Source organism: Vibrio sp. vnigr-6D03 (assembly GCF_002835515.1).
In the GTDB taxonomy this organism is placed as follows: Bacteria; Pseudomonadota; Gammaproteobacteria; order Enterobacterales; family Vibrionaceae; genus Vibrio; species Vibrio penaeicida.
This window is the reverse complement of the sequence record NZ_PIZL01000022.1, coordinates 57,672-170,811: the sequence shown is the minus strand read 5'-3', so window position 1 is coordinate 170,811 and position 113,140 is coordinate 57,672. Positions and strand designations below refer to the sequence as shown.

Annotated in this window: 95 protein-coding genes and 1 pseudogene; 44 read left to right on the top strand and 52 right to left on the bottom strand. The window is 43.1% G+C overall.

Annotation, left to right across the window (positions count from 1 at the left end; all coding sequences use genetic code 11):
• Nucleotides 1-113: 113 nt before the first annotated feature.
• Together CW749_RS19280 and CW749_RS19275 are read right to left on the bottom strand one after the other, a co-directional pair.
• On the bottom strand, nt 114-1,310 hold the full coding sequence (locus CW749_RS19280) for a class I SAM-dependent methyltransferase (RefSeq protein ID WP_101113899.1): 1,197 nt from the start codon (nt 1,308-1,310) through the stop codon (nt 114-116).
• Nucleotides 1,311-1,511: 201 nt separating this feature from the next.
• On the bottom strand, nt 1,512-2,915 hold the full coding sequence (locus tag CW749_RS19275) for a methyl-accepting chemotaxis protein (protein ID WP_101113898.1): 1,404 nt from the start codon (nt 2,913-2,915) through the stop codon (nt 1,512-1,514).
• 86 nt (nt 2,916-3,001) lie between these two features.
• Between CW749_RS19275 and yccX the strand changes: the two genes are divergently transcribed.
• Complete coding sequence (gene yccX, locus CW749_RS19270) at nt 3,002-3,274, top strand: acylphosphatase (RefSeq protein ID WP_101113897.1); 273 nt, start codon at nt 3,002-3,004, stop codon at nt 3,272-3,274.
• 7 nt (nt 3,275-3,281) lie between these two features.
• Here the strand turns inward: yccX and CW749_RS19265 are convergent, their stop codons facing one another.
• The 6 genes from CW749_RS19265 to CW749_RS19240 all read right to left on the bottom strand — a co-directional run bounded on the left by CW749_RS19265 (nt 3,282) and on the right by CW749_RS19240 (nt 8,830).
• Entirely contained in the window at nt 3,282-3,611 is a 330-nt protein-coding gene (locus tag CW749_RS19265; RefSeq protein WP_101113896.1) for a TusE/DsrC/DsvC family sulfur relay protein, read from the bottom strand.
• A 111-nt stretch (nt 3,612-3,722) separates the two neighbouring features.
• Entirely contained in the window at nt 3,723-4,385 is a 663-nt protein-coding gene (locus tag CW749_RS19260; protein WP_101113895.1) for a Bax inhibitor-1/YccA family protein, read from the bottom strand.
• A 251-nt stretch (nt 4,386-4,636) separates the two neighbouring features.
• Nucleotides 4,637-5,386: an amino acid ABC transporter ATP-binding protein gene (locus CW749_RS19255; protein ID WP_101113894.1), complete on the bottom strand. Its 750-nt coding sequence runs from the start codon at nt 5,384-5,386 to the stop codon at nt 4,637-4,639.
• Between the two features lie 22 nt (nt 5,387-5,408).
• Nucleotides 5,409-6,506 (bottom strand): amino acid ABC transporter permease, encoded by a 1,098-nt coding sequence (locus CW749_RS19250; protein WP_101113893.1) that lies wholly within the window; start codon nt 6,504-6,506, stop codon nt 5,409-5,411.
• Nucleotide 6,507: 1 nt separating this feature from the next.
• Nucleotides 6,508-7,710, bottom strand: a complete 1,203-nt coding sequence (locus CW749_RS19245) for an amino acid ABC transporter permease (protein WP_101113892.1) — start codon at nt 7,708-7,710, stop codon at nt 6,508-6,510.
• Nucleotides 7,711-7,801: 91 nt separating this feature from the next.
• Nucleotides 7,802-8,830, bottom strand: coding sequence for an amino acid ABC transporter substrate-binding protein (locus tag CW749_RS19240; RefSeq protein ID WP_101113891.1), 1,029 nt, complete (start codon nt 8,828-8,830; stop codon nt 7,802-7,804).
• 446 nt (nt 8,831-9,276) lie between these two features.
• On the opposite strand from CW749_RS19240, the pseudogene CW749_RS19235 reads away from it, so the two are divergent.
• A pseudogene (locus CW749_RS19235) lies at nt 9,277-10,098 on the top strand (NAD(P)-dependent oxidoreductase); the annotation flags it as partial.
• Nucleotides 10,099-10,377: 279 nt separating this feature from the next.
• Here the strand turns inward: CW749_RS19235 and CW749_RS19230 are convergent.
• The gene (locus CW749_RS19230) at nt 10,378-10,860 is read right to left on the bottom strand and encodes a YajQ family cyclic di-GMP-binding protein (protein WP_101113889.1); all 483 of its coding nucleotides are present in this window, start codon (nt 10,858-10,860) and stop codon (nt 10,378-10,380) included.
• Between the two features lie 5 nt (nt 10,861-10,865).
• Complete coding sequence (locus CW749_RS19225; RefSeq protein WP_101113888.1) at nt 10,866-11,927, bottom strand: 3-deoxy-7-phosphoheptulonate synthase; 1,062 nt, start codon at nt 11,925-11,927, stop codon at nt 10,866-10,868.
• 334 nt (nt 11,928-12,261) lie between these two features.
• Here CW749_RS19225 and CW749_RS19220 point away from each other — a divergent pair, with 334 nt between their 5' ends.
• Complete coding sequence (locus CW749_RS19220) at nt 12,262-12,738, top strand: DUF4442 domain-containing protein (protein WP_101113887.1); 477 nt, start codon at nt 12,262-12,264, stop codon at nt 12,736-12,738.
• Nucleotides 12,739-12,808: 70 nt separating this feature from the next.
• On the opposite strand, the gene CW749_RS19215 is transcribed toward CW749_RS19220, so the two are convergent.
• Entirely contained in the window at nt 12,809-14,158 is a 1,350-nt protein-coding gene (locus CW749_RS19215) for a hypothetical protein (protein ID WP_101113886.1), read from the bottom strand.
• A gap of 194 nt (nt 14,159-14,352) precedes the next feature.
• Between CW749_RS19215 and CW749_RS19210 the strand changes: the two genes are divergently transcribed.
• Nucleotides 14,353-15,186 carry a S1-like domain-containing RNA-binding protein gene (locus CW749_RS19210; protein ID WP_101113885.1) on the top strand — a complete coding sequence of 278 codons (834 nt, stop codon included), beginning with the start codon at nt 14,353-14,355 and terminating at the stop codon, nt 15,184-15,186.
• A gap of 238 nt (nt 15,187-15,424) precedes the next feature.
• Here the strand turns inward: CW749_RS19210 and rsmF are convergent, their stop codons facing one another.
• The 4 genes from rsmF to CW749_RS19190 form a co-directional block, all read right to left on the bottom strand.
• Nucleotides 15,425-16,855 carry a 16S rRNA (cytosine(1407)-C(5))-methyltransferase RsmF gene (gene rsmF / locus CW749_RS19205; RefSeq protein ID WP_101113884.1) on the bottom strand — a complete coding sequence of 477 codons (1,431 nt, stop codon included), beginning with the start codon at nt 16,853-16,855 and terminating at the stop codon, nt 15,425-15,427.
• Nucleotides 16,856-16,951: 96 nt separating this feature from the next.
• Nucleotides 16,952-19,591: an MlaD family protein gene (locus CW749_RS19200; protein WP_101113883.1), complete on the bottom strand. Its 2,640-nt coding sequence runs from the start codon at nt 19,589-19,591 to the stop codon at nt 16,952-16,954.
• Nucleotides 19,584-20,825 carry a paraquat-inducible protein A gene (locus CW749_RS19195; protein WP_101113882.1) on the bottom strand — a complete coding sequence of 414 codons (1,242 nt, stop codon included), beginning with the start codon at nt 20,823-20,825 and terminating at the stop codon, nt 19,584-19,586. Before CW749_RS19195 ends, CW749_RS19200 begins: the two co-directional genes overlap by 8 nt.
• A 46-nt stretch (nt 20,826-20,871) precedes the next feature.
• Nucleotides 20,872-22,662: an ABC transporter ATP-binding protein gene (locus CW749_RS19190; protein ID WP_101113881.1), complete on the bottom strand. Its 1,791-nt coding sequence runs from the start codon at nt 22,660-22,662 to the stop codon at nt 20,872-20,874.
• 74 nt (nt 22,663-22,736) lie between these two features.
• On the opposite strand from CW749_RS19190, the gene CW749_RS19185 reads away from it, so the two are divergent.
• The 14 genes from CW749_RS19185 (at nt 22,737) to rmf (ending at nt 43,706) form a co-directional block, all read left to right on the top strand.
• Nucleotides 22,737-23,210 (top strand): GAF domain-containing protein, encoded by a 474-nt coding sequence (locus CW749_RS19185; RefSeq protein ID WP_101113880.1) that lies wholly within the window; start codon nt 22,737-22,739, stop codon nt 23,208-23,210.
• A gap of 101 nt (nt 23,211-23,311) precedes the next feature.
• Nucleotides 23,312-23,941, top strand: coding sequence for an RNA chaperone ProQ (gene proQ / locus CW749_RS19180; protein WP_101113879.1), 630 nt, complete (start codon nt 23,312-23,314; stop codon nt 23,939-23,941).
• A 17-nt stretch (nt 23,942-23,958) separates the two neighbouring features.
• Entirely contained in the window at nt 23,959-25,962 is a 2,004-nt protein-coding gene (prc, locus tag CW749_RS19175; protein WP_101113878.1) for a carboxy terminal-processing peptidase, read from the top strand.
• Between the two features lie 118 nt (nt 25,963-26,080).
• Complete coding sequence (locus tag CW749_RS19170; RefSeq protein ID WP_101113908.1) at nt 26,081-26,743, top strand: hypothetical protein; 663 nt, start codon at nt 26,081-26,083, stop codon at nt 26,741-26,743.
• A gap of 293 nt (nt 26,744-27,036) precedes the next feature.
• Nucleotides 27,037-29,643, top strand: coding sequence for an aminopeptidase N (gene pepN / locus CW749_RS19165; protein ID WP_101113877.1), 2,607 nt, complete (start codon nt 27,037-27,039; stop codon nt 29,641-29,643).
• 58 nt (nt 29,644-29,701) lie between these two features.
• Nucleotides 29,702-29,920 (top strand): DUF2835 domain-containing protein, encoded by a 219-nt coding sequence (locus CW749_RS19160; RefSeq protein WP_101113876.1) that lies wholly within the window; start codon nt 29,702-29,704, stop codon nt 29,918-29,920.
• Between the two features lie 199 nt (nt 29,921-30,119).
• On the top strand, nt 30,120-34,961 hold the full coding sequence (locus CW749_RS19155) for an NAD-glutamate dehydrogenase (RefSeq protein ID WP_101113875.1): 4,842 nt from the start codon (nt 30,120-30,122) through the stop codon (nt 34,959-34,961).
• 45 nt (nt 34,962-35,006) lie between these two features.
• Nucleotides 35,007-36,017 (top strand): quinone-dependent dihydroorotate dehydrogenase, encoded by a 1,011-nt coding sequence (gene pyrD, locus CW749_RS19150; RefSeq protein ID WP_101113874.1) that lies wholly within the window; start codon nt 35,007-35,009, stop codon nt 36,015-36,017.
• Between the two features lie 158 nt (nt 36,018-36,175).
• Complete coding sequence (locus CW749_RS19145; protein WP_101113873.1) at nt 36,176-36,718, top strand: cell division protein ZapC; 543 nt, start codon at nt 36,176-36,178, stop codon at nt 36,716-36,718.
• Nucleotides 36,719-37,238: 520 nt separating this feature from the next.
• Complete coding sequence (gene rlmKL / locus CW749_RS19140) at nt 37,239-39,371, top strand: bifunctional 23S rRNA (guanine(2069)-N(7))-methyltransferase RlmK/23S rRNA (guanine(2445)-N(2))-methyltransferase RlmL (protein ID WP_101113872.1); 2,133 nt, start codon at nt 37,239-37,241, stop codon at nt 39,369-39,371.
• A 3-nt stretch (nt 39,372-39,374) separates the two neighbouring features.
• Entirely contained in the window at nt 39,375-39,626 is a 252-nt protein-coding gene (locus CW749_RS19135; protein ID WP_101113871.1) for a glutaredoxin family protein, read from the top strand.
• Nucleotides 39,604-41,535 (top strand): ABC transporter ATP-binding protein, encoded by a 1,932-nt coding sequence (locus CW749_RS19130; RefSeq protein ID WP_101113870.1) that lies wholly within the window; start codon nt 39,604-39,606, stop codon nt 41,533-41,535. The genes CW749_RS19135 and CW749_RS19130 overlap by 23 nt, the downstream gene beginning before the upstream one ends.
• 9 nt (nt 41,536-41,544) lie before the next feature.
• Nucleotides 41,545-43,368, top strand: coding sequence for a DUF3466 family protein (locus tag CW749_RS19125; protein ID WP_101113869.1), 1,824 nt, complete (start codon nt 41,545-41,547; stop codon nt 43,366-43,368).
• Nucleotides 43,369-43,532: 164 nt separating this feature from the next.
• Nucleotides 43,533-43,706 (top strand): ribosome modulation factor, encoded by a 174-nt coding sequence (rmf, locus tag CW749_RS19120; protein WP_004409177.1) that lies wholly within the window; start codon nt 43,533-43,535, stop codon nt 43,704-43,706.
• 143 nt (nt 43,707-43,849) lie between these two features.
• On the opposite strand, the gene fabA is transcribed toward rmf, so the two are convergent.
• Both fabA and CW749_RS19110 read right to left on the bottom strand, forming a co-directional pair.
• A complete protein-coding gene (gene fabA / locus CW749_RS19115) occupies nt 43,850-44,368 on the bottom strand; it encodes a bifunctional 3-hydroxydecanoyl-ACP dehydratase/trans-2-decenoyl-ACP isomerase (protein WP_101113868.1) in 519 nt (172 codons plus the stop codon).
• 64 nt (nt 44,369-44,432) lie between these two features.
• Complete coding sequence (locus CW749_RS19110; protein ID WP_101113867.1) at nt 44,433-46,094, bottom strand: Lon protease family protein; 1,662 nt, start codon at nt 46,092-46,094, stop codon at nt 44,433-44,435.
• A gap of 165 nt (nt 46,095-46,259) precedes the next feature.
• Here CW749_RS19110 and matP point away from each other — a divergent pair, with 165 nt between their 5' ends.
• The 5 genes from matP (at nt 46,260) to CW749_RS19085 (ending at nt 50,293) form a co-directional block, all read left to right on the top strand.
• Nucleotides 46,260-46,709 (top strand): macrodomain Ter protein MatP, encoded by a 450-nt coding sequence (gene matP / locus CW749_RS19105; RefSeq protein ID WP_101113866.1) that lies wholly within the window; start codon nt 46,260-46,262, stop codon nt 46,707-46,709.
• Between the two features lie 16 nt (nt 46,710-46,725).
• A complete protein-coding gene (locus CW749_RS19100; protein WP_101113865.1) occupies nt 46,726-47,037 on the top strand; it encodes a DUF3634 family protein in 312 nt (103 codons plus the stop codon).
• Between the two features lie 174 nt (nt 47,038-47,211).
• On the top strand, nt 47,212-47,529 hold the full coding sequence (locus CW749_RS19095; RefSeq protein WP_101113864.1) for a hypothetical protein: 318 nt from the start codon (nt 47,212-47,214) through the stop codon (nt 47,527-47,529).
• A gap of 482 nt (nt 47,530-48,011) precedes the next feature.
• Nucleotides 48,012-49,340: a sphingomyelin phosphodiesterase gene (locus CW749_RS19090; RefSeq protein ID WP_101113863.1), complete on the top strand. Its 1,329-nt coding sequence runs from the start codon at nt 48,012-48,014 to the stop codon at nt 49,338-49,340.
• Entirely contained in the window at nt 49,337-50,293 is a 957-nt protein-coding gene (locus tag CW749_RS19085) for a chromosome partitioning protein ParA (RefSeq protein ID WP_101113862.1), read from the top strand. Before CW749_RS19090 ends, CW749_RS19085 begins: the two co-directional genes overlap by 4 nt.
• A 74-nt stretch (nt 50,294-50,367) precedes the next feature.
• On the opposite strand, the gene CW749_RS19080 is transcribed toward CW749_RS19085, so the two are convergent.
• Together CW749_RS19080 and CW749_RS19075 are read right to left on the bottom strand one after the other, a co-directional pair.
• Nucleotides 50,368-53,316, bottom strand: a complete 2,949-nt coding sequence (locus tag CW749_RS19080) for an AMP-binding protein (protein WP_101113861.1) — start codon at nt 53,314-53,316, stop codon at nt 50,368-50,370.
• A 428-nt stretch (nt 53,317-53,744) separates the two neighbouring features.
• Complete coding sequence (locus CW749_RS19075) at nt 53,745-54,074, bottom strand: hypothetical protein (RefSeq protein WP_101113860.1); 330 nt, start codon at nt 54,072-54,074, stop codon at nt 53,745-53,747.
• 304 nt (nt 54,075-54,378) lie between these two features.
• On the opposite strand from CW749_RS19075, the gene CW749_RS28435 reads away from it, so the two are divergent.
• Nucleotides 54,379-55,047 carry a hypothetical protein gene (locus tag CW749_RS28435; RefSeq protein WP_237322502.1) on the top strand — a complete coding sequence of 223 codons (669 nt, stop codon included), beginning with the start codon at nt 54,379-54,381 and terminating at the stop codon, nt 55,045-55,047.
• A 921-nt stretch (nt 55,048-55,968) separates the two neighbouring features.
• Here CW749_RS28435 and CW749_RS19065 read toward each other — a convergent pair.
• The 4 genes from CW749_RS19065 to CW749_RS19050 all read right to left on the bottom strand — a co-directional run bounded on the left by CW749_RS19065 (nt 55,969) and on the right by CW749_RS19050 (nt 60,413).
• A complete protein-coding gene (locus tag CW749_RS19065) occupies nt 55,969-56,604 on the bottom strand; it encodes a DUF2807 domain-containing protein (protein ID WP_101113858.1) in 636 nt (211 codons plus the stop codon).
• 81 nt (nt 56,605-56,685) lie between these two features.
• A complete protein-coding gene (locus tag CW749_RS19060; protein ID WP_101113857.1) occupies nt 56,686-58,752 on the bottom strand; it encodes a PAS domain-containing hybrid sensor histidine kinase/response regulator in 2,067 nt (688 codons plus the stop codon).
• Nucleotides 58,752-59,951: an FIST N-terminal domain-containing protein gene (locus tag CW749_RS19055; RefSeq protein ID WP_101113856.1), complete on the bottom strand. Its 1,200-nt coding sequence runs from the start codon at nt 59,949-59,951 to the stop codon at nt 58,752-58,754. The genes CW749_RS19060 and CW749_RS19055 overlap by 1 nt, the downstream gene beginning before the upstream one ends.
• A gap of 102 nt (nt 59,952-60,053) precedes the next feature.
• Nucleotides 60,054-60,413, bottom strand: a complete 360-nt coding sequence (locus CW749_RS19050) for a hypothetical protein (protein WP_101113855.1) — start codon at nt 60,411-60,413, stop codon at nt 60,054-60,056.
• Between the two features lie 260 nt (nt 60,414-60,673).
• Between CW749_RS19050 and ccoN the strand changes: the two genes are divergently transcribed.
• The 11 genes from ccoN to ttcA all read left to right on the top strand — a co-directional run bounded on the left by ccoN (nt 60,674) and on the right by ttcA (nt 70,765).
• The gene (gene ccoN, locus CW749_RS19045; RefSeq protein ID WP_167404747.1) at nt 60,674-62,101 is read left to right on the top strand and encodes a cytochrome-c oxidase, cbb3-type subunit I; all 1,428 of its coding nucleotides are present in this window, start codon (nt 60,674-60,676) and stop codon (nt 62,099-62,101) included.
• A gap of 12 nt (nt 62,102-62,113) precedes the next feature.
• On the top strand, nt 62,114-62,734 hold the full coding sequence (gene ccoO, locus CW749_RS19040; protein ID WP_101113853.1) for a cytochrome-c oxidase, cbb3-type subunit II: 621 nt from the start codon (nt 62,114-62,116) through the stop codon (nt 62,732-62,734).
• A gap of 9 nt (nt 62,735-62,743) precedes the next feature.
• Complete coding sequence (locus CW749_RS19035) at nt 62,744-62,917, top strand: cbb3-type cytochrome oxidase subunit 3 (protein WP_101113852.1); 174 nt, start codon at nt 62,744-62,746, stop codon at nt 62,915-62,917.
• The gene (gene ccoP, locus CW749_RS19030) at nt 62,917-63,891 is read left to right on the top strand and encodes a cytochrome-c oxidase, cbb3-type subunit III (protein WP_101113851.1); all 975 of its coding nucleotides are present in this window, start codon (nt 62,917-62,919) and stop codon (nt 63,889-63,891) included. The genes CW749_RS19035 and ccoP overlap by 1 nt, the downstream gene beginning before the upstream one ends.
• A 79-nt stretch (nt 63,892-63,970) precedes the next feature.
• Complete coding sequence (locus tag CW749_RS19025) at nt 63,971-64,450, top strand: FixH family protein (RefSeq protein ID WP_101113850.1); 480 nt, start codon at nt 63,971-63,973, stop codon at nt 64,448-64,450.
• Nucleotides 64,451-64,454: 4 nt separating this feature from the next.
• Complete coding sequence (locus CW749_RS19020) at nt 64,455-66,827, top strand: heavy metal translocating P-type ATPase (RefSeq protein WP_101113849.1); 2,373 nt, start codon at nt 64,455-64,457, stop codon at nt 66,825-66,827.
• Nucleotides 66,820-67,008, top strand: coding sequence for a cbb3-type cytochrome oxidase assembly protein CcoS (ccoS, locus tag CW749_RS19015; protein WP_101113848.1), 189 nt, complete (start codon nt 66,820-66,822; stop codon nt 67,006-67,008). Before CW749_RS19020 ends, ccoS begins: the two co-directional genes overlap by 8 nt.
• A 7-nt stretch (nt 67,009-67,015) precedes the next feature.
• Nucleotides 67,016-67,684, top strand: a complete 669-nt coding sequence (locus tag CW749_RS19010; protein WP_101113847.1) for a sulfite exporter TauE/SafE family protein — start codon at nt 67,016-67,018, stop codon at nt 67,682-67,684.
• A gap of 99 nt (nt 67,685-67,783) precedes the next feature.
• On the top strand, nt 67,784-68,530 hold the full coding sequence (locus tag CW749_RS19005; protein ID WP_101113907.1) for an FNR family transcription factor: 747 nt from the start codon (nt 67,784-67,786) through the stop codon (nt 68,528-68,530).
• 156 nt (nt 68,531-68,686) lie between these two features.
• Complete coding sequence (uspE, locus tag CW749_RS19000) at nt 68,687-69,628, top strand: universal stress protein UspE (protein ID WP_101113846.1); 942 nt, start codon at nt 68,687-68,689, stop codon at nt 69,626-69,628.
• Between the two features lie 207 nt (nt 69,629-69,835).
• The gene (gene ttcA, locus CW749_RS18995) at nt 69,836-70,765 is read left to right on the top strand and encodes a tRNA 2-thiocytidine(32) synthetase TtcA (RefSeq protein WP_101113845.1); all 930 of its coding nucleotides are present in this window, start codon (nt 69,836-69,838) and stop codon (nt 70,763-70,765) included.
• Between the two features lie 48 nt (nt 70,766-70,813).
• Here ttcA and CW749_RS18990 read toward each other — a convergent pair whose 3' ends face one another.
• On the bottom strand, nt 70,814-72,175 hold the full coding sequence (locus CW749_RS18990; protein WP_101113844.1) for an alpha-glucosidase/alpha-galactosidase: 1,362 nt from the start codon (nt 72,173-72,175) through the stop codon (nt 70,814-70,816).
• A 191-nt stretch (nt 72,176-72,366) separates the two neighbouring features.
• Here CW749_RS18990 and CW749_RS18985 point away from each other — a divergent pair, with 191 nt between their 5' ends.
• Entirely contained in the window at nt 72,367-73,275 is a 909-nt protein-coding gene (locus tag CW749_RS18985; protein WP_201797019.1) for a helix-turn-helix domain-containing protein, read from the top strand.
• Nucleotides 73,276-73,302: 27 nt separating this feature from the next.
• Here the strand turns inward: CW749_RS18985 and CW749_RS18980 are convergent, their stop codons facing one another.
• The 3 genes from CW749_RS18980 to CW749_RS18970 are packed head-to-tail and all read right to left on the bottom strand — an operon-like array spanning nt 73,303 to nt 75,564.
• Complete coding sequence (locus CW749_RS18980; protein WP_101113843.1) at nt 73,303-73,953, bottom strand: DUF2987 domain-containing protein; 651 nt, start codon at nt 73,951-73,953, stop codon at nt 73,303-73,305.
• The gene (locus tag CW749_RS18975; RefSeq protein ID WP_101113842.1) at nt 73,953-74,768 is read right to left on the bottom strand and encodes a glucosaminidase domain-containing protein; all 816 of its coding nucleotides are present in this window, start codon (nt 74,766-74,768) and stop codon (nt 73,953-73,955) included. Before CW749_RS18975 ends, CW749_RS18980 begins: the two co-directional genes overlap by 1 nt.
• Nucleotides 74,761-75,564 (bottom strand): hypothetical protein, encoded by an 804-nt coding sequence (locus CW749_RS18970; protein ID WP_101113841.1) that lies wholly within the window; start codon nt 75,562-75,564, stop codon nt 74,761-74,763. The genes CW749_RS18975 and CW749_RS18970 overlap by 8 nt, the downstream gene beginning before the upstream one ends.
• Nucleotides 75,565-76,350: 786 nt before the next feature.
• Between CW749_RS18970 and potA the strand changes: the two genes are divergently transcribed.
• The 5 genes from potA to CW749_RS18945 all read left to right on the top strand — a co-directional run bounded on the left by potA (nt 76,351) and on the right by CW749_RS18945 (nt 81,429).
• Nucleotides 76,351-77,454 carry a spermidine/putrescine ABC transporter ATP-binding protein PotA gene (gene potA, locus CW749_RS18965; RefSeq protein ID WP_180958447.1) on the top strand — a complete coding sequence of 368 codons (1,104 nt, stop codon included), beginning with the start codon at nt 76,351-76,353 and terminating at the stop codon, nt 77,452-77,454.
• Nucleotides 77,438-78,331, top strand: coding sequence for a spermidine/putrescine ABC transporter permease PotB (gene potB, locus CW749_RS18960; protein ID WP_101113839.1), 894 nt, complete (start codon nt 77,438-77,440; stop codon nt 78,329-78,331). Before potA ends, potB begins: the two co-directional genes overlap by 17 nt.
• Entirely contained in the window at nt 78,331-79,101 is a 771-nt protein-coding gene (potC, locus tag CW749_RS18955) for a spermidine/putrescine ABC transporter permease PotC (RefSeq protein ID WP_101113838.1), read from the top strand. Before potB ends, potC begins: the two co-directional genes overlap by 1 nt.
• A gap of 91 nt (nt 79,102-79,192) precedes the next feature.
• Complete coding sequence (locus tag CW749_RS18950) at nt 79,193-80,227, top strand: extracellular solute-binding protein (RefSeq protein ID WP_101113837.1); 1,035 nt, start codon at nt 79,193-79,195, stop codon at nt 80,225-80,227.
• 158 nt (nt 80,228-80,385) lie between these two features.
• Entirely contained in the window at nt 80,386-81,429 is a 1,044-nt protein-coding gene (locus tag CW749_RS18945) for an extracellular solute-binding protein (RefSeq protein ID WP_101113836.1), read from the top strand.
• Nucleotides 81,430-81,537: 108 nt separating this feature from the next.
• Here the strand turns inward: CW749_RS18945 and cobB are convergent, their stop codons facing one another.
• Nucleotides 81,538-82,275: a Sir2 family NAD+-dependent deacetylase gene (cobB, locus tag CW749_RS18940; RefSeq protein WP_101113835.1), complete on the bottom strand. Its 738-nt coding sequence runs from the start codon at nt 82,273-82,275 to the stop codon at nt 81,538-81,540.
• A 160-nt stretch (nt 82,276-82,435) separates the two neighbouring features.
• Nucleotides 82,436-83,656, bottom strand: a complete 1,221-nt coding sequence (locus CW749_RS18935) for an ammonium transporter (protein WP_101113834.1) — start codon at nt 83,654-83,656, stop codon at nt 82,436-82,438.
• Between the two features lie 412 nt (nt 83,657-84,068).
• Between CW749_RS18935 and CW749_RS18930 the strand changes: the two genes are divergently transcribed.
• Entirely contained in the window at nt 84,069-85,781 is a 1,713-nt protein-coding gene (locus tag CW749_RS18930; RefSeq protein ID WP_101113833.1) for a HAMP domain-containing sensor histidine kinase, read from the top strand.
• Between the two features lie 77 nt (nt 85,782-85,858).
• On the opposite strand, the gene CW749_RS18925 is transcribed toward CW749_RS18930, so the two are convergent.
• From CW749_RS18925 to CW749_RS18885, 9 genes are all read right to left on the bottom strand, one after another.
• Entirely contained in the window at nt 85,859-86,506 is a 648-nt protein-coding gene (locus CW749_RS18925) for an RraA family protein (RefSeq protein ID WP_101113832.1), read from the bottom strand.
• Nucleotides 86,507-86,745: 239 nt separating this feature from the next.
• On the bottom strand, nt 86,746-87,711 hold the full coding sequence (locus CW749_RS18920) for a formate dehydrogenase subunit gamma (RefSeq protein WP_101113831.1): 966 nt from the start codon (nt 87,709-87,711) through the stop codon (nt 86,746-86,748).
• 9 nt (nt 87,712-87,720) lie between these two features.
• Nucleotides 87,721-88,329, bottom strand: coding sequence for a formate dehydrogenase FDH3 subunit beta (gene fdh3B, locus CW749_RS18915; protein ID WP_101113830.1), 609 nt, complete (start codon nt 88,327-88,329; stop codon nt 87,721-87,723).
• A gap of 11 nt (nt 88,330-88,340) precedes the next feature.
• Nucleotides 88,341-91,196 (bottom strand): formate dehydrogenase subunit alpha, encoded by a 2,856-nt coding sequence (locus tag CW749_RS18910; protein WP_101113829.1) that lies wholly within the window; start codon nt 91,194-91,196, stop codon nt 88,341-88,343.
• An 11-nt stretch (nt 91,197-91,207) separates the two neighbouring features.
• Nucleotides 91,208-91,402: a transcriptional initiation protein Tat gene (locus CW749_RS18905; RefSeq protein ID WP_101113828.1), complete on the bottom strand. Its 195-nt coding sequence runs from the start codon at nt 91,400-91,402 to the stop codon at nt 91,208-91,210.
• Nucleotides 91,403-91,459: 57 nt separating this feature from the next.
• Entirely contained in the window at nt 91,460-92,089 is a 630-nt protein-coding gene (locus tag CW749_RS18900; RefSeq protein WP_101113827.1) for a molecular chaperone TorD family protein, read from the bottom strand.
• Between the two features lie 9 nt (nt 92,090-92,098).
• Nucleotides 92,099-93,790, bottom strand: a complete 1,692-nt coding sequence (locus CW749_RS18895; RefSeq protein ID WP_101113905.1) for a 4Fe-4S dicluster domain-containing protein — start codon at nt 93,788-93,790, stop codon at nt 92,099-92,101.
• Nucleotides 93,791-93,995: 205 nt separating this feature from the next.
• Entirely contained in the window at nt 93,996-94,631 is a 636-nt protein-coding gene (locus tag CW749_RS18890; RefSeq protein ID WP_101113826.1) for a DUF3306 domain-containing protein, read from the bottom strand.
• Nucleotides 94,621-95,052, bottom strand: coding sequence for a DUF3305 domain-containing protein (locus CW749_RS18885; protein ID WP_101113825.1), 432 nt, complete (start codon nt 95,050-95,052; stop codon nt 94,621-94,623). Before CW749_RS18885 ends, CW749_RS18890 begins: the two co-directional genes overlap by 11 nt.
• Before the next feature lie 132 nt (nt 95,053-95,184).
• Here CW749_RS18885 and CW749_RS18880 point away from each other — a divergent pair, with 132 nt between their 5' ends.
• Both CW749_RS18880 and CW749_RS28245 read left to right on the top strand, forming a co-directional pair.
• Complete coding sequence (locus CW749_RS18880; RefSeq protein WP_180958446.1) at nt 95,185-96,012, top strand: formate dehydrogenase accessory sulfurtransferase FdhD; 828 nt, start codon at nt 95,185-95,187, stop codon at nt 96,010-96,012.
• A 281-nt stretch (nt 96,013-96,293) separates the two neighbouring features.
• Nucleotides 96,294-98,201: a methyl-accepting chemotaxis protein gene (locus CW749_RS28245; RefSeq protein ID WP_180958445.1), complete on the top strand. Its 1,908-nt coding sequence runs from the start codon at nt 96,294-96,296 to the stop codon at nt 98,199-98,201.
• A gap of 94 nt (nt 98,202-98,295) precedes the next feature.
• On the opposite strand, the gene CW749_RS18870 is transcribed toward CW749_RS28245, so the two are convergent.
• The 14 genes from CW749_RS18870 to CW749_RS18805 form a co-directional block, all read right to left on the bottom strand.
• Nucleotides 98,296-98,778 (bottom strand): GNAT family N-acetyltransferase, encoded by a 483-nt coding sequence (locus tag CW749_RS18870; protein ID WP_101113823.1) that lies wholly within the window; start codon nt 98,776-98,778, stop codon nt 98,296-98,298.
• A gap of 13 nt (nt 98,779-98,791) precedes the next feature.
• Complete coding sequence (locus tag CW749_RS18865; protein WP_101113822.1) at nt 98,792-99,097, bottom strand: DUF6506 family protein; 306 nt, start codon at nt 99,095-99,097, stop codon at nt 98,792-98,794.
• A 69-nt stretch (nt 99,098-99,166) separates the two neighbouring features.
• On the bottom strand, nt 99,167-99,655 hold the full coding sequence (locus tag CW749_RS18860; protein WP_101113821.1) for an N-acetyltransferase: 489 nt from the start codon (nt 99,653-99,655) through the stop codon (nt 99,167-99,169).
• 60 nt (nt 99,656-99,715) lie between these two features.
• The gene (locus tag CW749_RS18855) at nt 99,716-100,165 is read right to left on the bottom strand and encodes a GNAT family N-acetyltransferase (protein WP_101113820.1); all 450 of its coding nucleotides are present in this window, start codon (nt 100,163-100,165) and stop codon (nt 99,716-99,718) included.
• A 326-nt stretch (nt 100,166-100,491) separates the two neighbouring features.
• Nucleotides 100,492-102,171, bottom strand: coding sequence for a methyl-accepting chemotaxis protein (locus tag CW749_RS18850; protein ID WP_101113819.1), 1,680 nt, complete (start codon nt 102,169-102,171; stop codon nt 100,492-100,494).
• Between the two features lie 228 nt (nt 102,172-102,399).
• Nucleotides 102,400-103,305, bottom strand: a complete 906-nt coding sequence (locus CW749_RS18845) for an AraC family transcriptional regulator (protein WP_101113818.1) — start codon at nt 103,303-103,305, stop codon at nt 102,400-102,402.
• On the bottom strand, nt 103,292-104,785 hold the full coding sequence (gene xylB, locus CW749_RS18840) for a xylulokinase (protein ID WP_101113817.1): 1,494 nt from the start codon (nt 104,783-104,785) through the stop codon (nt 103,292-103,294). Before xylB ends, CW749_RS18845 begins: the two co-directional genes overlap by 14 nt.
• Before the next feature lie 71 nt (nt 104,786-104,856).
• Nucleotides 104,857-105,666 (bottom strand): L-iditol 2-dehydrogenase, encoded by an 810-nt coding sequence (locus CW749_RS18835; protein ID WP_101113816.1) that lies wholly within the window; start codon nt 105,664-105,666, stop codon nt 104,857-104,859.
• Complete coding sequence (locus CW749_RS18830; RefSeq protein WP_101113815.1) at nt 105,663-107,042, bottom strand: mannitol dehydrogenase family protein; 1,380 nt, start codon at nt 107,040-107,042, stop codon at nt 105,663-105,665. The genes CW749_RS18835 and CW749_RS18830 overlap by 4 nt, the downstream gene beginning before the upstream one ends.
• On the bottom strand, nt 107,032-108,141 hold the full coding sequence (gene ugpC / locus CW749_RS18825; protein ID WP_101113814.1) for a sn-glycerol-3-phosphate ABC transporter ATP-binding protein UgpC: 1,110 nt from the start codon (nt 108,139-108,141) through the stop codon (nt 107,032-107,034). Before ugpC ends, CW749_RS18830 begins: the two co-directional genes overlap by 11 nt.
• Entirely contained in the window at nt 108,138-108,950 is an 813-nt protein-coding gene (locus CW749_RS18820) for a carbohydrate ABC transporter permease (RefSeq protein WP_101113813.1), read from the bottom strand. The genes ugpC and CW749_RS18820 overlap by 4 nt, the downstream gene beginning before the upstream one ends.
• Nucleotides 108,951-108,958: 8 nt before the next feature.
• Nucleotides 108,959-109,819 carry a sugar ABC transporter permease gene (locus CW749_RS18815; RefSeq protein WP_101113812.1) on the bottom strand — a complete coding sequence of 287 codons (861 nt, stop codon included), beginning with the start codon at nt 109,817-109,819 and terminating at the stop codon, nt 108,959-108,961.
• Between the two features lie 80 nt (nt 109,820-109,899).
• A complete protein-coding gene (locus CW749_RS18810) occupies nt 109,900-111,168 on the bottom strand; it encodes a sugar ABC transporter substrate-binding protein (RefSeq protein ID WP_317982736.1) in 1,269 nt (422 codons plus the stop codon).
• Between the two features lie 313 nt (nt 111,169-111,481).
• Nucleotides 111,482-113,074, bottom strand: a complete 1,593-nt coding sequence (locus CW749_RS18805; protein WP_101113810.1) for an ABC-F family ATPase — start codon at nt 113,072-113,074, stop codon at nt 111,482-111,484.
• Nucleotides 113,075-113,140: the final 66 nt, after the last annotated feature.

Genomic DNA, 113,140 nt, shown 5'->3' with positions numbered 1-113,140 from the left:
ATCTAGTCGGAACTAATACACATAAGCCAAGCTTAAACATGTAATGGTCGAGTTACCTGAATAGGTCTAACACTTCATTGGAAATGTTAGACCTAAAAAATACACAAAGTTGGCTACAGCACTTTACAAGCGAAGCCCTTTAGATAAAAACCTTCAGGGTAAGCGGTGTCGACAGGGTGATCGGCGGCTTGCTCGAATCGCTCCACAAACTTTACGCTTCGACCTGCGTCCACAGCGGCATCAGCGATGATTTTTTGGAACAAATCACTTTCCATCAAACCGGAACAAGAGTAGGTAAGTAAGGTACCGCCTGGGTTTAGGATTTGCATTGCAAGCATGTTGATGTCTTTATAGCCTCTGCATGCACCATTAAGTTGAGACTTAGATTCTGCAAACTTTGGTGGGTCCATAATGACGACATCAAATTTTGTGCCTTGATCGCGGTATTCGCGAAGCAGTTTGAATACATCGGCATTAAGGAAGACAGCACGCTTTTTCGAGATATCAAAGCTATTGGCTTCTGCATTGAACTTCGCAGTATCTAACGCCGGTTGAGAAACATCCGCATTGATGACTCGCTTAGCATCGCCTTTTAAGGCGTATAAACCAAACCCGCCCGTATAGGAGAAACAGTTAAGAACTTCTTTGTCCTTTACGTATTTCATCGCTTGTAAACGACTGTCTCGTTGATCAAGGTAAAAACCAGTCTTATGACCATTTACGATATCGACATTGATTTTTACACCATTCTCTTCGATGGTTACGAATTTCGGTGGTAAATCACCGTGCAAAACGCCTACCGTTTCCTCTAACCCTTCTTTCTTTCTTACAGATACATCTGAACGCTCGTAAATATTGTGATTCGAGAAGCAAGCAATAAGTGCGTTAACGATCGTGGCTTTGTTATGTTCCGCTCCCGCGCTTAAAAGCTGACACACGAGAAAGTTATCATACTTGTCTATAGTGATTCCCGGCAGCCCATCTGATTCAGCGGCGATTAAGCGATATCCAGTCAGCCCATCTCTCGCAATGATGTCTTCTCTAAGAAGCTGGGCATCGCGAATGCGTTTCTCAAAAAAAGATTGGTCTATTTTATCGGATTTATCGAAAGACCAAACGCGCGCTCTGATTTGCGATTTCGGAGAAAATGCGGCTTTTGCTAACCATTGACCTGAATACGCAAATACGTCAACTGTTTCGCCCATTTCAGGCTCACCTGTTACCTTTTCAATGCCTCGTGAAAATATCCAAGGGTGTTTGCGACGAAGTGATTTTTCACGACCTTTAGTCAAATGTATAGCAGGAGTCATATACCAGCCTGATGTTCGAAGTTGGGTAGGGGCGGTATTTTCTGTCAGCATGGGGATAATTGCAAATGGATATCACGATGTTATTTCAGTTAATTGACTTTTTACTTTTCAAGAGGGCGAAGGAAATGTGAAATACCGTTAGAGGTGTATAAGAATTGGTTGAAAAGGGCCACAGTAGCGACCCTTTATTTGAAAGTGAGTTTAAGCTTTTAGTCCGGTTAGCAAAGCTTCCATTTGATTACTTTGATTTTTAAGACTCTCGATATTGCCGTTAGCGGACTGAATCAAATGATTCACCTCGACAGATTGGCTACGGATGTCTTCAACACTTAAAGCTATGTTATCCGCAACCACGCCTTGCTCTTCCGCTGCCGTAGCTATTTGAATGCTGCATTCCGAAAGCTGTTCATTTTTAGCAGATAAGTTGCCAATTTCAACGTCTACTTCACTCATGAGACCTTGACCTTGTGAGGCGTTATCGACAGTTACTTCCATTAGCTTAGTGAGTGACGAGCTATTGTTTTGCAGTGACTCAATCATAGATTGGATTTCAATGGTAGCTTGTTGCGCTCGCCCTGCAAGGGTACGAACTTCGTCTGCAACAACGGCAAAACCTCGTCCTTGTTCGCCAGCTCGGGCTGCTTCTATCGCTGCGTTGAGTGCCAATAGGTTAGTTTGTTCAGAAATAGAGCCAATGGTCGCAACCACTTCATCAATTTGAGCTGCATTCGCATCTAACTCTGCGACAGCTTGGGCTGCAGATTGGATTTCAGTGCTCAAACTGGAAATGGACGTTAATGTATCCGCCACTTTACGTTGCCCGCCTTGGGCTACTGCTTTAGCTTCTTCTGTTTGGCTGCTAGAGCCTTGCGCGAGTTCCGCGACTTCTCTAATGGTCGTTGCCATTTCTTCAGAGGCGCTGGCAAGCGAGTCCAAATTTTCCTGTTGCTTAGATGAGATATTGTAGCTTGACGTTGATGACTGATTTAATTCGGAGCTAATTTGCTGCATTAAGGCGACGGATTCCTGCATAGATAGCACCAGTTTTTGCTCTCGCTCCGACACCTTGTCTATATTGATTGCGATTACGCTAAATTCGTCTCTAACAGGGAAATAGTTTAATCGACTAGTTAAATCCCCGTTGGATAGAGTCGTCAGCGCTTTGTTTGCCGAGAACATTGCTCCACCAATAAAGGTCATAATATAGTAGACGCTTAAGCCAACAAGTATAAGACACGCCACAATGGATGAGACTTGAGTAACTGACAATGAGGAGAGCAAGTTAGCTGAAGGTGATGCCGTGAGCGAGTATTGCCCATCTGAAGTCGTGACAGAGTTAAAGCCTGATCCGAACTGTATGTTAGGGGACTGGGAAATAAGGGCGTGAATTTCTTTACTTTCTAGCTCAGATTTTTCAATAAGTGTTGCGACCGTTCTGAGCTCCTGCGCAATCGTTTGCGTTGTGAGTTCATTGGCTGCGTAGTTTAAGATAGAGGAAATAATGATGATGGCTAGAGTAGGAAGAATAAATAAAAGGTAAAACTTTTCCTGTAATTTCAGATGGATAAGATATTTATCAATCCATCTAAATGGTATTTCTTTCATGATTTAAATAGTCCCTATTAACAACAAATAACAGATATTATTGACGGAATACACTATAACATCGAGCAATTTAAAGGAATATACGCATGTCTCAAAAGTCAGTTAAGTTTTGTGTGAAAGGATTAGTTCAAGGTGTGGGATTTCGATATCACACCGCTCATCAAGGGTTAAAGTTAGGTTTGTCAGGTTACGCAAAAAACCTAACTAATGGTGATGTTGAAGTCGTAGCGAGTGGAGAGATGAGCAGAATCAATGAATTAGCGTTGTGGTTGGAAAATGGTCCTAAAACCTCCAGCGTAAAATCAGTGACAGCCAAAGAGATAGACTTTGAGGATCACACGGGCTTTGAAATATTGTAAGAAATAATTATAAGCACTTTGCAGGTTTAGGTAGGCCCGCAAGTTTTGTCGCCTGCTTGGCTGGACCTTGGCGAAAAAGCTTAAAAAGGTACTTACTATTCCCTTTTTCTGGTCCATGTTCTTTTTCTATCGCTTTTACCAACATACGTACAGCAGGAGACGTATTGAATTCTTCATAGAATTTACGGACGAAACGAATGACTTCCCAGTGAGCCTCTGTCAGCTCAATTCCTTCAGCTTCAGCAAGCATAGGTACTAGATCTTCATCCCAGTCTGTGTGATTACATAAATACCCTTGAGCGTCGGTCTCAATTGTTTTGCCTTGGTGTTCGATCATCGTCATCATTCTCTGAAGAAATTACGGTGGCGTAGATTATCTTAGTTAACACAAACTTTAAAGCACAAAAAAACCCGGTAGAAACCGGGTTTTCGATTAGTGCAATATGAATTAATCGTCGTTCATAATGCCTAGGATGCTTAGCAAGCTGATGAAGATATTGTAGATAGACACATACAATGTCACGGTTGCTGAAATGTAGTTTGTCTCACCACCACGAATGATACCTTGAGTTGTCATTAGTATCGCCATTGTGGAAAAAACAATAAACAAGCTGCTAAGTGCGAGGCTTAAGATTGGTGATTGGAAGAAGAAACTTGCAATCATGCCACCAATAAGGACAACGAATAGTGACAGCATCAAGCCGCCTAGCATCGAAAGGTCGCGTTTAGTTGTCATTGCATAAGCAGATGCACCAATAAAGGCCAACGCTGTACCACCAAGGGCAGTAACGATCGCCTCACCCATGCCTGCACCGATGTAGGCATTTAAGATTGGTCCAAGTGTGTAGCCCATAAAGCCTGTAAATAGGAAAGTAAACACCAAGCCCATCGAGCTATTTTTGTTCTTTTCAGTTAAGAACAGAAGACCGTAAAAACCTACTAGGGTAATGATGATTCCTGGATGTGGAAGATTCATTGCCATTGACACGCCAGCAACGCCAGCAGACCAAAGTAGAGTAAGTGAAAGTAGGAAGTAGGTATTTCTCAATACCTTGTTGGTTTGGATCAGACTCTCGGTGTGGCGAGAATTTGATACTATTGGACCGTTCATAATGTTCCTCGTCGTATGACTAGTTATTTATAAGACATTTATGGCGCTTAAAGTTCCAAAAATCAAGGGCTGTAAGCAATCTATGTCTAAAAAATGGTACGAAAAATAAAGAGATATGTATTAAACCGTTTGTAACATATTGTTACTGTGCAGTTAGATACTTGGTATTTCATTGTTTGGAATTCTCTAAAAAGAGAAAGGTGGCAAAGCCACCTTTCAAAAAACACCTCAGATCTCAAGGTTAATCCAAATCAGTGGTGCAGTATTTGACTCAAGAAATTCTGAGTTCTGTCTGATTGTGGGTTTTCAAAGAAATCGACTGGGTTATTTTCTTCAATGATTTCACCCGCATCCATAAAGATAACGCGATCGGCGACTTCTTTAGCAAATCCCATCTCGTGCGTAACACACAACATAGTCATCCCTTCGCCTGCTAGTTCAACCATTACATCTAACACTTCACGAACCATTTCAGGGTCGAGAGCGGATGTTGGTTCATCGAACAACATAACTTGAGGGCTCATGCAAAGTGAGCGTGCAATCGCTACACGTTGCTGCTGGCCACCAGAAAGCTGACCTGGAAACTTGTCGGCTTGATCAGGGATCTTAACGCGCTCTAAGTATTTCATTGCGATGGCTTCTGCTTCCTCTTTAGGCATTTTCTTTACCCAGATAGGAGCAAGTGTACAATTTTCCAAAACTGTTAGGTGAGGGAATAGATTGAAGTGCTGGAAGCACATACCAACTTCACGACGAACCGCTTCGATGTTTTTCAAATCTTCTGTGAGTTCAGTGCCTGAAACAACAATTTGACCTTTTTGGTGCTCTTCTAAACGGTTAATACAACGGATCATCGTTGATTTACCAGAACCTGAAGGGCCACATATAACGATTTTTTCGCCTTTCTTCACGTTCAAATTGATGTTCTTTAGTACGTGAAATTCACCGTACCACTTATTCATGTCCGTTAACTGGATCATGTAATCTTCTTGTTGCGTCATAATACGTCCTTGAACCTGTTAATTATCGTTTGTGACCGGTATGAAGTTTGTTCTCGAGCCATATCGAATACCTCGACATGCCAAAGCAGAACACCCAGAACACTAACGCGACAAATACATAACTTTCAGTTGCAAAGCCCAGCCACTCGGGGTCTGTGTTTGCAGCTTGACCAATACCGAGTACGTCAAACATACCAATAATTAGTACCAAACTGGTATCTTTAAATAGCCCTATGAAAGTATTAACAATCGATGGAATCGTAATTTTTAAGGCTTGCGGTAAAATGATTAAGCCCATTTTTTTCCAGTATGACAAGCCTAAAGCATCTGCTGCTTCATACTGTCCTTTTGGAATAGCTTGTAAACCACCACGAATCACCTCTGCCATGTAAGCCGCACTAAACATGACTACACCGATAAGAGCGCGAAGCAGTTTATCTGTCTCTGAGCCTTCAGAAAGGAACAAAGGCAACATAACCGACGCCATGAACAGGACGGTAATCAATGGCACGCCACGCCAAACTTCGATATAGACAGTACACAGGCTGCGTATGATTGGCATCTCGGAGCGTCGACCCAGCGCGAGCGCAACCCCAATAGGTAGAGAGACAATAATACCGACGAGTGCGATGATTAGAGTTACAAGTAGACCACCCCATTTATGCGTGTCGACAACTTCTAAGCCAAAAACACCACCGTACAAAAGCCCTGCGGCTAAAAATGGGTAAATATTGACAAAGAATAGCCAAATCCACGTTCTTTTCGGTGTGCCTTCATAGGCTAGTAAACCAACAAAAATGGCAAGCGTTGCGAAGAACAGTTGCGGTCGCCATAACTCTTCAGCAGGGTAGAATCCGAACATGAACTGATCCCATCGTACACTGATGAATACCCAGCATGCTCCTTCTCTTGAACAATCTTCTCGTGTTGTACCTACCCAATCTGCAGATAGAAAACCCCAGTCAATAATGTTCCAAGTTGCCATCAATGTAATGTAACCAAGAATCAAAGTAACAACAGAGTTTACAGGACCATTGAATAGATTTTTTCTCATCCAGCCAACAATACCTACAGTATTAGCCGGTGGTGGGAGATCTGGTTGAAATTGATGTTGCGTCATACTATCTCTCCACCAATGCCACTTTGCGGTTATAAATGTTCATCAGAGCAGATGTCACCAAACTTAAAGTGAGGTAAACACCCATTGTCATTGCGATAATTTCGATTGCTTGACCCGTTTGGTTCAATGTCGTTCCGGCAAACACAGATACAAGATCTGGATAACCTATTGCCATCGCAAGTGATGAGTTCTTAGTTAAGTTAAGGTATTGGCTAGTGAGTGGAGGAATGATGATTCGCAAAGCTTGCGGAATCACAACCAATTTCAATGTCTTCGCACGAGGTAAGCCTAAGGCCATTGCTGCTTCTGTTTGCCCGTGGTTCACGGCATTAATACCAGAACGGACAATCTCTGCAATAAAGGATGCAGTGTAAACACTTAATGCAATCAATAGTGCGGCTAACTCAGGAAGAATGGAGATACCTCCACGGAAATTAAATCCTTTAAGCTCAGGGTAGTCTGTGCTTATCGGCATTCCGGCAAGAAGGTACGCGATAAAAGGTAAGCCAACAATCAAACCAATACTAATTAGTGCAACAGGTGTTTGCTGACCAGTAAGTTTTTGTTTGTTGCCTGCCCAGATGCTGATCACAACCGAAGCAATGACGGCGGCAATAAGCGCAACAAATATAATTCCACTACCTTCCTCAAAAACGGGGCTTGGCAAATATAAGCCACGTACATTAAGGAAGATGGATTCGCCTAAGCTGAGGCTTTGTCTTGGTGAAGGCAAAGCTTGTAATACCGCAAAGTACCAAAAGAAAATTTGCAGGAGTAGGGGAACATTACGGAAAACTTCGATATAGACGGCTGCCATACGGCTGACCAGCCAGTTGCTAGATAGCCTAGCAATACCAACAAAGAACCCAAGAAATGTTGCTACGATTATCCCTAAAACGGAAACCAGAGCAGTATTGAGTAACCCGATAACAAAGGTTCTACCATAGGAAAAGGTTTCATCATACTCAATCAGAGTTAGGCCAATCCCAAAGCCTGCTTCTTGAGAAAGAAAATCAAATCCAGTGGCAATGCCACGAGCGTCAAGGTTGCTCAAAGCATTGTTGACAATGGTGTAGAAAAAACTCGCCAATGCTGCAACAGCGATAATCTGAAACACAATTGAACGAAACGTAGGATTATATAGAAGATTTGTGCTCTGTGCCGGTTTACCCGAGCCAGACACTTTTTTATCAGTAGGTTGCATACAGCTATAACCTCAAATCCATGTAGCTAAATCTAGGTAAGCAAAGGGCGGCAAACACCGCCCTTTTTATTTGATTATATTAATCAATAGCTTATCGGATTGGTGGCGCGTACATGAAACCGCCAGCATTCCATAGTGCATTCACGCCACGAGAAATTTGTAGCGGAGAACCTGCACCTACAGTTCTTTCAAAGCTTTCACCGTAGTTACCGACTTGTTTGACAACTTGGTAACCCCAATCGTCAGCTAAACCTAGACCTTTACCTTTAGGACCATCAACGCCAAGAATACGCTTGATGTTTGGATCTTTAGATTTCAGCATTTGGTCTGCATTTTTAGAGGAAATACCGTATTCTTCGGCATTGATCATGGTGTTAAGCGTCCATTTCGCGATGTTAAACCAAACATCGTCCCCTTGACGCACTACAGGACCTAGTGGTTCTTTTGAAATGATTTCAGGAAGTACGACTGCAGACGCCGGATCTTTCAAGTTTAGGCGAAGTGCATACAAACCAGATTGGTCTGTAGTCAATACGTCACAGCGACCTGAATCGAAACCTTTGGATGTTTGAGCTGCTGTATCGAATACAACTGGCTTGTATGACATGCCTTGGTTACGGAAGTAGTCTGCAAGGTTTAACTCGGTAGTCGTACCTGATTGAACACAAACGGAAGCACCGTCCAGCTCTTTAGCGCTACTTAGACCTAAGTCTTTCTTAACCATGAAACCTTGACCATCGTAGTAATTTACGCCGACAAAGTTCAGACCAAGTGCTGTATCACGATGCAGAGTCCAAGTCGTGTTACGAGACAGAACGTCGATTTCACCAGATTGAAGTGCGGTGAAACGCTCTTTTGCAGTTAGAGGAACATATTTGACTTTTGATTTATCGCCTAAAACAGCAGCTGCAAGTGCTTGACAGTATTCTACGTCAATGCCTTCCCATTCACCTTTTGAGTTAGGGTTAGAAAAACCTGGTAGACCAGTACTTACCCCGCACTGAAGGAAGCCTTTCGACTTCACTTTATCCAACGTACCATCTGCTGCGAAAGCAGAAGTTGCCATCATAGCGGTTGAAGCAGCGACTACTGAAGCAAGAATAGTGAGTTTCTTCGCCATTTGAATCCTTCCTGTATCATCCATGCAATACCAATCGAAATTGGTTTACGTTTAGTTGTGTTAGTATTTTGTGCTGTTATGAAAGAAGTACGGCACTCTATTCATACAGCTATTTATAAGCGTAGGAAAGGATCTGGGATTTCTCAAATTGTTAATTTAAAAGAATTTTTGAGTGCAATCACAGAACCGAACGTAATTAGAATGACGAAATGTAATACGAATGTAAATAGTGCAACGACGCTACAAAATAGTGAGGCAGAGTTTTAAGTTCTGATAAAGGTTATATTTTAGCCATTGATATTGCTATCAAAATAATTTCTAGATGATATGTCTCACAATAGAAGAAAATTTGAATGATGATCTCTGGAGAATTCTTAACCAGATGTCCCTAGTGCCCCCTTTTTGTTAGTATTACGGAAACAATAGAATTGCAACAAAGGATTAGGATGCGATATTTCCCGTTATTTTTTGACTTAAATCACAAGCCTGTATTGGTAATCGGAGGGGGAGAGGTTGCATCTAGAAAGGTTGACTCGCTGCTTCGGGCAGGAGCCGACGTTACGATTGTTTCCCCTAAAATTGACCCGTTTCTAAGAAAGCTAGTAGAAGAAGAAAAATGCCATTGGGTTAAAGCGTTTTATAGCCCAGATATGATGCAGGATTATGTCCAAGTATGGGCGACAACGGATAACCCTGAGCTGAACCACAAAGTCCATGCGGATGCCAAGAGTAAAGGCATTATGGTTAACGTTGTCGATGACCAGCCTTATTGTGATTTCATCACGCCTTCTATGGTAAACCGCGGTCGTATTCAAATTGCGATTTCGAGCGGTGGTGCGTCTCCGGTGTTGGTTAGGAATATTCGAGAGAAGCTTGAATCGATTCTTTCGCAAAATATTGGTCTTCTCGCCGAGTTTGCTTCTTCAAAGAGAAACAGTATTAAAGAGACTCTCCCTTCAGTAGATGAAAGAAGAAAGTTTTGGGAAGCGTTCTTTTCTGACCCAAATATCGAATCGGTACAGGACAGGGCTTACCTTGAAAATCTATATGAAGCGCGTTTAAAAGATACTGACTTTGAAAGTGGCTCACTCACATGGCTCGAGTTTGGTGATGACATTGAACTTATGTCAATCAAAGGCTTAAGGTTCATGCAAGAAGCTGAACTCGTACTTGCCCACAAAGATTGTCCGTTTGAATTTGTTGATCTTTGCCGAAGAGACGCTGAGAGAGAGAGCTATAAAAACTATGCGGAGTTATCGGCAAGGTTGTCCGACCCAAATGTATCTCCTCAGAGAGTGGTTGTATTTTTCCCCAAGGGTGAGCAGTATAATCCAGAGCTTAAATTACTTGCTCAAAACCACCGAATTATTGAGGTTGCAGGTATTAACTAAACTGAACTTGGGACAACAAATTGTCCAACTCGGTAAAAGTGAGTAAACAAAAAAGGCTTCGTAATTGAAGCCTTTTATAATATGTATCGTTTAAAGCAATCAAACCCTAGCTAACCTATCGAAATTACGAAATATACCTCGATAGGTTAATGAGCATTAATCGCGGAAGTTCTCATACTGAAAAGGTTGCCCCAATTCTGATTGCTTTAGTAAAGCTATGACAGATTGTAAGTCGTCTCGTTTTTTACCAGTAACTCGTACTTTTTCGCCTTGCACTGCGGCTTGAACTTTGAGCTTGGCATCCTTAATTGTTTTCACAACTTTCTTAGCCATTTCCTTATCAATACCTTGCTTGAACAGGACGACCTGGTTCCAGCTTTTTCCTGAGGCATCAGCTTTTTGAGAGTCCATGGAATTGACATCTACACCACGCTTAGTCAGATTACCACGCAGGATATCCCTCATTTGTTTCAACTGAAACTCGGCTTCAGCATGAAGCTTTACAGTTTCATCTTTAAATTCAAAGTTGGCTTCAACACCTCGAAAATCGAAGCGAGTAGAAAGCTCGCGATTGGCATTATCGACAGCGTTACGAAGTTCAACTGTGTCGACTTCAGAAATAATGTCAAAAGAAGGCATAAGAATTATCCTTTGTCTGATCGTGTTTTTATGGCTTCAGCGAGCATATCTAGCATCTCGACGGTATGCTCCCAGCTTAAGCATGGGTCGGTGATCGACTGACCATAAGTAAGTGAAGTAATGTCATTCATTGGCTGGTTACCCTCAAGAATGAAGCTCTCAGCCATAATTCCAGCAACGGCATCAGAACCAGAACGAATTTGCTGACATATGTCTTCAGCCACCTCCAGTTGTTTACGATGCTGCTTTTGGCAGTTAGCGTGGCTAAAATCGACAACAAGCTTTTGCGGTAAATCGAAACTGCTAAGTTGCGCGCACGCATCAGCGACGGAATCGGAGTCGAAATTCGGTCCTTTATCTCCACCTCTAAGAATAACGTGCCCGTAAGGGTTACCGGAAGTGCGATAAACCGTCATTCGACCATTTTTGTCTGGAGAGTAAAAATAATGAGAAGCTTTGGATGCTCGAATGGCATCTATTGCAATCTTAACGTTACCGTTTGTGCCGTTTTTAAATCCAACCGGGCAAGAAAGTGCAGAAGCCATCTCTCGGTGAATTTGAGATTCTGTGGTGCGCGCGCCAATGGCACCCCATGTAATAAGGTCAGCGATGTATTGACCCGTAATCATGTCGAGAAACTCTGTTGCTGTAGCCAAGCCTAGCTTGTTAATGTCTAGCAGCAATTTTCTTGCTTTATTTAAACCCGTTTCTAATGCGTAAGAGCCATCTAGGTTTGGATCGGTTATCAAACCCTTCCAACCTACAACTGTACGAGGTTTTTCAAAATAGGTGCGCATTACAATGAAAAGTTCATCTTTATACTTATCTTGAATGGCGCTTAGGCGTCTCGCGTAATCTAGCGCTGCCTCGGTATCATGAACTGAGCAAGGGCCAACAATTGCCAGTAGTCGGTTATCCTGACCCGCTAAAATGGCTTCAATTTGTCGACGAGACTGTTCGATTCGCTCGGCAACGTCATCCGTGAGAGGGTGAGCTTGAACCAGCTCTGCAGGAGTGGGCATTGGGCCCAGAGGCTGAGTTCTTAATTCGTCTGTCTTTAAGGGCATGTGCACGCCTGTAGTTATACTGCAAAACGGTTAAGATAGCGGAAAATACATAGGGAATAAACACGCATTTATTCATATGAACAAAAACTTACCTTTCAATCCTAAATACCTCTGAAAATCGCCCTCAACTGTACATCGTTCTTGACATTGTGTTTGATTATTTTGACGTGATGGTATGGCAAGACTAGATCTCATTGTAAGCGTGACAGTGTCACGTCCATAGGTATAAAGCAGTTTTTGCGCGATCGTGTTATTAACATTCATTACAATCCATTGACAATTCAGCTATTGTATTTTTAACTGGTCTGACTAGTTTGTTCTATAGGTCTAGCCAATGTTTTCTGCAATACAAAAAGCAAATTTTTACTTGAACACGTTCGGATTTTTTAAGGTTCCGCTTATTTGGCTATGCAGGCCTAAAATTCTTGTACTGAATGAGAAAACTGTTGAAGTTAGAATCCCGCTCAAGAAAAGAACAAAAAATTACCTCAATAGCATGTATTTTGGAGCGTTGGCGATAGGAGCTGACGTTGCTGGTGGATTTATGGCGATGGGGAAAGCACAAGAGCGAGGAGGAAAAGTATCGCTAGCATTTAAAGGTGTGAAAGGGGAATTTCTAAAGCGACCAGAAGGCGATGTGCATTTCTTATGTCATGATGGACATGTAATTGATGAAATGTTGGATGAAACCTTTCAAACGGGCCAGCGTGTAAATAAGGCGGTGACAATTACAGCCATTTGCCCAACTTTGCATGCGGAGGAGCCTATGGCTGTATTTGAATTAGTGCTATCGGTAAAAGCGGTTAGCTAATGGCGGTATTTTAGGGTTCAGTGTTCGTTTTGATAGCAACTTGCGCCGATAATGATCTGAGCCCATATCACTAAAGAGAAATTTGCTCTATATCCACAATCTTTGAGCGATTTAAAACAATTTTCCAACGATAGTAATTTGATTCGCCATCATGGTTGTTTTCTCGAACGATTAGATTCAATAAGTGGCGTTTCTCAACCGACTCCTTACTCACCTGGCCATCGTTGAGTTGATAGATCTTGCTGGAGCCTTTGTCCATTAGCCTAGCGATTTGGCTTAAGCTGATGTTTAATGTTTCACGTGTTTGTTCATAACCACTCATAAATAATGTTGTCGTCATTTCTGTTTGGCTTCTGTAATGCAGAACTTTTTCTTCTCGCTGAGCAACGCGACGTTTTCGAATTTTTTGTACTCGATCAGGCAGCTTCGAATAGCTTGTGTAATCCATCCATTCAATTTTGTGGCCCACCATTTTGTTGGTACTAGGGTCGTAGTAGCGACCTCGCCATTTAGGTTTGCCTTTGCGTATCCAGCGCCAAAGGATATCCCTGAGATCATCTTTGAAGATTTCACGCAACGCGTAGATAAACGACATAATGATAATAAACGATGCCGTAATTTCACCTAATTGATCGCGCATTAAAATCGCGATGGTTGTTACGAAAATCATTACAATGCCCGTAGCGATGCCTTTTACCGCTCTCATAACATTTTTACCCATCGAGCGGTTTTTCTTTTTAAGTACAATTGGGTATTCAATTAAGCGTCTGAGCAAGCGCATTTTGTTCGACATGCGGGTAATGTCGGTACGGGCTTTTTTCGAGTTGTATCGGTTAAGCTCTCGGTGCGCGACTTCCTTTTCACATAGTGTGATCAGGCGTTCTTTAATGGCTGCATACTCTTTGCCCCTTGGCATGTGTGCAACTAAAGAGAGAAAGTGTTGCTCGGTGTACCACGAAAGGTAGTTGTCGATATTAGCGTAATAGCGTTTTTGAGTTTCGTCGTAGGGTATAGAACGGCGCAAGCGCTTAAGGATATCGAGAGCAAGGCTGATAACTTCATCCACCTCATCTTCAGTTACGCTGTCACGACTCTGGTGATTTAATTCGTCAACAGCTTTATCTAGCGCGATAACATATTGGTAGGCATATAAGCTCAAACTGACACGATATTGGTTGTTCGATAATTGCCCCCGTTTTGCTAACCGGCTGTGGACCAAAGGCAGGTGGGTTTGATCACTGTAATAAGCGCGTTTTTCACTGAGGGCCCCATAGTAAAAATCATTTTCTGACACCACATCCGAGCTCAGCCCCAATTCTCCGGGAGCGAAAAGGTACACATCCAAATCCAGCTTCTTAGAAGTGGGCATTACGTGTGTCACTTTAAGAGTTAGCGCATCTTGTTTCTCAACAGTAATCACTAAAAGATCCTTTCATTTTTATTGTTATAGCGTGAAAGCGTTTTCAAAGAGGTTGGTATAAAATATAAAGTCAGATATCAATAAGCAACCCGTGCGGCTTGCATCGTATTGAAAATGAAGAGTGATTTACAACAGCAATCATAGCAGAGTTAACGTATAATCTCTGCCAAATTTAAGATGAGTAACACCCTAACATGATTAAAATTGGTCAAACCAACACATTAGAAGTTGTTCGCAAAGCAGAATTTGGACTATTTCTTGATGCGTCCGATTACGGAAGCGTACTTTTACCTAACAAGTATGTACCACAGGGTACAGACTTAGGCAGTAAAGTAGATGTCTTTCTGTATTTTGATTCTGATAATCAATTATGTGCGACAACTGAAACACCTATTGCACAAGTTGGTGAGTGGGGGTTGATGAAAATTGAAGGCGTAAACAGTACTGGTGCATTTGCAAGCTGGGGAATTGATAAGAAAGATTTGCTTATTCCTTTTAGTGAGCAACGTGCAAGGTTTCGTGTTGGTCAAGATGTGCTGGTTTTTGTTTATACCGATAAAGCATCAGGTCGTATTGTAGGAACAACCAAGTTTAATAAATGGCTTGATAACACGCCCGCAAATTACACAAAGAATCAGCAAGTTGACCTGATTATTGCTGAACGAAGCGAGTTGGGTTACAAAGCCATCGTTAATGGTGAGCATTGGGGTATGATATTTAGCTCTGATGTATTTGGTAAGCTGTTTATCGGTAAGCGTTTGAAAGGTTATATCAAATCCGTTCGAGAAGATGGAAAAATCGATCTGTCACTTCAGAAGGTCGGTACAGCCAAGATGGATGATTTGAGTAGTAAAGTCCTTGATGTTTTAGAGAAAAAAGGCGGATTTTTGCCTCTAAATGACAAGTCCACACCTGAAGCTATTTTTGCCGTTTTCCGTACCAGCAAGGGTACATTTAAGAAAACGATCGGCGGCTTGTATAAATTGGGCAAAATTACGATCGATAAAGAAGGCATTCGACTTAACTAAATCGCTCAAGATTTTAGCGATTTAGATAGGGGAATAGTGGGTTATTTGATTATTAACTTTATGATTTGTTAGACATTAAACTTTCAGGGTGAATTTAGCTCATTGGTTTACTGCCGAAAAAGAGCCCAGAACGATTCCTGTTCTGGGCTAGGGGAATGGCTCTTGTAGAAAGAGCCTGCGCTAATTGCTTTTACTTAATCATAGTACACGCAGGCTCAATTACCACCATATATAGTGGTTAGAACAGGTTTACGTCTCTAACTAGTTCTCTTGGAAGACCATTTTTTATTCTATTGCCTACCCATTTTCCAATTCCAATGACATCGTTATCAAGTTTGACGATAACTTCACCTTTGCCAGATAAGTTTTCAGGTCTTACGTCTCTCCCCATATACCACTGACGTGCGTCTTCAATACTTAAAGATACACTCTGGGTTTCTTCTCCTGTCGAAAGTGCCATAACCGCTTCATGTTGCCAGCGATATCCTTTCTTGTGCGTCTCTGCCAGTTTTACTCCCATTCGACTAAAACGAATTTCACCAATCAAAGACTCTAATGCCACAGGGAATAGCCACACTTCTTTGTCTCTTACCCAAAGCTGCGTTTGCTCTGGCAGTGATATGCCTAAGGTTTCTACTAAGTGTTTCTCGATGTCCTTGGCTACTTTGGTGGAGACTTTTTCGAACGGGAATTTTCCTAAGCGTTTCTTAACTTGAGGTGCTTCTACCGAATGATGCTTACGAAGCCTCGCAACAAAGAAACCTTCGCTGTCAAAAATTTGCGGGTAAACATGTAAGAAGCCTTCTTCAGTAATGGCGGCATCCGCATTTTCAAACAAGTGTCCTAATGGTTCAAAATCAACAGCATCACCAAATTTATCTTTAAGGTGATGACAGACTTGTTGGTTTTCTTCCAAGTTAAGGGTACAAGTGGAGTAAACCAGCACACCACCGGGTTTTAATGCATGAAAAGCGCTCTCTATTAGGTCTTTTTGAGTGAGGGCAATATCCAATACAGATTCTTTGCTCCAGTTACTCATTGCATCCGGATCTTTGCGCACAGCCCCTTCACCAGAGCAAGGTGCATCAAGTAGGATCGAATCAAATTTTTCTGGTAGCCATCCACCAAAAACACGACCGTCGAAATTCGTTAACGCAACATTTCGTACGCCACAACGTTGAATATTGGAATGAAGCACTTTAACTCGACTGGCCGAAAACTCGTTGGCGACAAGCGTGCCTCTGTTTTTAAGTGCGGCTGCGATTTGAGTCGTTTTAGATCCAGGCGCAGAGGCCACATCGAGAACCGTATTCAATTCGTCCACATCATTGTCGATGAGTAATGCAGTAACGGGCATCATAGAGCTTGCTTCTTGTATGTAAAATAGCCCAGCCATATGCTCGGAAGTATTCCCAAGTGGTACTGCGTCGGATTCGTCACGTTCTATCCAAAACCCCGTATCACACCAAGGGACGGGCGTGAGCGTCCATCCTTTAGACTTAGCTCTGTTTAAAAACGCTTCAACAGTAATTTTCAGAGTATTTACACGAATACTTCGACGCAACGGGCGTTTGCATGCTGCTATGAATTCATCCATGTCCAAGTGAGAAGGCATAATTTCTTGGATCTGATTGATGAATGCGTCAGGGAGTTTGATATTAGAGTGCAAATTAGTATCTCTGAAGAAAATTTGCTGCCAATTCTATCGCAAATCAAAAAAAATGCAGCTTAAACTGAAGCTGCATTTTGGAGATAAATAGTATTTCTATTTCGGAATTGGAGTGCGCCATTCTAGCCATTCTGGCTGGGCAATCTCATATAAGAAAAACGCCGATTTTTCCTTTGCTACCCCCTCTAAAGGGTTACTTTCTGGTGTTGCGAAAGCGATGCCGCCTCTAACGATACTGTCTACGGTTCCGGCTTTTATTTTCGCTCCTGTAATCCCGATAGAAACATCCACGCCCGAGACATTCCAGAATACGGTGTTTTTTCTCACTAGGTGTTCAAACTGATTGTCGATTTGAATGGTTGTAATGATTCTGTCAGCAAATGCACCCAATGCAACATCAGTTACTCTGCCGACTTCCATATCACGATACAAAAGTGGAGTTCCTACTGAAATAGAATTTCTTCGCTCACTTTGTAATTGAAATGCCTTACCTTGCAACTGGCTGCTTTGCATGTGTAATTTAAATGCAAACGCTCTTTTGTTTCCGGATGGCTCTACATCAATGTACTTACTGAGTAATGTTTCGATGTTCTTGACACCTTTCAAACCCAACTCGGGTTGAACCAACCAAAAATGTGTCCCATTCAGAGCTATGTTTTTTACATACTCTGGCAAGATTCGAGCTTTAATCTCAACTTTTTCGTTTTTGAAATCCGGCGTAACAAGCGTGACTTCACCGACAGGCACACCTTGGTATTTGAGCTTCATTCCCTTTGCTACGCCATTTGCGCTCGCGCTGGTTAATGTAATTAGGCGTCCAAATTTTCTCGCATCTTCATAGTTACTGTACAACTTCCAATGTTGATTCAGTTTGTTTTCCACTCCAGGTAGCGAATCAAACGCTATACCTCCCTGAATCAAGGTCTTAACAGGCGCTGCCGTAATATTGATACCACTCAGGTTCGCATTGACCTCAATGCCAGAGCGATTCCAAAAAACAGTACTCTTATTCATCAGGTGTTTGTATTGGTTTTCAACCTTTAAGTGAAGCAAGACCCCACCATTTGTAAGCTTAAAATCGGAAACTTTACCAACTTGAAGGTTGCGATAAAGAAGCGGGGCTCCTTTTGAAACGGAAGGCAATGTTTGGCTGAACAGCGTTATGCTTTGAGAGCCGCTCTGATTGAATTCAGCCAACTGCGCAAGTGACTGGCTCGCAAATAAAGTGTATTTTGACCTGGCTTTCTTACTTCCTTGGCTAGTAAAGCTAATCGAGCCCGTTAATAAGCGCTTTGCTGGTGGAACAGAAACACTCAAACCAGAATCAGTCAGTTCCGCTTTAGCGCTTCCATCAACGAAGAAACGGTTCCTACTTTTAATCAGGTGCGCGTATTGACCATCTATAAGAGCCGTCATCTGAACTTGATCGTCCAAAAGGCTAATTTTGGTAATACTACCGACTTGAATTCCTCGATAGAGTAGGTGGGTACCAAACTCCAACCCAAATGAATCATCTGAAATGAACGTGATCTCTATGGAACCTGGGCTTTCAAGTGCTAATTCTGATTTTCTTATCGCGACAAACTCACGGGATTTTTCACCGCCACCTGGTACTAATGTTAAGAAATTACCCGTAACAAGGTTGCCGATGTTTTCTACGCCAGTGAGTGACACTTCTGCTTCTTCAAGCAAAAAACGTGTTTCCGTTTTTAAGGTATCGGCAAAGCTAGGTTGGATAGAAGCGTATGCGATGATTTTTGTACGATCCAGTGAAAGCTGAATATCAGTAATCTGACCAATTTCAATGCCTCGATACACTATCGGTGCGCCATTGGTGCTGACTTTATTGTCGTAAGGCAGCTCAATCTGAATAGGAATACCGCGCCCAGCGGTTTTTAGATCGGGATAGAGTTTGAACTCCGCGCCTTCAATGACGGGCTGACCTTCGTCGGGGGAGTCTACCGCTATTGCACCGCCGAGCATCGCACTTAAGCTTTCCACCTTGACATCAACGCCACCAAATCCAACATTAGCGCCAATTCCACTGACATTCCAAAAACGACTTTCGCTGGTTACTAGGTGAGTGTATTCGTCTTCAATGAAAGCGCGAATACTGACTGAGTTGCCATCTTCATCTAGCTGATAGCCGTATACCTCCCCGATCGGGATTTTCTTATAGACAATTTGAGAGCCGACGGAAATAGCGCCTAAGTCCGATGAGTGCAAAACAATGTTTAATCCTTGATTTGCGAGAAGGTCGGTTGGGCTATTTTCAAGAGCGGTAAAGACTGGTTCGAAATCATCATCTTCAATATCGCTGGTTCCAGGGTGTATCGCAATGTAGTTACCAGAAACAAGGGCATCTAACCCTGAGATACCAGAAAGACTTGCTGTGGGCTTGATGAGCCAAAACCGAGTCTGCCCGCTTAATAGTTTAGTGGCTTCTGGGTATATATCGGCTTCTACAAAGATGTTGTCTAGTTCCGGAGATAGTTTGATATCGCGTACCATACCCACTTCCAAACCTTGATAACGAATCGTTGTTCTACCCGCAATTAAGCCTTGTGCGTCAGAAAAGTAAATTTGAATTCTTTGCCCAGCTTCATTAACTGCCTTTACGACAAGCCACCCAGCCAAGCAGATTGTAATAATGGGTAAGAGCCAAAGAGGAGAGATACCGATGTCTCGTTTAACTCTCGGCGAATGGGCATTTTGATTGTTGTCTAAATTACTCATTTACAGTCGCTTTCCGTTCAGGGACATCTTCATTGTCCCAAATTAGCCTAGGATCCAAGCTCTCCGTTGCCAGCATCGTGAGTATTACGACGATTGCAAACGCAACGGCTCCGTATCCTGGTGTAAAATCGAGAATTTGGCCTCTATCGACCAAAGTCATCATGATCGAAATAACGAATAAATCCATCATCGACCATTTTCCAATCCACTTGACAGCGAAGTAGATATTCATTCGTTGTCTCTTATACATTTTTTGTTTGAACTGGATACTCAGCAGTATGTAACTGAGCCCAAGAATTTTAATGGCAGGTACTATAATCGATGCCACAAAAATAATGAGTGCTATGCCAGGCATCCCCGTTTTTACTAGCGATGCCACACCAGAGAAAATGGTATCTTCCAGTCGCTTTCCATTCGTCAGTAATATAGAGATCGGGATGACGTTCGCGGGCAAAATAGCGATGGAAGCCGCGATCAGGTACGCCCACGTTTTTTGAATAGAGAATGGTCGCCTATGGTGCAATGGGTTGTCACAGCGATCGCAGCGAATGGAATCGGGTTGCGATAAATGGCAGCTGTGGCAATGAATTTCTTTTATAGGATAGTTGAAGCTCGTTTCAGGCTCCCATGTTTCCCAGTAGCGCCTAACGCTAACTCGCGAAATGAGCATGAGTGAAAAAAGCTGAAGGAGAATCAGACCTAATAGCCCCCATCCTACAAAAATGTCAGCGTAGTCTTGTAACTTAAAACAGGATATGCCGATACTAATTAAGAACACATCTAGCATCATCCAGTGTTTAAGGTGTTGAATGTTAAGTAACGAATACTGAAGCGGTTTTAGCCAACGTTTTTTGAGTGAAAGGTGTGCAACCACAACCGACATACAAACAATAAACGGAGCAATGGATGCGCAGAATAAAACCAGCAACCCTAAGCCAATAAACCCCTCTTGCATTAACGTAAAGGTTCCATCCGTTAATGTGGCTGGAATCATTACTCCAAAGAGGCGAATACTGATAAATGGGAAAAAATGCGACGGAATAAAAAGCAGGAGGCAGGCGACCGCCAGAGCCAGATCGCCATTAATTGAACGTTCGCCACCCCGATAAAGCTGAGTATTGCAGCGAGGGCAGTGTGCACTTTGACCTTTAGGGATAGTTAGCTTATCAACAGGCAATTCGCAGTGTTGACAAAGACGGACCTGGCTCACATTTTGGCTGTGTTCAGTCGTCATTCAATCACCAACGAATCGCGTTCTACTGAGTATGCATGTGACAATGTCACGCTCCAGTTTGAACACTACCATAAAGTGTTTGATAAAGCCCATCTTGCTGAACCAATTCAACATGTGTCCCCGCTTGTGTGACTTGCCCATCTTCTAAAACATAGATCAGATCGGCCTGTTTTACGGCAGAAAGTCTGTGCGCGACTATTAAGGTTGTTCGACCGGCAAGAAATTGATTCAGCGCCGTATGCAGAGCCGACTCTGTTGCCGTATCGAGTGCCGATGTTGCTTCGTCCAAGATAACAAACTTCGGGTCGCTTAGTACCATACGTGCGATGGCCAAACGCTGCCTTTGTCCACCAGACAACCGAACACCTTGTCTGCCTATTTGCGTGTCTAGCCCATCGGTAAGTTGCTCGGTAACATCTTGCAGTTGAGCAACTTCGAGCGCTTTCCAAAGCTGGGCATCGCTATATTCCGTTCCTAACGTGAGATTATGCCTCAAGCTGTCATTAAAAAGTATAGGTTGTTGTAATACAACAGCAATATGTTTACGGATTAGCTCGAAGCCAATATCGTCAGTAGTATGCCCGTTAAAGGTAATTTGCCCCGATTTCGCGCCATAAACGCCAATGAGAAGTTGTATAAGGGTCGACTTTCCGCCACCACTTGCACCAACAAGTGCCACCTTTTTACCATTCGGAATATGCAATGAAAGGTTATTGAGCACTGTTTTTTCGTCATTATATGAGAAAGTGACGTTTCGAATGCCGACATCAACACTTTCATTCAAGGCAAACGGATCAACTTTTCCACCTGTTCTTGCCTCTTCTTCTAAGTTAAGTAAAGAATTAATGCGCTTTAGTGCCGCTTTTGCGCTGTACCAAGAAAATTGAATGCCTAACAGTTCTTGTACGGGGGTGAGCATGAACCACAAGTACCCAAATACCGCGAAGATTTGCCCAATAGTAAGGTCACTGAACAGTACCATCAGCATTGCAACGGCTCTAAAGAGCTCAAACCCAAGCAGAAAGAGTAAAAATGATACACGCCCGGCTGCTTCTGATTGCCAAGCGTACTTGTCCGCATCTACTCGGATGTCATTTGCTTGTTCTTTAAGTTGTTTAAGAAACACACTTTCTTTGTTGGCTGCTCGTAACTGATAAATGCCGTCCAATGTTTCGATAAGTCTGTTTTGGAATTTTTCAAAGGATTGGTTTTCACGTTTTTTAAGGTGTTTAACTTTGCTGCCAAGCTTTCTTGAAAAGTAAATAACGATTGGATTGACTAACAAAATAAACAACCCTAAACGCCAATCTAGCCAAAGTAATATCCCCGCTGTCCCAATAACCGTAAGCAAGCTCACTACAAACTTACTTAGAGTGGAGCCAATAAATTGGTCAATGGTCTCTATGTCGGTAATAAGATGCGCATTGATACCGCCACTACCGCGCGTTTCATACTGAGCAATACTGATTCGACCTAATTTGTCGATCATGATTTCACGCATTTTGCAGGTAATGGTTTTGGACACCAGAGTGAACTGTCGACTCTGAAGGATATTAAGTGCCTGTGACATACAGCGCATGAGAATAACCAGTACAAGCGTTAAACCAATATATCCAATGGGTGTCTGCCAGGCTGAAGGCAATAGCTGATTCATGGCATCCAGACCACTTGCAGGTTGGTTCATCAGCACTTCATCAACCATTAGTGGCATTAGTAAAGGAATAGGAACACTGATTAAAGTTGCGCCTATCGCGATTAAGTTAGCGACCATTAAGCGCTTTTTGTGTTTTTTTGCTTGTGTTAGTAACCACGAACGGCTAATAGTGTGTTCACTCATAACGAATTTTTTACAAATGCCAAGTTTTCTTGTTGATGTGGCATTGTACGTACATCTCTCGGAAAAAGAAGAAAATGATTGAAAAGCAGTACCAGACATTAACGAAGCAAGCACAAGCAATCATTGGGGAGGAGCCGGATTTAATTGCTAACTTATCTAACCTAAGTGCGCTTTTGAATATGGAGCTAAATAAGCTGAATTGGGTAGGTTTTTACCTAATGAAAGATAATGAGTTAGTTCTCGGTCCATTTCAAGGTAAGCCCGCTTGTATCAGGATTCCGGTGGGTCGTGGGGTATGTGGAACAGCTGTGGCAACAGATACTGTTCAACGAATCGAAAACGTACATGATTTCGAAGGACATATCGCTTGTGATGCTGAAAGTAACTCAGAAATTGTTATCCCGTTTCGTATAAACGGAGAGATTGCAGGGGTACTCGATATTGATAGCCCTGAAATCGGTCGATTTGACCAAAATGATGAGAATGGTTTGATCTTCCTGATGAAGGAAGTTGAAAAGCTGCTCAATTCCCACGCGAACAACGATTAATTTACAACTTGGTTGTGGTTTTTCCTAAGCATGTCACTATAATAGCGAAAATATTTATATGAACGCTTTGCGGGTAAAGGCCGCAACAACCAGGAATCCTCATGGAAAACACTGAAAAGTTAAAAAACAGCAAAGAAGTCATTGCATATATTGCTGAATGTTTCCCTAAGTGCTTTACTTTAGAAGGTGAAGCTAAGCCATTAAAAATTGGTATCTTTCAAGATTTGGCAGATCGTCTGAGTGATGATCCAAAAGTAAGTAAAACTCAGTTACGTGCTGCATTAAGACAATATACGTCTTCTTGGCGTTACCTACATGGCGCAAAACCTGGCGCAATTCGTGTGGATTTAGATGGTAATGAAGCGGGTGCACTTGAAGAAGAGCACATCGAACATGCCAAAACTGCACTAGCGGAAAGCAAGGCACGAGTTCAGGCTCGTCGCAAAGAAAAAGCTGAAAAAGCACGTGAAGAAGGTAAAGCAAAAGCTAAGGCGAATAAGCCTCAAGCTCGTAAATCGAAACCTAAAGCACAAAAACCTCAGAACAATAAAGCAGCAGCGCCTACGCGTCCGCTAAATGACGATGATATGATCATTGGTAATGCAGTGAACGTAAACATGGGTAAAGGGAATATGGCTGCTACAATTGTAGAAATTAACAAGGATGATGTGCGGGTGCAGCTTAATAACGGTCTGCAAATGGTCGTAAAAGCGGAGCACTTACGCGCTTAAAGGAGAAACTCCTACGCATGAAATGTCGTTCTAAATTGACTGTGATCGCTGCCAGCTTGATGCTGGCAGCATCAGCTCAGGCTCTCGAAGCCAAACTTTCCAAAGCCGATTTGCCACTTCTAGCTCCTGAAGTTCAACATACCACAGCGAGCAAACGAGTGACTTCCCGATTGACTCGTTCGCATTATAAGCACTTCAATCTCAATGATGAATTCTCCCAAGCGATGTTTAATCGTTATGTGGAAATGCTGGACTACAACAAGAATATTTTCACCCAGAGTGATATTAATTCGTTTGTTGAATGGTCAGTTCAGCTTGATGATCAGCTGAAGTCTGGCAGCAACAAAATTGCCTTCAAACTCTATAACCTCGCAAATGAAAAACGCTTCGAGCGCTTTTCTTATGCTCTGACCTTGTTAGACGAAGAAATTAAATTCGACGTAGACGAGTCAATGATGGTTGATCGTTCTGATGCAGAATGGCCCAAAAGCCAAAGCGAAGTGAACGAATTGTGGCGTAAACGAGTAAAGTATGACGCTCTTAATTTAAAACTCACTGGCAAAGATTGGCCTGAAATTAAGGAAATGCTTGAAAAGCGTTATAACAACGCAATGAAACGTATTTCTCAGACCAAAAGTGAAGATGTTTTCCAGCTTTACATGAATGCTTTTGCTCGAGAAGTCGATCCACACACCAGTTATCTTTCCCCGAGAAATGCGGAACAGTTTCAGTCTGAAATGAACTTGTCTCTAGAAGGGATAGGTGCGGTTCTGCAAATGACAGAAGATTATACCGTGATTCGCTCTTTGGTTGCTGGTGGTCCGGCGTCGAATAGTAAGCAGTTGTCTGAAGGTGACCGAATTATTGGTGTCGCTCAAGATAAAGATGACATGGTTGATGTGATCGGATGGCGATTAGACGACGTTGTTCAGCTTATCAAGGGTCCTAAGGGAACTAAAGTTAGGTTGCACATTCTTCCAGAAGCGAAAGGCGCAAAAAGTTACGATGTAACAATTGTGCGCGATAAGATTCGCTTAGAAGACCGAGCAGTTAAGTCTGAGATTCATGAAAAAGACGGAAAGAAAATTGGTGTACTAGAAGTCCCAAGTTTCTATGTTGGTCTTTCGAAGGATACAGATAAGCTGATCGCTGAATTGAAAGAGAAAAAGGTCGATGGAATTGTTGTTGATCTTCGGAATAACGGTGGTGGTGCTTTAACTGAAGCGACAGCGCTTTCAGGGTTGTTCATCAAGAGCGGTCCAATTGTTCAGGTTCGTGACAGCTATGGTCGAATCGAGCAAAATAGCGACACAGGCAACCAGATCAGTTATGAAGGTCCAGTGACTGTTTTGGTCAACCGCTACAGTGCATCAGCCTCAGAAATTTTTGCCGCAGCACTCCAAGATTATGGTCGTGCAGTTATCTTAGGTGAAAACTCGTTTGGTAAGGGTACGGTTCAGCAGCACAGAAGCTTGAACCACATATACGATTTGTTCGAAAAAGAACTTGGATACGTGCAATATACGATTCAAAAGTTCTATCGAATCAACGGTGGAAGTACTCAAAACAAAGGTGTGGTGCCAGATATTCCATTCCCGACGGCTATTGACCCAGACGAGACAGGTGAGAGTGTTGAAGATAACGCGCTACCTTGGGATCAAATTAAAAAGGCGGAATACAGCGAACTGGATGACAAATCTAAGCTCATTACGAACTTGACCTCCCTTCATGATAAACGGATCGCTAAAGATTTGGAGTTTTCATTTATCATTGAGGATATTGCTGAATACAAAGCAGAGAAAGAAGACAATTCTATTTCTTTGAAAGAATCAGTACGTAATAGCGATCAGGATAAGTCTGAAGACAAGCGATTGAGTCGTATCAATCAACGTCAAAAAGCTCAGGGAGAACCCGTTTTCAAAACTTTGGAAGATGTTCCAAAGGACTACGAAGCCCCCGATGCTTATCTAGATGAAGCCGTTGCAATAACGGTTGATATTGTAAAAAAATCAACCTCTTAAAATAAAAGCGAGCCTAGTGCTCGCTTTTTTAATGACAAAAAATAATGTGATATAGATCTAAAATATTGGGTGTATAGTCAATTCACTCCTAAGCTTAAAGAAAAGCGAGGTGGAAGTGATGAGATTATTCCTACTAATTTTTACCTGTTTTTTGTTTGGTTCGACCCATGCCGAGGTTAAGCAAAAAGCTGAGTTAACGCAATTTAACCACCCGTTCCTACTAGGGGACTGGTACCTGTTTAATCCGGATCCGGATAGCACTTCTGAAGACTTCCTCGCGATAAGGCTCACATTAGAGTCTGACTATGTATTCACTATCGAAATTCAAAAGAAAGATCATTCCGTGGATTATTGGCAAGGAAACTATGAAGCTGATGAGTCAACGTTAGTACTTGGAATGGATACGGAAACACCTCAGGTTTATCACTATAACAACAATCACAACCAGCTCAATTTGAATGGTGTGATCTTTCAAAAAGCCTTACCAACTGCTTTAGTCGGCAGCTGGACTAGTGAGTCACTGGCTGGCGACGATATACTGGCAAGCGATGTCAGTCAGATGGATTTAGTGCTTCAAGCCGACTTTGTGTTTTCTTTTCGAGTCGTTTCCGGCAACGGCAACGAAGCAACGCATGAAGGTATCTACATTATAGAAGGGGATCATCTTGTGCTTATGTACAGTGATGGAGAACAGGATTCACGTTACACTTTGATCGATAATCAGCTCACTCTTGATAGCCAGACATCTGATATGTACGCGGTACTTAATCGTGTAGAGTAGCGATTAAGTCGACAGACCCGAACATCAGAGAACTAAACTGGAATAGCATCGTACGCTGTTCCGGTCTCATTTTTTGAGACTCATTATTTTTTGTTATACCACCAATTCACATTGCCGTATGATAATTTTGACGAAGTACAAGCTATTGTGCGCTATATTTTCAGTCAAATAATCTGAAATCTTTCCCTGCTAGCTCATTTCTCATATACAGCAGAAAATCTCATTTTCCGCTCGTAAGCAAATGGCTATATTAGGTAAACGCAACTGGCAGATATATAAAAGGAAATTTCAATATGGCTCAAAGCCCTCAAGCAAAATATCGTAAAGACTATCAGTCTCCTGACTTTACTATCACTCACGTAGACCTGACTTTCGATTTGCACGACACAGCGAGTGTTATAACGGCTGTATCGACAGTGAAAAAACTAAAAGAGAATACAAAGCTGTTTCTTGATGGTGATGAGTTAACTTTGCTTTCTGTAAAAGTTGATGGAGAAGATTGGACTGACTACCAAGAAGTGGAAGGTGGTCTTGAAATTAATGGTCTGACTAAAGATTTTGAGTTGACCATTAAAACAGAGGTTAACCCTTCAACTAACACGGCTTTGGAAGGACTGTACAAATCGGGAGATGGATTTTGCACCCAATGTGAAGCAGAAGGTTTCCGCCGAATTACCTACTACATGGATCGCCCAGATGTGTTGGCAATTTTTACAACGACTGTTATCGCGGAAGAATCTAAGAATACATTCCTTCTAAGTAACGGTAACCGTGTTGATGAAGGTAAGCTCGAAAACGGCAGACATTGGGCTAAATGGAATGACCCACACCCGAAGCCAGCTTACCTGTTTGCCATCGTTGCTGGTGATTTTGATGTTCTTCGAGACAAATACGTAACGGTCTCAGGCCGTGAGGTCGATCTAGAAATTTATGTCGACAGAGGAAACCTAGACCGCGCACCATTCGCGATGACGTCATTGATTAATTCAATGAAGTGGGACGAAGAAAGATTTGGTCTCGAATATGACCTCGACATTTACATGATTGTTGCTGTTGATTTCTTCAATATGGGCGCGATGGAAAACAAAGGTCTCAACGTATTCAACTCAAAATACGTACTAGCAAACAATGAAACTGCAACTGATGATGATTACTTAGGTATCGAAGCGGTTATCGGACACGAATACTTCCACAACTGGACGGGTAACCGAGTTACTTGTCGTGATTGGTTTCAACTTAGTTTGAAAGAAGGTCTAACGGTTTTCCGCGATCAAGAGTTTTCATCTGATCTAGGTTCACGTGCCGTGAACCGAATTAACAACGTGAGAATTATCCGTGGCCCGCAATTTGCTGAAGATGCGAGCCCAATGTCTCACCCTATTCGTCCGGAAAAAGTGATAGAAATGAATAACTTCTACACCTTAACGGTATACGAAAAGGGGAGTGAAGTTATTCGAATGATGCACACACTTCTTGGTGAAGAAAAATTCCAACAAGGTGTGAAGCTTTATTTTGAACGCCATGATGGTACGGCAGCAACTTGTGAAAACTTTGTCTCTGCAATAGAAGACGCTTCTGGTGTCGACTTGAAGCATTTCCGTTTGTGGTACAGCCAGTCTGGGACGCCAACGGTTGAAGCAACCACTGAATTCAATCAAGCCGAAAACACGTTCTCGCTAACATTGAAACAGCAAACTCCTGCTACATTGGAGCAATCAGAAAAGCAAGCATTGCACATTCCGTTTGATATTGAGTTATATGCGCAGGACGGAAGTGTTATTGAGTTACGCTGTAACTCTAAAGAAATTAACAATGTTCTTGATTTCACTCAAGATGAGCAAACCTTTGTTTTCGAAAATGTAACTGAACGTCCAGTCATTTCAATGCTGCGTGAGTTTTCGGCGCCCGTTAAATTGAACTATGAATATTCAGATGAAGATTTGAAGTTTTTGATGGTTAACGCTAGAAATGATTTTGCGCGATGGGATGCAGGGCAATTGCTTCTTGCCAAATACATTAAGTTAAACATTACACGTCAGCAAAATGGAGAAAGTTTCGAGCTTCCTGAAGATGTGATTGATGCATTCAGAGGCGTGTTGCTTGATGCTAGCTTAGAACCAGCATTTATTGCCGAAGCTTTAAAAGTTCCAAGTGAAGTGGAAATAGCGGGTTGGTTTAAGCCAGCAGATGTAGATGCTATCCGATTTGTTAGAGAGTCGATCCGTAAAGCATTTGCTTTTGGGCTAGCGGATGAATTAAGCGCTACGTTCCACAGTAACAAGCAAGCTGAGTACGTTGTAGAGCACGATGCCATTGGTAAACGATCTCTAAGAAATGTGTGCTTGTCTTATTTGGCATTGACTGACCAAGGCGATGATATTGTAAAAGTTGTGTATAGAGAAGCAAACAACATGACTGATACTATGGCGGCACTGACTGCGGCAAACGCAGCACAACTACCGTGTCGTTCAGAGTTGATGGCAAGCTTCAGCGACAAGTGGAGCCACGATGGTTTAGTTATGGATAAGTGGTTTGCGCTTCAAGGCACTAACCCAGCGAGTAATGTGCTCGAATCCATTCGAGAAACGATGTCTCACGCTGCATTTGATCTTAAGAATCCAAACCGTACTCGTAACTTAATTGGTACTTTCTTTGGTGGAAACCCAGTTAACTTCCACAATAAAGATGGCAGTGGTTATGAATTTGCCGGTGAGATTTTGATCCAAATGAATGAAAGCAACCCGCAAGTTGCTTCGCGCCTAATAGATCCTCTTCTTAAGTACAGAAATTACGATGAAGATCGTCAAGCGATGATGCGTAAAGAGTTGGAAAAATTGTCCAATCTCGACAATCTGACCAAAGATCTCTATGAAAAAGTAACAAAAGCGTTAGAATCTTAAGTAAGACTGACTAGCGAATGAATATAAGTGGCAGTTTTTACTGCCACTTTTGTTATCCATGAATCAATATTACTTCTCTCTTAATATTACCTATCAAGAATTTCTCAGCCACTACTCAGGAGCGGCAAGTTCAGTAATTGTCTTCACTGACCAAGGTTTAAAAATTCAATTACCTGCATCTCGTTTCAGACCCTTTCTTAGTCAAATTGGTGTAAAAGGGCGCTTTAGGCTAACAACTGACCAGAATAATAAACTTCTAAAGTTGGAAGTTCTGTGAACTTGTGAGTTTTCAGATGTTTAAATAGGTACCTTAATCACAGATTCAAACTTTTTTCATTATCCTACCCGCAATTCATTTAACCTTTTATCAATATTGCTTTTACAATATAGATAGCCTGTTGTTCTAGTCAGGCTAAGGCATTACCAAGTTGCATTAAGCAACACCCTACAAAAAATTCTAAGATTGGAGCGTTAATATGGCCGCGCGAGAAAACGTTGTGCCGGTTCTTCTTGAAAAAGTGTACAAACTGATTCAAGACAAACTCGAGCTTGCCCACCAACCTTTAGTAACAAAACTTGCTAAGCACCTATTTAGTACGATTGGTCAGGAAGACCTAGTACAGAGAAACGAGTCAGATCTCTATGGTGCCGTTGTCAGCTTGTGGCATCACATTAGCGAGAAGCAACCTAAAGAAATTTCGGTAAGAGTATTTAACCCTACGGTAAGCCGACATGGATGGAAGTCTACCCACACGATCGTTGAAATCGTGGTACCTGATAGCCCATTCCTTGTGGACTCTGTAAAGATGGCGCTTGCGCGTCTAGATCTTTCTAGCCACTTAATGCTCCACGGTCCGACGCGAATCGCTCGCGACAAAAATAGTAATATCACAGGCGTCAACGAAAAATCTGGCGACGACCTATCGCTTTTCCATATAGAAGTCGACATGTTGGCAGACAAAACCAAAATGTCTGATTTGAAAAGCGAACTTGTATCAATTTTGACGGATACGGGGCTGGTTGTTTCTGATTGGAAGCCAATGGCAGCCAAACTAAAACAAGTGATTAAAGAAATAGAAGATCAACGCGTATCTCTTCCTGTAGAAAAAGAGCGTGTTGATGAAACCATTGCGTTCCTTAAGTGGTTAGGCAATCACAATTTTACTTTCATGGGCTACAAAGAGTACGACTTAGTTGCCGTAGAAGGGGATCACGAGCTTCGTCCGACGGAAGAAACCGGTTTAGGTATTCTTTCAGTAGATAGTCGCGTACGTAGTGTAAAACTTTCTGACCTCGCAGATTCTGCGCGCTTGGAAGCGAAAAAACCTTACTTATTGATTGTGACTAAAGGCAATACTGCTTCACACATTCACCGCCCAGCTTATACCGACTACATCGGTATTAAGAAAATAGGTAAGAACGGCAAAGTGATTGGAGAACACCGTTTCACTGGTCTTTATACTTCGGCTGTTTATAACCAGAGCGTATCGAGTATTCCGCTAATTCGCGATAAAACGAATCGAATCCTCGAATCTAGTGGTTACATGAAAGGGGCATACTCTTTCAAAGCACTACACAATATTTTAGAAAATTTCCCTCGTGATGAGTTGCTTCAAGCGACAGAGCAAGAGCTACTTCAAGTTGGTTCTGGTGTTGTTCAAATGCAAGACCGAGACATGCTTCGGTTGTTCATTCGTAAAGACCCGTTTGGTCGTTTCTTCAGTTGTATGGTTTATGTAACCAAAGAACGTTACAACACCCAGCTGCGTCGTCAAACTCAGCGCATACTTGGGGAATACCTCAATTCTGATCAAGAAGTAGAATTCACAACGTTCTTCTCAGAAAGCCCATTGGCGAGAACTCACTACATTGTCCATGTGAAAAATAACAACATTGATGTTGATGTTAAAGAAATAGAGCAAAACCTTATGGAAGTATCTTCGTCTTGGGATGACCGACTACAAGAAGCGATCATTGCTAACAACGGTGAAAGTACGGGTTTGCCTTTATCAAAAGAATACCTTCGTGCTTTCCCTCGTTCATACAAAGAGGCGATGCTGCCAGGTTCTGCGGTTGCTGATATAGAACGATTAGAAGCACTTAAAGATGCTGAAGATCTGGGTATGCTTTTCTATCGCCCTCAAGAAGAGAGCCATGATTCCAAAGCCGTACACTTAAAACTGTACCATCGTGAGCAACCGATTCATCTTTCTGATGTACTCCCAATGTTGGAAAACTTGGGACTGCGTGTTATCGGTGAAGCGCCATACGAAGTGCGAAAATCTAATGGAGTTACTTATTGGATTCTTGATTTCTCAATGTTACTGGGTGCGAGCGTATCAGTTGACTTACGTGAAGCGCGAGATCGTTTCCAACAAGCTTTCGCCGATATTTGGTCGGGTAAGCTAGAGAGTGACGGGTTCAATAGGTTGGTTCTTGGTGCAGGTCTATCGGGGCGTGAAATCACGATACTTCGAAGCTATGCGAGATACATGCGCCAAGTCGGGTTCCCATTCAGTCAAAGTTACATTGAAGAAACGCTGTCGCATCACCCTGATATTGCAAAAGGGCTAGTTGATTTATTTGGTAAACGTTTTGATCCTAAATTTAAAGGTGCCAAAAAGAACCAAACAGAGCTGATCAACAAGATCAATGAGCAACTGGATGATGTTGAAAGCCTTGATGATGATCGTATCATTCGTCGCTACACGGATATGATTCTTGCTACGCTCCGCACTAACTATTACCAGCTTGCTCAAGACGGCCAGCCGAAACCTTGGTTAGCGTTGAAGCTAAAACCCACCGATATTCCAGAAATTCCTCAGCCTGTACCAGCGTTTGAGATTTTCGTTTATGCCCCTGACATAGAGGGTGTCCATTTACGTGGTGGTAAAGTGGCCCGTGGTGGTCTTCGTTGGTCAGACCGACAAGAAGATTTCCGCACAGAAATTTTGGGCTTGGTTAAAGCACAGCAGGTGAAGAACACCGTTATTGTTCCAGTCGGTGCGAAAGGTGGCTTTGTTTGTAAGCGTCAACCAAATTTGACCACGCGTGACGAGATCTTTGCGGAAGGTCAGCGTTGTTACAAACAATTCATTCGCGCATTGCTCGATGTATCCGATAATATTGTTGAAGGCAATGTTTCCCATCCTGAGAATGTAGTTCGACATGATGAAGACGATGCGTATTTAGTCGTCGCGGCGGATAAAGGCACAGCAACATTCTCGGATCTTGCAAACTCAGTTGCTGATGAGTACAACTTCTGGCTTGGTGACGCATTTGCTTCTGGTGGTTCTAATGGTTACGACCACAAAGCAATGGGTATTACTGCGAAAGGCGGTTGGGAATCGGTAAAACGTCACTTCCGTGAAATGGGTGTGAACTGTCAAACCACAGACTTTACCTGTATTGCTGTTGGAGATATGGCGGGCGATGTATTTGGTAACGGTATGCTTCTTTCAAAGCATATTCGATTGCAAGCAGCGTTTAACCATTTACACATCTTTATCGATCCAACACCAGATTCGGCGAAAAGCTGGAAAGAGCGTGATCGCTTGTTTAAATTGCCACGCTCAAGTTGGGAAGATTATGACAAGAAGCTGATCTCGAAAGGTGGGGGCATTTTCTCCCGTCGTGCTAAGTCGATCGACTTAACGCCAGAGATCCAAAAAATGCTGGGTACACGCAAAAGTTCAATGGCACCCAATGACTTGATCAAAGCGATCTTGCATATGGAAGTCGATTTGTTCTGGAATGGTGGTATTGGCACCTATGTTAAAGCTTCAACTGAAACACACACTGATGTTGGTGACCGTGCAAATGATGCGTTGCGTATCGACGGCAAAGACATGAGAGCCAAAGTTGTCGGTGAGGGTGGTAACTTGGGTATGACCCAACTTGGTCGTATCGAATACGCTTTGCGTGGCGGTCGAGTGAATACCGATTTTGTTGATAACGTTGGTGGTGTTGATTGTTCAGATAATGAAGTCAACATTAAGATCTTCCTGAACAGCTTAGTCGCTAATGGCGACCTTACGGTTAAACAAAGAAACCTTATCCTAGATAAGATGGAAGACGAAGTTGGCGAAATCGTACTGAAAGATGCCTATTGGCAATCTGAATCCATTTCAGTTAGTGAACAGCAAGGTTCTTCTTTGGTGAAAGAGCAAATCCGCTTTATTCACACAATGGAACGATCGGGGCATTTAGATCGAGCTTTAGAATACATTCCAGATGACGAAACTCTACTGGAGCGTGAAAAAATGGGGCAGGCATTGACCCGTCCTGAGCTTTCGGTACTGGTGGCGTACGGTAAAATGGTTCTGAAAGAACAGTTGGTCAGTGATGAAATTTCCAATGATGAGTTTCACGCACAGCAATTGGTCAATTACTTCCCATCAGAGTTACGCCGTAACTATTTATCACAAATGGATACCCATCCTCTAAGAGCAGAAATTATTGCGACATGTCTTGCAAACCAAATGGTTAATGAGATGGGTTGTAATTTCGTTACTCGAATGCAAGAGGAAACGGGAGCGACTGTTGTTGATATCGCAAATGCTTACTCTGCTGCCCGTGAAATCTTCGAGCTTGGCGGAATAATGAAGCAAGTGAGAAGCTTCGACAATACAGCAACCACGATCGCTCAGTATGATCTTATGTACTCAATTCGTCGTATTTTGCGTCGACTTAGCCGCTGGTTATTAAGAAATCGTTCGAACAAGTCAACAGTTAATGAGCTTGTGGCTCTTTACCACGATGATGTTCAAGCGGTAATGAAAGATCTTGATAACTTATTGGTGAAAGACGAAGTTCAAGAGCACAACGATCTTGCCGATCTGTGGATCGAGCAGGGTATTGAACGTCCTGTAGCAAACTATGTCTCTCGATTGTCGAGTCTGTACTCTGCACTGGATATATCCTCAGTAGCCCGTGATGAAGGTAAATCTGTCAAAGAAGCGGCTAAGATGTACTTCACATTAGGTGATCGCCTGTCTTTGCATTGGTTCCTCAAACAAATCAATAATCAAGCGGTTGAAAACAACTGGCAAGCCCTTGCTAGAGCGTCATTCAGAGAGGATCTTGATTGGCAGCAGAGATTGTTGACTGCGCAAGTTCTTCATTGTGACTGCAGTGAAGGTAAGGTTAATGTGGATAAAGCACTGGACGAGTGGATTGAGAATAATGGATCGTCTTTGGTTCGTTGGGAAAACATCCTTAACGAGTTTAAAGTGGGTTCGGTCCATGAATTTGCTAAATTTTCCGTCGCTCTGAGAGAATTAACGTTATTAAATTTGAATTGTGCTTCAAATGAGTAAATAATACAGCCCCGTTTAACGGGGCTTTTTTCTTTCGGAGGCACAATGCTTTACCGTCTAGCCAGAACTGGCTTTTTTCAACTCGATGCCGAAAAGGCACACGAGCTCGCAATAGATAACTTCAAACGCTTCAACGGCACTCCTCTTGATCTCTTCTATCGTCAGCAACTTCCTCACCGACCAGTAGAATGCATGGGTCTTACGTTTAAAAATCCAGTTGGCTTAGCGGCTGGCTTAGATAAGAACGGAGAATGTATCGATGCATTTGGTGCGATGGGTTTTGGGTTTGTAGAAGTAGGGACTGTTACACCCAAACCTCAACCGGGTAATGACAAACCTCGTTTGTTCCGTTTGGTTGAAGCCGAGGGCATTATCAACCGTATGGGCTTTAACAATCTAGGTGTGGATCATCTTGTCGAAAACGTAAAAAAATCAACTTATGATGGCGTCCTTGGAATCAACATCGGCAAAAACAAAGACACCCCAATTGAAAAGGGAAGTGAAGACTACTTGATCTGCATGGAAAAAGTGTATCAGTATGCTGGTTACATTGCGGTAAACATTTCTTCTCCAAACACGCCGGGACTTCGCTCACTTCAGTATGGCGAAGCGCTTGATGAATTATTGTCTGACTTGAAAGCCAAACAAGCAGAACTTGAAACTGAACACGGAAAATACGTTCCACTTGCATTGAAAATTGCTCCTGACCTTAGTGATGATGAAATCGTTCAGATTTGTGAATCACTCATCAAGAATAAAATTGATGGCGTAATCGCAACTAACACAACGTTAGACCGTTCGATTGTTGAAGGAATGAAAAACGCAAACGAAGCGGGCGGGTTAAGTGGGCGACCAGTACAATCGAGAAGTACTGAAGTCGTTCGCAAACTTCACGAAGAGCTAGGCGACAAACTTCCTATCATTGGAGTGGGTGGTGTTGATTCCTATGTTGCTGCAAAAGAAAAAATGCTTGCAGGCGCTAAGTTGGTTCAAGTCTATTCAGGTTTTATCTACAAAGGTCCTGGTTTAGTCAGAGATATTGTGAAAAACCTATAAATTTTCTTCTGAAAATCACATCATATTCACAAAAACAAAAGGGGATTTTTCCCCTTTTTTTTTGTCGATCGCTTTGTAGAATAAATGAGTAAATGGATTTTAGTTCAGTGACTTGAATTCTAAATTACTGATCACTATGAAGATTGAAGAGACGGAACATGTTGAAACCAAGCGACAACTGGAAGTGGTACTTTGATAAAAAAGTAAGCGCCCTGGTATTAGGGCTTGATGACGGCATGGCTTTTAAAGTAGAGATTCCCCAAAAGTTTTTAGTGGACTGCGCATTCAGAGACAGTGAATTTTCTGTTGATGACGCATCAGTATTCCAGCAATTTAAGGAATCCGTACAAACTCTTCCTCTAACAGAGCCTAGGCAGGCTCAGTTGGTTCTGAATTGTGTCGCAACTCACCGCTACCATAAGCCTGTGCAACCTAAAAGCTGGTTTTTCGACTATCAAGGAGAAGGGCATAACCCTTCGCAAGGCGAATTAGTTTATTTAAAAAATGAATTAAATAGCGGTCTTTTTGTTGTTGTAGAAGTTTGCGACAACGCCAGCGTATGCGCTTCAGTAGAATTAGATGGGTTTCAACTGACTGCATCGAAATCTCTCAGTTTTTGTCAGTCTGTCAAAGTTATGCATGATCGCATAGCAAGGGCAGAAGCATTTGACAACTATGCGCCGATAGCTCTGGTAGGCTAGTACGCGTTTTTACATCCCTAATGAAATCGTTCCTTCGAGCTATTGGCATTGCCAATAGCTCTTTTTTTGTCTTCATTTCGCGCAATTTCTCTTGTCTCAGCCAGCCTCTAATACACCGAATCCGGTTCTAGCTGATATCAGTTGTGAGAAATTTGAACACCATCAAATAAAAATTTTCCCAATTTTAGCTTCCGTTTATACCTAAATTCCCGTTTATAAGGTGCAAAAATTCCTGTTTTAGCCCCAAGTGTTCCTAAATTACATCAATAAATTCGATCTGGTATATACCAAAATAACCATGAATAAGTATGCACTATCCCTATATTCCCTTTAAAAGCGTCACTTTTACTGTCACTAAGTACTTACTGACTAAAACATGAGTAATTTCTTGAAAGGCGCGAGTAAATTGTTTGAAAAATGTGCACTTAGATTACTAAGACTAATTTTTGGAAAGATTGAGTTCGGTTTGTGCTTCTTGCTCAGGTATAATCGAGCTCATTTTTGTTACCAAAAGACCAGTATGAATCAGTATTTAGCCGTCACTTCCAACGGGCTTGAAAACCTACTTGCAGATGAATTGAAAAATTTGGGGATTGAAGACCCAAAACCAGTTCAAGCAGGGGTAAAATTTAAAGCGACCAACGCGCAAATCTACAGAGTATGTTTGTGGAGTAGGTTGGCATCACGTTTCGTTCGTATTCTTTCTGAATTCAAATGTCAGGATGATATGGACTTGTACTTGTCGGTTGCAGCGATTAACTGGTCATCGCACTTTGATAGCAACAAAACATTTGTGGTGGACTTCAACGGTACAAACCGAGAAATTCGCAATAGCCAATACGGTGCTTTAAAGGTAAAAGATGGCATCGTTGACTCGTTTAACAAAAAGAACCTCTCTAGACCGTCGATCCAAAAAGATCATCCAGATCTGCGTGTGCATGTTCGTCTATTTAAAGACAATGCATTGGTTGGCTTTGATATGGTTGGTTCTGGGTTGCATCATCGCGGTTATCGAACTGAGGCCGGTAGAGCACCACTTCGCGAGACACTGGCTGCAGCCATTATTTCGCGTAGTGGCTGGCAGCAAGGGAGCAACTTGTTAGATCCTATGTGTGGTTCCGGTACATTGTTGATTGAAGCAGCAATGATGGCGGCTAACATGGCACCAGGCGTAAATCGTAAGTATTGGTGTTTTGAATCACTTTCTGATTTCGAGCCTGAAAAGTGGGCTGAGATAAAATCTGAAGCCAATGTACAAGCGCGTAGGGGTGTCAAAAAGGTTGAATCGAAGTTCTTTGGGTTTGATAACGACGCACGCGTTCTAAAGACGGCGCGTGAGAATGCCAAACGAGCAGGTGTTGAGTCACTTATTCACTTTGCGAAAGAGGATGCCGCGCAGGTCAAACGCCCTAAAGAGTTTGATGGTGGAGTTATCGTATCAAACCCGCCTTATGGTGAGCGTTTGGGCACACAGCCAGGTCTCATTGCCTTATACACTGCTTTTGGAGCACAATTAAAAACAGAATTTGGCGGTTGCCAGGCTTCTATTTTCTCTTCATCTGATGAATTGCTTGCCTGCTTGCGTATGCGTGCCGAGAAACAGTTCAAACTGGCGAATGGTGCGTTACAATGTCACCAAAAGAATTATAGTATCAGTGAAAGAAGCGCTACTTCATCTGAATCCAACCAAGAAACGAAGCAAGAAACCTTGGTTGCTCCTGATTTTGCTAATCGCCTAAAGAAAAACTTAACAAAACTGAGTAAGTGGGCGAGAAAAGAAAAATTAGATTGTTATCGTGTATACGATGCGGACTTACCTGAATACAACGCGGCGATTGATATTTACCAAGACCATATCGTAATTCAAGAATATGCGGCGCCTAAAAATATACCTGAAGAAAAAACCAAACGCAGATTAACCGACATTATCCGAGCGACTATTCAAGTAACAGGTGTAGAAGCAAACAATGTCGTGCTTAAAGTAAGAGAGAAGAAGAAGGGAAGCAGCCAGTATCAAAAACTCAGCCAAAACTCTGAGTTTATGCAGGTAACGGAATACGGAGTGGATCTTTTAGTTAATCTCCACGATTACCTCGATACCGGTTTATTCCTTGATCACAAGTTAACACGTCGTAAGCTTGGTCAATTAGCTGGTGGTAAAGACTTCCTAAACCTATTTGCTTACACAGGTTCTGCGACGGTACATGCAGCTTGCGGTGGCGCCAAATCTACAACCACAGTAGATATGTCCAAAACTTACCTAGAGTGGGCTCAAGAAAACTTAGCCATCAACGGTATTTCTGGGAGCGAGCATCAGTTTGTCCAAGCCGATTGCCTTCAATGGTTAGAGCAAGCAGATGGTGAGTTCGATCTTATTTTTATTGATCCCCCGACGTTTTCAAATTCTAAACGTATGGAGCAGTCGTTCGATATACAACGTGATCACATTCAGTTAATGAAAAACTTAAAGAGACTGTTACGCGGTAACGGTACAATTGTTTTTTCGAACAACAAACGTCATTTCAAAATGGATTTGGATGCGCTCGCGGAGCTTGGGTTGAAAGCTGAAAACATTTCATCACAGACGTTACCTCAGGATTTCTCGCGTAATAAGCAAATCCACAATTGCTGGATCGTCACTCATCAAGGATAAGGTGTGTTAACACTCTACAGTACTGAAGGATGCCATCTATGTGAGATGGCATATGGCTTATTAGGGCAGGCTGGCGTGATTGAACACGTCAAAGTCGTTGATATTGCTTTTGACGACAACCTATTTCAACGTTACGGGGTCACTATTCCGGTTGTTTCAATAGTAGGTTCAGAGCCTTCAGAACTGGGGTGGCCTTTCGATTTACAAGAATTACAACAATGGTTAGAAGAACATGGCATTAATTACCATTCATAATGGACAACTTGCGTTCGGCGATCACCCATTACTTGATCACGCAGATTTCGCGCTTCAGGAAAATGAACGCGTTTGTTTAGTAGGGCGCAATGGTGCGGGCAAATCAACACTTATGAAAGTGTTGGCGGGCGAAATTATTATGGACGACGGCAAGATGCAAGTAACGCAAGACGTTGTTGTATCCCGTTTAGAGCAAGACCCACCGCGCAATGAATCAGGCACTGTTTTCGATTATGTTTCAGAAGGTTTGGCTGGAGCAGGTGAGCAACTTAAGATCTATCAAGATCTACTCGATCTCGTTGCTGTCGATCCAAGTGAAAAGAACATAAATAAGCTCGCTACGGTACAAGAGCAACTTGAGCATTCTGGTGCTTGGCGTTTTGAAGATAGAATTAAGAATGTTTTGGGTGCGCTGAGTCTTGATGGACATACACTGCTTTCTGATTTATCTGGTGGCTGGCAACGAAAAGCCGCGCTAGCGAGAGCGCTTGTGTGTGAGCCAGATGTTTTGTTACTGGATGAGCCGACCAACCACCTAGACGTCACAACGATTGAATGGTTAGAAGGTTTCCTGAAGGACTTCCGTGGGTCCATCATTTTTATTTCGCACGACCGCGCGTTCATAAAATCTATGGCAACGCGAATTGTGGATTTGGATCGTGGTCAGTTAGCCAGTTTCCCAGGTGATTATGAAAATTACTTGGTTGAAAAAGAAGAAATGCTTCGCGTTGAAGAGATGCAAAACGCAGAATTCGATAAAAAGCTTGCTCAGGAAGAAGTTTGGATCCGTCAAGGCATTAAAGCTAGACGTACTCGTAATGAAGGACGTGTTCGAGCGTTAAAAGCGCTACGTCAAGAGAGAAGCGATCGCCGTGAAGTGCAGGGCAAAGCGAATATCCAGATTGATGAGGCATCGCGCTCAGGGAAGATCGTATTTGAAGCTAAAGGCGTCAACTTTGGCTTCGAAGGCAATACAATTGTTGATGACTTCACCTTTAATATTATGCGTGGTGACCGAATTGCGCTGATCGGTCCAAACGGATGCGGTAAAAGTACCGTGTTAAAGTTGCTTCTAGGTACGCTCGAACCGGATTCTGGCAAACTGCATTGTGGTACCAAACTCGAAGTGGCTTACTTCGATCAGTATCGCGAGATTCTAGACCCAGAAAAATCCGTCATCGATAACCTTGCTGATGGTAAGCAAGAGGTGATGGTAGGCGGTCGTCAGCGTCACGCGTTAAGCTATCTTCAAGATTTCCTTTTTGCTCCTAAGCGAGCTCGTACTCCTGTTAAAGCGTTATCTGGTGGTGAGAAGAATCGCCTTTTATTGGCGCGCATTTTCCTTCGTCCCAATAATTTATTAGTTCTCGATGAACCAACGAACGATTTGGATATCGAAACTCTGGAACTTTTGGAAGAATTACTTGCCAACTATCAGGGTACTTTGCTGTTAGTCAGTCACGATAGGGAATTTGTTGATAATACTGTCACGACCAGCTGGATTTTTGAAGGCAATGGTCAGATAGAAGAATTTGTTGGCGGCTATCATGACGCGCAGCAACAAAGATCTCAATCTCGCTCTTTAAGAGCCGCTGCAAAACCAGCTGATGTTGGTGCTCAGGTTACAGGTGAAAAACAGGTTGAGGAAAGTCCCAAAAATTCAGCAGCCCGTGCTAAGCCTAAGAAGTTATCGTATAAGCTACAGCGAGAGCTAGAGACCTTGCCGCAACGCTTAGAGGACTTAGAGCAAACGATTGAAGATTTTCAAGCACAGGTGAATGATCCGGAGTTTTTCTCAAAACCGGTAGATGCTACACAATCTGTATTGGATAAGTTGTCCGCTGCGGAACAGGAATTAGAAATTGCCTTTGAGCGCTGGGAAGAGCTTGAAGCGATGCAACAGGAATAAGAAATAACTATGAGTCGTAATAGAGTATTTAAACTTTCGGCAATAACGTCACTGATCATAGGTGCAACGTCTGCTCATGCAGCGTTATACAATATTGAAGTTGTAAGCAGTTCAGAGAATGAGAACTTTGGCTCTGCAGTCAGCGAATCCACGGGTGTGACTAACTGTTTTGCAGAAGCATGTGCAAGCAGTAGTAGTAATCCTGTTGTTGCCTCTCGTGGTCGTATTGGTGAGGCAGGTCAGTGGATCAACGATGAAATGGATTTTCTTTTTGATAACCGCTTCCGATTTGTTGATCAAAAAGGTAATCGCGACGAATATCGTAAATATTGCGATTACAATTTGCGCTACAACACATGTGAAGCTTGGGCTGACCGCTTTTTCCATGGGACAAATGGTTCTGGCGGTGCCCAGCGTGTCTTGAACTCGTTTACGTGGTCTACGCCGTTCTCAGCAGATAACAACAACACAAAAGCATTTTTAACGAGTGGTTCGTTGATTTCTGAAGTATCGGGCAATATTTCTGGTACGAATGAAATAGTAGTGAACAACTTTGATGGGACAACGGCTATAGGTAATTCAAGTAGCGGCTACCTTCATTCTGGGTCTAGCAACTACGCTCGTCAGTATAAAAGCCGAGGCTTCTATGGTTCTACCGTACTTGAACCTATCGTGACTTCTCAACCACTTGATACAATGGGTGTGACTCGCGCGTTTGATTCGTTTGAATACAATGGTAAGACGTACGTAGTTGGTTCGTCTGCGTTCTCTATTTATGGCGATGAATCAGATTGTAAGACAGTGTCTGACCCTCATACTCGATCTCAATGTCAAAACCTCCGTTTCAATAATCAAGCGGTGATGTGGGACGTTACCAACACTGCATCGGTAAGTGTTACTAAAGTTACGGATGCTTCCAGTGGCACTCAGTCAAGCCAATCAAGTGTTAGAGCAGCAACACTCGATCCTAATAACTCGAATGAACCCGTGCTTGTTGGTTACTACAACCGCAAAAATTCTTCAGATATGCTTCCTGAAGCAGCGATTTTCTTACCAACATTCGATGCGGGTGAAATTGATGGCTGGACAACGAAAGCAATCAGTGGGACGACATTAAACCCAGATGGGTACATTTACCATAGCTCTATTGCGACAGACATTAACCAAAATATGTTGGTTATAGGCTCGACCAAGCGTGGTAACTACGATTACAAACGTAGCCGTACTGATGTGCCAGTAGAAGAGGGGTCATTGAACAATCGTTTATGGCTTGCGAATGCTTCTTCTGCTAATCCAACTGCCACTTATTTGACTGGCGGGATCTTCTTCGCGGGGTCGGGTGGTGATATGCGTGCAGTGAACGACTTCAATGAAATTGTAGGTCGTATTGACGCTGAAAACGTTCGTGAAGTGGATGGTAAACTAAGACGTAAGCGTGCTTTCATTTATCCATACAATGTTGGAAGCATAGCGGGTAACCGCGGCAGTATTTTCCAAAACAAAGCTTGGTGGCTTGATGATCTGACTAACGACGGATCGGTTTCAGGTCATAACAACCAGTTTAGGATCATCGATGCAAATGACATTAACAATGCTGGCATCATTTCTGCTTCTGCAATGATGTGTGCTGGTGGCTATAAAACGACGAGCCACAATGCTTCGTGCAGTGGTACGGAAAAGCTTGTTTCTATTAAACTTACACCGATAAATGGTGCTACAGCATCGAATATTCAGCAGCGAACTGCCGATAAAGATCCTGTAGAGCGTAAAGGTGCTGGGCTAGGGATCCTCTTGTTAGGTGTCCTATCACTAATCAGTTTCCGTCGTAAATAGAAATATTGTTAATACTGGGCATGGGTTCACAAAAATGGATCCGTGCCTTTTTTGTACCTTGAGGATCGCGGCTGATTGTACAATTCTTAATAGCGGAGTCATAAAAACTCCACGCAACAGTAATAGTAGTAAGATAACGATTTACATTGTATGAGGACTGTACTATGAAGAGACAGAAGCGTGATCGCCTTGAAAGAGCTCAATCTCAGGGATATAAAGCGGGTCTGAACGGTCGATCTCAGGAGGCTTGCCCCTATCAGCAGATGGACGCGAAATCGTATTGGCTAGGCGGTTGGCGTGATGCCAGAGATGACAAGCAAGCTGGTCTCTATAAATAAATTTACCCACCCATACACATTACTCTTTACAGACCCCACATATTGGGGTCTTTTTAAATAATTCCTAATGCACTATAACTAAATATATTGGACAAAAAAATACAGTGGGTTATCCACTGTATTTGTCATTCTCAACTTCGATCTTAGAAAGAAGAAGTGTCTTGGAAAAGACCCACTTTCAAATCTTTTGCTACGTAGATTTCTTTTCCGTCTACTAGAACTCGACCGTCTGCCAAGCCCATAACCAGTCTGCGGTTTACAACACGCTTCATGTCGATTTGGTAAGTCACTTTTTTTGCTGTTGGAAGAATTTGACCTGTGAACTTCACTTCGCCAACCCCAAGAGCACGACCTTTACCTTCGCCGCCAACCCAGCCTAAGTAGAAGCCAACTAGCTGCCACATAGCATCGAGACCAAGGCAACCTGGCATAACAGGATCTCCAGGGAAGTGGCAGTCAAAGAACCAGAGATCTGGAGTAATATCTAGCTCTGCTTCAATACGTCCTTTCCCATATTCGCCTTCAGTTTCAGACATCTTTGTGATGCGATCCATCATTAGCATGTTTGGTGCAGGAAGTTGAGGACCAGTAGGACCAAACAGCTCGCCGCGGCTGGAAGCTAGAAGCTCTTCGCGATTATACGATTCACGTTTATTTTGCATTATTTATTACTCCAAAAATACGTAGGGGCATCTTAGTGAACAGGTGTACGCTAAACAAGTCGGATCAGTTATGGTCGAACCACTGTTTTATTCGATCAATCAAACGATTACCTTGTTCTGGCTTATCAAAATTTTCTAATCTTTCAATGATTTTCGCTAATATAGTGTTTTCACCGTCACCTCTGAACTCCTTACCAGTCAGTAGTGGCAAGGCTTGATCAACAGATTCAACGGTCCAAATGTGGAATTTCTTCTCTTTAACTGCTTCGACAACTTCGTCTTTTAACACGAGGTGCTTAAGGTTTGTAAGGGGTAAAATAACGCCTTGACCGCCACTCAGACCTTGATGAGCACAAACATCAAAGAAGCCTTCAATTTTTTCATTTAACCCGCCTACAGCCTGCACACGACCAAATTGGTCAACCGCACCTGTAACCGCGATTTGCTGATTTATTGGTACTTCCGCAAGTGCACTTAAGAAGGAGCACAGTTGTGCTAATGAAGCACTGTCTCCGTCTGTTTCGCAGTAGGACTGTTCAAATACGATGGATGCCGAGTATGGCAATGGCTCTTCTAGATCCAATGCTCTACTTACAAAAGCCTGCATTATCATCATACCTTTGGCATGAATATTACCAGCTAAGTCGGCTTTGCGTTCAACATCTGAAATGTCGCCATCGCCGAAGTGCATAACGCATGAAATACGTGCTGGTTCACCGTAAGATACAGGGTGACCTGCAACATCAACCACAGTTAGTCCATTGACTTGCCCAATTTGCTCGCCTTCTGTCTCAATAACTACCTGACCATCCAGAATGTCTTCAAGTGCACGTTTCGGTAGATAAGATTCGGAAAAGTACCTTGATGCCAAAGCTGCTTTAATATGTGTGCCTTCAATGATCTCGGACCCTGATTCAATCGCAGCTTCGCTGAGTAGGCTGTTGTGCCACAGTGGGCTTAGTGGAAAAAATTGTTGGTCTTCACACTCGCGTGCACCAGCTCGGAGTAGCTCTTGTATACCAGAAACATTTAAAGAAGGCAGAGAGTAGTGGGATATCAAGTATTTTACATAGCCAAGATATTTTTCAATAGATTCGTTATTAATACGGCAATCGGATTCTAATTCTGAAAACATACAGAAGTCGCTTCCCATATCAACATCCATATAATCCAAGTCGCCCATTTGTGTTCTGTCGCCTAGCACAATGAGTTTGACGTCAACAGTTCGATGTGGGGTTTCGTTCGGTAGTTGCTTGGAAGACGTTGAAAGTAAGCTGAAAGCTTCCCCCAGTAGAGCTGACTTCAACTTGAGCCAACTAGACGGGTTAGCTAAAAGCAGATTTGCAGAAACTAACAGGTAACCGCCATTGGCTTGGTGCAGTAAACCTTCGTTTAATCGAGTGACCTGTCCATTTTCAGACTCGAACGAACCAAAAATATCTCTCGGATCAATCGTTTCTGTTTTGACTACTGGTTTGTTATCCAAATCTCCTGACTGCTGTAATTCTTGAAACGAGTGGAGCATTATTTGGCGATAAATCGCGTTGTCTGGCCCATTAACTAGAAGGACGCGAGTTAAGTTGCTAAGTTTATCGAAGCGGGCTAAAGCAGAAGAGAAGCGAGGCTGCATTGTTAAGAAAGATTGTGAGTCTAATGTCTCGAACTGTTCGAACAGCGAATTATAATCTTCGTATTGAGGGGTGACGTTCTGCCAAGTTTGCTGCATTTTCTGCTTTTCATAAATTTTAAAAGAGCCAAAGTATATAAAAATTCCCCATCTTGAGATACATAAGATTGCCAATTCAAATCAATAAAGTGTGATCGTTAGAAGATTGTAATTTATAAGGAACTGGGTTACGCTGTAACACAGGTTTAAGTTAAGGACAGGTTCATGAAATATCAACAGCTTGATAACCTTGAATGTGGTTGGAAGTGGCAGTATCTCATCAAAAAATGGAAAGATGGTGAAACGATCACGAAACATCTCGATTCCAGTGAGGCAGATCAAGCCGTTGAGCAATTAAAACGCATAGAACATGAACCAACATTCGTGCTGGAATGGATCGATAGGCACATGTCTCCTGAGCTTGATAATAAGATGAAGCAGGCGATACGAGCAAAGCGAAAGCGCCACTTTAATGCAGAACAAGTTCATACCAAAAAGAAGTCCATCGATCTGGATTACCGTGTTTGGGAAAAGCTGTCTGGGCGTGCTAATGAGTTAGGCTGTACGCTATCTGATGCCATTGAATATTTGCTCAGTGAAGCATCTCGCAGTGAGAAAGCAAGCAAAACGGTAAATAGCCTAAAAGAAGACTTAAGTAAGTTATTGTCAGATTAAATCCAAGGAGATAAACATGTTGTGGCTTTTATTGGTCGCTGCCATTGCTATATTTTGGTTAATTGGCGTCGACCGCCCGAAGCTCAAGGCTGAGTTTAGAGACGGCGAGCTGGCTACATATAAAGGTCATTTTCCCGCTGGTTTTAAACATAACTGCCTTGAAATTGGTCACAAAACCCCATTTTCTGGTGTTGTTAAAGTATATTCAACACGTAATGGGGCAAGGCTCACTTTTAGCAAAAGCATACCGAGTAAAGTTCAGCAGCGAATCAGAAACGTATTCCCGCATCAGGGCTTTAAAAACGACTCGTCAAAAAAATCTGCGTAAGATTTGCAAAACTCATCACCCATGAACCAAGTCATTTTGGCTTGGTTCAAAACCTGCACCGTAATTCTGCAAAACTATAAAATACAATTAGATATAGGTCGTAAAAGCCGCTCTAATTATTAGGTCAATAGCTATATTCAGCGTTAATTTTCGTCCGATGGTAAAGGAGCGAGAATGATGAATCTGAGAATATTATTGCTAATAGGCTGCCTTATCGCACCTGCACATGCAGATGATTCGCAAACCAATAAAGTAGCCGCGAAAATAAAAGCAAAAATAGAAAGGGTAATACGGAAGTATAAGAAACCATTGCAAGGTTATTGCAACTACATGATCGAAATGGAACACAAAGGCAAATACGCCTACATCAAAAGAGTTCGACATGCAGGAGATAAAAAGATTTGCAAAGTTGGGAGCCGTGGCATTAAGAAAGGGATGCGTTTCAAATACCATGTTCCGGAAAAACTGATCAGGATCCACGTTTCAGAGTGATATGTATGTGCCTCTTCCTTCAGTATAAAATCACCAATCTAATGCACTATAACTAAATGTTAATGCCTCTATAAATCAACAAATTTCTACTTAACTAACATTGGCTATTCATCGGTGTAGTTTCTATCTAACCATTTCTTTTTCCTACAAATAGCAAAAAGGAGCCTTAAAAAAGGCTCCTTAACCCCAGCGCAGCAAGCAAAGGTATGAGGTCGAGGTAATAATGCAATCGATTACATTTGTTTGTAAATCATTATTAGTCAATCTTAGATATTGATCTCACGAAAACTTATGGGTTTCATCAAGTTACAGCTATGAGAACTTACTGTGATATGTATCACTGAAATATATGATACTAATGCAGGCATTGATAATAGATTATGATTTTCCCCACAAATAAATATATTTATAATTAATTTATAAAACAAATGTAACGTATTTACTCTAATTTTTATTTTGCTCTCCAAAAATAAGGAAATAAAATGAGAAATACACAGTGGAAACTACTTGTTGCTATAGCACTTACTTCGACAAGTTCACTCGCGGATACAGATGTTTACCTTACTAATAACTCAGATAAACCTTTAACAATACAAGTTAAGCATACGGGGTCAGATCTTCTGCAGCATGGGAATGAATGGTTTCAACATATTCAAGAGCTTAAGCCTTGGGAAACGAAATCAGTAATGAGTTTTAATCGTTGGGAAGGTGTTAAGGCTGGTCATACTTATGAGTTTGAAACCGTTGCTTCAAACCCTAACGGGGAAAGCATTCGCTTACACCAAAAAATGAATGGATATTGGTACAACTCCGCTATGACATATGGAGTTAGTTCATCTGATGTTGAGCTTTATTTGAAAGGTGATCGAAGCGTACACCGTTATCAATCTCAAGTTTTTGGTCAGCGAGAAGTCGAACTGGCTTTCAAATCTGACGCAACGGGGCGCTATGATGATCTCTACTACACAATTACGCCCAAAAAACAAAGCGAATCGCCGGATCCAACTTCAACGACGCTGAAAGTGATGACTTATAATGTTTGGGCGTTACCTGCGATTGCTTCGCACATTGGCGATCGACTCGACATCATCCCAGAGTATGTGAAAGGTTACGATGTGTTGGCACTTCAGGAAGTCTTTTCAAATGGCAGAAATGATTTTCTTAGAGCATTAGCGAAAGAGTACCCATACCAGACCAAAATGTTAGATAAAAGTGGCTTTAATATACACGATGGTGGTGTGACTATTGTTAGCCGATACCCGATTGTTAATCAGGCACAATATGTTTTCCCAGATTGCAGCGGCACAGATTGTTTTGCGGATAAGGGCGTGAATTATGCAGAGGTCATAAAGAATGGCCAGGCGTATCATGTCTTTGCGACTCATACGGCGTCATTTGACACGGATACTGCTCGCGAATATCGCCAGAAACAATTCCGACAGATGCGTGAGATGGCGCAGTCTCTGAACATCCCAACGAGTGAAACTGTGATTTACAGTGGCGATTTTAACGTTAATAAAAGGAAGTTTCCTGGTGATTATCAACAGATGATCGCAAACCTAAATGCAATTGAGCCCACTTATTCGGGTTACACGGAATCGACATTTGATCCGCGTATAAACAATTTTGCAGGCGAGGCACTTTCTGGCGGCGAAAATGTTGAGTACTTAGATTACATCATGGTAAGCGCTGAATATGCCGTGAAAAACCAAAATAGTAATCGTGTTGATGTGCCAAGAAGCACCGATGAGAGATTATGGAAGCATTATAACTTATCCGATCACTTCCCAGTTTCGGCTGTAATCAAATGATGACAAAGGTCTTGTCCTTTCTTGTGCCCGTTGTACTCGCGGGCGCGACTTACCTTAGCTTGTCTTCCGATACGGCTAACGAACGAACGGCAGGCATAGCCCCAAGCAGCACGGTTTTATCTAACGCTACCGAGCAGCAATCAAAGGTTCAAGAGATTAGAGATCAAGCCAAGATCGTGGCAGATGACCTGAAAAGCATGCCAGAGACAAAGGAGAATCGTTTCGATGATTTAAAAGGAGCGCTCTTGTATTCAGCACTGGAAAGGTTTTGGGAAAAATGCCGAGCTATTGGAGATTGCACAGGCCAATTGGACAAAGCTTTACTTAATATGGATGAGCGATGGTACCAATTGTTATCCCGTTTTCCTTCTCTCAGTGATGAGTGGAGTCTTCAACAAGCTAATATACCGTTGGAGAATGCTGGAAGCTTAAAAGAACGTGTACAACTTTTTAAAGAGGGTGCGCATCAAGTATGGGGTGATATGGCGAGTGTCATACTTTCAGATCAATTCACACTGTTGGATTTTCGTTTAGCAAGTGAAGAAATAACACACGTAGAGCCAGAAATGTTCTTTGAGGCTTATCAATCACTCATTTCACAATGGAGCACCACTGTTCAGGGCTTAAACGTATCAACAAATGCAGAACAATATGAGTATGGTCTCTCACTGATCCCAAGTCATTATAGTCATGAGAATCAGAATGTTATTAGAAAAATGTTTCGGATACATCACTTAGGAAGTGAAGAAATTCGTGAGTTAGAGGTGCGAGAAAGCCAAGTTAACGCGCAGAAAAAAGAAGTAAACGACTATCAGTTGGAACTCCGTAAGTTAAAAAGTCGATTAGCCGACCAACGAACACGAGAGAAATCGCATTTAAATGACCGCGAGTGGGAATCGTATTACCACCAGCAAGTGACCGAATTTAGACAAGAATTTTTCAGTGTTAAATAACCATATATTCAATTTAAAAAGACGATGCTCGAGCCATCGTCTTTTTTTAAATGTTTTTTCTTATCAGGACGTTTTTAGGAAACGTTGATGTGGGGTGCTAAACATCGAATGAGATCTTTCATATCCTGATCTTCTCTAACAATCGAGTAGTGGTCGCCCTTCAGCTGTTGTACGTCCATCTCGTTAAGGTAGGGAACCCAAGTTTGAGGGTTAGGGTACCAGGCCATAGGGTTCTCAATGCTTGGCTGCGCATGTAAGTAAAGAATTTTGCCTTGAATACTTAAAGGAGCTGGCACGTATCCATGGACTGCCTCTTTTGTTGTGTTTTCCATTGCCAATAATCGAGAGAAATAATCGCTGGTTAGAGCCACAGGAAAAACGCCTTTTGCTCGCCCTTTATTCACGATGTAGTTGAGTCTGTCCATTTCGTTACTAAGGTTACGCAGTTTTTGGGATGGAATATCTAATTTAAAGGCGTATTTGAAGAAAAGGTGCAGTGTTTCAACGGAGTCTTCTTGCTCTGGTTCATACATAACGCCATTGAGCGCATTACGAAGTTGATCTTTTTCGTTGTGAGCGACCTTTCCTTGCTGTAGGGCGAGCTTAAATAAATGCTCGAATTGTGCTTCTGAATTTGCGTGCTCTCTTAGTTGCTTTACAGAAACATCCACACCGTACATTTGCTCAAAAAAGGTCGCGAGCCCTTGTGCAATATCCGTATTTTCTTGCAAGTGATATCCATTAGGCAGGTCTACAAGTGCAAGCATTGCAACCTTCCTATTGGATTGTTCTAAGAGGCGAGCAATTTCTATGGAAATGGGGGCTCCGGCGCAATATCCCATAATGAAGACGTCTCCGTGAGGTTGCTGCTTCATTATTAGGTTGGCGTAACGCTGCGCGTATTCGAGTACGGAAAACGGGACGATTTCTTCGCCAGCCTCGGCACCAGGTGCGCGTAATCCATAGACATTCAGAGTATCTGGCAGTAAAGGCATCATTTTTTGATACACCTGAACATGACCATCTCCAGGGTGCACCAAGAACAGATGTTTATTGTGTTCTGAAGATTTCATCTCAATCAAAGAATTGATCTCAGAAGGAGGCAGTAAAGTTTCTGATTGAGGGCAGATTATGGCACTTTCAACAGCTACGGATAGGTTTAATAGCGTGTCGTTATGCATCAATGAGTCTGATTTTATATGGATGCCAAACTCTCTATTCACTTCTGACAACATAGACAATAGTTGCAGGGATGTCCCGCCTAAGTCTGTAAAGCTATGCTCAAGATAAATGGAGTCGCTCATCGAAAGGATATGCTGCCAAATACTAGCGACACCTAATTGAGTGACCGTTTGAGGCAATGTTTGCGGAGCCTGAATGCGTTTAGAATCCTGAGCATTTGATTGGATTGAAACCGTATCTAATTTTCCTCCTACTTTGATAGGAAAACGTTCCAGCCAAGCATAACGTTTCGGAAGCATGTAAGAGGGGAGCTGATTAGTTAGATAACGACTGATCTCGCAAGCAATGTTGTCGGCATCTTGAGGTGTTTCTGCGGTATGGTAGGCAGTTAAAGATACCGGCGTACCCTGAGCATTTCGCTCTACATCTATGTATATATCGATGTTGCGAGCTTTAAAGAGAGTGACACATGCTTCTTTTAATTGATTTGCCACTTCGTCTGTTACAACAAGCTGCCCAGCAAGCTTGATTTGATTATCCTGCCTACCCACAAAGATCAGTTCGTTTTGATCTGAAATTTCTACAATGTCACCCGTTCGATAAAAGCACTCGATGTTATCGGTGATAGGGTCTGGGATATACAGGTATCGACTTTGATTGTTTTTCTGATCTTTATAAACGTTTTGAAGGCGGTTACTGACCAGTAGCTCGCCTTTTTCACCCGCTTCACATAATTGCCAGGTATGTGTTAAATCACACTGCCTCATAACACGAACATCAACACCACGAACTGGCTTGCCTAGTGTTGTTGGCATAATTTCTGTTGATACTCCTGAATCAAATAGCACGGAGCTCATCACCCAAATACCGGCTTCAGATGGGCCATATCCATTAACCACGCGAGATACGCCAGCCTTTGCTAGACGGGGAGGGAGGTCATCACTAAAAGCTTCTCCAACCAGCATAACAGTGTTCAAAGGCTCAAAAATGCGTGAAGGATTGCCTTCGTGTGTTTTCAGTAAATGGCTGATATGCGAAGGCGTAATGGTCATGTGTGACACTTGCTGTTCTTCTATGAACTCGACAAACCCTTGATGGCAAAACATCGTTTGTTCGTCTACCAATACTAAGCATGCTCCATTGCCTAAAGAAATCGCCAGCTCGTGCACCACCGCATCAAAATTACGGCGAGCAAGTTGTATCAGGCGACTTTCAGGGCATAGGTGGAGCTCTTCGCTTGCAGAACGAGTTAGGTTGGAAAGTGGAAGCATTGGCATTGTTATCACTTTTGGCTCACCGGTTGTCCCTGAACTGCAGAATACACAAGCACTATTACGTGACCCTACAGTCACAATACTTGTTTCAGAGGCATGATCTATTTGGTGTTGGTGCTCGCTCAGTACGAACGTTTCAAACTCTTCAATATCGTGGGATAGGTGAGCATTATCTTCGTCAAGGAGGACAAGATCAGGCGAGATTTTTTGCAAACGTTTGTTATTCACCTCGATCCCAAGCTTAGGCTCAACAAAATGAATGGCAGCCCCCAGTTTTAGAATAGCCAAAAACGCAGTTGCGACTTCGACATTCACCCGAGAAAAACACACAGCGACAACTTGACCCGTGTGTCCCGCGGGCAATCGGCCAAGCGCATCACGTAAGTAGTTTGCAAGTTGATTAGCTTTACTGTCCAACTCTTGATAACTAAAAGAGTCGCCGGAAGGGTTTAAAATAGCTTGGTGGTTTGGAAACTGACGAGTAATCAGTTCGAATTGTTGTAACCATGGCAGAGCCACATGACCACTTTTGGCAGAGAGTTTTTGGTGATGAATTGAAGCATCCATATCTGAATCGGTTCCATTGATAACAGGCGAATAAAAATGCTCCTCAAAGACACCCTTGTGCTTAAATTATTTACTCTTAAGTCAGCAAGGTAAAACAGTCTTACCCCTTATGTATCAAGGGGAGAGGTAGCCAAATAAAAATTGCCCGTAACCTAACAAAACATTGTGAATTGTTTTACCGATTAATATACTCTTAACTAGAATATGGCACCAATTTTAAACAAATTTGAAACCACCATATAAGTCAATTACATCAATACCTTATATTCGATTTAATGGTAATACTATCAATGTTAATCTTGTTATTACTTGTAGAAGAGTGAGGCACGAAATTGACATAAACATAATTAAGATTCGACTGGAATCCAGTCGATGCAATACGTACATTCTTGATTCTGGAATCGACTTTTGAGACCACTTTTGTATCGTTAATATGCAAATCGAACATCAATGGTATTCATTTTGTCCGGTAGAACGCCCATTACCGTATTAAAATTCCCCGCAGCCTCCCAATAACTATTGGACTGCATTTCTTCCCAACTATCTAATGCAGAGATGAAACCAGAATATGAATCGCCACGTTTCGCTTTAATGCGATCAAATTTGTGCTGCTCGACATAATGAACAGTGATGGTCCCGACAGAGTAAATTTTGTCACCACTTCGAATCAAAGATCCTCCAGAGTGCAGAATTTTTGTGTCCGCAGCTGCACACATTGAAACGAAGCTTGTTGCTAATGCTAACGCTATGCTTTTCATACCAATACTCCAAAAAGTTTGATGGCATTATTACAAGCGAAAGGATCGAGTACAGGTACATGATTAAATAGAACAGATAGGGTGTTTAGTGAATCAGTAAAGAGAGAAACGAAATTATAAAATTAGTTGGATTATCTGAGAAAATGCTCTGTTTTCTTGTTGCAATAGGACCATCAATTACGCTGGGCATTTGAAAGTAATCCCACACTGATAACAATTGATAATAATTCTCATTACAAATCGTATTGATGCATATTAGCTTATAGAATCGTCAACGAAATTTCATAAGGTGAAATGAAGCAATATGTATCTTAAAGCGATTTTTTTAATTGTATTTCTAGTACTTAGTAGTCATAACGCGTTCGCGTATATCAATGTCCCTAAAACAGTAACGCAAGGTAAATCAGTACATATCAGTGCATCTATGCAAGTGCACGGACTTACAAGGTCTTGCAGTGTAAAGGTGACAGACAAAGGAAGTTTTACTGCTCACGTAATGCCATTCCTTTCGGAACTCGAAGTCTATTTTGGTCAAAATTTCACGTTCAATAAGCTGGGCACTAAAAATGTTGAGCTAGAATGTGACGGATGGGTATTAACAAGAAGCTCGTTTAAAGTGGTTAAGCCTAAAGTTACGCCTAAACCAGAAATAACGATTCACTACCCGCAAGGAATATACAGTGGGGATTACCATGATTTAAAAGTAACAACCAAATACGCTAAACAGTGCAAACTTTGGTACCACGAAAATATTTCTTCTCCTGAATCCTTTGGAACAACTTTCAAAAAAGACAATCTGACTTATCTCCTTCTTGTTGTACAAGCCTTTCTTTGGAGAAATGACATCAGCGATACGAACTTTGCTAAACACACGGTATTTGCTACCAATAGCATTATCAAGTGCATGAAAGAAGGAGAGTTCTGCTTTTGTCGTAAGGTACTTTCTAGGTTGATACTGATACTTATTTGTTGATTTAGAAGCGCCTTTTCGGTTTTTACCAGCGGCGAGCTTAAAAGATAAAACGATAATAAATAAAAAAACCAGAAGAGTTAGTTGGAGTATTGTCATAAACCTAGCCTGAGTAGTTGTTTTGACTCACGATTATGAAATGCGTTTATATAGAGAGAAAGAATCATTAATTTGGAATGGGATAAGGTTCAAACGAATTTGAGCTTATTGAGAAGGGGTTAAATAGACAAAAGTATCAGAGACCAACTAGCATTGATGACTAGTTAGTGTTTAGGGTAACTACTTTAGCTTAAGAGTGCAGGAGATAAAGGGTATACAACAGAGAGCATCTCCTTAACATCTTAATTCTTTTTCATAGATATGATCATGTTCTTATTTAGAATGAGGACGTTTTCAACGTCAGAATACTTCATAAATATCATTGAGCTAGATGTTTTTGATATCAAGTTCAAATCCTCAATTGAGACGACGGATTTACCTTCTTGTACCTTGACATCATATCGAGCGGTAGTTGTTTTAACGTCAATATAACGAATCTGGCTTGTGCTCTGGACAAGAAAATATGGGCAGCCGACCAACACTTACAACACGTAATAAAGACAGTTGGGTTATCGAAAAAGTAGTTCCAGATTCTTTTAATCATGCTGAACAATATATAAGTAACTAAGTGCGCATGATTTTATATGAGAACGTCATTTAAAAAAATGGGAATGTTAAGAAAAGCCCACCCAGTGCGTATTATGCATATTATGTTAAATAGATTGTGAATCTACGTAAGAACTACGCCTATTCCTTTGTCCTAACCAACCAAAACTCGAGCTATTTAACCATAATCCTATTTACCATAAAATAGCTAATAATCATTACTTTAATCAAAGATTAAGACATGATTATTAGCGTTACGATAAGCTCGTATTTCGAGACTCAGTTAATTGTCGAAATGGAGCCTGTTCCATTAAAAGACACATCTAGTTGCTTTGGCGTGCCTATGTACTCAATTCGCCCAGAGCCATTTACGTCTGCACTTAATTCTTCGGATGAGTTAATTTTCACCAACCCAGAACCATTGAGCCCTATCTTTCCTTTTTGTGATTCTAAAGTCGACGAATCGACGTTAGCTTCGCCATCTGCTGTGACATTAAAATATTCAACTTTTCCAGAAATGACGGATTTGGTTGAGCCATAACTTGCAAGCCTGAACTCTTTTGTTTCTAGTTCACTGATTCTTGCTTGTTGAGAACCGTTTAGAATGACTGCTTTAATGGATCCGTTGGTTAAGTCAAAGTTAAAGCCTTTTCTGATCGAAGCATTTCTTTTTGTATCGATCTCTAACGTGCCTTTTGAGCATTTGTATTTGAGATAACTCAGTTCTTTGTCTGTACCTTGGACAATGCCTGATGGTTGTCCTTGCGCGATCAGATTAAGTGTCGAAGGTGCATTAACGACTAGTTTTGTGTAAGTACAGTTAGGGATTTCAGCACGAACAAGATCGGTATTTGCGAATGCTTGATGGCTACTTGTTAAGGCTAACGCTATGTGACTGATATGTAACGCTTTCATTGGTATCTCCTAAGAGTATTCTACCGGACAAGTACAAGCATAAAGTATCTGGGGTTAAATCTACCTAATGACTTTACGGCTTTACGAGTACGCTTTTAAAATTTCTTGTATGTCTTTCGCTCGGATGGGTTTTGCGACAAATTTGTCCATGCCAGCTTCTAGACATTTGTCTTTATCTGTCGTCATTGCGTGAGCTGTGAGCGCAATGATTGGCAGCGTAACACCCTTTGCTCGCAATATTTTGGTTGCTGCTAGACCGTCCATTTCTGGCATGGAGATGTCCATAAATATAACGTCGAGTTTTTCTTGATTCGTTTCAACAAACTCTATGGCTTTTACACCGTTTGGTACGATGTGCACTTTATGCCCTAGATTCGATAGCATCAATTTAATGACCATTTGGTTTGCTGGGCTGTCTTCGGCGACCATTACTTCCAAATTTTTTTGTGGCACTTTGCTATGACTGTGTTTGTTATCGATGTTCTCATCAGTTTTTATGCTACCGATCGGCAGCGTGACAGTAAACGTACTTCCCTTATTGGGTGTGCTCGAAACTTTTATATCGCCGCCCAAAAGCAAAGCCAACTGTTTTGAAATGGCCAAGCCAAGACCTGTACCACCAAATTTGCGAGTGATGGAACTGTCGGCTTGAACGAATGGTTTGAACAGCTTTTCAATGGCTGTATCGTCCATACCTATGCCGGTGTCCGAGACCTTAATGACCAACGCTTGGCTGTCTTTGGTGGTTACTTCTACATTGATTTCACCAGAATCGGTGAACTTCACGGCATTCCCGACTAGGTTGAACATGATTTGGGATAGCCGGGTTGCGTCTGTGTGAATTTCTTCCGGTAAGTCATCACCTAAGTTTATCTTGAGTAAAAGGGATTTTTGATTCGCAAGCTCTTGGTAATGTTGAAGATTTCTAGTGACAATGTCACGTAAATTGACGTTATTAGTATCTAAATCGAAACTCCCCGACTCTATTTTAGATAGATCCAATACGTCACTGATAATGGCGAGCAGCAACTCTGCTGATGATTCCATCATCTTTAAAACAACGGCATTATCTTTATCGGAACATTTGGAAAGCTGGACATCGATAAGACCTAAAATGGCATTTAGAGGCGTTCTTATTTCATGGCTCATCATTGCTAGAAACTGAGATTTGGCGATGTTAGCTTTTTCTGACTCCATGCGAGCGCGTTTTAACTCTAAATATCTCTGCTTGCTTTGCGATATGTCTTTTATCGTGCCTCTGTAACCAAAAAACTCGCCTTCAAGATCGAATAAAGGTGCACCACTAATACTTAGCCATACGCCTTTTTCAAGGTCGTAACACCATTCTAGATCTCGAACCGGTGTTCGCGTTTCCATTGCCGAAATTAAATGATTGAGTGCGGCATTGCCTTGAACAAGCTCGTGGATCTTCTTGTTATGGAAATCTGTTTTTATGGCGTCGATCTTTGAGACATAAGTGAGCTGGTAATTGACGTCTGTTTCCCACAAACAATCCCCTACACTGCTAGCAAAATCTCGAAAGCGTTCTCGGTTCTGTTTTAGTTCATTGGTGCGTGTTGCAACAAGGGTTTGTAGCTTCTCTTTGTAATCTATGTCTATGACGGCGCGTTCTATTAATGGTAATAAGCGCGCGAGAATCGCTTTACAGTTTATACAAAACTGCCCTTTTTGTTTGCCAATGAACAAAATGACCGACTGGCTAGCCTCAGACTCTACGCCTGTAAGTAAAACTGATTGAATTTGATCTTTTAGTATCGAATTGAATTGGCCAAATTGCTGGAGTGATTCCGGTTGGTAGACGATGATGCTCTCACCAAAGATCGCGCGATTAAATTTGTCGTCGTTAGACCATATCTTATCTTTAAAGACCTTGTTGGTACTTAACAAGGTTTGGAAGTTGGATTCGCCTAGGTTTCTAGAGAGTACGATGGCGTCTTCAAATTTGATGTATTTTCTAAGTACACTTAATAGCCCATTGAAGATTTGGTGCTTATTGCTTGCACCAGTCATTGAAGAGAGTGATGCGAGGATAGCTCTGTTCTCATCAAGCAACTTTTGTTCTTTTTCTTTGCTTTTTTGGAGTTCAAAAAGAGCTTCCTGCAGTTGCTCTTTATCAAATGCGTTCATTAGGCTCTCTTGTTTTCATGGAATACAACCGAAGAAATCATTAAATTTCCGTGAGCATTAATGTCGTTTTCAAATCGACCCTGCTCGCCATAGGTGAATGGACATATAAATGGTTGTTTATTCAAAGCTAAGTGTACTTGTTCGCAAACCGTGTCCATGGCGCTTTCTATGTGCAGCATAGAACCGGCACAGAATATGTTTATTGCGCCAAGTGGCTCCCCCATGTCAATGCATGAGTCGCCCGTAAGCTGGATGACACGCCCCGGTCTGTTTATTAAACGTTCTTTAGAACCTGTCATCAAATGAATGCGCTCGCCTTGTGCTATTTCTGTAAACAGCTCGATACCTTCGCCATTTGCAGACCGTTTAACAGGGTGCGAGAGTTTGTAGATAGGTTGGTAGTCTACGCTTCCAACAATTCTACCTAATGGGTAGAGGTTTGTTGTAGCAAACAGGCTTGTTTCATCAACAATATGGCTGCCAAGTGTTGAGCACCAACTTTGGTAAATATCCAATGCTGGTTGGTCGTCAATTTCAAGAATAGAGCGGTGTTCTACTTTTGTCACCTCGCCGCTAATACCTGTTGTGGAGTAACCGGTATGAAACCCAGTCTCACAGGGCGAAGAGGGGTAAAGGACCGAAATGGATACGCCTTGATGAGAGGTGCCCTGGGATGTGAATATTTGCCAATTCCCTTTAAGTGCGTTGTCTGCTGCACTTCCTCCAATTAAAGGCACCAGAGTGCCAAACTCTTGATAAATCGCATCTATAACTGATTCTTCAAAGCCTGGTGTAGCGTGCAGGATTATTAAGTTAGGCAGCTCACCCACTCTGCCACTGCTTTCAATAGCTTTTCTCAGTGTGGCTTGTGTGCTACTTACCGCGTTTTCGACGGTAGTATCGGCAATAGCTGTGCCATAAGCTGAGATAGAAGCGCTGTCTTCAATCAGCATGAGGCCGACTACGGGACCTCGATGGAACCCTTGTTCAGTAAGAATCCCTTTACAAGAAGTACAACCTTGAATAGGTGTGTTTGGGAATCGTGCCGATAACTCGACTCGCAATGTTTCGGCTGAATACTCTTCAGTGAAATAACAAAGCGCCAGAGACGGATTGAGACCTGGCGGGATTTGTGAATTCAAATCTTGAATCGCTTCTGATACATCTTCTTGGTGGGAAAAAGCGGTAATCAACTTCATTTTTTGGAGTATGAAACAAGTGACTAGTTTTAAGTTGTTTTATACATTAATAAATCAGTCACCGCATCTATTTATTACCATTTACTCAATAAAGTGTGCCCCCTATTTTTCTTTGTGAATGACCTTCACATAATCCCCATTTTGCTTATTTGTAATTAAAATGTGATCGTATTTCTCGTGTTCGTTAAATAACCAATTTTTCGTATTTATATCCGGATTAATAATAGTGTTATTAATGGAGACGCGAAACTGTTCAGAGTCGCCTACAATATAGTTGTTGTGTTCGGTAAAGTGTATTTCGAACGCCTGATTGTTTAATGAAAAGTGACAGGTCTTAACCATACATTTAACAATGTTACCTTGATCTTGATCAAGTGTGCGCCAGGTAAATGCCGCTATTAAAATCAATAACATGACAACAATTTGGGCAATTCGGGCTGGCGTTAATTTTTGCGCAGGCATTGAAGATTTCCTCTATGTAACAAACTTCAAATTTTTAACAATTAGTTGAATGACCGGAGTGTAAGTGAGGTTAATTTCCTGTCATTGAATTGTTAGTTCCAGTATAGTGGCACATTGAAAATGCCGCTTTTTATTAAAATCGTTAAAAGGAATTAACAGTATGAAAAAACGACAATTCCTCGACCGATTTGGTGGCATTACGACATATGTCGTGTTGGAAGTAAAAGTGTAGTTAATTAAAAAAATTTGGAAGCATGCAAATGAGCCAAGAAAAGCAGCTAGAACAAAACTACAACTATACAGTCGTGCGTCAGTTTACCTTAGTTACCATACTTTGGGGAATTGTCGGAATGGCTGTTGGTGTTTTGATTGCCGCTCAATTAGTCTGGCCACAGCTAAACTTTGATACGCCGTGGTTGACGTACAGTCGCTTACGTCCCCTGCATACTAATGCGGTTATTTTTGCGTTTGGTACCAGTGCACTGTTTGCAACGTCTTATTACGTTGTGCAGCGTACGTGTCAAACTCGTTTATTTGGTGGTCCTCTTGTCGCCTTCACCTTTTGGGGATGGCAGGCAATTATTTTAGCCGCTGCTATTACCTTACCTTTGGGTTACACCTCTGGTAAAGAATATGCAGAGCTAGAATGGCCTATCGACATCGCAATTGCCCTAGTTTGGGTTGCTTATGCGGTGGTCTTCTTCGGTACGCTTATAAAGCGAAAGACCTCTCACATTTATGTGGCGAACTGGTTCTTCGGTGCCTTTATCATTACCGTTGCAGTTCTTCACATTGTAAATAGTATGGTTATCCCAGTTTCCATGGGTAAATCTTATTCTATTTACTCCGGTGCCGTCGATGCCATGGTTCAATGGTGGTACGGTCACAACGCGGTAGGGTTCCTTCTTACTGCTGGCTTCTTGGGAATGATGTATTACTTTGTTCCTAAACAAGCTGAGAGACCAGTTTATTCATACCGTTTATCTATCGTTCACTTCTGGGCGTTAGTTTCCCTCTATATCTGGGCTGGTCCTCACCACTTGCACTACACTGCCCTACCTGACTGGACTCAGTCTTTAGGTATGGTGATGTCTTTGGTTTTGTTTGCTCCATCATGGGGTGGCATGATCAACGGTATCATGACGCTTTCTGGTGCATGGCATAAACTCCGTCATGACCCTATTCTTCGATTCTTGATCGTTTCATTGTCTTTCTACGGCATGTCAACGTTCGAAGGACCGATGATGTCAATCAAAACGGTTAATGCGTTGTCGCACTACACCGATTGGACAATCGGTCACGTACACTCCGGTGCATTAGGTTGGGTTGCAATGGTATCTATTGGTTCCGTTTATCACCTAATACCTAAACTGTTCGGTCAAGAGCGCATGTACTCTGTTAGCTTGATCAACACGCATTTCTGGTTGGCAACAATTGGTACGGTTCTCTATATCGTAGCGATGTGGATTTCTGGTGTTATGCAAGGTCTGATGTGGCGTGCAGTTAACTCAGACGGTACGTTGACTTACAGCTTCGTTGAATCTGTAGAGCAGTCTTACCCGTTCTACTTTGTTCGTTTCCTTGGTGGTTTCATCTTCTTGGCTGGTATGTTCCTAATGGCATACAACGCTTATAAGACAATCACTGCCCCTAAAGACAGCTTAAAAGCTGTTGCTCAACCGGCATAAGGAGATTGACTAATGAGTTCGAATTCAAATAACCGTCATGAAATTGTAGAGAAGAACGTAGGTCTTCTTGCCATTTTGATCGTATTTGCAATCAGCCTTGGGGCTTTGGTGGAAATTACACCGTTGATTTTCCAAGACCAGACGACTAAGCCAGTTCAAAACTTGCGCCCATACACAGCGCTGGAAATGGAAGGTCGTGATATCTACATCCGAGAAGGCTGTAATGTATGTCACAGCCAGATGATTCGTCCTTTCCGTGCAGAAACGGAGCGTTACGGTCACTACTCTGTCGCCGGTGAAAGTGTTTGGGAGCACCCATTCCTTTGGGGTTCAAAACGTACAGGACCAGATTTGGCTCGTGTCGGTGGTCGTTACTCCGATGAGTGGCATCGCGTTCACTTAATTGATCCGCGAGAGCTTGTTCCTGAGTCCAACATGCCTGGCTTCCCTTGGTTGGAAGAAAATGTTTTAGACGGCAAGCTGACTCAGAAGAAACTGACCATTTTCCGCGATCAATTTGGCGTTCCTTACACGGATGATCAGATCGCAAATGCAAAACAAGAAGTAGAAGGTAAAACAGAGATGGATGCCATCATTGCTTACCTTCAATCTCTTGGTCACGCAATGAAGTAAGGGGGATATATGGATATCGGTACTATTCATAGTATATGGACCATAGTGTTGTTCGTTAGCTTTCTTGGTGTCGTGTGGTGGGCTTACGGGAAAAGCCGTAAAGCACGCTTCGACGAGGCCGCTAATCTAGTATTCGCTGACGAGCAAGAGCCCTCTGAAGAGAAAGAAGGAGTGACCAAATAATGAGTACTTTTTGGAGTCTCTGGGTAATTATCATTACCGTAGGCACGTTGCTAGGCTGTGCTGCCCTTCTTTACTGGTGTGTTAAAGATAAGATGGGTGTAGAAGAAGGTGTGGACATGGGACACGAATACGATGGTATTCGTGAACTGAATAACCCTCTTCCAAAGTGGTGGACATATTTGTTTATTAGTACCTTTGTATTTGCTGCGATTTACTTGGCGTTGTTTCCAGGTTTGGGTAGCTTCAAAGGACTATTGGGGTGGCAAAGCTCCGATCAAACGGTGACCACTGTTCAGCAGTCTCGTGAGCGAATTGCTAAAGCGCAAGAAGAAAAGCGCTTGGATCAATATGCTAAAGAACTGGACGATGCAGACGCTTATTTTGGCGAAGCATTCCGTAAGCTTGCATACAATGAAGCGGGTGAACTCAGCGACATTACTGAAATCGCTAAAAATGAAGAAGCGATTAAAGTTGGTCAGCGTTTGTTTTTACAAAACTGTTCGCAATGTCATGGTTCTGATGCCCGTGGTCTAAAAGGCTTTCCTAACCTTACGGATAACGCTTGGTTATATGGCGGTGAGCCTGTTGCCATCGTAAATACGGTTATGAATGGTCGTATTGGTGCTATGCCTGCATGGGGCGAATCTTTTGGCGAGCAAGGCGTACGTGAGGTGGTAACTTATACGTTGAGTCTTTCTGGTCGTAAAGTTAACGCACGTGAAGCGGCGGCAGGTAAAGCTCGCTTTGCTGCATGTGCTGCCTGCCATGGTACAGACGGTAAAGGAAACCCTGCGTTTGGTGCGCCAGACCTAACAGACCAAGTTTGGCTGTTTGGTGAAACGCGTGCCGACATCACAGAGACGGTTATGTACGGTCGTCAAGGTGTGATGCCTGCATGGAAAGACATTCTAGGTGAAGATAAGGTTCAACTTGTTTCCGCTTACGTTTGGAGCTTGAGTAACTCAGGCAAATAGTACAATTCTATACAGCCCCTACCCAAGGGGCTGTCTTTTCTATAAGTTAATTCTAAATTCCGTTATTGAGAACTTTTCTATGGTACAGCCTTGGTATAAACAATTTTGGCCGTGGTTTCTGATCGCGCTTCCAGCTACCGTCGTTGTGGCAAGTTTCGTCACGCTTGGTATTTTTTCAAAAAACTCCGTTTCGCTGGTTGCCGAGGATTACTATAAAAAAGGCAAAGGCATCAATATTGATATCTCAAAGCAGAACGCTGCTCGGGATCTCAGCTTATCGGCTAATGTCTCTACCAGTTCCAATCGTATTGTTATCGATTTTGATAAAGGCGAGCTTGAGCACTTCCCTGCTTTGGTGGTGACATTTTCGCACCGAACGCTCGCAGACCGAGACTTTTCTCAAACATTATCGGCTAATGCCTTAGGCCAGTATGCAATCAATTTAGACAACGAGATTGAAGGCCCTTGGTTTGTTGAAGTAGAACCACACAATAAAGAGTGGCTAATTCAAGGTAAAGTGACCTTCCCATCACAATCACCGACGCAATTGGGTAATTAAATTAATGACAAAAGAGTGTTATCACTGCGGTGAAGATGTACCAGCCAACACTGATTTTAAAGTCGAAATTTTAGGGCAAGAACGTGAAATGTGCTGCCCAGGTTGCGAATCTGTTGCTCAAACCATTGTTGAAAGCGGGCTCGTTTCTTACTACCAATATAGAACGGCACCAGCCGAAAAAGCCGATCTGGTTCCAGAGCAGCTTAGAAACCTCATCCACTATGACAACGAAGAAGTTCAATCTGAATTTGTTCGCCAGTCAGAACATCAATCAGAGGTGACATTGTCACTTGATGGCGTGTCTTGCGCCGCTTGTGCATGGCTCATTGAAAAACAGCTAGTTAATCAATCCGGTGTACTCTCTATTCGAGTGAACACCACCACGAACCGTGCCATTTTAGCGTGGGATAAGACTCAAGCTAAGCTCAGTGATTTGTTGGCGACTGTACACCAATTAGGGTACAAAGCAGCGCCATTTGAAGCGGACCAACAAGAAGCGTCTTATCACCGTGCGATGAAACAGTACCTTTACCGGCTTGGCATTGCTGGTTTAGCCACCATGCAAGTCATGATGCTGGCTGTGGCGCTGTACTTGGAAGTATTCGGTGATTTAGATGCAGAATTCAAACAGTACTTTCGTGTTGTGAGCTTGATTTTTGCTACCCCTGTGCTGCTTTATTCTGCACTTCCATTTTACTTAAATGCGTGGCGTAGCTTAAAAGGGCGAACGCTGGGTATGGATGTTCCAGTCTCTATCGCCCTTATCTTTGCCTATGTGGCAAGTTTGGTGGCGACGGTGACAGAGCAAGGTGAAGTCTTTTTTGAATCAATCACCATGTTTACCTTCTTCTTGCTGCTCGGGCGTTTTTTGGAAATGCGAGCAAGAAGAAAAGCAGCCGCGGCCAGTGCTAATTTACTGAAACTTATTCCCTCAATGGCAACGAAGTTGGATGGCACCCAAGTTCCAGTTAAAACGTTAACGATTGGCGATCAGGTAAGAGTGTTACCCGGAGAGCACGTTCCCGCGGATGGCATTATCTTAAAAGGTCGCGTACATATTGACGAATCTATGTTAACTGGTGAATCCATTCCAGTCGTGAAGAAGCAAGGCGACACGGTGTTCGCAGGTACGTTGAACGGCGAAGAGTCGTTTGAATTGGAAGTGAATACCAGTAAAGCAAATTCGATGATCTCCAACATAGTCAGGCTGCAAGATGAAGCTCAAATGTCTAAGCCTAAGATTGCGCAAGTTGCGGATGTCGTCGCTCGATACTTTGTTGCCGTCATTCTGATTGTAGCGGCTTGCACTTGGGCCTATTGGCATCAAACACAACCAGAGGACGCTTTCTGGATCATGCTGGCTGTACTTGTTGCAACCTGCCCTTGTGCGCTTTCACTTGCCACCCCTACTGCGATCACATGTGCCACCTCTCGTATGGGAAATTTAGGGATTCTTCTTCGTAAGGGGCATGTGTTTGAAACTCTGTGTAAAGTCAATCATTTGGTTGTTGATAAAACAGGCACCCTAACAGAAGGTAATATTCAGATAGATCGCACCGAAGTTACTAGTAACCATTTCTCTGAAGAGGAATGTCTAGCGGTTGCGGCTTCACTAGAGAATCATGCAAACCACCCTATTGCTAAGGCATTTAAAGCGTTTGCAGATACAACAATCGAAGTGGATCAAGTCGAAAATAAAATTGGCTTCGGCATTGTGGGTCTATACAAGGGGCAACCTTGCAAAATCGGAAGTGCGAATTTTGTATTGGGACAAGAAACCGAGTCGAAACAACCGTGTGTGTATCTATCCGTCAATGATTCTCACGTGGCTACTTTCTACTATCACGATCCTATCCGTGAGCAAAGCCAAGTACTTATTTCTAAACTAGCAGAGGCGGGAATCAAAACGACCCTCCTTACAGGCGATTCTTTGAATAATGCACAACCTGTTGCGAACGCAATGGGGATTGAATCTGTGGTAGCCAGCGCCAGCCCACAAGAGAAACTGGAGTTCTTGTCAACACTCAAGGATCATGAGGTTTCTCTGATGATAGGTGATGGTATTAACGACGCACCTACCCTTGCAGGTGCTCACCTTTCAGTAGCAATGGGAGGCGGTGCTGATGTCGCTAAGTCTTCAGCTGATATGGTGTTGTTAGGGGATAAACTTGATAAATTGATTGAAGCACGTTTACTTGCCCTCAAAACACGCAAAATTATTAGGGAAAACCTTGCGTGGTCGCTAGGATATAACTTATTGATATTGCCTTTAGCGGTAGCTGGACTCGTGGCACCTTATATCGCCGTTGTTGGAATGTCTGCCAGTTCAATCATCGTTGTTACCAACTCACTCAGGTTGCTTAAAGAAAATGGCTAGTCTTTATATTCTTATCCCCATCGCAATACTGCTTGTATGCCTAGCTGTTGCGGTTTTCTTATGGGCAGTAAAAAGCGAACAGTTTGAAGATTTGGAACGTCAAGGGCACAACATTTTGTTCGATGAAGATGAAACGCATGAAAAAGCCAAGCCGAAGCCACACAATAATGATCCAGAGTAATTCTTAAATGGCTGATTGGTTAGGGGCATTGTTGATTGGAGTTCTTGGTGCGGGGCACTGCATGGGAATGTGTGGGGGCATTGCTTCTGCCGTTGCTGTAGGAAGCTCCAACGCCTCTCGAATACTGCTCATCACGCTGTTTTATAACTTAGGTCGTCTATCATCTTATGCCTTTACCGGAGCACTAATTGGTGGTGCCATCTCATCTATCGCTCAGTTTTCTGACTTCAATCTAGCACTGACCTATCTACGTTTAGTTTCCGCCGCGTTCATGATTTTACTCGCCCTGTATATCGCAAAGTGGTGGCAAGGCTTATTGGTAATAGAGAAGCTGGGCCAAGGTGTATGGAAATTTGTTTCACCTGTGGGGAAAAAGCTTCTTCCGCTACGCTCGCCACTTCACGCATTTCCATTTGGTTTTGTATGGGGATGGTTGCCTTGTGGATTGGTTTACTCAACCTTAACGTGGGCGGCGGTTTCCGGTAGTGCTTTAGATGGTGCTCTTATTATGTTTGCATTTGGCTTAGGTACCCTACCTGCCATGTTATTGGTTGGTTTAAGTGCCGTTAAGTTTCAAAAGTGGCAAAGAAACGAAATTTTTCGCCAGTGCGGGGCTCTTCTCTTATTAGTGTATGGGAGCTACACCGCCTATGATGCAATCTCATTACTTTCATAATTTGTCACATCTCTATGTTTCTATGCCTTTTTTTTCACTACCCTTTAGTATTAGGAAGTGGTAAAATATTGATGTATATCAAAATAGCGTTTGGGTGTTATGATTTCAAATAAGCCAGCAACAAATAGAGTTCAGTCCGGTGGATGTGCCATTCACTGTCAAGATTGTAGTATTAGCCAACTCTGTATTCCTTTCACTCTCAATGAATCTGAGCTCGATCAACTAGATGAAATCATTGAAAGAAAGAAGCCTATCCAGAAAGGTCAGGAGATATTCAAAGCAGGTGATGAACTAAAATCACTGTATGCAATACGCTCTGGAACCATCAAAAGTTACACCATTACTGAACAAGGCGATGAGCAGATTACTGCATTCCACCTTGCCGGTGATTTAGTTGGCTTCGATGCCATTAACGATAATTCTCACCCCAGCTTTGCTCAAGCACTTGAAACATCGATGGTGTGTGAAATTCCATACGAAATTTTAGACGATTTATCTGGCAAAATGCCAAAGCTTCGCCAGCAAATTATGCGTTTGATGAGTAATGAAATCAAAGGCGACCAGGAGATGATCCTACTTCTTTCTAAGAAGAATGCTGAAGAAAGGCTTGCTGCATTTTTATACAACCTCTCTACTCGCTTTTCTCAGCGTGGATTCAGCCCTAGAGAGTTTCGCTTAACCATGACACGTGGTGATATCGGTAACTACTTGGGCTTAACAGTTGAAACCATCAGCCGTTTGTTAGGTCGCTTCCAAAAAGCCGATATGCTTAGCGTAAAAGGCAAGTATATTACGATTTTAGATCATGATGCGATGCAAGAACTTGCCGGCGTATCAAGCGATTAATCCTATAGTTGGATCATAGTTTCATCTAAGTGGCTCAGTTCTGAGCCACTTCATATTTCTCTCGTATATTTTCCAGTTTCCCTAAATATTTTTACTCATTTAAGCTACAGTTATCTTAAGATTAGCCTCTAACCTTTTGGTTTCTAAGGAGCTGTTATGAGTATTTACAATAAGATTCTCGTTGTTGCAGATGTCAATAATGACCAGCAGCCAGCGCTAGCCAGAGCAATTCAGCTGAGCGAAAGCAGTCGTTCAGAAAGCCATATTACGTTTTTTCTTTCTATTTATGATTTCTCTTATGAAATGACATCAATGCTTTCGATGGACGAGAGAGATGCAATGAGACGCGGCGTTATTCAGCAGCGAGAAGCATGGATGGAAGAAGTTGCCCAACCCTATCTTAATGATTCAGTGAAATTTGATATTAAAGTGGTTTGGCACAATCGCCCATATGAAGCCATCATAGGTGAAGTGTTTGCTGGAGCGCATGAAATAGTAGTGAAAGCGACACGTAAGCATGACGTGCTTGAATCTGTCATATTCACACCGACAGATTGGCACATTCTGCGTAAGTGCCCTTGCCCTGTCCTTCTTGTGAAAAATCACGACTGGCCAGTGAATGGTAACGTGATGGCTTCGATACATGTTGCTTCAGAAAACCCTACCCACCAAGATTTAAACGATACGATGGTAGAGCAACTGCAAGACATTAGTAGCCGTTTAAACGCCAAATTTGCATTGGTCAATGCCTACCCTGTTACGCCTGCAAATATCACCATAGAGTTACCAGAATTTGATCCCACAACTTATAGCGACGCAGTGCGTGGGCATCATTTGACGGCAATGAAAGCGTTACGTCAAAAGCATGGTATTGATGAAAGTGATACTCGAGTTGAGCAAGGTTTGCCTGAAGAAGTCATTCCTAAAATAGTGGACGAGCTTGATGCAGGTCTTGTGATCTTAGGAACGACGGGCAGAACAGGTTTATCTGCCGTATTTATTGGTAATACTGCTGAACACGTCATCGATAAAATTAACTGCGATGTTCTGGCTTTAAAGCCTAATGGCTATATAAGTCCACTTGATCCAAATCAATGAGTTTCACCCAGAAACCTTAATTTTCACAGAAGCTTCAAGGTAGTTTGGACATGTAAATAGGCAAGCGTTGGCTTGCCTGTTTTGTTTGTAGGAAGATGAACTCTTAGTGGCTACTGTGAATAGCACTTAAAACACTGGTATCTATCTTGGATATCCGTATTATACGCACTTCAAATTATTGTCGAAATAACAACAGAAAAACTGGATATGACTGAGCAAAGTAACGAGCGCACAAAAGCTCAACAATACAACTTCAATAAGTTGCAAAAACGCATTCGTCGCAACACCGGAAATGCCATTAGAGACTTCAATATGATTGAAGAAGGCGACCGCATTATGGTGTGCTTGTCAGGTGGTAAAGACAGTTTTACGATGCTCGACATTTTAATGAGTTTGCAAAAAAGCGCACCAGTTAACTTTGAACTGGTGGCAGTTAACCTCGATCAGAAGCAACCAGGTTTTCCCGATCACATTTTACCTGACTACTTGGAAGGTTTAGGTGTTGAGTACAAGATTGTTGAAGAAGACACTTACTCAATCGTTAAAGACAAAGTACCTGAGGGAAAAACTACTTGCTCACTTTGTTCTCGCCTTCGTCGTGGTATTTTGTATCGCACAGCTAAGGAGCTTGGAGCGACAAAGATAGCTTTAGGTCACCATAGAGACGACATTCTTGAAACCATGTTCTTAAACATGTTCTACGGTGGGAAGATAAAAGGTATGCCACCTAAACTGGTGTCTGACAATGGCGAACACGTCGTAATTCGTCCTCTGGCGTACTGCCGCGAGAAAGACATCATCAAGTACTCTGAGATGCGTGAATACCCAATTATTCCATGTAACTTATGTGGTTCTCAGCCAAACCTTCAACGTCAAAACGTTAAACACATGCTGAATACGTGGGATAAGCAATTCCCTGGTCGTATTGAAACCATGTTTACTGCAATGCAGAATGTTGTCCCTAGCCATCTCGCTGATTTCGAACTCTTTGATTTTAAAACAATCAATCGCGACTCAGGTGTGATCAACGGAGGTGATATTGGCTTTGATAAAGAAGACATGCCTGCGGTTCAAAACTCAGATGAAGATGCGGTAGAGTTTGACCCTAAATTACAGCTAGACGTGACAAATATATAATTTGAAGAACACATAAAAGGGGCTCGTATAGAGCCCCTTTTTTTGTGCTTACTCTTCTTTCCTTGCCCATTCAGGCAGCCAATCGCCATGGGCGATTCTAAGTTCGTGTACTAATTGCCATATCTGGTCTAGATCCAATTCTGCTGCCGTGTGCGGATCCATCATAGCTGCATGGTATATGTGCTCAGGGTTTTCCGTCATCAACGCTTCAACAACAAGCGCCTGAACGTTCACACTACTTTGAATTATTGCGTTTAGCTGAGGGGGCAAATTACCTATTTTTGTTGGCTGAATTCCCATGGCATCGACCAAGCAAGGGACTTCCACAGCACAACCTTGAGGCAGTGAATCAATGAGACCTTTGTTGGGCACATTCCCATAGATGACTTCAGGAACGTTTGTCCATACTGCGTTGATGATTGCAGAAGCATACTCGTTACTTTTATCTAGATCGATGGTTTCTTCCGATAACAGCTTTTTGGATTGCTCCTGCCATTGCTCTATTTGTTCGACACATCGCTTCGGGTATTCATCCAGTGGGATTTGAAATTTATGAATAAGATCATCCCTACCCGATTTAATAAACCAAGGTGTGTACTCTGCAAAATGCTCAGAACTTTCGGTTACATAATACCCAGTACGCTTAAGCATCTCATATCGAACCAGATTTTTGCAGCGAGGCATTTCTTGGCTTTCGGGTCTTGGGTAAACACCAGACTCATAGCCTTCAAGAAGTTTCGGATATAAGTCAGCGTATTCACCATTCTCTAAACGTTCTTCAAAATTCAGAAAAAATGCGATGTGATTAATACCCGCGCAACGGAATCGAATTTTATCAATGGGTATTTGCAGGTCAGAAGCTAAACTCTCAGAGGTATGCTGAACTGAATGACAAAGCCCTACTTGTTTGATTTGGGGAAATTTTTCCGCAATTGCCCAAGTATTGATTGCCATTGGGTTTACATATTGAAGAAGTATCGCTTCAGGGCACACTTCAAGCATATCTTCGCATACCGACCATAAGTGAGGTACGGTGCGCAACCCACGCATGATGCCACCAACGCCAAGTGTATCTGCTATTGTTTGCTCTAAACCAAACTTTTTTGGTATCTCAAAGTCGGTCACTGTGCAGGGTTCATAACCACCGATTTGAAAAGCGACAATCACAAAATCAGCGTCTTTTAACGCGTCTTTCTGACCTAAATGAGTAGAGAGAGTCGCATCACACTTCAGTGTAGAAATCATTTTCTCGGCGACCGCTTTTGATTCATCTAGACGGTCCTGATCGATATCCATTAATGCAACATGAGCGCCTTGCAAGCGTTCACGTTGTAAAATATCACCGACAATGTTTTTCATAAACACCGTAGATCCGGCACCAATAAAGGCGATTTTTGGGTATTCTTTCACTTATGTCATCCCTGTTCATGCTGGTATACGTTGATTATTGGTTAACAAACTTACAGATACCTCCTAAATTACAAACAAAACTTCCGGAAAGTAAATTTTTTCTTGCTGACACCTACTCTTACTGACAAAGTGAATGAGTGCCCAAGTTTTAAAACGTGATTAATAACTCCCAACTTAATAGGTTTTATGCAATGAAGCAGTCGATACCCTCTCATGAGTATTCCAGTACCTATCGGGTGGAAGATCCTGATTACCCGAAAGATTGCGGGATTGTGGTGGAAGATATAAAACCCAGAGCCTTTGAAGCGTCTTATTACCATCACCATGCCTCTATTGAAATGAACTATCTACATGATGGGGCGATGACATATTCCTTTTCAGGAAAAGAGGTCAAATTAAAAAGTGGGTGTTTTACTCTGTTTTGGGGAGCTAATCCCCATCGAGTTGTATCCGTTGATGGCGCAACTCGAATAACAAACGTGTACATATCACTGTCGCAATTATTGCAATGGTCATTGCCTCCGGAGTTTATAGACGCAGTGTTAAGCGGTGCTGTGGTGTGTACACAAGAATCCAACCCGCTCGACCATCAGATAGTTGAGCGCTGGGCAGAGGAACAAAATCGAAATGCAAATTGGCGTAGGCTACACGCGCTGGAAGTCGAGTCTCGCTTACTGCGACTTGCTAATGAAGGTTGGAATACGATGTTACGTCGTAACAAAGTCGATAGTGAAACCATTGTTGGCGGCAAAGCTATTCTTCATTTCGAATCAATGTTGCGCTTTATCAGTGAGCATTTTTCATCCCCCATAGGCTTGCAAGACGTCGCACAAGATATTGGGGTGTCTAAGGGGTACGCAATGGCTTTGTTTCGCAAACTATTGGGGAAAACCATTAAAGAACACCTTACCGATCTCAGAATGTATCACGCGAAAATGTTGTTAGCGGAATCAGATACAAAAATTGTAGCAATCGCATTAGACAGCGGGTTTGGGTCTCTTTCTGCGTTTTATGATGCCTTTCAAAAACAGGAGGGAATCTCGCCGGCAGCATTTAGGAAGCAAAGCCTTGTAGGACAGAGATTCCACTCCAACTCGTAAGCTGGAGTGAATCACTTGGTATTGAATCTAGTCTGCTTTAGGAAGATAAGGTAGGACTCTCGTGGTTTGCGCTGGCAAAGTAAAGCTCTCGCCTTTCTTGAGGTTGTTGAGCGCAAAGTATGCTCTGCCATTAACGATCTCGACCGACTTTCCATTTGGAAGCGTAATTTCACTATTCAGGCTATCGGCAAATTCCAACGTAACTCCTTCTACATCTGGAGTGAACCAACTCGCAAACATGCCGCCCAAGTCTTCTAGCATCACCTGCATTTGGGGCAGTAGCTTTTCAATATCTTCGTATTTTACTGATCCACTTAGCTGCTCTTTTGCCATTACAACTAACGAGAAATCACATCTTTTGTCTTTTTCAGTGCGCACAAAAACCAAAGGGTTTGCCGATTTCAAATTCTGATCAATGGGCACTTTTAGTTCGTAGCCTGAGGTATCAAATTCTTCGTAATGTTCTTCTTTTTCCATCCATGCTTTTTCGAGTAGGCAAAGCTTTTTAGAATCTGCGTCCACAAAGAACAGACCGACTTTTACATCGTCGTGCCCTTCACTCGCGTTGCTCTTCATTTGAGAGTACAACTTTGAATAAGTGAACATGTATTCTTGAGCTTGAAGTGGCAGTGCCAAGCCTAGCGAAACAGAAAAAGCGATTAGAGGGGTAATTTTCATTATTGAATTCCGAACTCAGTCCAATATTTATTGTTGTGGCGGATCATAGCTTGTAATTCATCAACATACGCTTGACCACGCTCAGAATAGTGACTTAATCCTTGTGTCAATGCGAGTGCTGTCTTCTCACTTTGTAGGTCTTGTCCAGATTGTTCAAGTTGTGAACGAATGGTGCGAAGTTCTGCATATGCTCGGTTGCGATTTACATTCATAAAGTATGCAGAAACTGAATCTTGTGCTGAACCAAATTTTGCGACTTCATGGGTTGCTCCTTCATTTCTTCTTAGTGGCACAAGACCACAGCCCTTTCTGTAGCACCATTGACCAAAAAAGTTGTTCGCTTTGGTTGCGAAGCGAGACGTTCCCCAAGCGGATTCGTTCGCTGCTTGTGTCAACACTAGGCTAGGAGGTAGAACGTTTACCCGCAACAACATTGTGTTGAGCCAATCTTCGGTAATGCCTTCTGAAGGCACAGCGTACTGATAGGCCTTCGCTAATTTCTCCGCGCTTTGCAGATGTTTTTCTGTATTGCGAGTATCACTGCCTTTGGATTTCATCGAAAGCAAAAACTGGCGTTCTTGTAATACGCGGTGGTTTTCTATTGCAATCGCAGGGTTTAGAAAACCAAAGAATGAGGATTTCTTTTCATTCACGTTTGTTATCGCGGCGAAATCCGGTTTCTTACCCACGCTTGGCAAAGGTTTAGAAACCGCCTTTTCGGTAGGCTTGGTTTGGGGTTCTTTTTCCAAAAATGGAAACAAAAACGCTGCGGCGAAAAACGCAGCAGCGCCAATTTTTAAAAGGGTTTTAAGCATCAAATGTACCGGAGTTATTCGAACCTTGTTGAGGTTTAGATGGAATGTCTGAAGCAACAATTTTAAGTTGGATACCGAACATGTTGCGATACAGAATGCCTTTCACATGGAAGAAGAAAGGTACGACAAAAATCAATCCGATTCCGTAAAGCATGGTTGCGATAAAGAACATCAAGCCAACCACTAGGTAGATACCAAAGATTGGGAATATTTTTTTATTTACTGCTCTAAAAGACAACAGCAAAGATTGCATTGGAGGAATACGCTTCTCACAGATAAGCAAAATAGAATGGCTAAATGCTATGGTGAGATAGAGTGATAGAAATGGGAGAAGCTGCCCCGCAATTCCTTGCAACAGAATACTGAACGCCGTTGCGAGAATGACAGGGATTGTGTACTGAAGCCCTTTCGCCATATGACGAGACTTAGTACGTAAACCGGCCGAGTGGCTCATGGCCATCAGACTGATGCCAGCATATAGCGGTGCGCTGATTAACTCGTAGCTGAAATTGGCATAAAAGATTGACTGAAATATTTGTGGGTCAGCCTCTTGCGGGTTTTGCACTAAAGTGAGTAACACAGTTGGATCGCCAAGTTGCATTTTTAAAGCAACAAAGAAGATTACGGCTTGTATCGCAATCAAAGCCACGATCGCGGGGGAAAATGAAAAGAAGTTTTTCATCGTATACTTCCAAGCTTCTTGAATCACTTCGCCTGGTTTCAGTTCGTATTGTCCGGAAAGAGCTTGTTCTATGCTCCCTCCTAAGTTGAAATCTTTTACTATTTCATTATTCATATGTACTTCCGGGTCAAAAGTGTGACCAAATAACGTTCTCAGTATTCATATCGCCCACTCTATGGTGAGCGTTGAAAAATACGGCGATTATACGTGGGAGTTGCTCCGTCTTAAAAGCAAGATTGCAACATCTGTTTAATTTTAGAATCAATTGCCTAATAATTGCACTTTCTTATTCATTCTTTTATTCAGATTCCATCAAATCATGAAAATTCCAGCTATATACTCAAGCTACCTCAAGGTGCAGGATTCAGAGCTCTATCTTCTGTTTCAATTCAAGCCTCTCTACTTCAAAATCAGGATGAAGAGTCCTTTCCAAGTTCTTTGACGATGAAATGGAGCAGAAGATTATCTCCCAAGGGCGAGATTGCTTGGATTTCATGCTGCGTTACCGATTTTTGATTTAGAACCACTAGATCTTCAAATCGGTGCCTTGCCTGAAAACCAAGCAATTCTCGCTGAACCTAGCATCTTGAGATAGCTTGAGTATAACCTCTGTGAATCTATGTGCGGCGGTAAGCAATTAGCTAGTCGAACGAACAGTGTTCACGTTTTAGGTAAAGCGCAGATTTTTGATATGAAACTCCAGTTTTTATGCACTCGGAAATCTGTGTGAAAAGCGTACAAATCGTTGTGTGAGAAATGGCTAATTTTAATGCCAAAAAAATTTTAGTTTTTTGTAAGAAAATGCTTTGAGAACCTCACATAGAGGCATATTATGCGCTCCCTACTCTACCAACGTTCTGGTCGTGCCAGTACTGGCTTTTAATAGGAGAAATACAGACATTGAAAAAGCCAAATCATGTTGTTCAGCTAGCGTCCATTGGAAAAAGCTTCGATGGTAAAAAAATCATTGATGAATTCAACTTAAACGTGAATCACGGTGAATTCCTGACCATTTTAGGTCCCTCTGGCTGTGGTAAAACAACGGTTCTGAGGATGATTGCAGGTTTTGAAACCTGTGACCAAGGAAGCATCCAAATTGATGATGTGGACGTCACGGCAGTACCTGCCGAGCAGCGGCACGTAAATACGGTTTTTCAAAGTTATGCCCTGTTTCCTCACATGACGGTATTCGACAACGTTGCCTTTGGGTTGCGTATGCAGAAAGTGCCGGCTTCGGATATTGAACCAAGAGTTTTCGAAGCATTAAAAATGGTTCGATTGGATCATATGGCTGCACGCAAACCTCACCAGCTTTCTGGCGGACAGCAGCAACGTATCGCGATTGCACGTGCAGTCGTAAACAAGCCGAAAGTGCTGCTACTGGACGAGTCTTTGTCTGCGTTGGATTACAAACTGCGTAAGCAAATGCAGGTTGAGTTAAAGCAGCTTCAGCGTCAATTGGGCATTACATTTGTCTTTGTTACTCACGACCAAGAAGAAGCGCTGTCTATGTCTGACCGAATCATCGTGATGAAAGACGGAAAGATTGAACAAGATGGCTCTCCGCGTGAAATATACGAAGAGCCCAAAAACCTGTTCGTGGCAAAGTTTATTGGCGAGATCAATGTGTTTGATGCAGAAGTAATCGAGCGTATCGATAGCAAACGCATTAAAGCGACAATAGAAGGTGTTGAGTCCATTGTTTACTACGATGAGGCAGTAGCAACAGGCGATAAGCTTCAAGTACTGCTTCGTCCTGAAGACTTAAGACTGGAAGAGATTAAAGAAAGTGAAACCAAGGGCATTGTTGGCCATGTGACCGACCGTACCTATAAAGGTATGACATTGGATTCGGTTGTTGAGCTGGAATCGGGCATGCGTGTGATGGTAAGCGAATTCTTCAATGAAGATGATCCAGATGTTGATCATTCATTGGGTCAAAAAGTCGCCGTAACTTGGGTTGAAAGCTGGGAAGTGGTACTGGCAGATGAACAAGACGTTTAATTTTCAAAACTCACTGAAATGGCATAGCGCTTTTAATCTACAAAAAATGATCATCGGTCTGATTGTCGGTTGGTTGGTCATTTTTGTGCTGATTCCAAATGTCATGATCATCGGAACCAGCTTTTTAACGCGTGACGAAGCAAACCTTATTGAGATGACGTTCACGCTTGATAACTATGCCCGTTTAGCGGACCCACTCTACTTCAAAGTATTGTGGCATTCCTTCTATATGGCGATTGTCGCCACACTGCTGTGTTTGGTGATTGGATACCCGTTTGCTTACATCGTGGCAAAAATGCCCGAGAAATGGCGTCCGTTTATGCTGTTTTTGGTGATTGTACCATTCTGGACAAACTCACTGATTCGCACTTACGGATTGAAAATTGTGTTGGGTACGCAAGGCATCTTAAATAAGAGCTTGTTGGCGTTGGATATTATCGATAAACCCATTCGGATAATGTACAGCGAGTCGGCTGTCATGATTGGATTAGTGTACATCTTGCTTCCATTTATGATTTTGCCCTTGTACTCGGCCATTGAAAAATTGGACGACACCTACTTGGAAGCGGCAAAAGATCTTGGCGCAAACAAACTACAAACTTTGCTCAAAGTGGTATTGCCGCTCACGATGCCGGGCATCATTGGCGGTTGTTTGTTGGTGTTATTACCAGCGCTTGGCATGTTCTACATTTCAGACTTACTGGGAGGCGCAAAAAACTTGCTGATCGGTAATGTCATTAAGAGCCAGGTACTGAATGCTCGTGATTGGCCATTTGGCGCAGCAACCAGCATCGCGCTCACTGTCGCTATGGCGATCATGTTATACGCCTACTATAGGGCTGGGAAATTGTTGAACAAAAAAGTGGAGCTAAACTGATGGGCAAGTCAATTAAGTTTAGCTTTATGGCATTAGTGTACGCGTTTTTGTATTTGCCAATCATTGTGTTGATCGTCAACTCCTTCAATGCCAGCAAATTTGGCATGAAATGGGGTGGATTCACAACCAAATGGTACGAGGCGCTTGTTAACAACGACAGCTTAATGCAAGCAGCGTGGCACTCATTGAACGTTGCCGTATTTTCAGCAACCGCAGCCACCATCATTGGTAGCCTGACGGCTGTTGCCCTTTTCCGTTATCGCTTTAAAGGGAAAGGCATGGTGAATGGCTTGTTGTTCATCGTAATGATGTCGCCAGATATTGTGATGGCAATTTCTTTACTAGCACTGTTTTTGGTTTTGGGTGTGCAATTGGGCTTCTTTACCCTTTTCTTTGCTCATATTACCTTCTGTTTACCATTTGTGGTGGTGACAGTGTATTCACGTCTCAATGGATTCGATGTGAAAATGTTGGAAGCCGCAAAAGATTTGGGAGCAAGTGAATGGGTTATATTGAAGCAGATAATATTACCCCTAGCCAAACCAGCAGTTGCAGCGGGTTGGCTGCTCAGTTTTACCCTGTCATTGGATGACGTCATCATCAGCTCATTCGTTACTGGACCGACTTATGAAATCCTGCCATTGAAGATTTACTCAATGGTGAAAGTCGGCATTTCGCCAGAAGTGAATGCATTGGCAACTGTGATGTTGGTGGTATCTCTTGTATTGGTTGTGATTTCACAATTGCTAGCAAGAGAAAAAGTAAAGTAAATTAGTGTGATAACACCAGTTTGTATTTATTCGACAGCGCAGTATAGGACTGCGCTGTTTTCTTATCTCGATTAGTTTGGAGCTAACGTTAATGAAAAAATGGGCTACTTTTTTAGCTGGTAGTGCATGTGCGCTTTCCTTACTGACTCAGTCAGTACAAGCGAACGAAAATGATGAATTGGTATTCATGAACTGGGGGCCGTACATCTCTAGCGACCTCTTAAAGCAGTTTACCGATGAAACGGGTATCAAGGTGATTTACTCAACGTATGAGTCAAACGAAACCTTGTATGCCAAGCTGAAAACACACAATAAAGGTTATGATTTGGTCGTACCTTCAACCTACTTCGTTTCTAAGATGCGAGACGAAGGTATGTTGCAAAAAATCGATAAGTCGAAGCTTTCTAATTTCACCAAGCTTGATGCCAATTATCTAAACAAGCCCTACGATCCAAACAACGAATACTCTATTCCTCATGTTGTTGCGATTACGGGTTTAGCGGTGAATACGGACATGTATGATGTAAGCCAGTTTAATAGCTGGGGCGATCTATGGAATTCCGATTTGGAAGGTCAACTGATGCTGATGGATGACACCCGAGAAGTGTTCCATATCGCGCTTCGTAAGCTCGGCTATTCAGGTAATACCACCGATGAAAAGCAGATCGATGAAGCGTATGCAGAGCTGCAAAAACTGATGCCAAATGTGCTGGTGTTTAACTCAGATAACCCAGCCGCGCCTTACCTTTCTGGTGAAGTGGGTGTTGGTATGCTCTGGAATGGTTCAGCTGCCGCTGCACAAGCAGAAGGTTTGCCGTTGGAATTGGTGTTCCCAAAAGAAGGCGGTATTGGCTGGGTGGATAACTTTGCAATCTCTTCAGGGGCAACGAATGTCGATGCTGCGCATAAGATGATCGATTTTCTACTTCGCCCTGAAATCGCAGAGCAAATTTCAAAGAACGCGGGTTACTTAACGGCAGTAAAGGAATCCAACGAGAAGTTTAAAGATGTCTCACCACTCTTTCCGTCTCAAGAAGATTTAGACCGAGTGGAATGGCAGGCAGCGGTTGGCGACAAGACAGTGAAGTATGAAGAGTACTTTATGAAGCTGAAAGCTGGTCAATAAAATATCGTTTAAACATGATTTGTAAGGGCAATTTCGATTGCCCTTTTTCATTCGTTAAAAACTGGAGTACAATTCTGCCACTTAACTCTGAGAGTGAGATCCAGATCAAATAAGTTGAGCTGGAAATAATCTCTCCCACTAACAGATAAAGGGAAAAAATGAAAAATTGCTCTAGACTGTTTGCTGGTCTTATCAGTGCTGCATCTATCCTTTCTTTCAACGCTTTTGCTGCAGACGAAGAACTGTACTTCTACAATTGGTCTGAATACATCCCAAGTGAGGTTCTAAAAGACTTTACCAAGGAAACGGGTATCAAAGTTATCTACTCTACCTACGAGTCTAACGAGAGCATGTACGCTAAGTTAAAAACTCAAGGTGCTGGCTACGACTTGGTTGTGCCATCAACGTATTTTGTTTCCAAAATGCGTAAAGAGAAGATGCTGCAAAAAATCGACAAGGAGAAACTTTCTCACTTTGCAGATCTCGATCCTAACTACCTAGATAAGTCTTTTGACCCAAGTAATGACTACTCAATTCCTTATATTTGGGGCGCGACAGGTATCGGCATCAATTCCGACATGCTAGACAAGTCGAGATTTAAAAACTGGGCAGATTTCTGGGACCCGAAATGGGAAGGCCAGTTGATGATGATGGACGACTCACGTGAGGTGTTCCACATTGCCCTTACCAAGCTGGGCTATTCCGCTAACACAACAAACCCAGACGAAATCAAAGCCGCGTATGAAGAACTGAAAAAATTGATGCCAAATGTTTTGGTATTTAATTCAGATTTCCCTGCTAACCCTTACCTAGCAGGAGAAACCTCATTAGGTATGCTTTGGAATGGCTCTGCTTACTTAGCACGCCAAGAAGGCGCGACAATTGATATTGTGTGGCCAGAGAAAGGCACCATCTTCTGGATGGACAGCCTGTCTATTCCTTCTGGCGCTAAGAACGTTGAAGCCGCTCATAAGATGATTGATTTCCTTCTTCGTCCAGAGAATGCTGCGAAAATCGCGGTTGAGATTGGCTACCCTACTCCTGTGAAAACAGCGTATCCGCTTTTGCCTAAAGAGTTTGCAAATGACCCAAGTATTTTCCCACCTCAAGAAGTGATGGAAAAAGGTGAATGGCAAGATGAAGTGGGTGAAGCGAGCACGCTTTACGAAGAGTACTTCCAAAAGCTGAAAGTAAACATGTAATTACCTGAACTTGGGTTTAAGTAACATCACATGAAAAAGCAAAAGCGGGCATTGTCCCGCTTTTTTAGTTCTTGCTACATGAGTAACGATGCCTCATTAAAGAAAACCTTAAGCCTGAGCTCTCATTGCATCTGGAGTACTCAACAATTCTTCTACCAACTTAGGCACCTCTAAGCTTGCTTTTCCGTAGCGTTTTTCTTCGAATTCACTTTCTACCGCGCTCGGCTCTAAGTTAATTTCGATAGTATGTGCACCGTGCATTCTCGCATCATGAACAAAGCCAGCGGCTGGGTATACAACACCCGAAGTGCCAATAGAGATAAATAAATCAGCCTCTTCTAACGCCGCGTAGATTTCGCCCATTTTCAGCGGCATTTCACCAAACCAAACGATATGAGGACGCACTTGCGAAGGCATTTGACAGCAATGGCATAAATCACCCGCCAATATATCGTCTGAGCAGTCTACAACTTGGTTAGACTCGCTGCAGCGTGCTTTAAGCAACTCACCATGCATGTGAATGATATTTTGCGTTCCACCGCGCTCATGGAGGTTATCAATATTTTGTGTAATTACGGTGACTTTTCCATCCAATAGTTCTTCAAGCTTCCCTAACGCTTGGTGTGCTGCGTTAGGTGCAATGGGCGGATCTTGTAGCTTTCTACGTCTTTGGTTATAGAAATCCTGAACGAGCTCAGGATCACGCTGAAAGCCTTCAGGTGTAGCGACGTCTTCAATTTTATGGTTTTCCCACAAACCATCTTGCGCTCGAAACGTTTGAATGCCCGACTCAGCGGATATTCCGGCTCCAGTGAGAATAACAATGTTTCTGTAAGGGAAGTTCATACGACATGCATCCTTGTATTTATCTGTTGTTAACATTAGCACTAAAGACACAGTAGTAGAAAGGGATTAGCGGTAGACCATAGTCGTAAAAAGAGCGACTCAAGTCGCTCTTCTAAAGATTGACACCGTAGTATCGTGAGATGAATATGGGGCAGAAGGTTTAGTCTTCGCTAGTAGAGCTGATCTTATGGATCGCCAAATCCGCCCCATTGAATTCGTCTTCTTCAGAAAGTCTGAGCCCACTAACGAGATTTAATACACCATAAACCGCAGCGGCACCAGCGACAGCTACTACGATGCCAATAACAGTACCCAAGACTTGAACCGTTATGCTCACGCCTCCTAGCCCACCCAGTGCACTCTGACCAAAGATACCGGCAGCAATGCCGCCCCAAGCGCCACAAACACCGTGAAGAGGCCACACACCCAATACATCGTCTATTTTGGTTTTGTTTTGTAAGTACGTGAACAAATAAACAAACACTGCTCCTGCAACACCGCCAGTAATAAGTGCGCCAATCGGATGCATAAGATCAGAGCCAGCACAAACAGCCACCAGCCCAGCTAAGGGACCATTGTGGATGAAGCCAGGGTCATTTCGGCCTGCAACAAGTGCTGTAAGGATACCCCCCGTCATGGCCATTAAGGAGTTCATGGCAACAAGACCGCTGATTCCATTTAGAGTTTGTGCCGACATAACGTTAAACCCGAACCACCCAACACAAAGGATCCATGCGCCTAACGCCAAGAATGGTATGTTTGAAGGTGCGAAGTTCGTGTGTTTTCCAGCGCGTACACGGCCGTTACGCATACCGAGAAAAATGACGGCAACTAACGCGATCCACCCGCCAACACCGTGCACTACAACTGATCCAGCGAAATCGTGGAATGCCGCACCAAATGAGGATTCAAACCAATCTTGCAAGCCGTAATTACCATTCCAGATGATCCCTTCGAACAATGGGTAAACTAGCCCCACAGTAAAAAAGGTCGCGATAAGAACGGGATAGAAACGTGCACGTTCTGCTATGCCACCGGACACGATAGCGGGAATAGCCGCTGCAAAAGTAAGTAAGAAAAAGAATTTGACCAGCTCGTACCCGTTGCCTGCTGAAAGTGTTTCTGCGTCAGCAAAGAAATTCGCTCCGTAAGCGACCCAATACCCAATAAAGAAATACGCGATAGCAGAAACACCGAAATCTGCGAGAATTTTCACTAGCGCATTGACTTGGTTTTTCTTACGCACAGTTCCTACTTCGAGAAAGGCGAAACCAGCATGCATGAGGAAAACCATGATGGCACCAAGTAGAAGAAACAAGGTATCTGAACTTTGAGTGAGTGTGTGGACGGCGCCCTGCACATCCGCAACGGAATTACTCATCTTTAATTACTCCTTTTGTATTTTCTTGCACGCTTCCTGTGCTATTAGTTTTGCATTCCCAATTTTGGGGAATTGAACAAGAGCTAATTACGCAAAGATCGTTCCAAGGCTCAAAAACACAAAGTACAAAACTTAAAGCTTTGTTATTTAATGATTAATTATGTTTACAGTAATTGTTGGGGAATGAAGGATGTCGCACTTGCACTAATATGGTGAGATTGCACTGATTTGGATTTTCCATATTGGTGCATGGTGTTCATGAACAGGTTCTCACCAAACCACATAAACAGACGCCAATCACACTATTTTGCTTTACCAAAGTAAGACTGGATGTTTTTCCTTTTCTTTTAGGCGCACTGAATCAAGTTGAACTATTCTAAAAAGTAGCCCAACTCTATGAATTTGATAATTTATGCCTATCAAAATGTTAATGTCAGAAACGCTTAAAGAGCCATTTGCAAGGTTGTATAAAAGCAAAGAGATTAGCGCAGAATTTGCGGATCTTAAGCAAGTCGTACCTTCAATTCGTTCACTTGACCCTGATATTATTGTTCTTCACTGCTCAGACAATTCATTTGATGATATTTATGAGCTAACTCAGTACGTTCGAAATACTCTAAATAAACTCTCGGCAACGATTTGGGTCGTTTTTGATGAAGGTATGAAGCCCAGCACGTCATTGCCATGCATTGACCATTCGTTCAGTCTGAAAAACACGCCAGAGAAAGAGCTAAATATGCATTTCGAACGTGCAGTGCAAAGGCATAAAGCCATTAATGACAATCAGGCGAACATAAACAGCCGGCTCACAATGTTACTGCGAGTCGGACGTTCGGACATAACCCATTCCGATGATACGTTGTTCGTTGCTGATATTGTGAGTGCGATTGGTCAGTACTGTAACGCCAAAATATCCTTTCTATTTGACGCACCCGAAAATTCTCAACCACCCAACGTGTATCGACTGAAGCAAGGCATACTCGCTGAGCTTGATGACTCATTGAAGGTCATGCTTTCGAAAAACATCCCGTTAGATGGAACCTTACAGCACCCTGTAATAAACAGAGAGCCGTCTAACGCAATACAAGATTTATTTAGTGGTGCGGCTTTGCTGCTTTTCCCTATTTGCACGTATGGGAAATTAAAGTACACCATTGTGTGTATTATCGATAACCAACACCCAGAGCTGATCAACACTGCGAATTTAAAAATACTGGAACAAGTGTCCACCCAATTGAATTCTAGCTTCGAAAGGCGCTATGCCATCACGGAAACAAGCCATAAATATCAAGAGGCACAGGATTCACTAAGCCACATCCAATCGGATAATGAAGATCAAATCCAATCAGAGAAAATGCATTCCTTAAGCAGTATTGCCGTTGGTCTGTTGCACGAAATGAATAACCCCATAAGTTCTACTCTTGGTAATTTCGAGCCTCTAAAGCAATACATCGAGTCGATTCTTGCGCTTTTAGCGCTCCACAAACAGTTGTTTATTGAACCAAATAATGAACAAAAACATGAAATTGTTGCGACCTTTTATGAAGAGACGGATATCGCTGAAGTACTGGATGACATACACGCTGTGATTCAAGACTCTGAGGCTGGATTATTACGCGTAAAAGACGTACTTCTTAGTTTACGAGTTTTCGCAGACAAAGCGTTGGATGCAAAACTGACTCCCTTTAAGCTCCAGAGCGTCTTTTCTGACAACGACCTCTACATGAAGCCAGAAGGTATTGAAGTGATTAAGCAAATAGATGAATCACTTGTCGTGGTAGGCAACCGTAATATGGTACGCAAAGTCCTTGAGGTCGTGTTTAGGAATGCCATCGAGTCGATCGACAATAAGGATCCCCAAGACAATGCGAAAATTGAGGTGGCAACTTCGTCTGATAACCAGTTTGTTCGGTTGTCGATAAAAGATAACGGTACGGGTATCGATGAAGAAACCCTGACCAAAGTATTCGACCCTTTCTACACCAACAACGGAAAGAAGAATGCATCAGGGCTGGGATTAACGATCGCGCAATTTGTAATGCAAAAATTACACGGCTCAATACGAATAGAGTCAGAACTGAATGAATTCACAAACGTGACACTAAAAATCCCCAAAGCCCAGTAATGTTCAGTTAAGCTAACTAAGTTCTTAACTGTTTATTGTCATTTTTGGATTAGACATCTTTGTGTTAGCAATGCACTTTAGCTATCTTTGGCGTTTAGTGACTGCAAAATGGATGTGATTTTTTGCTGGTGTTCGTTCTGCCACTCTTTTAATGTTTGGTTATTTTCCTTGCTCACTTTCTCCTTAACCTTGGCTAAGATCGATTGCGAATCTTCAGGTTTGATCACAACAATGCCTTCTTCGTCAGCCACAATAATATCGCCGTTATTTACCGTAATGCCTCCGCAGTTTATTGGAACTTCCATTTCACCCATTTTCTTTTTTTTACCTGGTTTTGGTACGTTTCCTCTCGCGTAAACGGGAAATGCCATATCGCGAATCTCACCTACATCTCGTACAACACCATCGATAATAAACCCTGAAATTTCACGCTCAGCTGCTGTAGCGCAAACATTTCCTCCTGCCACAGCAAATCGACTATCACCAGCATTAATAACCAATACAGACTGAGGTGGAGCTTGATAGATGGCGGCGTGGACCATTAAATTGTCGCCTGCTTCACATAGGACAGTGAATGCTCTGCCAACCATTCGTGGCATATCAGACCACAAGGGTTTAATACTGAAATCCATAAACGCATCGTCTGAAAGAAAATCTGCATAGCTGCACGTTGAAAATTCGCGAAACTCACTAAGGTCACTGTTTTCATTTATATCATGGTTCATTTAGCTATCACCTCTGTAGTTAAGACTCTCTGAAATATCCTAGTTTCATATACTGCCAGCAATTCGCTTGGGTGTAGATGGGTTTTGAGAAATATACACATGGGCTCTCTCTTTCAATACAAATTAGCTTACAGTAGAAAAATTCGAACAAGTTGAATCAAAAGAATCGTTTACCCTAAATAAACGAAAACGGCCCTGATTTAGGACCGTTTTTTAAGTGAGAACGCGCAAGCTAAATATTAGCTTTCGCCCTCCTGTTTCTTCACCTTTTTATACCAGATGTTGTGGTGCTGTTTTGCCCATGTTTCATCAACATAGCCTGTTTTCATGCCTTCTAGTGCGCCTTCGGTCCCGACAGTACCGATGTAAATATGCCCTAATGAAGCGGCTATCAGCCCTAGAGACGATATGGCGTGAAGCACATTAACGATCTGCATGAGTTCACGCGTTTGGTTGAATATTGGGAAATCCATGATTAACCCTGTTACACAAACGGTCAGGCCTGCCGTGGCGAGCAACCAAAACCATATCTTTTCACCGCCGTTACAAAAATCTGCTTCAGGGTGTTTACCATTAGGCAGAATGCCTCCACCTTGCCTAAACCATTCAAGATCAACTTTGTTGAAGAGGTTGTTTTTCATCCATTTGATGAGCATGCAAACCAAACCAAATACAAATAGTGGTCCCAAATAGTTGTGCGATATCTTCGCCGCACTAATGACAAATCCCCAAACGCTAGACGACACAACGGGCATCATAATGTACTTTCCGTACATCAGCATAAGCCCGGATAATGCCAAAATGAGAAACAATGAAGCGGTATACCAATGGAGCGCACGCTCAAAAGGTGTCCAGCGCAGTACTTTGTTGCCAGTCCGTTCCTTAGACAGTTTGATTTGACCTGCCCAGAGATAGAATGCCAGCAGTGCACCAAACGCACCTAAGATCATGTAGCCGCCAATGGGGGTTATCCATTTATTTCTGATTTCACGCCACAGTTGCCCAGTCGTATTGATGAGCATACCGTGCTCCAATCCCTTGGATGTGGTGTACCCTTCTTCGCCATCTTTTACTTGTCGCCAGTAATCGGCACCCGCCAATTGGGCTATTTCTCTTTCCGCGTTGGCGGATTCGTCAGCAAATATAGGGTTGCTGACGAACACCAGAAACAACGCAAAAGTAGCGATCAATATGCGATGTAACATTATGCCTCTCTAACTTTTGGTCGCGTCAAATGCCAAATCTTCACCATTAGTCCAGCCTGCGCCTCTTCCGCCGCGCTCAACCATCCTCTGACGGAAAATGTCCGAAACGGTATTCGCATCGCCAGCCAACAAGGCTTTCGTCGAGCAAAGCTCTGCACACATTGGCAATTTCCCTTCAGCAACGCGGTTTGCACCGTATTTTGCGCGCTCTTCCGTAGAGCCATTTTCTGTCTCAGGACCGCCAGCACAGAAAGTGCATTTGTCCATTTTCCCGCGCTCGCCAAATGCCGACGTGCTAGGGAATTGTGGCGCACCAAACGGACAGGCAAACAGACAGTAGCCGCAACCAATACAAAGATCTTTATTGTGTAGCACAATGCCATCTTCGGTTTGGCTGAAACAATCTGTAGGGCACACAGCCATACAAGGTGCATCAGTACAGTGCATACACGCGACAGAAATGGAGTTTTCACCGGATTGCCCATCGTTCAATGTGACAACACGGCGGCGTTGAATGCCCCACTCAAGGGCATCATCGTTTTCATTTTTACAGGCGGTGACACAACCATTACATTCAATACAACGCTTGGTGTCACAGAGGAATTTCATCTTAGCCATTTTATGACTCCTTACGCTTTACTGATGTTGCAGAGAGTCACCTTACTCTCCTGCATTTGAGTAACGGGATCATAACCGTAGGTGGTCGCGGTATTCGCAGCTTCACCCACAACATACGGATCCGTGCCTTCAGGGTACTTATCGCGTAGGTCTTTACCCTGGAACTTGCCACCAAAGTGGAAAGGAACAAACGCCATACCGGGTTTCACTCTGCGTGTAACCATGGCTTTCACGTGAATTCTTCCTTTCTCAGCACCTTCTACCCAGACCATATCTCCATCTCTGAATCCTAAGTCGTTCGCGTCTTTCGGATTCACCTCAACAAACATTTCTTGTTGAAGTTCAGCTAGCCAAGGGTTTGAACGTGTTTCCTCGCCCCCTCCTTCGTATTCAACCAAACGCCCAGACGTAAGGATGATTGGGTACTCAGCGGATTTATCTTGGTCCTGAATGGATTTGTACATCGTCGGCAAACGATAGATGGATTCTTTGTCGTCCCACGTTGGGTAGTCGGCAACCAAATCACGGCGTGGCGTGTAAAGAGGTTCTCTGTGCAGTGGCACTCTATCGGGGAAAGTCCAAACGACGGCGCGTGCCTTCGCGTTACCGAAAGGAATACACCCATGGCTGATTGCGACTCTTTGAATGCCCCCAGAAAGATCGGTTTTCCAGTTTTTTCCTTCCGCTGCGGCTTTCTCCGCTTCGGTAAGATCATTCCACCAGCCTAGAGATTTCAGTAGTTTGTCGCTGAATTCTGGGAAACCATCTTCCAGTTCACAGCCTTTTGAGTAGCTGTCTTCTGCGAGCAGGTTTTTGCCCTCAAATTCCACTCCGAATCGAGCGCGGAAATTACCACCACCTTCAGCCACGGGTTTGGATGTGTTGTAAAGGATGTGAGTTCCAGGGTGTTTCATTTCTGGTGTTCCCCAACAAGGCCAAGGTAGCCCGTAGGTTTCACCATGAGCTGGTCCCCCTTCCGCTTCTAGCGATGTTTTATGGAACGTGTGCCAGTTTTTCTGGTGATCTTTCAAACGCTCTGGGCTTTGTCCTGTATAGCCTATCGTCCACATACCGCGGTTGATCTCACGGGTGATGTCCTCCACCAAAGGTTCGTTCTTATTCACTTTGATGTTTTTGAACAGCTGATCAGAAAAGCCGAGCTTTTTAGAAAGCAGATACATAATTTCGTGATCGGGTTTCGATTCAAACAACGGCTCAACCACTTTGTCTCGCCATTGCAAGGATCGGTTAGACGCTGTCACGCTTCCGTAGGTTTCGAACTGTGTGGTGGCAGGCAACAAGTAGATACCGTCTTTACGATCATTCATTACAGCAGCAACGGTTGGGTACGGATCAACAATCACCATCATGTCCAACTGTTCCATCGCTTTCTTCATTTCAACACCACGAGTTTGGGAGTTTACAGCGTGCCCCCAATAGAACATGGCGCGAATGTTGTCTTTCTGCTCGATGGCGTCTTTGTTTTCTAACACGCCATCTATCCAACGAGAAACAGGGATACCCATGTTGTTCATTGGCTTTTTACCGCGGTATTCGTCTTGATCGAAGCGTTTTTGTACCCACTCGTAATCCACATCCCACACTTTCGACCAGTGTTTCCAAGCGCCATTCGACAGCCCGTAATACCCAGGTAGCGTATGAGAAAGCACGCCTAAGTCTGTCGCGCCTTGTACGTTATCGTGACCGCGGAAGATATTCGCTCCACCGCCACTCTTACCGATGTTGCCCAACGCCAATTCAAGCACGCAGTAAGCACGAGTATTGTTGTTGCCTGTGGTGTGTTGAGTTCCGCCCATACACCATACAACGCAACCGGGCCTGTTCTCTGAAAGGAGCTTGGCTGTTTTGTAGACTTCTTTTTCACTTACGCCAGCAACACGCTCAACTTCTTCCGGTGTCCAGCGAGCGACTTCTTTCTTGATTTCGTCCATGCCAAAAACGCGCTGGCGAATGAACTCTTTGTCTTCCCAGTTGTTTTTGAATACATGCCATAAAATGCCCCAAATGAATGCGACATCGGAGCCTGGACGAAGGGATACGTAATGATCGGATTTAGCTGCGGTACGCGTACGGCGAGGATCCGCAACCACGATCTTACAGTTGTTCTTTTCTTTTGCGATGAGAATATGCTGCATCGCAACGGGGTGTGCTTCCGCTGGGTTAGAACCAATAAACAGCATGGACTTGCAGTTATGCATGTCGTTAAAGGAGTTGGTCATCGCACCGTATCCCCAAGTGTTCGCGACGCCAGCGACCGTGGTGGAGTGACAAATACGCGCTTGGTGATCGACGTTATTGGTTCCCCACAAAGAGGCCATTTTACGGAACATGTAAGCTTGTTCGTTGCTGTGTTTTGCACTGCCTAGGAAGTAAACAGAATCAGGACCAGACTCCTTGCGAATTTCGAGCGTTTTATTGCCAATCTCTTCGATGGCATCTTCCCAGCTCATTTGCTTCCATTTACCGCCTTCTAACTTCATTGGGTATTTGAGGCGTCTTTCCCCATGTCCGTGTTCACGCAGAGCAGCACCTTTGGCGCAGTGCCCACCTGCATTAAATGGGTGATCAAATGCAGGTTCTTGCCCTGTCCACACGCCATTTTGTACCTCGGCGTAAATGCCACAGCCTACAGAACAGTGTGAACAGATGGTGCGCTTAATTTCGGTGGGTACCGTTGAGGCGACGGTTTTTGCGTTTGCCTTGCGCATCATCCCCGGCGCAAACATAGAAGCGCCGACAGCGGCTCCCCCTGCTGCCAGTGTCGAGTTCTTCATAAAAGAACGACGGCTCAATCCGATTTGGCTTTCTTCCTTGTTTACGCTATCGGAACGCTTGGTAAGTTTCATTCCATTGCTCCTTATAGGGTGTCGTAGTAATCACGGATATGTTGAGTTTCTTTATATCCAGTGGTTGTCTCTTCCACCTCTGGCTTAGCTTCGTTTGCTGAAGCGGCCGTAGATGTCCCTGCGGCAAGCGTGCCGGCTACTGCTGCCGTGCTTAATCCCTTAAGCAGATCTCGGCGGCGTGTATCGATGGCTTGTTTATCTTTCATAGGGTGCTCCATGATTCAGTGCCCATTGAGTGGATGCTCCGCATCTCTAGTTATCATCTAGGCTTCTCGAACAGGTACTCGCGCAAAGCGAACCTGCTCGATAAGCAAGAATTGGTGTAATACGGTTGCCATAGCGGCGTAAAAACGAGCGCTTTCTGCTTCCCGAATTTGCCTAGCTAATGATTCAAACCAAGGTTGAATATGGCGGTTAAAAAACGCGTTTTGCTCCGGCTCAGAATCCAGTAAAGACATGACTTCGCACAGTGCAGCAAAATGGTCTTCCGGTTCTTTGGTCTCGTCGTTTCGAGTAAACCCCATTCGCATGAGATCTTGTCGAATCGCAGCAAGTGGTTTTTCCATTAAAGAACCGGTTAAGTGCCACGAAGCAAAAGGCATCACTTCACCTCGCCCAATTCCTATAAACAGATCTTGGTATTCCTGTTGAATATCTTCGTGGGTATACAAACCAGCGGCGTTTCTTAAGTTATTCCACGCTGTCGCCATTTGGCTATCAGCATGCTCGCTGACTTCGAGCTCTTTTATCCAATCCAGCACATCTTGGCTGGGTGCAGCACGAAACACAGTGGCAAGTAGCGCATAGATATCAGAACGCATTGAGGTTTGAGAATGCGCTGATTCCTGTGAATGGACTGATGTTTGAGGTTGGACTGGGTGAGTGTCGTTCATTCGCTTCCCTTACACATTGAGCTGCTTTTCTGGCTGGTCAGCCAAGCTATTAAATATATCGACGACACGGCAGTCCTCGCACATTGCAATCCTGTTAATGGCTAACTCGTCAGAGAAATGAGAGTGACCGCGTAACTTACTTTGAAGCATGTCGATCATAGATTGAGGGGCGAATGGTTTACCACATCGTAAACATTCCGCGGCTTTTTCTTGATGAATAACTTGAACCTGTTTGCGCTGAGTTGCGTCCCAGTTAAATCTTGGTGTAAGTGTTAGCGCGTTCTCTGGACAGGCTTTTTCACACATTCCGCATTGAATGCAGTCTTGCTCCACAAAGTTTAGCTGTGGCGAAACACCGTCATTATGAAGCGCCCCTGTTGGACACACGGCAACGCAGCCCATGCATAAAGTGCAATCTTTACCAACACAACTTACATTGCCAAAAGGCGCACTGGTCGGAATGTTGGTAATGGTTTGAACGGGAATGTGGGTAACCGCTAATGAATCGAGTGCCAAGTAAAGGCGCTCTCTTTTCGAACCGTTTAATACACCGACTGGTGTACTTAAAAGAGAAGGCATTTGATGAGAATCTCGCAAAACGGGCTCACCGCCTTTCAGCTCTTCTAAATATAAAATTCGAATACGAGAAGGATCTAAGTTCATTTGGCTAAGTAGTGTTTGCGCGGTGTCCACTTCTTGCCCTAGCACTCTTAGAATTGTCGGAGGCATTTTATTACTGGCAGCAAACATCACCTGACATGCGCCATTGACCAATGCTGCGAACCACGTATCCATTCCTACTGAAGGCAGTTCCTCTAGTTCAACAGGTATAACGTTGTCTGGTAGCGAATCTAATGCCATCGCGTTGTAATTTTCGTGTCGACTGCTACAAAACAAAATGATGGGACTCTCCCCACCCGCCTCTTTATAATTGGCGAGCAGCTTTTCAACGAACGATTGGGTTTGAACGGGGTCGGGAATGGCGTAGTGGATCGCTTCTGTTGGACAGGCTGTCGCACAGGTTCCAACGCCTTGGCATAGGTAAGGGTTTATCTGAATCTTATGCCCAATTTGGTCATTACCATCGCTCGTAAGTGCCCCTGCTGGGCAGGCGTCTACACAGCGGTCACACCCTTTAATACCGCGCGAGCTGTGGGCGCATTTGTCGGTATCTAAGCGAAAATACTTAGGCTTATCAAACGTCCCCATAAGATCCGGTATGGACTCTAAGGCTTCAGGTAGTGTTGGGTATCCACGTCCACATGGGAAATAACCGGGTACAGGCACTTCTTCGCTCATTATGCCGTTAAGGGTCATATCCAGCACAATATCGAAGCAGTCGTGACCAATAGCTGCCGTAGCTAAATTCACGTCAGCTCCATTATGGTTGACGGTAACCTTGAAGGCACCAAGAAAACCTTGCACTTTGGGCTGTTGACCAAAATAGAGGCGAGACGGATTGATCAGTTGGCTTCTATCTGCATCTTGTTCGGTACACAGCAGGGTAAGAGATGAAAGCGAATCGAGCTGCACTTCGATCTCGGAAAGGATTGAAAATGGACCAATCACCAGTGTGTGACCCCCACTGTGGTAGCTGACCGTTGGGGGAATTAGGTTGGTCAGCTCCACAGTGTTGGTTAACGCTGCTGCTCTTGCTCGTCCATTTACGCTAGAAGCATTTTGAATTTTTTGTTTTAACATTGCTTTTGGCTCTAACATCACTTTATGTTCCATGTGTGAGCGTGTATTCCGCTCATTTAAGAACCAGTAAAGCAATTAGCGATCCAACCGCAGTGTATTGAAAAAATGGTGTATTTGATGTTTACGTTTTGTGCGCAAGGTTAGATGGTTGTGACAATTTGTCGCAGGTTGTTTTATAAGCAAGGTGTCAAAATGTACCTACTTTCTATGTGGTATATTTTGTCTCGTTCACTCCTGAACTAGGCTCAATTTCTTCAGCTTGAGGCTTATTTTCTTCTATTTTTGGTTCACCAGAGTTTGCTTCAAGCGCTTCCGACTGCGGTAATAATTCTTCAGAGCTTGTACTTTCATTTTCCTTTGATCCCCTGTCTTTCTTAGCTATTTCTTTATTTCCTTCTTCTTCAGTCTCTTCGTCTAGTTGCTCTTTCACCCAGCCTCTTAGCTTTTCAGCGGCTTCTTGGGTGAGGTTGCCTACCTTCGAATAGTCGTGATCGTAGTCATTCAGGGCGTCGACCTCACTGAATTCGCCACTTAGGAAAAGCTTTCTTAATGCGGCTTTCTTAACGGCTGTTTCTGCTCCTTTGCTCAATAGCGTTGCTACAGATGGTTCACCTGATGGTTCTTCATCTTCTAGCGGAGGTTCTTTAGACGATTGACTTTCACAAGCATCCGCATTTTCGTAAACGCCTGTATTTTCAATGGCGTCAGTATCCGCGATATTGGCTATGCCCGCGTCTTCTTCGCCTAAAAGGCTGTTTTCTTCGCTTGTAAGCGACGTCTGTTGTTTGTCGTCTTCTTGTAATTTACGCTGCGACCAACGCTTTAAAAAATCACTTGCCACTGGCTCTGCCCGCCCCTTTACGTTTTTTACGTTTCTGTTCTAAAAGTTCACCATGTCGCCCTATGAATGCTTCCATCCACGCTTGAATCGGCAAGGGCATTTCGATGGAAAGCACTAAATAATCGCCATCAAGGTAACTGGCAGCAACCGATTGAGATGCAGTGAGCTTCACTGGTTCTAAGGTGTCTAGGTTTTCTAAAGCGAGGAATAGCTTGGGTTGAATCGAGCTTAGATTAAACCGATAGTCTGTCCGTTCATCTTTATATAGTTCTAATGGCAGAGTTAATGGGTTTGCTTTGGTTGGCTTTAGGTCCACACTTTTCCATTCCCACTGTTGGGTTACCCAGCGCCCTTCTCCGACGTTCCGGCTCTCGAGTTGGCATTCAATTGTCCAAAGGTTTTCACTCTTTTCCAATGACATTTCAGTTCTCACCTTATACTCAGACTTTGATATTCATAGCAGTCGAAGCAATTCTTACGCCAACGCTATGAACAAAATGGCAGGGTTATTGCTGTAATGAACTCAAAAAGAACACTCTGTTAAGGAATCTCTGTGTCTTACCAACCCAAAATAATAAAAAGCGGAAATACCCCATCTCCAACTCAAGAAGTTGAGGTGTTTGATGAGTATGGCGAGCGCATGGTTAAAGAAATCGCATGTGAGCGCCCTATCACTGTCATGCTGAATTGGAAGGAAATAGTAACCTTGATGACGTTAGGCTCGCGCCCTGAAGCTTTGGTTTTGGGTTACTTAAAAAACCAAAGTTTTATTGAAGATCCTTCGGCCATTGAGTCTGTCATTATTGATTGGGAAACTGGCACGGCAGCGGTGATCACCAAAGAAAATACCGATCACTTAGAAAAAGCACTAAAGAAGAAAACAGTTACGTCGGGATGTGGTCAGGGCACCATGTACGGCAATGTAATGAAAAAGCTAGAAAACTACCAAGTTCCGAACGTAGTGACCAAACAGTCTGATATTTATGCCTCGTTAGAGGCGCTAACCCATCACAATGACACGTATAAAAAAGCAGGTGGTGTTCATGGTTGCGCAGTGTGCCGACGAGAAGACGTTCTCTCTTTTGTTGAAGATGTCGGGCGTCACAATGCTGTGGATACTTTAGCTGGGGAAATGTGGCTAAATCAGGAGTCGGGAGAAGACAAAATCTTCTATACAACGGGTCGACTGACATCAGAGATGGTCATTAAAGTGGCTCAAATGGGGATTCCTGTTTTGCTATCACGCTCTGGTGTCACTCAAATGGGGCTAGATTTAGCCAGAAAATTTGGTATCACGACCATTGCACGAGCAAAAGGATTGCGTTTTCAGGTGTTTACTGGAGCAGAAAAAATGGAGTTTGATGTAAAAGGAAATCAATAAGCCCTCGCCAGAATATAAACTTTCTTCCTATTTAAGAAGGTGCTAATAAGCGCCTTCTTGCATTCTATAAATATCATGCTATCTGTTAATAGTACTGCCTGTCATAAAAAATAAATATAACTGTAACATTTGAGATCGGTTGATCTTAGCCGGCAGTCGCTTATTTGATTTAACGAATCATGCCGTATCGTTTTATTTAACGTCAGTCCAACCAATGAAAGCGAATTTGCCTGTGCGAGCGCATACGGTAAATGACATCTTTTTGGGTCAAGGAGCTAGGTATGCCATTGAAAAAAAACAGCGCAAGTGCACTCTCGCAATTCAAGATTAAGACAAAGCTTTTGGCGGTCACCGTATCGCTATTGGTTTGTATTTTTGCCTATGCGGCTTACGAAAGCAGCATCACCCAAGAACTAGAAAGCCTTCAATTTGCAGCAGAGCAAAATGCACAAAGTGAAACAGAGCTTCTCCTACTTCGACGACATGAAAAAGACTTTTTGGCACGTAAAGACCCGAAATACATTAAGAAATTTGAATCCAGCTACAATGCCCTTCTTTCTAGAGTGAGTAACTTGGATAGCCAGCTGGCACAATACGCAACCCAAAGTAATACCGATTTCGATCATATTGAACGTACTTTGGAGCAGTACTTAAACCAGTTCAATCGACTGGCTACGCAGATGTCTTATATTGGGCTAGATGAAACCTCTGGATTGCTTGGGGATCTCAATGCTAAAGAAGTAAAGCTCAATAACCTACTCATATCGGCGGATCGCCCTAGCCTCTCCAATGATTTCTTACGCTTGGTAGACAGCCAAAATCGATTTTTCTTAACGCAACGTCACGAACAATTCCTACAGGTTCAAAAGCACTGGCAAACGTTCCACAGCAAAATTCAAGCTCAACCATTATCAACGGCAATAGTTGATGCACTGAGCTTGGCATCAAACGATTATCGAGAAGCGTTTGGTGAACTTTATGAAGCCTGTAAAGCATTGGGGTTGGATCACAATAGCGGCATGCGTGGTGAGCTACGAAAAAATGTGCACGGAACGGAAGACAGCTTGAATAAAATGCAAGTACAGATAGGCGCGCTGGTCAATCAGTTACGTGGTGAAGCCAAAGTCAAACTTCGCAGTTTTGGTATTGGTATTGGGCTGTTTATTTCGTCTTTGCTTATCTTGTTAAGTTTCCAGATATCCAATCGCCTTATTAACGTAAGAAATATGATGCGCAATATCGCGGAAGGTGAAGGCGATTTAACCGTGCGTATGAATGATGACGGGAAAGATGAGCTTGCTCAGCTTAGCCAGTCGTTTGATAAATTTGTTGGCAAGCTTCAAGACAGTATCCTCGAAATGGCAGCAGTGACGGTACAACTTGCTCATGCTGCCGAATCTTCTCAGGTTGCTGCCAATACGAGTTTGGATAACGCAGAGCAGCAGCAGTTAGAATCCTCTTCTATCGCCACCGCGGTTAACCAGATGCTGATGACCACGAATGAGATTGCATCGAACATTGAAAATGCAGCAAGCACTGCTCACAAAGTGAAGATGGATGCAGAAGAAAGTATGCGCCTTAGTCACATTGCAGGCGATAGCATTCAAGGGCTCACCGACAATATTACCAACTCACAAAACTTGGTGCTGCAGCTGGAACAACAAAGCACCGAGATTCAATCCGTTGTCTCTGTGATCAGCGAAATTACCGAACAAACGAATCTACTCGCGTTAAATGCTGCGATTGAAGCCGCCCGTGCCGGTGAGAATGGACGAGGTTTTGCTGTCGTAGCCGATGAAGTAAGGCAACTTGCAAAACGAACCACAGATTCCACAAAAGTCATCGAAGAGACCATCAGTGGGTTATCAATTGGCGTAAAAAACACGGTAAACTTAATGCAAGAAAGTTTGTCGCAAGCAGGAAACACCAATCAGCAAACCATCAATGCTGTTAAAGCTATTCAGCGAATTGTCGAGGAAGTCAGCGCCATTTTTGATATGAACTCACAAATCGCAACGGCATCGGAAGAGCAAGCTATGGTTTCGGCAGATATAGACAGAAACATTACTCACATAGCCGATTTGGCTAACAATACTAAGCAAGCTGTGAATGTGTCAGTCCAAAACAGTGGAGAGGTAAGTCAAGCCGCAGGGCGATTAGAAATGATTGTTGGGCAGTTTAGGTATTAAGTCGTATTTTTTGATGTTTGGGAAGAGATCCTCTCGGTGGAAATTTGTTTGCCGGTTTCCTTGTATATCCAAGGAAACCCATTTTATAGCGGAACTAAAGCCCTCGTTTGAAGCCATCTTCTTCTTTCTGAAAGCCTAGTTTTTTGAACAGTGCAATAGAGCTATGGTTACCATCATCAATGTCCGCCACAACGGTTTTAATGCCACTTTCCCTAGCATGTAGAAAGAGTAACTGAAGGGCTTCCGACATGATCCCCTTCCGCCAAAAGGACCAATTTAACAGGCAACCTACTTCGCAAACTGTGTCACACTTGCTAAAAGAATGGATGCCACATGTCCCGATGACTTTGCCAGTTTTGTTCTCTACAATCGCCCATTCATAAGACTCGCCCGAAGTCGCCAGTTTATTAACGCTCTCCATCATTTGTTCAACCATACTGACGGTTGTAAATGTAGGATCGGATGCAAACTCCATGACTCTCGCATCACCATAAATTTCAAATAGATCATTGGTATCGCGTTGTGTAATCGCGCGTAAAGTCAACGTACGGCTTTTTAACGTAGGAGTGGGATTCATAATTCTCTTTTTGTTAGTCGGAATTAGGGATAAGGCGAGTTAACTTCTGTTGTTCTTTACTGTTAAATGTGACATAACCAATGGGGACTTGAGTATCTAATTGCGCGATAACAAACTCAGCACTTTCCTGACCAAATCCCCCGCACAACTCTATGACCTGAATGCCTTGGTTTATCATTGTTTCAGCGGCGAAAATGGCTTCTTCATCGGTACTCACACAAACGACTTGTGTGGAAAAGCCTTCTGTATCGAGCCTTGCACTATCTTTCGTATGGCGGTAGTTGTTTGCTTTGACGATAAATCCGTATTTTTCCAACATAGTACGCTCCCTTCCTCTTAAAATCGTTTATCCAAACAAATTTAGCATCAACATAGGCTTAAACGTAGATCAGATGATTAAGCGCATTTTTGAACTTTGCTCTGTTTTTCCTGAAGGAAGGGTGACTTCATTCGCTTGACCTGAATATTCAAACCCAAAGGCTTGGTAAAGCTTTTGGGCTGGTAGGTTTGAGCAGTACACCTCAAGATTTAATTCTTTATACCCAAATCGCTTACTGTCTAATATGACGGCATCAAGTAACTTTCGACCAATGCCAAGACGCCTAAAATCGGCGTGTACTTGCGCTCCTACAAATCCGATGTCATCCGAAGCCATCCCACACATTGTTCCTGGGAAAGCCTCAATGCTTCCAACAATCTTTCCATCTATTTCAGCAACAAATTGAGGGATTTTTTTCTCTTCAATTTTATTTAAAACAAACGAGATCTTTTCTTTTGGAGGCGGTGGGCTTCTAAGATAAATACCTTCATCAAAGACACCTTGCCACAAAGCAAAAAAACTTTCTAAATCGGTTGAACGAATTCTTCTAACTTCCATGTTTCCTCATTGTTTTTTGGGTAAATCTAGATACTAATATTGGGGGTAATGTTGTCGGTTTTACTCAAGATTCAAATAGAGCCTCAACATATCTTTATGTTGTATGCCATTTTCAAATATTGGGTCTGGATAGTTAAGCAGGAAATGATCTTTAGCGACAGAATCGACTCTGAAGCCCATTCGTTGATAATAAGATAATTGGTATCCAAATGTGCCCGTACCAAGTTCTACTTTTTTGACATTTTTAAACCGTAATTCGGCCAACGTGTAGCGCATTAGCTCTGAACCGATACCGCGCCCTTGATGGTTAGATGTAATGGATATGTTGTAGATTTCCGCAACATCGCGGCTTTTCAACTTCACCACACAAGCGCCTATTATTTCGCTATTTTCTACAGCAGCGAAACACCAAGATCCTTCCAAGTACGACGAAATGCTCTTCTCAGAAGGGTCTGCTTCTAGTAATAGACGAAGGGGGACTTCATTACTTTTGACTTCCGTTAAATCCAATTAGGACTCCTAGCAAGGTTGAGCATCAGCCTTTATGCCATAGGTGTCACTTTATTTCGATTTATAACGCCCAATTTAAGACGCATACCTCGTTTATATTCCTGTCTAAATAAAGACGGTTACGGTTTTCGTCAATTTCCAAACCCCAACGCCAAAGCAGCTATTGGTCCTAATGTGTACCGCTCCTAAAGTGGTGTCTGCAATCAGGCAGAATTCTCTTAATGCGTTGAACGACATTTTCATCGTGGTATAAAAAGGACTAAAGCTGGTATCTTCCCCCATGGTTTGTCACACTATAGGGGAAGTGGACACTTAAAATTCACACCCTAAATCTTAAACTGATCCAACTGCGAATTCATTAACCTAACTTTCTCATTTACTATGCTTGCTTCTTCAACGCTTTCTTGGCTTTGCTTGGATAGGGTTTGAGCAATATCTTTTACTTCTGTTGTATTCTGCGCTATTTCCCTACTCACAGTGCTCTGCTCTTCACTTGCTGTTGCAATTTGTGCTGACATTTGCTGTACACGCTTCATAGAGTTAGTGATTGAATCAAACTGAAGCTCAACTTCGTTGATGTATTGAACTGACGTAATTGCTGTAGTACCAGTCGTCTTGATACTTTCCGTTGTACTTTCAGTTATAGACTGAAGTTCCAAAATCATATCTCTTATTTCTGAAGCAGATTCGGTCGTCTTTTGGGATAGGCTACGCACTTCATCAGCAACAACGGCAAATCCTCGCCCAAACTCCCCTGCTCGTGCTGCCTCAATCGCGGCATTCAGAGCGAGTAGATTCGTTTGTTCAGCAATGCCTTGTATAGTCTCAATTATTTGAGAAATATCGCCAGTATTTGTGTTTAGCTTTTCTATATATTTTGCGGTTGAACGAATTTCATGATTGAGCTGTTCTACAGCTTTCTTGGTCTTGCTGGTCAACTCTTGACCTTGACGAGTATTGGTAAAACAGCTTTCTACTTCCCCTGCTGAAGCTTCAGAATCTCCGGCTATTTCAACGCTAGCTGAAGACATTTCTTCAATAGCGATAGCGACCATGTTTACCTGATCTAATTGTTTGTCTATCTGTGATTGTGTTTGATGATTAGAAGACTCTACTTTAGATGTACTTAAAGATAAATGGTGCGAAACCTCTGATAGTTTATGCAGCATATCCTGTAACTTATCCACGAAACTATTAAATGAACTAGCAACTTTTCCAATTTCATCGTTTGAAGATATATTGAGCCTTGCTGTTAAATCACCGTTACCTATACTTAGTTCTTCTAGCTGAGCACCAATCTCCTCTAAAGGTTTCATGGTTCTAGATATAACTACATAACCAATAGAACTCACTAAAAGTGCAGCAATCGCTGTAACGAGCGAAGTAGTGAAAATTAAAGAGAAATATTTATCATCCAATATGGCTTTCTTCTCCTCAACTATCTCCTCAATATCATCAATGTAAAAACCAGTTGTAAGCGCGTAGCCTTGCTCGGGAATATAGCGACTAAATGTCATTTTTGGAAAATACTTATCTTCCGTAGGTTTATATCCATCAAAAATGGTAAAACCATCACCAGATTTTGCACTTTTAACGATTTCACGAACTATATACTGATTCTTAGAATTTTTAAGATCCCACTGTGATTTACCCACATTCTTTGGATTTGAGCCATGTGCGATTACCACGCCTTGCATATCATGAATATAGAAGTAGCTATTAGGATCACCATCTACGAAACGCAACTCTTGAACACGTGCGGCTAGTTCCTGTTTTAACTCTTCACCTTTCGTGTTTGATAAAGTGGGTTTTAGGGTGCTGTATGCGGTGTCAATAACAGCCTTAAGCTTTTCCTGCTTTTCTGACATCATGGTTGTTCGAAGATCTTCTATAAGCTTGTTTTGATAGACATTCATCCGATTTGTTAGTACGAGTAAGAGCACTACTCCTAGGAGGAAGATTGACACCAAGCTCACTACAAATATTTTATTTTTTAGCCCCATCATAATTACCCTATCCTAGCTTTTAACATAGTTATTAAGTTATAGGGTGTAAGGATATAAAGGTATCGGACAATCATTAAAATACTTGACTTTTCTAGCGAAACTAAGATGTGGGTAACTAAAGAATTATAAAATTCTCAAATATTATCATTACTGAAACAAACCGACGAGCAAGCCATTCATTGTTCAATGTCTTACCTTTTGCTACGTTTTGATTTTAAGCTGAGCCTTCTACCCCTCCACCGTATTTTTCTTTCTGTAAGCTAAAGGAGTAAGCCCTTTTATTCTTCTGAACTGACGGCTGAAATTCGCTAAATTGGTAAAGCCAACCTGTTTACTTATGTCAGCAATACTGTCTTTCGATTCAATCAGTTTGATACACGCCCGCTGCACGCGAATCCGATTAACAAAATCGGTGAATCTGTGCCCCGTGGATTTGTGGAAAAAGCGGGAAAAGTACGACTCCGTCATGTCAATGAGATCAGCAACCTCTTTCACTTTGATCGGCTTTTTATAGTTCAACATAACAAAATCGAGCACCAGATTGATTTTGCTGTTCATCATCTCAGAGTCTTTCTTCAGCGTAGGTGGCAAAGTCGACAATATTCGCGTTTTTTGAACGTTTAAGAACACCATGAATTTCAGAAAGTTAATCAGCTTTTCAACGCCCTGAGAACACCGGACGGCATTCATGTATTCCATGCTGACTTCCATTGGAACATCAATGAATTCGATCCCCATTTTAGCTTGCTCAATTAACCGCAAAAACTGAGAAAGTTCTGGGAAAATTTGTGTTGCTCGTTGAATGAGTTCGGGTTCAAAAAGAATCACCATATCTCGCAGCTTGTGCGTTTCCCCTTCAGATAAATAACTTACCCAGTTATGAGGCAGCCAGGGGCCAACAAGCGTTAAGTGACCCGGGGAAAAAGGACCGACATGATTGCCTATCATGGCTTTTCCGGTGGTTTTAACAATTAAGTGCAACTCATATTGCTCATGAACATGCCATTTTATTCGATGATGAGGTACGCCGTGCTCGGTGTAGCCTACCGACTCTTTATCGAACTCGACAAACTCCCAAACAGGGCGTTCGCCGATACTTTCGTGGTTAAAGGGCTTAATTTCATACGTCGACATACGAAGCTCCTACTCTATTCGAACGTACGGATTCATACTCTTTATATAGCGTTCGAAATTCTTCATATTTTTTGTGATACACGTTGGCACAACTTGTATCAGGTATGATTTCTTCAATCACCTTTGGCGAAGTGCAGACCGACTCGACTGAATCTCCGGTGTGGCAAATTTTAGCGAGCCTAGCCGCGCCGAACGCAGGACCGCTTTCACCACCCTCATATCGAATGATTTTTACGTTTAGGATATTGGCGACAATTTGTAACCATAAACGGCTTTTGGCTCCGCCTCCTATTGCACCAAGGTATTCCACTTGCGTACCACTTTCTTTGATCGCGTTTTGGCAATCCAATAACGAAAACGCCACGCCTTCAAGAATGGCTTGCACCATATGATGCCCTTGCGTTGCCCAAGTCATATGGTGAAAGCTTGCAGTGGCAAATGGGTTATTATGAGGGGTTCTTTCCCCCATCAAGTAAGGAAGAAACAAAGTAGGCTGCGCTGGATCGTAGTGTGACTCAAGATCGCTAATCAGCTCACCAATATCTTGCCGCGTGAGGTCTGCAAACCATTTTAGAGGGCTCGCACCGTTGAGCATGCACGCCATTTGAAACCAGCGGCCTGGAATGGCATGAGCAAAAGAATGAACCAACGCATCCGGATACGGTTTGTAGGTGTCTGTCGTAACAAAATACTGCGCAGACGTACCCAGTGAGATAAACGCATCACCTTGATTGATCGCCCCAATCCCCAATGCACCACAAGCAGCGTCTCCTCCGCCTGCACACACCATGACATCGGTGTTAAGTACCGTAACGTCTGCCGCCTGCTGGGTTAGATTCCCCGTGGATTCTGTCCCTTCTTTCAATGCCACCATCAAGTCTCGTGAAATGCCTGAAAGAGTGAGCATGTCATCCGACCAACAACGGTTTGCTTCATCCAGCCACAAGGTTCCCGCTGCATCGCTCATGTCTGTAGCGAGCTTTCCCGTCAGCTTCAATCGCACATAATCTTTTGGAAGCATTAAGTAACGAACTGATTTCAACACCTCGGGTTCGTTTTTTGCCATCCAACGCAGTTTAGGCGCAGTAAAACCGGACATGGCAGGCACACCGGCTATCATCCCGAGGGTCGGATTTTCTTGATTCATGGCATCTGCATCCAAGTGCGAGCGGCCATCATTCCACAAAATCGCTGGGCGCACGGGCTTAAATGATTCATCAAGCATCACAGCACCATGCATCTGCCCAGATAGCCCAATGCATTTGATGTCATTGAATGGCGCTGGGTATTGGCTTCTCAGGGCTTGCATGGTACGCAGCGTGGCATTCCACCATAAGTCAGGCTCTTGCTCTGACCATAACGGATGAGGTGTTGACGCTGGGTAAGATTCGCTTGTTGAGTTCACCACTTGTCCGTTTTCATCCATCAACAAGCTTTTGACTGAAGATGTACCAATATCAATCCCTAAATAGTGCGCCATTATCCTTCCTTTTGTTATTAGGTTTAGCGATCCCTGCAAGATGCTTAAACCCTCAATATACTTAGTTTTGGCTAGTTCATCGCATTTCCGCCGTCGACATTAAATGTCTGAGCGGTAATATAATTTGCCATCGGTGATGCTAAGAACAGCGCCATGCCTGCCATGTCTGCTGGAACCCCCATTCTACCCAGAGGTACCTCTTCTCCAACCAACCGCTTCTTCTCACCAAGCGGGCGGTTTTCGTATTTCGCGAATAGGCTGTCGACATGTTCCCACATCGGAGTATCAACCACCCCGGGTGATATGCCATTCACGTTGATCCCCTGCTCTGCCATGGCTAAGCCTGCGGATTGGGTATAGCTGATAACCGCCGCTTTGGTGGCACAGTAATGAGCAACAAGAGGCTCACCCCGTCGACCCGCTTGGGAAGCCATGTTGATCACTTTGCCTCCTTGCCCTGCCGATACCATTTCTTTTAAAACCGCCTGCATCACAAAGAACATGCCCTTCACGTTAACGCTGTATAACTTATCGAATTGCTCTGGGCTTGAATCTAGAACAGGGCCCATATCGAAAATAGCCGCGTTATTGAACAATATATCTATACCGCCAAATTGCGCTTTTGTCTGAGAGACAGCTAACTCAATTTGATTAATGTCTGTCACATCTGTTGAACAGTACTGCACAGAGTTGGGATATTCTTGCATCAGCGCTTGTAACTCGGCTGAAGGGGTTTCACCGAGATCCAATACCATGCACTTTGCCCCATTCGACGCATAGATTTCACAAACAGACAGCCCTATCCCGCCATTTGCACCGCTGAGTAATGCCACTTTGCCTTGAAGGATGAGTTGATCATCTTGATACGCGGTAATGCTCATTGTTGTTCCTCATACGCTTTGGACTGGTCTTGGATCTTAGCTCGCATTTGCTCGGAAAAATCTGGGTATTGCGCCGTTAACCCTTGCCAGACGTCTTCATTCTTCAAGAATAATGTTACGTGGTCACTACTTTCAAGCCATTGTTTTGCTTTGTTGAAGTGTGGATCTTTGTAGTTAAACGCTAATTTTCCATTGTGGAACCTTTCAAGAAAGCAGTACCAGTGAGCAATCAATTCAATCGCATATTTGGGCATGTGGTTTCTTTCCAAATTAAAACGCACTGTGGGCAAGATGAATTGCGGAAACTTGCTTACGCTATCCATCGCGATGCGCTCAATTGAATCGGCTATGTGGCTGTTACCAAATCGTTCTACGATTTTTTGGCGATATTGCTCTAAATCCACTGGTGGGTTCGCAATGGTTGGGATGACCTCTTTTTGATGGTATCCCTTCAGCCACTCAGCCAATTCGTCATCAAACATGTTTTCGTCGAACGTTTGATACTCCCTAAGAGCACCAACATAAGAAAGCAAGAAGTGCCCACCATTTAAAATACGAATTTTGGTTTCTTCAAACTCGTGCACTTGGTTGGAAAAAGTGACGCCTACTTTTTCTAATGATGGAAAACCCGCAGCAAACTTGTCTTCAATAACCCACTGCTCAAAATCTTCCCCCATAATTGGGCAGTCGTCTTTTTCACCAACGACCATAGAAAGCTCTTGCGCCAAATTTGGGGGTGGAACTGGGGTGATCCTATCCACCATGCAACATGGAAAGGTGACGTGCTTATTAACCCATTCCAATAATTCATTATCTTGTATTGCGGAAAGGTACTGCTTAAACGCGTTTTCCAACACAGTTCCGTTATCGCGTAAGTTGTCGCAAGTCAGGACCGTAATGGCACCTGCATTCGATGTTGCTCGGGTTTCTAATGCATGCTTCAAATATCCGTATACCGTTTTCGGCTGATCTTGATGTGCAATATCCCAAGCCACTTCTGGGTCGTTTAGGTTTAAATCATTGGTATCGGTTAGGTAATACCCCCCTTCCGTGACCGTGATGGTCAATGCTTTGGTATCTTGATCGACAAATAAGCCGTCTATGGCACCGACGTTATCTGAAGCGTCAATCACACTTTCTAATGCTTCAATTTTTCGGATCTCAATATCGCCATACGCCGATATTTTCTTTAGATGATATCGACCATTTTGTTTAGCCAATGCCTCAATAAGCCCACGAGATTCTGCACGTAAGTTTACCCCTGTGTAATACCATCTCTCATTGGGTTCAACCAGTCGATTGTAGCGGTCGATATAGTAAGCTTGGTGCCCTCGAAAAAACGATCCGACACCAAAATGAATGATTCTATTTGGCATGATCGCTCTCCTCGTAGTTATTTAAGGCGAGATCATTACCATCGAACAAATACACTTGTTGTTTGTCGAGATACAACCCTACTTCTTGCCCCAGAGTTGGGCTATCTGCTGGCGTGTGTTTTGCCACGACCGTTTCGCCATTTTCAATGCGGACGTAACTTAACGTTTCTGAACCGAGTTGTTCAATGACCTCTACAACACCAGCCACATCACCTTGCATTGGGTCGGTTAGCTTGACCGATTCAGGTCTAATTCCGAGCGTTTTTGCTTCTAAAGCACTATTACTGTATTTATGAACAGGTAGCTGAATTTTCGCATTTTCAGTTAACTGAACGGTTAATTCTAGCGCTTCTGAGTGCACTGTCCCCAAGCCCAAAATGTTCATTTTTGGTGTGCCAATGAATGAAGCCACGAATAGATTTGCTGGTTGATGATAGAGCTCTAACGGTGTTCCAATTTGAGCGACTTCTCCCTCTTTCATGATCACAACTTTGTCCGCTAACGTCATGGCTTCAACCTGATCATGCGTTACGTAGATCATGGTGGTGCCTAATTCATGGTGCAGTCTGGAAAGCTCTATTCGCATCTCCACACGCAAAGCGGCATCTAGGTTAGATAAAGGCTCGTCAAACAAAAAAACTTTAGGGTTACGAACAATCGCCCGACCAATGGCAACACGCTGCCTTTGTCCGCCCGACAGTGCTTTGGGTTTTCTATCGAGCAAGGGTTCTAACTTCAGCGCTTTCGCTACTTTCAGAACTTTGGATTCAATTTCATCTTTTGGCGTATTTGCCAATTTCAAAGCAAACCCCATGTTTTCTTTCACCGACATGTGTGGGTATAGCGCGTAACTCTGAAACACCATGGCAAGGTTTCTTTTGGAAGGGTGTGTCTCTGTGATGAGTTCACCGTCCAAATGAATGCCGCCAGCAGAAGATTCTTCTAACCCTGCAATGGTACGAAGTAGCGTAGATTTGCCACAGCCTGATGGACCAACGAATACAACAAACTCGCCTTTTTTGATCTCGAAGTTAATGTTTTTCAGCGCCAGCGCGTCGCCGTATTTTTTATCTAGTTGGTTAACGGTTAAATAACTCATTTTACTGCTCCGAACGTCAATCCTTGTACGAGTTGTTTCTGACAGAACCAGCCGAGCACGACAATAGGTGCACAAGCAAGCGTCGATGCTGCCGATAGTTTTGCCCAAAACAGTCCTTCTGGGCTGGAGTATGTGGAAATCATAGTGGCAAGAGTTCCTGCATCTGCCGAAGTTAAGTTGATAGCCCAAAAGGCTTCGTTCCAACTCAATACAATCGACAGTAATGCGGTTGACGCAATACCACCAAACGAAAGCGGAAGCAGCACATGGCGAATCTCACCTAACGTTGATGCACCATCCAGTCGAACAGCTTCCAAAATGTCTTTTGGAATGTCTTTGAAGTACGAAAACAGCATCCAAACAATGATGGGTAAATTAATAAGTGTGTAAATGATGGTGAGCGCTAAACTGCTGTCCAGAAGCCCTGCTTCCTTACACAATATGTAGATAGGCACCAACACCCCAACGGCCGGCAGCATTTTGGTAGACAGCATCCAAAGCAACATATCTTTAGTACGCTTTCCTGGGTAGAACGCCATGGAATACGCCGCAGGTATGGCGATAATCAACGCCAAAATGGTGGAACCAAAAGCGGTAATCACAGAGTTTTTAGCGAATTTTAAGTAATCACTTCGCTCCTGAACAATGCCGTAGTTTTCTACCGTAGGTTCAAAAATAAACGTAGGTGGAACGGCAATCGCTTGTTGTTCCGTTTTGAACGATGTAATTAGCATCATAATAATTGGGAAAAACACGATTAGTGCGATCACCCAGCTCAATATGGCTCTAAATCGATGTGTCTGATTCATAAAACCTCCTAGGCGACTAAGTTTTTGCCAATGGCACGGATTAAGAAGAACGCGACGATATTTGCGAGGATCACGGCGATCAATCCACCTGCCGACGCGACACCAACATCAAACTGCATCAAGGCTTGCGCGAAGATCAAGAACGCTAAGTTTGTTGATTCGTACCCCGGCCCACCGCTGGTGGTCACGAAGATTTCCGCAAACACAGAAAGCAAAAAGATGGTTTCAATCATCATCACGACCGCTATCGGTCTCGCTAAATGTGGCAGCGTAAGGTATCGGAATATCTGAAATCCTGTTGCGCCATCCAGTACGGCTGCTTCTTTTTGCTCGTTGTCCATGGACTGCAACGAGGTGATAAAAATCAGCAACGCAAATGGCATCCACTGCCAACTCAACATCGCAATGATGGAACCAAGTGGATAATCGGCTAACCAATCAATGGGCTCTAGCCCGATGGATTCCCAAATAGATGCGAGTACGCCATAAACCGGATGCATCATTAGATTTTTCCAAATCAGCGCATTAACGGTCGGCATAATAAAGAACGGTGAGATGAGCAAAACGCGCACAATGCCACGGCCTTTAAAAGGTTTGTCGAGCAAAACGGCAAGCAATATTGCAAATACAACCGTCACGACAAGTACCATTCCAACCAGCGTGAGCGTGTTTGTCACTGCTGGCCAAAAGGCCTCATCGGTGTAGAAAAATTCAAAGTTCAGTCCGCCGATGTAGTTATTTTCTCCCGGATACAGCAAGTTGTATCGGATGACGGAAAAGTAAATGGTCATGGATAAAGGGACGACCATCCACAGCAATAAACTGATGAAGGATGGGAATACCAATAATTTGGGTAACCACCTTTGCATAAAGACTTCCTTGTAAATACAGATATGAGGAAAACGTGCCCCGAAGTAGACAGGAGCGATAACGCTCCTGTTAATACTGATTACTTGTAGTAACCTGATTTACGCATTTCACGGTCGGCAGATTTGTTTGCAGCTTTCAACGCTTGTTCCACAGTCACATTTCCTGCCAGTGCATTCGTGAACTGCTGACCAGCAGCGATACCGATAGCTTGGAATTCAGGAATAGCCGCGAACTGGACACCCACGTAAGGGGTCGGAAGGAGCGTGCTGTTTTCTGGGTTTGCAGATTGAATGGCTTTCAGCTCTGCTTCTGCGAAAACAGCGGCTTCTTGGAACTCAGGCGTTTCGTAAGTGGATTTACGAGTGCCTGTTGGTACGTTTGCCCATCCATTCTCTTTTGCAACCAGTTTGATGTAGTCTTGCGACGTTGCCCATTTAACAAATTTCTCGGCTTCAACTTGGTTTTTACTGCCTGCAGGTACTGCAAGAGACCAAGCCCAAAGCCAGTTCGCACCGCGGTTAGTTACCGCAATGGGTGCCTGTGCAAATGCAACTTTATCGGCAACTTTGCTCTGTTTTGGATCCGAGATAAATGAAGCGGCGATCGTGGCATCTATCCACATGCCACACTTACCTTCGTTGTATAACGCTAGGATTTCGTTGAAGCTGTTGGATGTTGAGCCCGGTGGTCCGTAAGTAGATAAAAGGTCGATGTAGAACGAAACAGCATGGTTCCACTCCGGAGAATTTAACTGAGGTTTCCAGTCTTCATCAAACCAACGAGCACCAAACGAATTGGCCATGGTTGTGATGAATGCAGCGTTATCGCCCCATCCAGGCTTACCGCGAAGACAGATTCCGTAAACACCGTTATCGGGATCATGAATCGCACCGGCTACATCACGAATGTGGCCCCAAGAAGCGTTGTCTGGAACCGTCATGCCCGCTTTATCGACCAAGTCTTTACGGTACATCACCATAGAACTTTCGCCATAAAACGGAACGGCGTACATTTTTCCATCTACCGATAACCCAGAGCGAATGGCTGGTAAGATGTCGTCGGCATTGTAGTTGGCGTCGTCTTTAATTTCGTTGAGCCAACCTTTTTTGCCCCATATTGGAGCTTCATACATACCAATGGTCATGATATCGAATTGCCCACCTTTGGTGGCGATATCGGTTGTCACACGTTGGCGAAGCACTCCTTCCTCCAAGGTAACCCAATTGAGTTTGATACCTGGATTAGCCTCTTCGTATGCGGTACTAAGCTTCTGCATTTCGATCATATGACCGTTATTCACCGTCGCGATCGTTAGCTCTGTTGCAGCCATAGCGTATGTACTTGTCATAGCGGCTAGAGCGATAGAGGCAGAAAGTAATGTCCTGGATTTCATGTTCATTCCCTCGACTGTTTTTAGTTTATTGTTAAGCTCGACTTATTAACAAGCTCGCAACAATCACAATTCAAAATTAGTCAAAAGAGAATTTATTTGGTGCAGAAAAGTACTTTTTTCCACTCTAATGTACTTTTTCTGATCTAGGTGTCTCACGATTGAGATGAAATTGGAGAGTTTAAGCGAAAAAAAAACGCTCAAGATTTTGAGCGTTTTGATTGAATTTGAGTATACAGGCAGATTTTGTTCGAAAACCTACCCTTCTTTTTTACTCTTCCACACCGCGAGATTTTAGGAATTCAGCGTACGTTCCTTTGAAATCTGTGATCTGATTGTCTTTGATTTCAATGATACGTGTCGCCAAAGAATCCACAAATACCCGGTCGTGAGATACGAAGAACAACGTGCCCTTGTATTGCTCCAGAGCGTTGTTCAAGGATTCAATAGATTCCATATCCATGTGGTTGGTTGGCTCATCCATTAGAAGCATGTTGGGTTTATGCATCATCAGCTTACCAAGCAACATACGGCCTTGCTCACCACCAGACAGTACTTTTACCGACTTTTTGATGTCATCTTGCGAGAACAACATACGACCTAAGAAACTGCGAATCACTTGCTCGTCATCGCCTTCTTGACGCCATTGCCCCATCCAGTCCATAAGGTTCATGTCTTCAGCGAATTCTTCCGCGTGATCCTGAGCGTAGTAACCTACGTTTGAATTCTCAGACCATTTGAATGAACCGTTACGAGGTTCAATCGCGCCAGCTAGCGTATTAAGCAATGTCGTTTTACCAACGCCGTTTTCACCAATAATGGCAACACGCTCACCCACTTCAAAAATGGCATTGAAATCGGTGAATAAGTCGTTTTCGAAACCTTGTGTCAGGTTCTCAACAATCAATGCGTTTCGGAACAATTCTTTCGATTGTTCAAAACGGATGAATGGGTTTTGACGGCTAGATGCTTTTACTTCATCGAGCTTGATTTTATCAATCTGCTTAGCACGAGAAGTTGCTTGTTTAGCTTTAGAAGCGTTTGCCGAGAAACGTGCCACGAAGGTTTGCAGCTCTGCAATTTGAGCTTTTTTCTTCGCGTTGTCAGCTAATAGACGGTCACGAGCTTGCGATGCCGCTGTCATGTATTCGTCGTAGTTACCTGGGTAAACGCGCAGTTCACCGTAATCGAGATCCGCCATGTGTGTACAAACACTGTTTAGGAAGTGACGATCGTGCGAGATGATGATCATGGTGCAGTTACGCTCATTAAGCGTATCTTCCAACCAGCGGATAGTATCGATATCCAAGTTGTTGGTTGGTTCGTCGAGCAACATGATGTCTGGGTCTGCAAATAGAATTTGCGCCAAAAGCACACGCAGTTTCCAGCCCGGTGCCACTTCGCTCATCAAGCCAAAGTGTTGCTCCAATGGAATACCTACAGCGAGAAGAAGTTCTCCTGCTTTAGATTCGGCCATGTAGCCGTCCATTTCTGCGAATTCTGTTTCAAGATCCGCGACTTTCATGCCGTCTTCTTCGCTCATTTCAGCCAAAGAGTAAATGCGGTCACGCTCTTGTTTTACTTCCCAAAGTTCTTTGTGTCCCATGATAACAGTGTCGATAACTGTAAATTCTTCATAGGCAAACTGATCCTGGCTCAGCTTGGCAACACGCTCATTTGGGTCGTAGCTGACGTTACCAGAAGTTTGGTCGAGTTCTCCGCTAAGGATTTTCATGAAAGTGGATTTACCACACCCATTTGCGCCAATCAGACCGTAACGGTTGCCTTCGCCAAACTTAACTGAAATGTTTTCAAATAGTGGCTTCGCGCCAAATTGCTGTGTGATATTCGCGGTAGAAATCAAAACCTAACCTCTTAGATAAAAAAACGCGGTGCAACGGTACTTGGCAACGCGGTCTGATGCAAGTGT

Coding starts and splice junctions, on each gene's coding strand:
- CW749_RS19280 (WP_101113899.1), bottom strand. CDS start 1,310: ATGACTCCTGCTATACATTTGACTAAAGGTCGTGAAAAATCACTTCGT.
- CW749_RS19275 (WP_101113898.1), bottom strand. CDS start 2,915: ATGAAAGAAATACCATTTAGATGGATTGATAAATATCTTATCCATCTG.
- yccX (WP_101113897.1), top strand. CDS start 3,002: ATGTCTCAAAAGTCAGTTAAGTTTTGTGTGAAAGGATTAGTTCAAGGT.
- CW749_RS19265 (WP_101113896.1), bottom strand. CDS start 3,611: ATGATCGAACACCAAGGCAAAACAATTGAGACCGACGCTCAAGGGTAT.
- CW749_RS19260 (WP_101113895.1), bottom strand. CDS start 4,385: ATGAACGGTCCAATAGTATCAAATTCTCGCCACACCGAGAGTCTGATC.
- CW749_RS19255 (WP_101113894.1), bottom strand. CDS start 5,386: ATGACGCAACAAGAAGATTACATGATCCAGTTAACGGACATGAATAAG.
- CW749_RS19250 (WP_101113893.1), bottom strand. CDS start 6,506: ATGACGCAACATCAATTTCAACCAGATCTCCCACCACCGGCTAATACT.
- CW749_RS19245 (WP_101113892.1), bottom strand. CDS start 7,710: ATGCAACCTACTGATAAAAAAGTGTCTGGCTCGGGTAAACCGGCACAG.
- CW749_RS19240 (WP_101113891.1), bottom strand. CDS start 8,830: ATGGCGAAGAAACTCACTATTCTTGCTTCAGTAGTCGCTGCTTCAACC.
- CW749_RS19230 (WP_101113889.1), bottom strand. CDS start 10,860: ATGCCTTCTTTTGACATTATTTCTGAAGTCGACACAGTTGAACTTCGT.
- CW749_RS19225 (WP_101113888.1), bottom strand. CDS start 11,927: ATGCCCTTAAAGACAGACGAATTAAGAACTCAGCCTCTGGGCCCAATG.
- CW749_RS19220 (WP_101113887.1), top strand. CDS start 12,262: ATGTTTTCTGCAATACAAAAAGCAAATTTTTACTTGAACACGTTCGGA.
- CW749_RS19210 (WP_101113885.1), top strand. CDS start 14,353: ATGATTAAAATTGGTCAAACCAACACATTAGAAGTTGTTCGCAAAGCA.
- CW749_RS19200 (WP_101113883.1), bottom strand. CDS start 19,591: ATGAGTAATTTAGACAACAATCAAAATGCCCATTCGCCGAGAGTTAAA.
- CW749_RS19195 (WP_101113882.1), bottom strand. CDS start 20,825: ATGACGACTGAACACAGCCAAAATGTGAGCCAGGTCCGTCTTTGTCAA.
- CW749_RS19190 (WP_101113881.1), bottom strand. CDS start 22,662: ATGAGTGAACACACTATTAGCCGTTCGTGGTTACTAACACAAGCAAAA.
- CW749_RS19185 (WP_101113880.1), top strand. CDS start 22,737: ATGATTGAAAAGCAGTACCAGACATTAACGAAGCAAGCACAAGCAATC.
- proQ (WP_101113879.1), top strand. CDS start 23,312: ATGGAAAACACTGAAAAGTTAAAAAACAGCAAAGAAGTCATTGCATAT.
- prc (WP_101113878.1), top strand. CDS start 23,959: ATGAAATGTCGTTCTAAATTGACTGTGATCGCTGCCAGCTTGATGCTG.
- CW749_RS19170 (WP_101113908.1), top strand. CDS start 26,081: ATGAGATTATTCCTACTAATTTTTACCTGTTTTTTGTTTGGTTCGACC.
- pepN (WP_101113877.1), top strand. CDS start 27,037: ATGGCTCAAAGCCCTCAAGCAAAATATCGTAAAGACTATCAGTCTCCT.
- CW749_RS19160 (WP_101113876.1), top strand. CDS start 29,702: ATGAATCAATATTACTTCTCTCTTAATATTACCTATCAAGAATTTCTC.
- CW749_RS19155 (WP_101113875.1), top strand. CDS start 30,120: ATGGCCGCGCGAGAAAACGTTGTGCCGGTTCTTCTTGAAAAAGTGTAC.
- pyrD (WP_101113874.1), top strand. CDS start 35,007: ATGCTTTACCGTCTAGCCAGAACTGGCTTTTTTCAACTCGATGCCGAA.
- CW749_RS19145 (WP_101113873.1), top strand. CDS start 36,176: ATGTTGAAACCAAGCGACAACTGGAAGTGGTACTTTGATAAAAAAGTA.
- rlmKL (WP_101113872.1), top strand. CDS start 37,239: ATGAATCAGTATTTAGCCGTCACTTCCAACGGGCTTGAAAACCTACTT.
- CW749_RS19130 (WP_101113870.1), top strand. CDS start 39,604: ATGGCATTAATTACCATTCATAATGGACAACTTGCGTTCGGCGATCAC.
- CW749_RS19125 (WP_101113869.1), top strand. CDS start 41,545: ATGAGTCGTAATAGAGTATTTAAACTTTCGGCAATAACGTCACTGATC.
- rmf (WP_004409177.1), top strand. CDS start 43,533: ATGAAGAGACAGAAGCGTGATCGCCTTGAAAGAGCTCAATCTCAGGGA.
- fabA (WP_101113868.1), bottom strand. CDS start 44,368: ATGCAAAATAAACGTGAATCGTATAATCGCGAAGAGCTTCTAGCTTCC.
- CW749_RS19110 (WP_101113867.1), bottom strand. CDS start 46,094: ATGCAGCAAACTTGGCAGAACGTCACCCCTCAATACGAAGATTATAAT.
- matP (WP_101113866.1), top strand. CDS start 46,260: ATGAAATATCAACAGCTTGATAACCTTGAATGTGGTTGGAAGTGGCAG.
- CW749_RS19100 (WP_101113865.1), top strand. CDS start 46,726: ATGTTGTGGCTTTTATTGGTCGCTGCCATTGCTATATTTTGGTTAATT.
- CW749_RS19095 (WP_101113864.1), top strand. CDS start 47,212: ATGATGAATCTGAGAATATTATTGCTAATAGGCTGCCTTATCGCACCT.
- CW749_RS19090 (WP_101113863.1), top strand. CDS start 48,012: ATGAGAAATACACAGTGGAAACTACTTGTTGCTATAGCACTTACTTCG.
- CW749_RS19085 (WP_101113862.1), top strand. CDS start 49,337: ATGATGACAAAGGTCTTGTCCTTTCTTGTGCCCGTTGTACTCGCGGGC.
- CW749_RS19080 (WP_101113861.1), bottom strand. CDS start 53,316: ATGGATGCTTCAATTCATCACCAAAAACTCTCTGCCAAAAGTGGTCAT.
- CW749_RS19075 (WP_101113860.1), bottom strand. CDS start 54,074: ATGAAAAGCATAGCGTTAGCATTAGCAACAAGCTTCGTTTCAATGTGT.
- CW749_RS28435 (WP_237322502.1), top strand. CDS start 54,379: ATGTATCTTAAAGCGATTTTTTTAATTGTATTTCTAGTACTTAGTAGT.
- CW749_RS19065 (WP_101113858.1), bottom strand. CDS start 56,604: ATGAAAGCGTTACATATCAGTCACATAGCGTTAGCCTTAACAAGTAGC.
- CW749_RS19060 (WP_101113857.1), bottom strand. CDS start 58,752: ATGAACGCATTTGATAAAGAGCAACTGCAGGAAGCTCTTTTTGAACTC.
- CW749_RS19055 (WP_101113856.1), bottom strand. CDS start 59,951: ATGAAGTTGATTACCGCTTTTTCCCACCAAGAAGATGTATCAGAAGCG.
- CW749_RS19050 (WP_101113855.1), bottom strand. CDS start 60,413: ATGCCTGCGCAAAAATTAACGCCAGCCCGAATTGCCCAAATTGTTGTC.
- ccoN (WP_167404747.1), top strand. CDS start 60,674: ATGAGCCAAGAAAAGCAGCTAGAACAAAACTACAACTATACAGTCGTG.
- ccoO (WP_101113853.1), top strand. CDS start 62,114: ATGAGTTCGAATTCAAATAACCGTCATGAAATTGTAGAGAAGAACGTA.
- CW749_RS19035 (WP_101113852.1), top strand. CDS start 62,744: ATGGATATCGGTACTATTCATAGTATATGGACCATAGTGTTGTTCGTT.
- ccoP (WP_101113851.1), top strand. CDS start 62,917: ATGAGTACTTTTTGGAGTCTCTGGGTAATTATCATTACCGTAGGCACG.
- CW749_RS19025 (WP_101113850.1), top strand. CDS start 63,971: ATGGTACAGCCTTGGTATAAACAATTTTGGCCGTGGTTTCTGATCGCG.
- CW749_RS19020 (WP_101113849.1), top strand. CDS start 64,455: ATGACAAAAGAGTGTTATCACTGCGGTGAAGATGTACCAGCCAACACT.
- ccoS (WP_101113848.1), top strand. CDS start 66,820: ATGGCTAGTCTTTATATTCTTATCCCCATCGCAATACTGCTTGTATGC.
- CW749_RS19010 (WP_101113847.1), top strand. CDS start 67,016: ATGGCTGATTGGTTAGGGGCATTGTTGATTGGAGTTCTTGGTGCGGGG.
- CW749_RS19005 (WP_101113907.1), top strand. CDS start 67,784: ATGATTTCAAATAAGCCAGCAACAAATAGAGTTCAGTCCGGTGGATGT.
- uspE (WP_101113846.1), top strand. CDS start 68,687: ATGAGTATTTACAATAAGATTCTCGTTGTTGCAGATGTCAATAATGAC.
- ttcA (WP_101113845.1), top strand. CDS start 69,836: ATGACTGAGCAAAGTAACGAGCGCACAAAAGCTCAACAATACAACTTC.
- CW749_RS18985 (WP_201797019.1), top strand. CDS start 72,367: ATGAAGCAGTCGATACCCTCTCATGAGTATTCCAGTACCTATCGGGTG.
- CW749_RS18980 (WP_101113843.1), bottom strand. CDS start 73,953: ATGAAAATTACCCCTCTAATCGCTTTTTCTGTTTCGCTAGGCTTGGCA.
- CW749_RS18975 (WP_101113842.1), bottom strand. CDS start 74,768: ATGCTTAAAACCCTTTTAAAAATTGGCGCTGCTGCGTTTTTCGCCGCA.
- CW749_RS18970 (WP_101113841.1), bottom strand. CDS start 75,564: ATGAATAATGAAATAGTAAAAGATTTCAACTTAGGAGGGAGCATAGAA.
- potB (WP_101113839.1), top strand. CDS start 77,438: ATGAACAAGACGTTTAATTTTCAAAACTCACTGAAATGGCATAGCGCT.
- potC (WP_101113838.1), top strand. CDS start 78,331: ATGGGCAAGTCAATTAAGTTTAGCTTTATGGCATTAGTGTACGCGTTT.
- CW749_RS18950 (WP_101113837.1), top strand. CDS start 79,193: ATGAAAAAATGGGCTACTTTTTTAGCTGGTAGTGCATGTGCGCTTTCC.
- CW749_RS18945 (WP_101113836.1), top strand. CDS start 80,386: ATGAAAAATTGCTCTAGACTGTTTGCTGGTCTTATCAGTGCTGCATCT.
- cobB (WP_101113835.1), bottom strand. CDS start 82,275: ATGAACTTCCCTTACAGAAACATTGTTATTCTCACTGGAGCCGGAATA.
- CW749_RS18935 (WP_101113834.1), bottom strand. CDS start 83,656: ATGAGTAATTCCGTTGCGGATGTGCAGGGCGCCGTCCACACACTCACT.
- CW749_RS18930 (WP_101113833.1), top strand. CDS start 84,069: ATGCCTATCAAAATGTTAATGTCAGAAACGCTTAAAGAGCCATTTGCA.
- CW749_RS18925 (WP_101113832.1), bottom strand. CDS start 86,506: ATGAACCATGATATAAATGAAAACAGTGACCTTAGTGAGTTTCGCGAA.
- CW749_RS18920 (WP_101113831.1), bottom strand. CDS start 87,711: ATGTTACATCGCATATTGATCGCTACTTTTGCGTTGTTTCTGGTGTTC.
- fdh3B (WP_101113830.1), bottom strand. CDS start 88,329: ATGGCTAAGATGAAATTCCTCTGTGACACCAAGCGTTGTATTGAATGT.
- CW749_RS18910 (WP_101113829.1), bottom strand. CDS start 91,196: ATGAAACTTACCAAGCGTTCCGATAGCGTAAACAAGGAAGAAAGCCAA.
- CW749_RS18905 (WP_101113828.1), bottom strand. CDS start 91,402: ATGAAAGATAAACAAGCCATCGATACACGCCGCCGAGATCTGCTTAAG.
- CW749_RS18900 (WP_101113827.1), bottom strand. CDS start 92,089: ATGAACGACACTCACCCAGTCCAACCTCAAACATCAGTCCATTCACAG.
- CW749_RS18895 (WP_101113905.1), bottom strand. CDS start 93,790: ATGTTAAAACAAAAAATTCAAAATGCTTCTAGCGTAAATGGACGAGCA.
- CW749_RS18885 (WP_101113825.1), bottom strand. CDS start 95,052: ATGTCATTGGAAAAGAGTGAAAACCTTTGGACAATTGAATGCCAACTC.
- CW749_RS28245 (WP_180958445.1), top strand. CDS start 96,294: ATGCCATTGAAAAAAAACAGCGCAAGTGCACTCTCGCAATTCAAGATT.
- CW749_RS18870 (WP_101113823.1), bottom strand. CDS start 98,778: ATGAATCCCACTCCTACGTTAAAAAGCCGTACGTTGACTTTACGCGCG.
- CW749_RS18865 (WP_101113822.1), bottom strand. CDS start 99,097: ATGTTGGAAAAATACGGATTTATCGTCAAAGCAAACAACTACCGCCAT.
- CW749_RS18860 (WP_101113821.1), bottom strand. CDS start 99,655: ATGGAAGTTAGAAGAATTCGTTCAACCGATTTAGAAAGTTTTTTTGCT.
- CW749_RS18850 (WP_101113819.1), bottom strand. CDS start 102,171: ATGATGGGGCTAAAAAATAAAATATTTGTAGTGAGCTTGGTGTCAATC.
- CW749_RS18845 (WP_101113818.1), bottom strand. CDS start 103,305: ATGTCGACGTATGAAATTAAGCCCTTTAACCACGAAAGTATCGGCGAA.
- xylB (WP_101113817.1), bottom strand. CDS start 104,785: ATGGCGCACTATTTAGGGATTGATATTGGTACATCTTCAGTCAAAAGC.
- CW749_RS18835 (WP_101113816.1), bottom strand. CDS start 105,666: ATGAGCATTACCGCGTATCAAGATGATCAACTCATCCTTCAAGGCAAA.
- CW749_RS18830 (WP_101113815.1), bottom strand. CDS start 107,042: ATGCCAAATAGAATCATTCATTTTGGTGTCGGATCGTTTTTTCGAGGG.
- ugpC (WP_101113814.1), bottom strand. CDS start 108,141: ATGAGTTATTTAACCGTTAACCAACTAGATAAAAAATACGGCGACGCG.
- CW749_RS18820 (WP_101113813.1), bottom strand. CDS start 108,950: ATGAATCAGACACATCGATTTAGAGCCATATTGAGCTGGGTGATCGCA.
- CW749_RS18815 (WP_101113812.1), bottom strand. CDS start 109,819: ATGCAAAGGTGGTTACCCAAATTATTGGTATTCCCATCCTTCATCAGT.
- CW749_RS18810 (WP_317982736.1), bottom strand. CDS start 111,168: ATGACAAGTACATACGCTATGGCTGCAACAGAGCTAACGATCGCGACG.